This window comes from Corynebacterium kroppenstedtii DSM 44385 (assembly GCF_000023145.1).
Classification (GTDB): domain Bacteria; phylum Actinomycetota; class Actinomycetes; order Mycobacteriales; family Mycobacteriaceae; genus Corynebacterium; species Corynebacterium kroppenstedtii.
On the sequence record NC_012704.1, the window covers coordinates 1,672,472 to 1,787,814 of the forward strand.

The 115,343-nt window shown below is 56.6% G+C and carries 96 protein-coding genes, 2 tRNA genes, 1 other RNA gene and 5 pseudogenes (2 of these 104 running past the window's edge); 42 read left to right on the forward strand and 62 right to left on the reverse strand.

What is annotated here, in order from left to right; all coding sequences use genetic code 11:
* From murI to clpS, 3 genes are all read right to left on the reverse strand, one after another.
* Window positions 1–24, reverse strand: partial view of a glutamate racemase gene (murI, locus tag CKROP_RS06965; RefSeq protein ID WP_012732029.1) — the start only. It extends 843 nt beyond the left edge of the window; the window shows 24 of its 867 coding nt (coding positions 1–24); it begins with the start codon at window positions 22–24; its stop codon lies off the left edge, out of view.
* A complete protein-coding gene (locus CKROP_RS06970) occupies window positions 21–578 on the reverse strand; it encodes a DUF2017 domain-containing protein (protein ID WP_012732030.1) in 558 nt (185 codons plus the stop codon). The genes murI and CKROP_RS06970 overlap by 4 nt, the downstream gene beginning before the upstream one ends.
* A gap of 74 nt (window positions 579–652) precedes the next feature.
* Entirely contained in the window at window positions 653–952 is a 300-nt protein-coding gene (gene clpS / locus CKROP_RS06975) for an ATP-dependent Clp protease adapter ClpS (RefSeq protein WP_041629461.1), read from the reverse strand.
* A gap of 134 nt (window positions 953–1,086) precedes the next feature.
* Between clpS and CKROP_RS06980 the strand changes: the two genes are divergently transcribed.
* Together CKROP_RS06980 and CKROP_RS06985 are read left to right on the forward strand one after the other, a co-directional pair.
* Window positions 1,087–2,415, forward strand: a complete 1,329-nt coding sequence (locus CKROP_RS06980; RefSeq protein WP_041629462.1) for a nicotinate phosphoribosyltransferase — start codon at window positions 1,087–1,089, stop codon at window positions 2,413–2,415.
* Window positions 2,416–2,433: 18 nt separating this feature from the next.
* A complete protein-coding gene (locus tag CKROP_RS06985; protein WP_012732032.1) occupies window positions 2,434–4,440 on the forward strand; it encodes an ATP-dependent DNA helicase in 2,007 nt (668 codons plus the stop codon).
* Here CKROP_RS06985 and CKROP_RS06990 read toward each other — a convergent pair.
* The 4 genes from CKROP_RS06990 to nrdF form a co-directional block, all read right to left on the reverse strand.
* Complete coding sequence (locus CKROP_RS06990) at window positions 4,430–5,233, reverse strand: aminoacyl-tRNA hydrolase (RefSeq protein WP_052292385.1); 804 nt, start codon at window positions 5,231–5,233, stop codon at window positions 4,430–4,432. The two genes, CKROP_RS06985 and CKROP_RS06990, sit on opposite strands and share 11 nt — an antisense overlap.
* On the reverse strand, window positions 5,226–6,497 hold the full coding sequence (gene serB / locus CKROP_RS06995; protein ID WP_012732034.1) for a phosphoserine phosphatase SerB: 1,272 nt from the start codon (window positions 6,495–6,497) through the stop codon (window positions 5,226–5,228). The genes CKROP_RS06990 and serB overlap by 8 nt, the downstream gene beginning before the upstream one ends.
* A gap of 209 nt (window positions 6,498–6,706) precedes the next feature.
* Entirely contained in the window at window positions 6,707–8,404 is a 1,698-nt protein-coding gene (ctaD, locus tag CKROP_RS07000) for an aa3-type cytochrome oxidase subunit I (RefSeq protein WP_012732035.1), read from the reverse strand.
* 364 nt (window positions 8,405–8,768) lie between these two features.
* On the reverse strand, window positions 8,769–9,779 hold the full coding sequence (gene nrdF, locus CKROP_RS07005; protein WP_012732036.1) for a class 1b ribonucleoside-diphosphate reductase subunit beta: 1,011 nt from the start codon (window positions 9,777–9,779) through the stop codon (window positions 8,769–8,771).
* 407 nt (window positions 9,780–10,186) lie between these two features.
* On the opposite strand from nrdF, the gene CKROP_RS07010 reads away from it, so the two are divergent.
* Window positions 10,187–10,675 carry a ferritin gene (locus tag CKROP_RS07010; RefSeq protein WP_041628867.1) on the forward strand — a complete coding sequence of 163 codons (489 nt, stop codon included), beginning with the start codon at window positions 10,187–10,189 and terminating at the stop codon, window positions 10,673–10,675.
* Window positions 10,676–10,848: 173 nt separating this feature from the next.
* Here the strand turns inward: CKROP_RS07010 and nrdE are convergent, their stop codons facing one another.
* The 4 genes from nrdE to ykgO all read right to left on the reverse strand — a co-directional run bounded on the left by nrdE (window position 10,849) and on the right by ykgO (window position 14,571).
* On the reverse strand, window positions 10,849–13,005 hold the full coding sequence (nrdE, locus tag CKROP_RS07015) for a class 1b ribonucleoside-diphosphate reductase subunit alpha (RefSeq protein WP_012732038.1): 2,157 nt from the start codon (window positions 13,003–13,005) through the stop codon (window positions 10,849–10,851).
* A gap of 97 nt (window positions 13,006–13,102) precedes the next feature.
* On the reverse strand, window positions 13,103–13,534 hold the full coding sequence (gene nrdI / locus CKROP_RS07020) for a class Ib ribonucleoside-diphosphate reductase assembly flavoprotein NrdI (protein WP_012732039.1): 432 nt from the start codon (window positions 13,532–13,534) through the stop codon (window positions 13,103–13,105).
* Between the two features lie 174 nt (window positions 13,535–13,708).
* Window positions 13,709–13,942: a glutaredoxin-like protein NrdH gene (nrdH, locus tag CKROP_RS07025; RefSeq protein WP_012732040.1), complete on the reverse strand. Its 234-nt coding sequence runs from the start codon at window positions 13,940–13,942 to the stop codon at window positions 13,709–13,711.
* A 506-nt stretch (window positions 13,943–14,448) separates the two neighbouring features.
* Complete coding sequence (gene ykgO / locus CKROP_RS07030; RefSeq protein ID WP_012732041.1) at window positions 14,449–14,571, reverse strand: type B 50S ribosomal protein L36; 123 nt, start codon at window positions 14,569–14,571, stop codon at window positions 14,449–14,451.
* Between the two features lie 261 nt (window positions 14,572–14,832).
* Here ykgO and nadE point away from each other — a divergent pair, with 261 nt between their 5' ends.
* A complete protein-coding gene (nadE, locus tag CKROP_RS07035; RefSeq protein ID WP_041628868.1) occupies window positions 14,833–15,669 on the forward strand; it encodes an NAD(+) synthase in 837 nt (278 codons plus the stop codon).
* Between the two features lie 6 nt (window positions 15,670–15,675).
* On the opposite strand, the gene CKROP_RS07040 is transcribed toward nadE, so the two are convergent.
* The 4 genes from CKROP_RS07040 to CKROP_RS11580 all read right to left on the reverse strand — a co-directional run bounded on the left by CKROP_RS07040 (window position 15,676) and on the right by CKROP_RS11580 (window position 19,032).
* Complete coding sequence (locus tag CKROP_RS07040; protein WP_041628869.1) at window positions 15,676–16,128, reverse strand: pyridoxamine 5'-phosphate oxidase family protein; 453 nt, start codon at window positions 16,126–16,128, stop codon at window positions 15,676–15,678.
* Between the two features lie 104 nt (window positions 16,129–16,232).
* Window positions 16,233–17,084 (reverse strand): hypothetical protein, encoded by an 852-nt coding sequence (locus CKROP_RS07045; RefSeq protein WP_012732044.1) that lies wholly within the window; start codon window positions 17,082–17,084, stop codon window positions 16,233–16,235.
* The gene (locus CKROP_RS07050; RefSeq protein WP_012732045.1) at window positions 17,068–17,964 is read right to left on the reverse strand and encodes an ABC transporter ATP-binding protein; all 897 of its coding nucleotides are present in this window, start codon (window positions 17,962–17,964) and stop codon (window positions 17,068–17,070) included. Before CKROP_RS07050 ends, CKROP_RS07045 begins: the two co-directional genes overlap by 17 nt.
* Window positions 17,965–18,015: 51 nt before the next feature.
* Entirely contained in the window at window positions 18,016–19,032 is a 1,017-nt protein-coding gene (locus CKROP_RS11580; protein WP_012732046.1) for an MTB12 C-terminal domain-containing protein, read from the reverse strand.
* Window positions 19,033–19,171: 139 nt separating this feature from the next.
* Between CKROP_RS11580 and CKROP_RS07060 the strand changes: the two genes are divergently transcribed.
* Window positions 19,172–20,335, forward strand: a complete 1,164-nt coding sequence (locus tag CKROP_RS07060; protein WP_012732047.1) for a Gfo/Idh/MocA family protein — start codon at window positions 19,172–19,174, stop codon at window positions 20,333–20,335.
* Window positions 20,336–20,410: 75 nt separating this feature from the next.
* Here the strand turns inward: CKROP_RS07060 and CKROP_RS07065 are convergent, their stop codons facing one another.
* The 3 genes from CKROP_RS07065 to CKROP_RS07075 form a co-directional block, all read right to left on the reverse strand.
* Window positions 20,411–21,061 (reverse strand): CE1759 family FMN reductase, encoded by a 651-nt coding sequence (locus CKROP_RS07065; RefSeq protein ID WP_012732048.1) that lies wholly within the window; start codon window positions 21,059–21,061, stop codon window positions 20,411–20,413.
* Window positions 21,062–21,122: 61 nt separating this feature from the next.
* Window positions 21,123–22,250, reverse strand: a complete 1,128-nt coding sequence (locus CKROP_RS07070) for an LLM class flavin-dependent oxidoreductase (RefSeq protein WP_012732049.1) — start codon at window positions 22,248–22,250, stop codon at window positions 21,123–21,125.
* 111 nt (window positions 22,251–22,361) lie between these two features.
* Window positions 22,362–23,129, reverse strand: a complete 768-nt coding sequence (locus tag CKROP_RS07075) for a (S)-acetoin forming diacetyl reductase (RefSeq protein WP_012732050.1) — start codon at window positions 23,127–23,129, stop codon at window positions 22,362–22,364.
* A 280-nt stretch (window positions 23,130–23,409) separates the two neighbouring features.
* Here CKROP_RS07075 and CKROP_RS07080 point away from each other — a divergent pair.
* A tRNA-Ala gene (locus tag CKROP_RS07080) sits at window positions 23,410–23,482 on the forward strand.
* Window positions 23,483–23,536: 54 nt separating this feature from the next.
* On the opposite strand, the gene pgm is transcribed toward CKROP_RS07080, so the two are convergent.
* From pgm to CKROP_RS07095, 3 genes are all read right to left on the reverse strand, one after another.
* Window positions 23,537–25,168 (reverse strand): phosphoglucomutase (alpha-D-glucose-1,6-bisphosphate-dependent), encoded by a 1,632-nt coding sequence (gene pgm, locus CKROP_RS07085; RefSeq protein WP_012732051.1) that lies wholly within the window; start codon window positions 25,166–25,168, stop codon window positions 23,537–23,539.
* Window positions 25,169–25,467: 299 nt separating this feature from the next.
* Complete coding sequence (locus tag CKROP_RS07090) at window positions 25,468–26,241, reverse strand: DsbA family protein (RefSeq protein ID WP_012732052.1); 774 nt, start codon at window positions 26,239–26,241, stop codon at window positions 25,468–25,470.
* 129 nt (window positions 26,242–26,370) lie between these two features.
* Entirely contained in the window at window positions 26,371–26,868 is a 498-nt protein-coding gene (locus CKROP_RS07095) for a MauE/DoxX family redox-associated membrane protein (protein WP_052292386.1), read from the reverse strand.
* A 261-nt stretch (window positions 26,869–27,129) separates the two neighbouring features.
* On the opposite strand from CKROP_RS07095, the gene CKROP_RS07100 reads away from it, so the two are divergent.
* The 3 genes from CKROP_RS07100 to CKROP_RS07110 all read left to right on the forward strand — a co-directional run bounded on the left by CKROP_RS07100 (window position 27,130) and on the right by CKROP_RS07110 (window position 30,134).
* A complete protein-coding gene (locus CKROP_RS07100) occupies window positions 27,130–28,548 on the forward strand; it encodes an alanine/glycine:cation symporter family protein (protein ID WP_012732054.1) in 1,419 nt (472 codons plus the stop codon).
* Between the two features lie 68 nt (window positions 28,549–28,616).
* Complete coding sequence (locus CKROP_RS07105) at window positions 28,617–29,246, forward strand: DNA-3-methyladenine glycosylase I (RefSeq protein ID WP_052292491.1); 630 nt, start codon at window positions 28,617–28,619, stop codon at window positions 29,244–29,246.
* A gap of 87 nt (window positions 29,247–29,333) precedes the next feature.
* Window positions 29,334–30,134: an HdeD family acid-resistance protein gene (locus CKROP_RS07110; RefSeq protein ID WP_012732056.1), complete on the forward strand. Its 801-nt coding sequence runs from the start codon at window positions 29,334–29,336 to the stop codon at window positions 30,132–30,134.
* Window positions 30,135–30,150: 16 nt separating this feature from the next.
* On the opposite strand, the gene CKROP_RS07115 is transcribed toward CKROP_RS07110, so the two are convergent.
* Complete coding sequence (locus tag CKROP_RS07115) at window positions 30,151–31,602, reverse strand: glycosyltransferase 87 family protein (protein ID WP_148209661.1); 1,452 nt, start codon at window positions 31,600–31,602, stop codon at window positions 30,151–30,153.
* Between the two features lie 1,291 nt (window positions 31,603–32,893).
* On the opposite strand from CKROP_RS07115, the gene cmtR reads away from it, so the two are divergent.
* Window positions 32,894–33,253 carry a Cd(II)/Pb(II)-sensing metalloregulatory transcriptional regulator CmtR gene (cmtR, locus tag CKROP_RS07120; protein WP_012732058.1) on the forward strand — a complete coding sequence of 120 codons (360 nt, stop codon included), beginning with the start codon at window positions 32,894–32,896 and terminating at the stop codon, window positions 33,251–33,253.
* Window positions 33,254–33,838: a cadmium resistance transporter gene (locus CKROP_RS07125; protein ID WP_012732059.1), complete on the forward strand. Its 585-nt coding sequence runs from the start codon at window positions 33,254–33,256 to the stop codon at window positions 33,836–33,838.
* Between the two features lie 2,274 nt (window positions 33,839–36,112).
* Here CKROP_RS07125 and CKROP_RS07130 read toward each other — a convergent pair.
* The 10 genes from CKROP_RS07130 to prfB all read right to left on the reverse strand — a co-directional run bounded on the left by CKROP_RS07130 (window position 36,113) and on the right by prfB (window position 45,253).
* Window positions 36,113–37,477, reverse strand: coding sequence for a hypothetical protein (locus tag CKROP_RS07130; protein WP_012732060.1), 1,365 nt, complete (start codon window positions 37,475–37,477; stop codon window positions 36,113–36,115).
* A gap of 76 nt (window positions 37,478–37,553) precedes the next feature.
* Window positions 37,554–38,057 (reverse strand): hypothetical protein, encoded by a 504-nt coding sequence (locus tag CKROP_RS07135; RefSeq protein WP_012732061.1) that lies wholly within the window; start codon window positions 38,055–38,057, stop codon window positions 37,554–37,556.
* A gap of 15 nt (window positions 38,058–38,072) precedes the next feature.
* Window positions 38,073–38,288: a helix-turn-helix transcriptional regulator gene (locus CKROP_RS07140; RefSeq protein WP_041628870.1), complete on the reverse strand. Its 216-nt coding sequence runs from the start codon at window positions 38,286–38,288 to the stop codon at window positions 38,073–38,075.
* A gap of 507 nt (window positions 38,289–38,795) precedes the next feature.
* On the reverse strand, window positions 38,796–40,019 hold the full coding sequence (locus CKROP_RS07145; protein ID WP_012732062.1) for a tyrosine-type recombinase/integrase: 1,224 nt from the start codon (window positions 40,017–40,019) through the stop codon (window positions 38,796–38,798).
* A 146-nt stretch (window positions 40,020–40,165) separates the two neighbouring features.
* Window positions 40,166–40,543, reverse strand: a transfer-messenger RNA (tmRNA) gene (ssrA, locus tag CKROP_RS11135).
* Between the two features lie 50 nt (window positions 40,544–40,593).
* On the reverse strand, window positions 40,594–41,760 hold the full coding sequence (locus CKROP_RS10740; protein ID WP_012732063.1) for a hypothetical protein: 1,167 nt from the start codon (window positions 41,758–41,760) through the stop codon (window positions 40,594–40,596).
* An 86-nt stretch (window positions 41,761–41,846) separates the two neighbouring features.
* The gene (gene smpB / locus CKROP_RS07155; RefSeq protein WP_012732064.1) at window positions 41,847–42,398 is read right to left on the reverse strand and encodes an SsrA-binding protein SmpB; all 552 of its coding nucleotides are present in this window, start codon (window positions 42,396–42,398) and stop codon (window positions 41,847–41,849) included.
* A gap of 43 nt (window positions 42,399–42,441) precedes the next feature.
* The gene (gene ftsX / locus CKROP_RS07160) at window positions 42,442–43,344 is read right to left on the reverse strand and encodes a permease-like cell division protein FtsX (RefSeq protein WP_012732065.1); all 903 of its coding nucleotides are present in this window, start codon (window positions 43,342–43,344) and stop codon (window positions 42,442–42,444) included.
* Window positions 43,345–43,355: 11 nt separating this feature from the next.
* Window positions 43,356–44,045 carry a cell division ATP-binding protein FtsE gene (gene ftsE, locus CKROP_RS07165; protein ID WP_012732066.1) on the reverse strand — a complete coding sequence of 230 codons (690 nt, stop codon included), beginning with the start codon at window positions 44,043–44,045 and terminating at the stop codon, window positions 43,356–43,358.
* A 68-nt stretch (window positions 44,046–44,113) separates the two neighbouring features.
* The gene (prfB, locus tag CKROP_RS07170) at window positions 44,114–45,253 is read right to left on the reverse strand and encodes a peptide chain release factor 2 (protein ID WP_012732067.1); all 1,140 of its coding nucleotides are present in this window, start codon (window positions 45,251–45,253) and stop codon (window positions 44,114–44,116) included.
* 89 nt (window positions 45,254–45,342) lie between these two features.
* Here prfB and CKROP_RS07175 point away from each other — a divergent pair.
* Both CKROP_RS07175 and hisN read left to right on the forward strand, forming a co-directional pair.
* Window positions 45,343–46,134, forward strand: a pseudogene (locus CKROP_RS07175) (inositol monophosphatase family protein); the annotation flags it as partial.
* A 159-nt stretch (window positions 46,135–46,293) separates the two neighbouring features.
* Entirely contained in the window at window positions 46,294–47,109 is an 816-nt protein-coding gene (hisN, locus tag CKROP_RS07180; protein WP_041629472.1) for a histidinol-phosphatase, read from the forward strand.
* A gap of 82 nt (window positions 47,110–47,191) precedes the next feature.
* Here hisN and CKROP_RS07185 read toward each other — a convergent pair whose 3' ends face one another.
* Entirely contained in the window at window positions 47,192–48,109 is a 918-nt protein-coding gene (locus CKROP_RS07185) for a chymotrypsin family serine protease (protein WP_012732069.1), read from the reverse strand.
* A 522-nt stretch (window positions 48,110–48,631) separates the two neighbouring features.
* Window positions 48,632–48,808 carry a hypothetical protein gene (locus tag CKROP_RS11470; protein ID WP_169302958.1) on the reverse strand — a complete coding sequence of 59 codons (177 nt, stop codon included), beginning with the start codon at window positions 48,806–48,808 and terminating at the stop codon, window positions 48,632–48,634.
* Here CKROP_RS11470 and CKROP_RS07195 point away from each other — a divergent pair.
* The 7 genes and pseudogenes from CKROP_RS07195 (at window position 48,801) to CKROP_RS07215 (ending at window position 56,565) form a co-directional block, all read left to right on the forward strand.
* A complete protein-coding gene (locus CKROP_RS07195; RefSeq protein ID WP_169302959.1) occupies window positions 48,801–51,752 on the forward strand; it encodes an acyltransferase family protein in 2,952 nt (983 codons plus the stop codon). The genes CKROP_RS11470 and CKROP_RS07195 overlap by 8 nt on opposite strands.
* 90 nt (window positions 51,753–51,842) lie before the next feature.
* Window positions 51,843–52,613: a trans-4-hydroxycyclohexanecarboxylate dehydrogenase gene (chcB1, locus tag CKROP_RS07200; protein WP_012732071.1), complete on the forward strand. Its 771-nt coding sequence runs from the start codon at window positions 51,843–51,845 to the stop codon at window positions 52,611–52,613.
* Between the two features lie 519 nt (window positions 52,614–53,132).
* Window positions 53,133–53,981: pseudogene (locus tag CKROP_RS11710) on the forward strand (ABC transporter substrate-binding protein).
* A 126-nt stretch (window positions 53,982–54,107) separates the two neighbouring features.
* Complete coding sequence (locus CKROP_RS10755) at window positions 54,108–54,623, forward strand: periplasmic substrate-binding domain-containing protein (RefSeq protein ID WP_052292391.1); 516 nt, start codon at window positions 54,108–54,110, stop codon at window positions 54,621–54,623.
* Window positions 54,624–54,626: 3 nt separating this feature from the next.
* Window positions 54,627–55,559: an ABC transporter permease gene (locus CKROP_RS07210; RefSeq protein WP_148209663.1), complete on the forward strand. Its 933-nt coding sequence runs from the start codon at window positions 54,627–54,629 to the stop codon at window positions 55,557–55,559.
* Window positions 55,560–55,562: 3 nt separating this feature from the next.
* Complete coding sequence (locus CKROP_RS11475; RefSeq protein WP_012732073.1) at window positions 55,563–55,703, forward strand: hypothetical protein; 141 nt, start codon at window positions 55,563–55,565, stop codon at window positions 55,701–55,703.
* Window positions 55,696–56,565: an ABC transporter permease gene (locus CKROP_RS07215; RefSeq protein WP_012732074.1), complete on the forward strand. Its 870-nt coding sequence runs from the start codon at window positions 55,696–55,698 to the stop codon at window positions 56,563–56,565. Before CKROP_RS11475 ends, CKROP_RS07215 begins: the two co-directional genes overlap by 8 nt.
* On the opposite strand, the gene CKROP_RS11820 is transcribed toward CKROP_RS07215, so the two are convergent.
* On the reverse strand, window positions 56,553–56,846 hold the full coding sequence (locus CKROP_RS11820; protein ID WP_041628873.1) for a hypothetical protein: 294 nt from the start codon (window positions 56,844–56,846) through the stop codon (window positions 56,553–56,555). The genes CKROP_RS07215 and CKROP_RS11820 overlap by 13 nt on opposite strands.
* Here CKROP_RS11820 and CKROP_RS11825 point away from each other — a divergent pair.
* From CKROP_RS11825 to CKROP_RS07230, 3 genes are read left to right on the forward strand one after another with little or no spacing between them, the layout of a single operon-like run.
* Window positions 56,760–57,014 (forward strand): hypothetical protein, encoded by a 255-nt coding sequence (locus CKROP_RS11825; protein WP_272867027.1) that lies wholly within the window; start codon window positions 56,760–56,762, stop codon window positions 57,012–57,014. The genes CKROP_RS11820 and CKROP_RS11825 overlap by 87 nt on opposite strands.
* A complete protein-coding gene (locus tag CKROP_RS11830) occupies window positions 56,965–57,378 on the forward strand; it encodes an ATP-binding cassette domain-containing protein (RefSeq protein WP_420838953.1) in 414 nt (137 codons plus the stop codon). The genes CKROP_RS11825 and CKROP_RS11830 overlap by 50 nt, the downstream gene beginning before the upstream one ends.
* Window positions 57,359–58,270, forward strand: coding sequence for an ABC transporter ATP-binding protein (locus CKROP_RS07230; protein WP_052292393.1), 912 nt, complete (start codon window positions 57,359–57,361; stop codon window positions 58,268–58,270). The genes CKROP_RS11830 and CKROP_RS07230 overlap by 20 nt, the downstream gene beginning before the upstream one ends.
* A gap of 199 nt (window positions 58,271–58,469) precedes the next feature.
* On the opposite strand, the gene CKROP_RS11720 is transcribed toward CKROP_RS07230, so the two are convergent.
* On the reverse strand, window positions 58,470–58,661 hold the full coding sequence (locus CKROP_RS11720; protein ID WP_012732077.1) for a hypothetical protein: 192 nt from the start codon (window positions 58,659–58,661) through the stop codon (window positions 58,470–58,472).
* Between the two features lie 467 nt (window positions 58,662–59,128).
* Between CKROP_RS11720 and CKROP_RS07240 the strand changes: the two genes are divergently transcribed.
* From CKROP_RS07240 to CKROP_RS07250, 3 genes are read left to right on the forward strand one after another with little or no spacing between them, the layout of a single operon-like run.
* Window positions 59,129–59,890 carry an ABC transporter ATP-binding protein gene (locus CKROP_RS07240; protein ID WP_338078386.1) on the forward strand — a complete coding sequence of 254 codons (762 nt, stop codon included), beginning with the start codon at window positions 59,129–59,131 and terminating at the stop codon, window positions 59,888–59,890.
* A gap of 2 nt (window positions 59,891–59,892) precedes the next feature.
* Window positions 59,893–60,657, forward strand: a complete 765-nt coding sequence (locus CKROP_RS07245; protein ID WP_012732079.1) for an ABC transporter permease — start codon at window positions 59,893–59,895, stop codon at window positions 60,655–60,657.
* Between the two features lie 13 nt (window positions 60,658–60,670).
* Window positions 60,671–61,300, forward strand: a complete 630-nt coding sequence (locus CKROP_RS07250; RefSeq protein WP_012732080.1) for a TetR/AcrR family transcriptional regulator — start codon at window positions 60,671–60,673, stop codon at window positions 61,298–61,300.
* A gap of 32 nt (window positions 61,301–61,332) precedes the next feature.
* Here the strand turns inward: CKROP_RS07250 and CKROP_RS11150 are convergent.
* The 4 genes and pseudogenes from CKROP_RS11150 to CKROP_RS07270 all read right to left on the reverse strand — a co-directional run.
* A pseudogene (locus CKROP_RS11150) lies at window positions 61,333–61,597 on the reverse strand (UbiA family prenyltransferase); the annotation flags it as partial.
* A 130-nt stretch (window positions 61,598–61,727) separates the two neighbouring features.
* Window positions 61,728–62,156, reverse strand: a pseudogene (locus CKROP_RS07260) (hypothetical protein); the annotation flags it as partial.
* A gap of 196 nt (window positions 62,157–62,352) precedes the next feature.
* Window positions 62,353–62,429: transfer RNA gene (locus CKROP_RS07265), tRNA-Met, on the reverse strand.
* An 86-nt stretch (window positions 62,430–62,515) separates the two neighbouring features.
* Window positions 62,516–65,575, reverse strand: a complete 3,060-nt coding sequence (locus CKROP_RS07270) for a UPF0182 family protein (protein WP_012732082.1) — start codon at window positions 65,573–65,575, stop codon at window positions 62,516–62,518.
* 275 nt (window positions 65,576–65,850) lie between these two features.
* Here CKROP_RS07270 and CKROP_RS07275 point away from each other — a divergent pair, with 275 nt between their 5' ends.
* The gene (locus CKROP_RS07275) at window positions 65,851–66,378 is read left to right on the forward strand and encodes a PPA1309 family protein (RefSeq protein WP_052292394.1); all 528 of its coding nucleotides are present in this window, start codon (window positions 65,851–65,853) and stop codon (window positions 66,376–66,378) included.
* 129 nt (window positions 66,379–66,507) lie between these two features.
* Here CKROP_RS07275 and CKROP_RS07280 read toward each other — a convergent pair whose 3' ends face one another.
* From CKROP_RS07280 to CKROP_RS07290, 3 genes are all read right to left on the reverse strand, one after another.
* The gene (locus tag CKROP_RS07280) at window positions 66,508–68,949 is read right to left on the reverse strand and encodes a YhgE/Pip domain-containing protein (protein ID WP_012732084.1); all 2,442 of its coding nucleotides are present in this window, start codon (window positions 68,947–68,949) and stop codon (window positions 66,508–66,510) included.
* On the reverse strand, window positions 68,949–69,899 hold the full coding sequence (locus CKROP_RS07285) for an ATP-binding cassette domain-containing protein (protein ID WP_012732085.1): 951 nt from the start codon (window positions 69,897–69,899) through the stop codon (window positions 68,949–68,951). The genes CKROP_RS07280 and CKROP_RS07285 overlap by 1 nt, the downstream gene beginning before the upstream one ends.
* A gap of 475 nt (window positions 69,900–70,374) precedes the next feature.
* A complete protein-coding gene (locus CKROP_RS07290; protein ID WP_012732086.1) occupies window positions 70,375–71,418 on the reverse strand; it encodes a YlbL family protein in 1,044 nt (347 codons plus the stop codon).
* A 97-nt stretch (window positions 71,419–71,515) separates the two neighbouring features.
* On the opposite strand from CKROP_RS07290, the gene CKROP_RS07295 reads away from it, so the two are divergent.
* Both CKROP_RS07295 and bluB read left to right on the forward strand, forming a co-directional pair.
* The gene (locus tag CKROP_RS07295; RefSeq protein ID WP_041629479.1) at window positions 71,516–73,174 is read left to right on the forward strand and encodes a zinc-dependent metalloprotease; all 1,659 of its coding nucleotides are present in this window, start codon (window positions 71,516–71,518) and stop codon (window positions 73,172–73,174) included.
* Window positions 73,175–73,227: 53 nt separating this feature from the next.
* A pseudogene (gene bluB / locus CKROP_RS11945) lies at window positions 73,228–75,015 on the forward strand (5,6-dimethylbenzimidazole synthase).
* 52 nt (window positions 75,016–75,067) lie between these two features.
* Here the strand turns inward: bluB and CKROP_RS07305 are convergent.
* Entirely contained in the window at window positions 75,068–75,625 is a 558-nt protein-coding gene (locus tag CKROP_RS07305) for a M48 metallopeptidase family protein (RefSeq protein ID WP_012732090.1), read from the reverse strand.
* Window positions 75,626–75,745: 120 nt separating this feature from the next.
* Here CKROP_RS07305 and CKROP_RS07310 point away from each other — a divergent pair, with 120 nt between their 5' ends.
* Complete coding sequence (locus CKROP_RS07310; RefSeq protein ID WP_012732091.1) at window positions 75,746–76,300, forward strand: hypothetical protein; 555 nt, start codon at window positions 75,746–75,748, stop codon at window positions 76,298–76,300.
* Window positions 76,297–76,674, forward strand: a complete 378-nt coding sequence (locus CKROP_RS07315) for a hypothetical protein (RefSeq protein WP_012732092.1) — start codon at window positions 76,297–76,299, stop codon at window positions 76,672–76,674. The genes CKROP_RS07310 and CKROP_RS07315 overlap by 4 nt, the downstream gene beginning before the upstream one ends.
* A 62-nt stretch (window positions 76,675–76,736) precedes the next feature.
* Here CKROP_RS07315 and CKROP_RS07320 read toward each other — a convergent pair whose 3' ends face one another.
* The 7 genes from CKROP_RS07320 to CKROP_RS07350 all read right to left on the reverse strand — a co-directional run bounded on the left by CKROP_RS07320 (window position 76,737) and on the right by CKROP_RS07350 (window position 89,888).
* Window positions 76,737–78,854: an ATP-dependent DNA helicase UvrD2 gene (locus CKROP_RS07320; protein WP_012732093.1), complete on the reverse strand. Its 2,118-nt coding sequence runs from the start codon at window positions 78,852–78,854 to the stop codon at window positions 76,737–76,739.
* Between the two features lie 40 nt (window positions 78,855–78,894).
* On the reverse strand, window positions 78,895–80,037 hold the full coding sequence (locus CKROP_RS07325) for a potassium channel family protein (RefSeq protein ID WP_012732094.1): 1,143 nt from the start codon (window positions 80,035–80,037) through the stop codon (window positions 78,895–78,897).
* Between the two features lie 130 nt (window positions 80,038–80,167).
* A complete protein-coding gene (locus CKROP_RS07330; protein WP_012732095.1) occupies window positions 80,168–83,848 on the reverse strand; it encodes an ATP-dependent helicase in 3,681 nt (1,226 codons plus the stop codon).
* A 94-nt stretch (window positions 83,849–83,942) separates the two neighbouring features.
* Window positions 83,943–87,470, reverse strand: coding sequence for an ATP-dependent DNA helicase (locus CKROP_RS07335; RefSeq protein WP_012732096.1), 3,528 nt, complete (start codon window positions 87,468–87,470; stop codon window positions 83,943–83,945).
* Between the two features lie 83 nt (window positions 87,471–87,553).
* Window positions 87,554–88,489, reverse strand: a complete 936-nt coding sequence (locus tag CKROP_RS07340; RefSeq protein WP_012732097.1) for a TIGR02569 family protein — start codon at window positions 88,487–88,489, stop codon at window positions 87,554–87,556.
* A 36-nt stretch (window positions 88,490–88,525) separates the two neighbouring features.
* A complete protein-coding gene (locus CKROP_RS07345; protein ID WP_012732098.1) occupies window positions 88,526–89,572 on the reverse strand; it encodes a DUF3152 domain-containing protein in 1,047 nt (348 codons plus the stop codon).
* A gap of 82 nt (window positions 89,573–89,654) precedes the next feature.
* Window positions 89,655–89,888 (reverse strand): DUF3107 domain-containing protein, encoded by a 234-nt coding sequence (locus CKROP_RS07350; protein WP_237698407.1) that lies wholly within the window; start codon window positions 89,886–89,888, stop codon window positions 89,655–89,657.
* A gap of 145 nt (window positions 89,889–90,033) precedes the next feature.
* Here CKROP_RS07350 and CKROP_RS07355 point away from each other — a divergent pair, with 145 nt between their 5' ends.
* Both CKROP_RS07355 and CKROP_RS07360 read left to right on the forward strand, forming a co-directional pair.
* A complete protein-coding gene (locus tag CKROP_RS07355; protein ID WP_012732100.1) occupies window positions 90,034–91,710 on the forward strand; it encodes a DEAD/DEAH box helicase in 1,677 nt (558 codons plus the stop codon).
* Window positions 91,711–91,818: 108 nt separating this feature from the next.
* The gene (locus CKROP_RS07360) at window positions 91,819–93,165 is read left to right on the forward strand and encodes an Rv3212 family protein (protein WP_012732101.1); all 1,347 of its coding nucleotides are present in this window, start codon (window positions 91,819–91,821) and stop codon (window positions 93,163–93,165) included.
* Between the two features lie 17 nt (window positions 93,166–93,182).
* Here CKROP_RS07360 and CKROP_RS07365 read toward each other — a convergent pair whose 3' ends face one another.
* Entirely contained in the window at window positions 93,183–93,731 is a 549-nt protein-coding gene (locus CKROP_RS07365; RefSeq protein ID WP_012732102.1) for a hypothetical protein, read from the reverse strand.
* Between the two features lie 571 nt (window positions 93,732–94,302).
* Between CKROP_RS07365 and CKROP_RS07370 the strand changes: the two genes are divergently transcribed.
* Complete coding sequence (locus CKROP_RS07370; RefSeq protein ID WP_012732103.1) at window positions 94,303–94,563, forward strand: WhiB family transcriptional regulator; 261 nt, start codon at window positions 94,303–94,305, stop codon at window positions 94,561–94,563.
* Window positions 94,564–94,784: 221 nt separating this feature from the next.
* The gene (locus tag CKROP_RS11920; protein WP_012732104.1) at window positions 94,785–94,859 is read left to right on the forward strand and encodes a 50S ribosomal protein bL37; all 75 of its coding nucleotides are present in this window, start codon (window positions 94,785–94,787) and stop codon (window positions 94,857–94,859) included.
* 129 nt (window positions 94,860–94,988) lie between these two features.
* On the opposite strand, the gene CKROP_RS07375 is transcribed toward CKROP_RS11920, so the two are convergent.
* Window positions 94,989–95,309, reverse strand: coding sequence for a mycothiol system anti-sigma-R factor (locus tag CKROP_RS07375; RefSeq protein WP_052292395.1), 321 nt, complete (start codon window positions 95,307–95,309; stop codon window positions 94,989–94,991).
* 125 nt (window positions 95,310–95,434) lie between these two features.
* The gene (locus CKROP_RS07380; protein ID WP_272867014.1) at window positions 95,435–96,022 is read right to left on the reverse strand and encodes a sigma-70 family RNA polymerase sigma factor; all 588 of its coding nucleotides are present in this window, start codon (window positions 96,020–96,022) and stop codon (window positions 95,435–95,437) included.
* 259 nt (window positions 96,023–96,281) lie between these two features.
* On the opposite strand from CKROP_RS07380, the gene CKROP_RS07385 reads away from it, so the two are divergent.
* From CKROP_RS07385 to CKROP_RS07405, 5 genes are all read left to right on the forward strand, one after another.
* On the forward strand, window positions 96,282–96,845 hold the full coding sequence (locus CKROP_RS07385) for an aminoacyl-tRNA deacylase (protein ID WP_012732107.1): 564 nt from the start codon (window positions 96,282–96,284) through the stop codon (window positions 96,843–96,845).
* Window positions 96,846–96,904: 59 nt separating this feature from the next.
* On the forward strand, window positions 96,905–98,371 hold the full coding sequence (locus CKROP_RS07390) for a 3-phosphoshikimate 1-carboxyvinyltransferase (RefSeq protein WP_041629488.1): 1,467 nt from the start codon (window positions 96,905–96,907) through the stop codon (window positions 98,369–98,371).
* Window positions 98,368–99,522: a ribosome small subunit-dependent GTPase A gene (gene rsgA / locus CKROP_RS07395; RefSeq protein WP_012732109.1), complete on the forward strand. Its 1,155-nt coding sequence runs from the start codon at window positions 98,368–98,370 to the stop codon at window positions 99,520–99,522. The genes CKROP_RS07390 and rsgA overlap by 4 nt, the downstream gene beginning before the upstream one ends.
* Window positions 99,512–100,777: a chloride channel protein gene (locus CKROP_RS07400; RefSeq protein ID WP_012732110.1), complete on the forward strand. Its 1,266-nt coding sequence runs from the start codon at window positions 99,512–99,514 to the stop codon at window positions 100,775–100,777. Before rsgA ends, CKROP_RS07400 begins: the two co-directional genes overlap by 11 nt.
* A 65-nt stretch (window positions 100,778–100,842) precedes the next feature.
* Entirely contained in the window at window positions 100,843–102,495 is a 1,653-nt protein-coding gene (locus tag CKROP_RS07405) for a chloride channel protein (protein ID WP_081429434.1), read from the forward strand.
* On the opposite strand, the gene CKROP_RS07410 is transcribed toward CKROP_RS07405, so the two are convergent.
* Window positions 102,425–102,931, reverse strand: a complete 507-nt coding sequence (locus CKROP_RS07410) for a DUF6912 family protein (RefSeq protein WP_012732112.1) — start codon at window positions 102,929–102,931, stop codon at window positions 102,425–102,427. The genes CKROP_RS07405 and CKROP_RS07410 overlap by 71 nt on opposite strands.
* 10 nt (window positions 102,932–102,941) lie before the next feature.
* Window positions 102,942–103,352, reverse strand: coding sequence for an HAD family hydrolase (locus CKROP_RS07415; RefSeq protein WP_041628875.1), 411 nt, complete (start codon window positions 103,350–103,352; stop codon window positions 102,942–102,944).
* Window positions 103,353–103,529: 177 nt separating this feature from the next.
* Here CKROP_RS07415 and CKROP_RS07420 point away from each other — a divergent pair, with 177 nt between their 5' ends.
* Window positions 103,530–104,150: a hypothetical protein gene (locus tag CKROP_RS07420; protein WP_148209665.1), complete on the forward strand. Its 621-nt coding sequence runs from the start codon at window positions 103,530–103,532 to the stop codon at window positions 104,148–104,150.
* Here CKROP_RS07420 and secA read toward each other — a convergent pair whose 3' ends face one another.
* From secA to mtrA, 6 genes are all read right to left on the reverse strand, one after another.
* Entirely contained in the window at window positions 104,151–106,886 is a 2,736-nt protein-coding gene (gene secA, locus CKROP_RS07425; protein WP_012732116.1) for a preprotein translocase subunit SecA, read from the reverse strand.
* Between the two features lie 308 nt (window positions 106,887–107,194).
* Entirely contained in the window at window positions 107,195–107,890 is a 696-nt protein-coding gene (hpf, locus tag CKROP_RS07430; protein ID WP_012732117.1) for a ribosome hibernation-promoting factor, HPF/YfiA family, read from the reverse strand.
* A gap of 243 nt (window positions 107,891–108,133) precedes the next feature.
* Window positions 108,134–108,874: a ComF family protein gene (locus tag CKROP_RS07435; protein ID WP_052292397.1), complete on the reverse strand. Its 741-nt coding sequence runs from the start codon at window positions 108,872–108,874 to the stop codon at window positions 108,134–108,136.
* A gap of 58 nt (window positions 108,875–108,932) precedes the next feature.
* Window positions 108,933–110,819: an MtrAB system accessory lipoprotein LpqB gene (gene lpqB, locus CKROP_RS07440; RefSeq protein ID WP_041628877.1), complete on the reverse strand. Its 1,887-nt coding sequence runs from the start codon at window positions 110,817–110,819 to the stop codon at window positions 108,933–108,935.
* Complete coding sequence (mtrB, locus tag CKROP_RS07445; RefSeq protein ID WP_012732120.1) at window positions 110,816–113,263, reverse strand: MtrAB system histidine kinase MtrB; 2,448 nt, start codon at window positions 113,261–113,263, stop codon at window positions 110,816–110,818. The genes lpqB and mtrB overlap by 4 nt, the downstream gene beginning before the upstream one ends.
* Window positions 113,256–113,930, reverse strand: a complete 675-nt coding sequence (gene mtrA / locus CKROP_RS07450) for an MtrAB system response regulator MtrA (protein WP_041629492.1) — start codon at window positions 113,928–113,930, stop codon at window positions 113,256–113,258. The genes mtrB and mtrA overlap by 8 nt, the downstream gene beginning before the upstream one ends.
* Before the next feature lie 97 nt (window positions 113,931–114,027).
* On the opposite strand from mtrA, the gene CKROP_RS07455 reads away from it, so the two are divergent.
* On the forward strand, window positions 114,028–115,343 hold the 5' portion of the coding sequence (locus CKROP_RS07455) for a 6-carboxyhexanoate--CoA ligase (RefSeq protein WP_012732122.1). 847 nt of this gene lie beyond the right edge of the window; only the first 1,316 of its 2,163 coding nucleotides appear in the window; the start codon lies at window positions 114,028–114,030; its stop codon lies beyond the right edge, outside the window.

The window sequence follows — 115,343 nt, forward strand, 5'->3', positions numbered from 1 at the left end:
AACTCCAATGGGGCTATTTTTCATGAGCGCCACGCTTCAAGTAAGGACTCCTGGCACACCGCCAGCCATTCGACGAAATTCCGATCAAACCCTGCGTCGGGGCCAGCTTCAGGCAAATGCCCCTCGTCGTCAATAAAGGCTGCAGCCTTATAGATGCGGATGTCGTTCAGCCCAGCTAACCAGCGTGGAACGTCGTCAAAGGTCAACGACACATTGACCGACCCATCGGGGCCTAAAGCGTCGACAATATAACGAAGATTCGTAAGCTTCTGGGAAATAATTTCCGGTTCGTGAAGCTGACGGAGCATCCCATTGTCGCCCTCAAACTCTTCGGCCTCCGACGTTTCAAAGTCGGGAAGCAAGCGCGCCAAGCCCGGGTCCTCCGGTTTTTCGGAGTGGCCCGAACTGATCCCCGTCACCTCCTCGAGCACATCCTTGGGAGCGCTCCGCTGGCGTTCAATTAATGCATTGCACAAGTCTGCCGCCGCGTCACCCAGAAGTTCCCGCTCCATGGGCTCAAAGGTCGTGTTTATTGTCCTCTTCTTCAGCAACCCTTTACGGGGTTTCCACGGCTCCACAGCTTATCCCTCACGTGATTCGTCGGTACGTCATACGAAGCGAGTACAACTACAAGCAGCTTACCGCCCTAGCTTTAGCCCTCAGAACGCTGCATGGTGGCCCATAAACCCGCAGTCTGCAGCTTCTTGACATCGACTTCTACCTTATCGCGCTCCCCCGACGACACGACCGCCTTGCCCTCCGTATGCACTTTCATCATCAGCTCCGTCGCTCTAGCACGCCCATAGCCCAGCACAGTTTCAAACACATAGGTGACATAACTCATCAGATTGACGGGGTCATCCCACACGATGCACAGCCATGGGAGATCAGGTTCTGTCATCGTCTGTGTGTCTGTTTCGGGGGTAGCTAAGGGAGCTGCGGCAGGACTCATGGTGTCCACTTTAGCCAGAAACCATGCCGACTCACAGGAACCCAGCGAACCGTGCCGACGCCTCGCACGGCGACCGAGGAGGCGGGTTATCCATTCATATACGTTTGTCCCCGGCACCCACTATCATGATCGCCATGAACGCTTCCCACCCCCAGGACACCACTCGACGCTCCAGCGCACTACTCACCGACAAATACGAACTCACGATGCTCGACGCAGCCATTAAAGATGGCACAGCGGACCGACAAGTGAGTTTCGAAGTTTTCGCCCGACGGTTCCCCGGACAACGTCGGTACGGAGTTGTTGCAGGTACCGACCGAGTTTTACGCACTGTCCGCGATTTCGTCTTTACCGACGAACAACTCGAATACCTCGACTTCCTTAGCGACGAAACAATTGAGTACCTACGCAATTACCGTTTCTCAGGCCATATCGACGGATACTCCGAAGGCGAACTCTACTTCCCATACTCCCCCATTTTGACGGTCCGCGGAACATTCGCTGAGTGCGTAGTGCTGGAAACAGTGATTCTCTCCATCATGAACGCCGATTCGGCCGTCGCAACGGCAGCAGCGCGAATGGTTACCGCCGCTGAGGGTCGGCCCATCATGGAGATGGGATCCCGACGCACCCACGAATATGCCGCGGTCACCGCCACCCGCGCCGCCTACCTCGCAGGCTTCTCCTCCACCAGTAACTTGGAGGCCGCGTACCGCTACAACATCCCCTCAGCGGGAACGGCAGCGCACGCATGGACTTTGGCGCACACCACCGACAACGGAGCCCATGAGGACGAAGCATTCCGTACGCAGATCGACACCCTCGGCATAGGAACGACGCTTCTCGTCGACACGTACGACATTGCCGCTGGCGTGCGCACCGCCATCGATGTCGCCGGCACTGACCTAGGCGGCATCAGGATCGACTCTGGCGAACTAGGCGTTTTAGCACGTCAGGTCCGCGACCAGTTGGATTCCTTAGGAGCAACGAACACGAAGATTGTCGTGTCCTCCGACCTCGACGAATTCGCAATTGCTGCGCTGCGTTCCGAGCCCGTCGACGCGTACGGCGTCGGCACGTCTGTGGTGACCGGTTCTGGGCACCCCACCGCCGAAATGGTGTACAAGCTCGTTGAGGTCGACGGACTGCCCGTGGCGAAACGCTCAAGCCACAAGATCTCGCACGGCGGCACCAAGCGTGCCTACCGCGCCGTCCGAGAATCTGGAACCGCGGTTGAGGAAGTTATCACGCACTTCGACGACGACGCCCCGAAACTGTACAACGGCCTGCATGCGCGCCCGTTGACTGTGGCCCTGATGCGCGATGGAGAAATAACAGGCAATCTCCCCTCGCTCGAGGCGTGCCGCGAGTACCTCTCTCAAGCGCTCATCACGTTGCCATGGGAAGGCCTCGCCCTGTCCGCCGATGAACCTGCTATTTCCACCCGGTTCGTCGGGTTCTAGGCGGCTCACCGGAAACATATGGGTTCGAAGACTCGTCAAACCGATGCTCAACCGAGCAATGATAATGAAAAGTACGACGCAGAGCGCTTGCTCGACACCGTCGTTACCGCGATGGGAGGTGCCCGGCGTGATGGCCAATCGCGGATGACCTCCTCCATCCAAAAAGCGATCAGGATGGAGAAGCATCTGGCGGTGCAGGCTGGTACCGGAACTGGGAAGTCGATGGCTTATCTTATTCCGGCGATCGCGCATGCTGTCGAAACGGATACCACGATCGTCGTGTCGACAGCGACGATTGCGCTACAGCGTCAGCTGATTTCCCGGGATCTTCCCCGTATCGCAGAGGCATTGAAACCCACGTTGGGCAAGATCGATTTCGCGATCCTCAAGGGACGGTCTAATTACCTGTGCCTGAATAAGCTCGGCGTCGAGGATGACAGTGAGAGTCCGCTGATTGATCCCGGCCAGATTTCGCGCGTCGGACGGCAGGTAAAGGAATTACACGAGTGGGCATCCGACACTGACGACGGCGACCGCGACAGCTTGGAGAGCAGCGTTTCCGACCTGGCGTGGAAGCAGGTCAGTGTGACCGCGAATGAGTGTATCGGTGCGTCGCGATGCCCGCACGGCGAGGAGTGTTTCGCGGAGCGTGCGCGCGATAAAACGCGTGATGCGCACGTTATCGTCACGAACCACGCTTTGCTGGCCATCGATGCATTGTCCGAGGGGCACATCCTGCCTGAGCATGACATTGTTATTGTCGACGAGGCGCATGAGCTGGACGGGCGTATCACGTCGGTGGCAACGCAGGAGCTGGCAGCACCGGGTATGAGGGCGACGGCGCGTCGCGTCGCCAAGTTTGATGACGAGGCGTCATCGTCGCTGATGAATAGCATCGATGATTGGCAGTCGTACATCGACGCTGTGGTGGATGATGGGCGTTGGAAACCGTTTCCGGATGGTGCTGCCGGCAATGTGGAGGATTTGCGGAAACACATCAATACTGCGTTTACAGCGGTGCATAGTGTGTCCGCCGATTCGTTGTCGAATGATCCGGAGAAGGCGGCGGAGCGGCAGGCGGTGCTTTCGGCCCTGGATGAGCTGCAGCATACCTGCACGCGGGTCCTTTCGTATGGTAATCAGCTCGAGCAGCAAGGTCGGAGTACGTCCCTGGAACCGGACGATGTGGTGTGGAAAGAGAATGGTGAGAACGGCAGAGTGATGGTGGCGCCACTCTCGGTTGCACCGCTACTGAGCAAGAATCTTTTCGACGCCAATACCGTGATTCTGACATCGGCGACGCTGGCCCTGGGTGGGAAGTTCGATGCCTTGGCGGCGCAGTGGGGTTTGCGTAAAAACACGTACACCACGCTGGACGTGGGGACGCCTTTTGATGCGCGACGCTCGGGGATCCTTTATGTAGCGGACCACTTACCTCCTCCCGGCCGGGACGGCATGTCGGAGCAGGCTATTGAGGAAATGCACACTCTCATTACCGCTGCTGGTGGGAGGACATTGGGCTTGTTTTCGTCCCGACGCGCCGCCGACGCCGCCGCACATGCGATGCGGGAAGTCCTGCCTTTCGACATTTATTGCCAAGGCGAGGATTCGATAGGCGCGCTGGTCACGTCTTTTTCCAACAACGAGAACTCGGTGCTGTTCGGCACGTTGTCGTTATGGCAGGGCGTCGATGTCCCCGGGCCATCGTTATCTTTGGTTATTATCGACCGGCTTCCGTTTCCCCGTCCCGACGATCCGCTCTTAAAAGCTCGTTCCGACGCGGCCAACGCGGCGGGACGCAATGGTTTCATGGAAGTCTCAGCAGCGCACGCAGCGCTTCTTATGGCGCAGGGATCAGGGCGACTGCTGAGGTCCGTGAATGATCGTGGTGTCGTCGCTGTTCTCGATCCCAGGCTCGCAACCAAACGCTATGGTTCGTTTATCGCAGCGTCTATGCCGGACCTGTGGCGCACGACCTCGCTCGAACAAACGCGGGATGCCCTCAAACGGCTTGTCAAGAAATAGGCGCGTCAGGATCAAATGCGACCGCGGTTCTGCTACCTGGGGCTACTTCGGTGAAACCAGCGTCGACCACCTCGACGTAGTGGCCAGCCCCATAGCGACGGGCAGCCGCCTCTAACTCGCTACCCGATACCTCGACGATGGTGAACCGCGGTTCATGGAGCCACCGTTCAACGGTCGGGAATGAAGCATGAGCAGCCCATAACATCGCTGCATGGCCCACTTGAGCTGCAGCTTTTCCGACTGACATCTCCAAGTCCTCATTTAATGCGATGGTTGGGTGCACGGGATCGCTACCACCTATGCGCCCAGTCTGCTCGGCGTCCTCGCGCGGAAGATCAGTACCGGAAATCTGCAGTTTTCCAATTCTCGGATCAACATCGCGGACCGGGCCGGGAAGAAATGCACGCGCAGATGACTCCCCAATCGTGACCGTGACTCCCGGAATGCTCTGCACTTTCGACCACTGCCCCGACGTCCGCGCACGTCGCGCAATTTTCCGGATTCGTGCTCCGTACCACCGAGATAGCGATTCTCGCCATGCCCCGTCGCTTCCAACACGGGAGTCGAGGCACACGAGTGCCGACGCTAACGCCGCGGCTTCCAACAGGTCTCGGCGACGGGGCGACGATGATTTCGGCATGTTCAGCACGATTGGCATCGCTTGAACAGTGTTGGGATCACGGGGGTCCTCCCCATCGGGCTGGTTGACGCCATCACCGAGAACCGACGCTAAGAGCGAATGTGCGTTTCTGACGCCGGCTGCGGATTCCATGTGGCCATCGTCATCAGTCATGATTTAACTCCTGAGACGTTGTTCCTTCGGCGTCAGTTTCTTTGGCATCAGAAGCGGCATCAACATCGTCGCGGTCAATACCCAAAATGCTCAACACTTCGTCAAGGAACGGGAAGTTCACGGACGCGTCGGCTACCTCTTGCAACGCTTTCTTAGCGTTAAAGGCGATGCCGAGCCCCGCCGCGGACAACATGTCGATGTCATTTGCGCCGTCCCCCACAGCCACGGTCTGATACATCGCTAGTCCCGAGGTCGCGGCGAATTCCTTGAGGTATCGCGCCTTAGCTTCCCGGCCCACAATGTCGCCGACGACTTTTCCGGTCAGCTTGCCGTCGACGATCTCCAAGGTGTTGGCCCGGACGAAATCGATATCGAGGTCATCAATCAACGGTTGGATAACCTGGATAAACCCTCCTGAGACGACCGCGGTGTGGTATCCCATTCGTTTGAGGGTCCGGATCGTCGTTCGCGCCCCAGGTGTAAGGACAATATTTTTCGCGACGTCCTCAATAACCGCGCTGTCTAAACCGCGCAGAGTAGCGACGCGCTCCCGTAATGATTCTTCAAAGTCGATTTCTCCCCGCATCGCCCGGGCCGTTACTTCTGCTACTTCTTGCTCTCTGCCGGCAAGGGCTGCCAGCATTTCGATCACCTCACCCCGAATCAATGTCGAATCGCAATCGAAGCAGATGAGACGCTTGGACCGCCGAGCCAAGCCGGCGCGCTCAATAGCAATGTCGACACCGATGCGGGTGCTGAGCTCAGCTAAAGCTTTGCGTAGCGCAATACTGCCGCCGGGCCGGGGATCCCGCACCGAAACCTTAAGCTCCACACCGGTGACCGGATAATCAGAAATGCCCCGGTAGGTATCAATGTTTGTCCCGTAATCAGCGAGAACTTGCCCGATCTGTGAGATGTGTTCCGCAGTAACTGGATTACCTAAAACGACGACGGCATGGCTGGAATATGGGCGTGACGGTACAGCCTGGTCGTCAAATTCGATCTCGACGGTGCAGTCGTAGGTGGCTAGCGTTTCGACAAGATCGTCACGTAGACGACCGATTTTGTGAGGTGGGCATCCGACGAGCGCGGCCAGGGACAAGTGGCCACGGAAGATGGACTGTTCGATGTCGAGCAGTTGACTGCCATGTGCGGCGAGGACACGGAACAGCGCCGCACTGACACCCGGGCGATCGGGGCCAGAGGCGATAACGACGGCGGGGCGGAAGCCGTCAATGAGATTAATGGAGAGCTTGGGGGCCATGGTGTATTTCAGTTGCTCCTAGGCGTGGTTGGCGAGGTGGGCAGGTGGGCGGTTCACAAGGCCTTGTAATCGTGCCTGAGTGGCGCTCGGATTCTAGTGGTGATAGCAGAAACGGCCCTCACCCATGTGGATGGGGGCCGTCTCATTTATTCAGGAGGTCTGAATACTATGTTTCTCACATTCAGTGAGCAAACACACAACCACTCTCATTAAATCTGCCGACCGATGTGAGCTTCAGCTCGCATCTTTTCAACCATCTGAGGATGGTGAAGCTCGAAGGCTGGACGCTCGGAACGGATACGGGGCAGCGAAGTGAAGTTGTGGGTCGGGGGCGGGCAGGACGTTGCCCACTCGAGGGAGTTTCCGTAACCCCACGGATCGTCAACGGTCACGATCTCTCCGTAGCGGAACGACTTGAACACGTTCCAGATGAACGGCAGGAATCCGATACCAAGGATGAAGGAGAAGATCGTGGAGAACTGGTTCAAACCGGTGAATCCGTCGGTCGGGAGGTAGTCAGCGTAACGACGTGGCATACCTTCGTCACCGAGCCAGTGCTGAACCAAGAACGTTCCGTTGAATCCGATGACTGTCATCCAGAAGTGGATCTTGCCCAGCCGCTCGTCCAACATACGTCCCGTCATCTTCGGGAACCAGTAGTAGACGCCTGCACAGGAGGCGAACACGATGGTACCGAACAGGGTGTAGTGGAAGTGAGCAACCACGAAGTAGGTATCCGACACATGGAAATCCAACGGCGGTGAAGCCAGCATAATACCGGTCAGACCACCGAAGAGGAATGTCACCAGGAAGCCCATGGTCCAGAGCATCGGGGTCTCAAAGGTGATGTGACCGCGCCACATCGTTCCCACCCAGTTGAAGAACTTCACACCGGTTGGCACCGAGATCAGGTACGTCATGAATGAGAAGAACGGGAGCAGGATAGCGCCGGTAACGAACATGTGGTGAGCCCACACAGCAACCGACAGAGCAGCGATCGACAGCGTCGCGAACACCAGCCCGGCGTACCCGAACATCGGTTTGCGGGAGAAGACCGGAATAATCTCAGACACGATACCGAAGAACGGTAGGGCCAAGACGTACACCTCAGGGTGACCGAAGAACCAGAACAGGTGCTGCCACAAGATTGCGCCACCATTAGCGGGGTCATAAATGTGGCCACCGAGTTTGCGGTCGTACAGCACACCGAGGGCAGCTGCGGTCAGCATCGGGAAGATCAGCAGAACGATGATCGAGGTAACCAGGATGTTCCAGGTGAAGATCGGCAGGCGGAACATTGTCATGCCCGGGGCACGGAGGCACACGATCGTCGTAATCATGTTGATAGCCGACGCGATGGTTCCTACACCACCAGCACCAACGCCGACGATCCACATGTCAGAACCGATACCCGGCGAGTGAAGAGCGTCGGACAGCGGCGAGTAAATGGTCCAGCCGAAGTCAGCGGCTCCACCAGGGGTAAAGAAGCCCGACAGCATCAGAATGCCGCCACCGAGTGTGAGCCAGAAGCCCAGTGCATTCAACCGAGGGAACGCCACATCGGGTGCGCCGATTTGCAACGGCATGATGTAGTTTGCGAAGCCCCACACCACAGGCGTGCCGTATAGCAGCAGCATGATGGTGCCGTGCATGGTGAACAGCTGGTTGAACTGTTCATTGGACAAGAACTGAAGACCCGGGCTGAAGAGCTCAGCACGAATCAATAGGGCCATGAGACCACCGAGGAAGAAGAAACAGAACGACGTGATGATGTACATCATCCCGAGCTGCTTATGGTCCGTCGTGGTCAGCATGCGCCAGGCAAATCCCCCCTTCGGGGTGGTTCCTGACGGCTTTGGCCTAGCAGGGGCGACCGGTTGGTCAACCTTAGGCGCTACAGCAGTCATACTTTCCTCCTGAATTCGGAAGCTGCTCCTTGCCTTCACGTGAAGCAGATTCCTCGTCATTGTCATTGCCGGCGTGCGTCGACCACGCCCCGCCCTAACCACTCAGAACGCTGTCACCAGCGCAAACAACGTCGAAAAGGTTGTTGCGATGTCCAACAACTCAACGAGGGCGCCTTAGAGTTTTCTGAAGATCGGCGGACAATAGCCTGAAGTACACCAACGATGTTCAATATAGTAACGCTGTGTACCACATAAAGGCCAGCCCTTTCGGCCATCTTCCACACAGTAGGGGGAAGAGACGTGTCGGCCTCGGGAAGTAAAAACCGGTTGTGGGCGTTATCTCCGACGCTGGCTTCGAGCCGCCTTAGAAATCCCAGTCTTCGTCGGTCGTGGATTCCGCCTTACCTATTACATAGGAGGATCCCGATCCCGAGAAGAAGTCGTGGTTTTCATCGGCTCCGGGGTTCAGGGACGAGATGATCGCCGGGCTCACGCGGGTTTCGTCGGCGGGGAACAACGCTTCGTATCCCAGATTGTTTAGGGCCTTATTAGCGTTGTAGCGCAAGAAACGCTTGACGTCCTCAGTCCACCCCAGCTCGTCGTAGAGGTCTTCGGTGTACTGCGTTTCGTTGTCATACAGCTCGTAGAGAAGGTCGAAGGTGTACTCCTTCAGACCATCGCGCTCGGACTGCGTCAGAGCCTCCTGGCCGCGCTGGTACTTATAACCGATGTAGTAGCCGTGGACTGCTTCGTCGCGAATAATCAAGCGAATGACGTCGGCAGTGTTGGTGAGCTTGCCGTGGCTGGACCAGTACATCGGCAAGTAGAAGCCCGAGTAGAAGAGGAAGGACTCAAGTAGTGTCGACGCCACCTTCCGCTTGAACGGATTGTCACCCTCGTAATAGTCGAGAACGATCCGAGCTTTGTCTTGAAGGTTCTCATTCTCCTCGGACCACCGGAAGGCGTCGTTAATTTCCGGTGTCGACGATAACGTCATGAAGATCGACGAGTAGGAGCGGGCGTGGACCGACTCCATGAACGCAATATTGGTGTAAACAGCTTCCTCGTGGGGGGTGAGCGCGTCGGGAATGAGAGAAACTGCGCCGACGGTGCCCTGGATGGTGTCCAGCATGGTGAGGCCGGTGAATACGCGCATCGTGGTGCGCTGTTCGAGTTCGTTGAGGGTGCCCCAGCTCTTGATGTCGTTAGAGAGCGGAACTTTCTCTGGTAGCCAGAAGTTCCCTGTGAGCCTATCCCACACCTCTTGGTCTTTGTCATCGGGAATGGTGTTCCAGTCGATGGCGGCGATGGGGCGATCGTGGTTGTTCCCGTTTGTCCCCCATCGGACCGGTGTAATTGCGTTGGTCTTCTTCATAAAAGTGCCCCTTTCAACACTGTAAATATCAACTGCCAGTATCCGTCAGTCCCGTACCGGCCAAGTCTAGCCCTTACCCGACGACATAGGCTCCCCTCTCATTACTCGAATCAAATCTTTAGCGTCGGTGGCAGTTTTGCGCGGGAAAACTGTTCGACTTTCTTTGGTCAAAGCCGCGAATTTTAGACTCATAGGACAACGCCCACTTCCTTAAAAACTAGACGTAGGTTTAATTCTAAAATTGTAAATCTTGAGAGAGGGTAGTGAAATATCGTGGAGAATAAACCAGACGGTAGCGAACCCTAAAACTCACATTCGGGTTATTTTTTGCTTAAACTAAAAAATTCAGTCCTGAAAATGTTTCAAAAATAATTGGCCAAAACAAAAAAGTTTTATATAATCGGGGCATGGCTATCAGTGACACAATGCAGAAAGCATTCAATGACCAATTCAACGCCGAACTCCAGGCGGCGCTCGTTTACAAGCAACTAGGGCTGGAGCTTGATCGCCTTAGCTTGGTAGGCATGCGGGACTGGATGCGTGAACAAGTCGATGAGGAATTCGGACACGCTCACGCTTTCAGCGACCACATCTTGGCTCGCGGTGGTCAGGTGACCATCTCGACCCTTTCCGTTCCTGAGCTCAACATTCAGTCAGCAAAGGACGCATTCCAAGCTGCCCTCGAGCACGAGAAGAAGGTATCGGGCCTGATTCGCGATCTTGCTAAGACTGCGGATGCTGAAGGCGACCTCGATTCCCGCCAGTTAATCGACCGCTTCTTGACCGAACAGATCGAAGAAGAAGACACAGTTAACGAGATTCTCGATCGCCTTGAGCTTGTTGGCGACGACGGTGCGGGCATTCTCCGCCTCGATGCCGAGCTTGGTCAGCGCTAAAACTAAGTCGGAAAAACTAGTTGGCATGTGCCGGCTAGTTAGGTAACCAACGGCCTCATATCATCGCGATATGGGGCCGATTTTTATGCCTGTTTCGGCCTTACTTGTTGCGGCACGGCTGTAACGGCGGGCGCGTAGCACGCTGTCACTGGCCAACCATTACAGCCCAACCGTTACAGCATGCAGGAGACGCAACCTTCGACCTCTGTACCTTCCAAGGCCGCCTGCCGCAGACGAATGTAATACAAGGTCTTAATCCCGTTCTTCCACGCGTAAATCTGTGCGCGGTTAATATCGCGCGTCGTTGCGGTGTCTTTAAAGAACAAGGTAAGCGACAGCCCTTGGTCTACGTATTTCGTTGCTACCGCATACGTATCGATAACCTTTTCATATCCTATTTCATAAGCATCTTTGAAATAGTCAAGGTTGTCATTGTTCATATGCGGGGCGGGATAGTAAACGCGCCCAATCTTGCCCTCTTTACGGATTTCAATTCTCGACGCGATCGGGTGGATCGACGATGTCGAGTTGTTGATATACGAAATAGAACCCGTCGGAGGAATAGCCTGAAGGTTTCGGTTGTAGAGGCCGTACTGCTGGATATCCTCCCGTAACTGGGCCCACTCCTCAGGCGTCGTTACCGAAATCGACGATTCCTCAAAGATGCGCTTGACCTTCTCTGTTTTCGGTGCGAAGTCCTTCGGATCATACCGATCAAAGAAAGCACCCGACGCGTAATCGGAGTCCTCGAAGCCGGTGAACGTCACGCCCCGTTCCTTGGCGAGGCGATTGGATGCCTTGAGGCAGGCCACCATGACGGCGGCGAAATAGGCGTTGGTGAAATCGAGCGCTTCTTCGCTGCCATAGTAGATGTGCTCGCGACCCAGGTAGCCGTGCAGGTTCATCTGGCCCAAGCCGATCGCGTGGGAATGTTCATTGCCCTGCCGGACGGATGGCACTGAATCGATGGACGTTTGATCTGAGACCGCGGTCAACCCACGGATAGCGGTATCAATAGTTCCGTCGAAGTCATCACTATCCATGACCATCGCAATGTTCAGCGAACCGAGGTTGCACGAGATATCGTCGCCAATATGTTGATACGTCAGGTCCGCGTTAAATTCCGACGGGCTATTGACCTGAAGGATCTCTGAGCAGAGGTTAGACATATTAATGCGCCCAGCGATGGGATTCGCGCGATTAACTGTATCCTCAAACATAATGTACGGATACCCGGACTCGAATTGAATCTCGGCCAGAGTCTGGAAGAACTGCCGCGCATTAATTTTCGATTTCTTAATGCGAGGATCTTCCACCATCTCGTCGTAATGCTCAGAGATGCCGATGTCTGAGAATGGCTTCCCGTAGACTCGTTCAACGTCATACGGCGAGAACAAGTACATATCATCATTACGCTTGGCCAATTCAAACGTAATATCGGGGATAACTACACCCAGTGACAACGTTTTAATACGGATCTTTTCGTCCGCATTTTCACGCTTGGTGTCCAAAAAGCGCAAAATATCCGGATGGTGTGCGTGTAAGTAAACTGCCCCAGCTCCCTGACGCGCACCCAACTGGTTGGCGTAAGAGAAGGAATCTTCCAGGAGCTTCATTACTGGAATGACGCCGGACGATTGGTTCTCGATCTTCTTGATCGGGGCGCCCTGTTCACGCAGGTTAGACAGCAGGAGCGCTACTCCCCCGCCACGCTTAGATAGCTGCAAAGCAGAGTTGATAGAGCGACCAATCGACTCCATATTGTCTTCAATGCGGAGAAGGAAGCATGAAACTGGTTCACCACGCTGAGCTTTGCCGATGTTGAGGAACGTCGGGGTTGCCGGCTGAAAACGGCCCTGAATAATTTCATCGACGAGACGACGTGCTAGAGAAATGTCACCATCGGCAAGCCCCAAGGCAACCATGCATACTCGGTCCTCATAGCGCTCTAAGTAACGGTTCCCGTCAAAAGTACGCAACGTGTATGAAGTGTAATACTTGTATGCGCCTAGGAACGTCTTGAAGCGAAACTTATAGCTATAGGCTTGCTTGAACAGATCTTTGATGTCGGAAAATTCATATTTCTCGACAACGTCACCGTTGTAGTAGTTGTTCTTGATCAAGTAATCAAATTTTTCTTCCAAATCATGGAAAAACACCGTGTTCTGATTAACGTGCTGAAGGAAAAATTGATTAGCCGCTTCGCGGTCTTTGTCGAACTGAATCTTGCCATTCTCATCATAGAGGTTAAGCATGGCATTGAGAGCATGGAAATCTAACTGCTCTGTAGACCGAACAGGTTCTGCTACTGTTTTGCCGAGATCTGACACCTAGAATCTCCTAATTGTTGAGGGGGAACTTCTGTACTGACGTTTCGTGATTGATGTTCGGTCTGTGATGAGAGTTCATACAGGCGGTTCGCATTACTTATGCTGCGTGCCGCCTCATCCCATTGGCCTCAAACGCGGTGAGGCCCTGTTTCACGATGGCCACGTCCTCCTGGGTTCCCATCAATTCGAACCGATAAAGATAAGGAACATGACACTTTTCTGCGATAATATCGCCCGCGACGCCATAATCTGGACCAAAATTGGTGTTACCCGATGCGATAACACCCCGAATCAAGCTGCGGTTTTGCTCGTTGTTCAGGAAATGAATCACCTGGGTTGGCACAGGCCTCGTTTCCTGCCGGCTTATCGACGCCCCACCACCATATGTTGGGCATATCAGCACATACGGCTCGTCGACGATCAGGTCAGGTTCGGTACGTCGAAGCGGTATCCGGTCTGCACGCATACCCAACTTATCGACGAACCGCTGCGTGTTATTCGTCGCCGAAGAGAAATAGACGAGGTACATGATTATTTTTCATCTTTTCTGGTGACTGAAACTGTTAAAATGGAAAGAAAAATGAAAATAAGGCGGGGCCACGCATTGCAGGGAACCGCCTATTAACTCTGCAGAACAACCAAAAGATAAGATTTCGCGCCACGCAAGTCCTCGTCGAACGGCGACGACGTGTGCAGCGGCGCTCTATGCAGCGGAGGTAACCAGGCTCTTAATACGATCCGGGCGGAACCCCGACCAGTGCTCATCCTGAGCGACAACGACAGGGGCCTGCAAGTAGCCCAGAGCCATCACGTAGTCGCGAGCGTCGCTGTCCATGGTGATATCGACAGTTTCGTAGTCGACGCCTGCACGATCGAGAGCCTTCTTTGTAGCAGTGCACTGAACACAGGCGGGCTTGGTATAGACGGTGACGGCCATAGAAAATTCTCCCTCTGTTGATGCACTACTTTTGCTGCGGCAATTGTTTATCGACGGGCACTTTTACCGCGAGAACGAGGTGATTATCCTGCGGATCCTCACCCTTTGTTCGGCCCGTGCAACGGGAATTAACTCTATCCCACCGACGACAAAAACACAATAGATAGAATTTAAATCGGCGCACCACCACTATATGTAGTAATTACAAAGACGAAATTCCAAGGTCGTCACTATTACGAATCACTACATGTATGCCGCACCGACTTAAGCATCAGTTTTGCTACATAGATGTTCATTATCGACGGAGTGCACAACGTCATCCGTGAAGCACGATGCCTCCCCCAGGAAGCAGAGCGCTTCCGGACCACCCTGCCAGCGAAACGCAAAAACCGGCAACCTTCCTAACGGAAAGCTGCCGGTTCGGCGCTTCTTCAGCGCTCAGCTCAATGTCGACCGTCGCTTTCTATACAGCTTTTGCTGCCTGCTGGCGACGGCTACTGAGTCAATTAACCCTGGCGGGCCTTGAAACGAGGATCCTTCTTGTTGATCACAAAAACTTTGCCGTGACGGCGCACAACCTGAGCGCCCGGCTTGTTCTTCAGCGACCGAAGGGACTTACGGACCTTCATCGGGCGCTCCTTTCTTCGTCGGCTGGGCTAGTAAAAGCCAACCACCTGTGGTGATCGGCCACTACACAACACAGTCTGGTGTGGATAATTCCTGCGAAATCATCGCAGTTCACCCACATGACTATGACACGAACCGCTATGGTACCGCGACCAGGCCGAAATCCAAAACTTTATGCCCAATTCCTCACCTACCCCACACCGGTGTACGTCAATTACCGACACCGGTGTACATCAGCTGCCCAACCGTTTTACCATGGGGGAATGACAAGCGATCTTCGCGACGACATACGACGCTCCCTCGGCGTCCAGTCCCCCATTGATCCACAGGAAGAAATCGGACGACGAGTTTCATTCCTGGCTGAGTACCTTATCTCCACGGAGGCTAGGGGCTTTATCCTGGGCATTTCGGGAGGCCAGGATTCGACGCTAGCCGGCCGCCTGGCCCAGCTCGCCGTCGAGCGTGTCCGCGAGCAAGAAGGAACCAAGGTACGCTTCCACGCGGTACGGCTCCCCTACGGAGAGCAGGCAGATGAGGACGACGCCCAGCGCGCTCTGAACTTCATCGAGCCCGATCGGACCGTCGCCATCAATATCAAAGATGCTACCCAAGCGTTAACAAAGACGGTATCGGCGTCGCTAGGAATTCACTGTCTTACCGATTTCAACCGGGGAAATGTCAAAGCGCGCATCCGCATGGTCGCCCAATATGCGGCGGCCGGGCAGCTTGGCCTCCTCGTCGTCGGCACTGGCCATGCCGCAGAAGCCGTGACCGGTTTTTACACCAAGTACGGTGATGGCGGCGCGGATATTCTCCCGCTCTCAGGCCTGACAAAACGGCAGGGTGCAGCGCTACTTCAGGAACTCGGCGCGCCCCCCAGCACGTGGAGCAAGGTTCCCACAGCGGACCTGGAAGACAACCGCCCCGCGCTGCCCGATGAAGACGCACTCGGCGTGACCTACTCACAGATCGACGATTACCTCGAAGGCGTCGACGGGCTGCCGCAGGAAGCCATCGACCGCATCGAGCATCTCTACACGGTGAGCCGCCATAAGCGCAGCATGCCGGTGGCCCCTACCGACACATGGTGGAAGCAATAATCTGTGCTAGTACTTCGTGCTCATGTACCGGTCAGGTTCGTCGCCGAGTTTGAAGTGACGGCCTGACACGGAGTCTGGGACGACCCGCACATAGTTGTATTTCAACGTGGGAAGCCACGGTTTGAGCTCAAGTTTGTCTGCTTCGTTGATCTCTGCCGTGCTGGTCAAACGATGTGCGCGACCGCGAATGACGACCGATGTGGCATCGGACTCGTCGAAAGAGTCAACCTCGAAAAGAACCTTATCGTTGACGGTCAGCGAGACCAGCTTTGACCCCTCTGACGTGCGGAAAAGGACGGACTTTGGACGCTCGCCGTCGCCGGGATCAACAACATAATTGACCGGGTAAATGTCAATGTCCTCACCGGACCTGACAACCAGGCGCCCTAGCTTTACAGAAGAGAGAAAGTCGAAGACTTCCTCGTCGGACAGTTCAGTGATGATGTTCTCGTCGCTCATGTGTCTATTCTGCTCTAAAAACACGTTCGTCACAGCGAAATCCCCCTTTCGGGTGCCGTCCCGACACGAGGAACGCCCTAGTCATGGTGTACGTTACGCGTCGGTTAGCGGGGTCGACGGGACCGTCTAACCGCTGAGCAGATACCCAAAAGCATAATCACTGCAGCCCACCCCATGACGTAGAGCAACGAGCCGTTACTGCTCCACGGTGGCTCGAGAGCTATCTCTTGGCCTGTGCCATAAATTCCGTTCAGAAACGGCATCCACCCCACAAGTTCACCCCCGTGAGGGACGAACACGACAGCGTTCTCGATCAAGAGCGACCACACCGTGATAACGGTAATCGCGGCCGCCGGGACCGCAACGAGCGCACCGATTCCCACACCAATCCCACACGCTGCGACCGCATAGAGCGGCGCCGCCCACAAGAACCGCACGCCCTCGACGCTTGAGGCGGACACAGACCCGTACACCTGCGGATATAACGCCGGCAAGGCAACCATCACCATGAGGACGGAGAAAAACGACCCGATGGCCGCAGCAACAGACACGACCAGCCAGCGAGCGATGATCGACGGGACTGGTCGTGGGTGCAGCACGGAGTCCAGCTCGCCAACAGGCCCTCGCATCGAGGAGGCCTGCGCGTAGGTCGCGACGACGGCATACATGGTGATTCCCAAGTAGATCACCCAATAGTTCGCGTTCGTCGTCGATACTTCGCGAACCTGAATCAAGCCACCGTTACCGTGCAGCGATTCCGCGACACCGCCGATAACCAGCGTCACCACCAAGGGCAGAACGATGCCCAATGGCACGAGGACACGTATGAAAGGTCCTCGCCAGCCGCTTAGCCGCACCCACTCTGAAGCCCATGCGGAATAGAACGCGCGCCAGGGGAACAGCCCCGACTTTCGCGCGGCACTGTTGATCTGAGCGCTATCAGATCTGCCGGGCATGACCACTCCCCCTACCAGCATTATTGCGGCCGACGGGCTCCGCGCCGTTGTGGCCAACAGCGACCGCGTGATTGAGCGCGCGGGGAATCGCGTCGATAAAAGCTTCTTCCAACGACGCATGAGTCCCGACAACATCGCGAACCGAACCTTGCGACACAATCGTCCCGCCTTCAAGCAGAACCACCCTGTCCGCAGTCCGCTCCACATCCGCGAAATGATGCGACGCCACCACAACGCAGTGACCGCGCTCGGCCAGATCCCGCATCAAGGACCGCAACCACAACATGCCCGCGAGATCCAAGCCATTCATCGGCTCATCCATAATGATGTTCCGCGGCCACCCGAGCAGCGCAGTCGCAACGCCCAACCGCTGACGCATCCCGAGCGAATAACTACGCACTGGCCTATCCGCCACGGCCCCAAGCCCGACCCGCATAATCATGTCGTCGGCTTCATCCCAGGACAGTCTTTTTGCCGACGCTACCCAATGCAAATGATGACGCCCCGACTGCTTCATTTCGCTCGCCGTTGTATCCAGGAACACCCCCAATGAGCGGCCGGGCCCGTCCCATTTCCGCGGATCGACGCCATCCACGCTGACCGTTCCCGACGCGACAGGCACAATTCCGGCCATGATCTTTAACAGCGTCGATTTGCCCACACCATTAAGGCCAACGAGATACGTGATCGTGGAATTATCAAAACGCAGTGACACATCGGACAACGCGAAGTCGAGCCACCTGCCCCGTGTGGCTACGCTCCGGCCCTGAGCCGATCCGCGATGTGCGCCTGATCCGCGGCGTTTACTACTCGCCGTTCTGGACAAGAACCGACGGCTACCTGAGCCGACTTCATAACGAATGTTATCCAGCAGAATCACGACGCTGACCTTTTCTGAACACTCATGACGCCGATAACCTCAGCGTTTTCCCTAAGCGTTGCAATAAATCGGGAGACCAACGGTTTTCACACCTTGACACATTGATGAACTAGCCAACCGCCAATTTCCATCCTTGTAAACAAAGTTGATAGGCATTGAAATGTCGGGAATTCCCGCAGAGAAAGAGTGAAGCTGAACAGTAATGGTGTCGCCGTTTCGCTCCATGGGCCCCGTCAGCCGGCTACCACCGCGTGGCGCGCGGAATAGACCGATCCTCGAGACAGTCTTTGGAACGACCACGGCATCGGGTGCCTCAATATTCGCTTTCTTGGCTTCGTCCGAGGCATCGGTAGCAGTCAGGAAGTAAACAATCCCATTGAGTTCGTCGAGCGAAGGATTGGGGTCCGTCACCGTGTAGTTAGCCGGCAGTGGTGACGAGGGCGTCCACCTGCGGTTTCCGGAATCCGAGTCCGATACGCCGCTATCGTCGGAGTCGTCATCCCCGGCATTGGACTCATCCTGCCCATTCTGAGATGAATCGGAGTCCGAACCATTATCACTGTCATTCGATCCAGACCCCGACCGTGATTCCAAATTCCCGCCCGACGACGACGCTTTCTTCCCCTCAGTGGGAGCGCCCAGGGCACCACCAGTGGATCCCTTGTTATTCCCGTTCTTATCGTGCCCGTTTTTACTGGAGGCATCTTTCGATTTCTTCGCACTTGACGGGACTGGCGACTTCTTGATGACCTTGTGCCCCTGCGCATCGGTGGTCTCTTCCGCGACGTAGGCGGCTGAATCATCGTCTCCGTGGCGGGACAAACCGACAACGCCGATCGCCAGGATGACCGCCGCGACGATAGCCGCAACTCCGCCTGCCATCATGACGGTCGGCCAGTTCACGCGACGGTTCACGCCGCTCTGCTGCGCACTCTCTTCCATGCTGAAGTTTTCCGTCGGATCATTATTGAGCTGGTCGCTGTAACTTGGCTCGCCATCGGAGCCTGGCTGGGATGGATCGAATTCTGACGGGCTGGACTGATCTGGACCCAGGCGATTGGAGGACATGAGGGGCGCCACCTATGTGCAGTTTAACCTTGAACAAAAAGGGAGATGTGTGTAGATTAGCCTAACTTTTTAAATACGCATAATAATTTCTCATTTAATATCTCGACGCGATCGAGGATTCAGACCTACCCTGGCGTCTATGTCGGATAAGACGTTGGAAAACACATCATCAAACAAACCAGGATCACCCGACCACCCCTACTACTTCGCCGTCGTCGGGCTCGGGCAGATCGCGCAACAAGCCTTCCTTCCTGGACTCGCGCAATTACCAGAGGCGCAGCTAGCCGCCGTCGTTACATCGAATCCCGCAAAGGCCGAGCGTTATGACGTCCCTGGCTATTCCTATGACCGATACCAGGACCTCCTCAACTCCGGCGATATCGACGCTGTCTACGTTGCGACGCCGGTTGATCGCCATCGCGAATTCACAATTCCCGCACTTCACGCGGGCATTCCCGTGTTGTGTGAAAAGCCAATGGCTCCGTCGGTCGAGGATTGTCAGGCTATGATCGATGCGGCCAAGGAAACGGGCACGACGCTCATGCTTGCCTATCGGATGCATACCGACCCGTTCATGATTGACCTGGTCGAGCTCGTCCGCTCTGGCAAACTCGGCGATGCGCGTTACTTCACGTCGCAGTTCGGCCACACGATTAACCCGGAGAATCACCGAGCCAACCACGGATTCTGGGGTGGCCCGGTCCCCGATCTCGGGGTCTATGCGCTCAATATGGTTCGCAATCTGTATGAAGAAGAACCGACGACCGTCTACGCAATCGGCGGCCACCACGAGGGCACCGGCCTGGACACCACCCCCACGGTCAGCGTTTCCCTTGGATTCGACAGCGGACGAACCGCCCAATTCACGGCGAGCTACTCGACATCCTCAGCCGAGGGCTTCACGCTGGCAGCCTCCAAGGGGACGGTGGTGTCCCCGTCGTCGTACATGTGGGGTGAAGGCTCTGACCTTCACGCGACTGTGTCGATTGCCGACGAAGAAGGCAGCGGTACCGACACCACCGAGGAATGGCACTACGACGCTAAGGATCAATTCGCTGGTGAGACGCGGTATTTCCTGACGTGCGTCAGCGAGAATAAGCAGCCTGAGCCCGACGGCGAGGAGGGTCTGCTCGATATCCGCGTCTGTGAAGCAGTGAAGGAATCGCTGGAAACCGGGCGTCCGGTCTCGCTGGAGCCTCGAACGCGGGAACGCCGAATTAGCGCTGATGAAGCACAAGAAATCCCCGCCCCGTCAAAGCCGGGCGAGGATGACATTGCTGTGAAAGCGACTGAGGAACTCTAGCTCGCCGGGGTCTACCTCACCGGGGCCAGTTCAAACTCACCGGGGATTTATTCTCGCGGCGCCCCTCACCGGCGGTTACCCCTCGTGACCGCGTAAGAGATCCTCAAAATCGCGGGAGTGGTAAACGTTGACGCCGTCCTTGCGCTCGGGGGCCGACTCCGTCAGGTCAGGGCCAAATCCTTCCACGGCTCCCGTCGTCGCCAAGAGATAACCAGCAAGCTCAGACGCTGCGCGATTGGCCCGGCGCGTGAGGTCAGTCTCTTGGCCGAAATCCTCGGTAGCTGCGAAGACACCCGTGGGCATGACGGTGGCGCGCAAGTATGTAAACAGCGGGCGCATCGCGTAGTCGAGCATAAGCGCATGCCGAGGAGTACCCGCTGTCGCCGCGATCAGCACCGGCATGCCGTTGAGAGCATTGGTATCCAGGGAATCCATGAACATCTTGAATAACCCGGTGTAGCTCGAGGTAAAGACCGGAGAGGCCGCGATGACACCGTCGGCAGCGGAGAGCGTTTTCTTCGCTTGTGTGAGTTTCTCACCGGCCATACCGGTCGTCATCACTGTGGCTAGTTCGTTAGCAAGGGGCCGCAGGTTAATGATCTCAATCTCGACCGCATCGCCACGCTTGGACACCTGAGACTCTAATGCGCCAGTAATGGAATCAATGAGCATCTTGGTGTTCGAGGGCGTTCCCACCCCTGCGTTAATAACCGCGACTTTCTTCATTATCCGTTACGCCTTTCTGGTTCGCCGATGTATTAATAGCTAGCTAAGAATGCACGGTAGCTTAACTATTTTCTTCACGTGCCTTAACCGGCTGAACTAGATGGAACGGGGAATCCGGGCCTTCAGCAACCAGCGATGCGTGCGTCGGCGGATCTGACGGGACGTGCGCCGGACGTCGTGCCTCAAACTCGCGACGCAACACCGGAACAACTTCCTTACCCAGGATTTCGATCTGCTCCAGCACGTTCTCCAGCGGAACACCAGCGTGGTCCACCAGGAATAGCTGACGCTGATAGTCCCCGACCGCATCGGCGTACCCGAGGTATTTCTCGATCACCTGCTCCGGTGTGCCCACCATCAACGGTGTCATGGCTTCGAACTCTTCGAGCGACGGACCATGTCCGTAGACCGGGGCGTTATCAAAGTAGGGGCGGAAGAACTTCTTTGCTTCTGCTTCGGTATCCGCCATAAAGACGTGACCACCAAGGCCGACGATTGCCTGGTCTGCAGATCCGTGCCCGTAGTGCTCATAGCGCTCGCGGTAGAGCTTCACCATCTGCTGGGTGTGCTCGATATTCCAGAAAATGTTGTTGTGGAAGAAACCATCGCCATAATACGCAGCCTGCTCGGCGATTTCCGGCGACCGGATGGAACCGTGCCACACAAATGGTGGCGTATCGTCCAACGGCCGCGGGGTGCTCGTGAAGCTTTGGAGCGAGGTGCGGAACTCGCCCTTCCAGTTCACCACCTCTTCACGCCATAGCCGACGCAGCAGGTGATAGTTTTCGATGGCCAGCGGAATACCCTTGCGGATATCTTTTCCGAACCACGGGTACACCGCACCGGTGTTACCACGACCCATCATGAGATCGATGTTGCCGTCAGTGAGGTGCTGCAGCATGGCGTAGTCTTCAGCGATCTTCACCGGATCATTTGTGGTGATCAGCGTCGTCGACGTTGAATACAGGAGTTTCGGATACTTGGCCGCGAGGTGCGCCAGTGCCGTCGTAGGGCTCGAGGAGAAGAACGGAGGATTGTGATGCTCGCCGATAGCGAAAACATCTAAGCCAACTTCTTCCGCTTTCTTGGCCATCGCGTCCCACGCCAGGATGCGCTCATGCTCGGTGGGCGCCTTTCCGGTGGTGGGATCCGTAGTGATGTCGCTAACAGTGAATAGTCCGAACTGCATCGTTCAATCCTTCCCTCGATAATGGGTAAAACCGTTTACATGACATATCAACAAAACATCATGAAAAGTATTCCCACACCCCACTGACTGGTAAAACTGCAGCTAGCAAGCCTAGTTGAAGACCATGCCACCATCAATCAGGAGCGCTTGCCCGGTCATGTAATCCGAATCCGGGCCGGCAAGATAGGACACACACGCGGCCACATCCTCAGGCTTCGACAAACGACCCAGGGTGATGTTCTGCGCGAACTGTTCCATGCCCCATTCGAATGGCTTGGCCGCATTATCAGCAACTTCCTGAGCAATGCCACGCATCATCGGCGTATCCACAATGCCCGGGCAGTACGCGTTCACCGTGATCCCATACTTCGCGAGATCACGAGCAGCGGTCTGCGTAATACCCCGAATAGCGAACTTCGTCGCACCATAAACAGCCAATTCCGGGTTGCCCACCTGGCCTGCCTGCGACGACGCGTTGATGATCTTCCCGCCGGTCTCTTTCATGTACTTCATCGCGGCCTGGATTCCCCACAGGGTTCCGCCGACGTTGACGTCGAAAACCTTGTGGTACAGCTCGGGGGTGATGTCTTCCAGCGGCGTCGTCGGACCAAGACCAGCATTATTAACGACGACGTCCAGACGCCCCAGTTTCTCGACGGTCTCGTCGACAGCGGAAAAGACGGAATCGCGATCCGACGCATCAACGTGCACGGCGACGGCCTTGCCGCCATCCTGCGCCGAAATGTCGTTGGCGACTTTTTCCGCCGTGTCATTGTTAAAGTCCGCGACTGCGGTGGCGAAACCATCGTTGGCCAAGCGCTTTGCGATAGCCTCACCAATGCCCTGACCAGCGCCGGTGATGAATGCGACCTTCTGCATCATGAATCCTTCCGTAACGCTGCTTCCCCACTCATTCGAAGCAACATGACATCGATATCGGGGGTAAGCGCCCAGAACGACACACCAAGTGAGTAGACACTTACTTACACACTCAGTGTACGCGGAAAACGAGGACCCAGACCGATAAAAATTGCGCACTCGCGCCGACGTTCTATCAACTCGTTGGTGACTCATTGGCAACGGGCTGCCGGCGAAATCAACGTACCCACCTGGTGATTTGTCTAATATCGTTCCGATGAGTAAATTAATCGTGGTCTAAGGGGCTATGGCGCAGCTGGTAGCGCACCACACTGGCAGTGTGGGGGTCACGGGTTCGAGTCCCGTTAGCTCCACAAAGATTCCCTGGTCAGCGATGACCAGGGATTTTGTCGTATATGCCCAGGCCTTTACTTGCCTAGCACGTCCTCAACGAGCTGCTGCGCCTCGCGCTGAACTTCGGCCAAGTGATCGTCGCCCTTGAAGGACTCCGCATAGATCTTGTATTTATCCTCGGTGCCCGACGGCCGAGCAGCGAACCACGCGTTCTCGGTCACGACTTTCAGACCACCAATCGCCGCATTGTTACCAGGCGCTTCGGTCAACTTGTTCGTGATCTCCTCCCCCGCCAGGGTCGTTGCGGTGACATCCGACGGAGACAGCTTCTTCAGCCGATCCTTCTGCTCACGGTTGGCCTCGGCGTCGGTACGCGCATAGGCCGGAGCGCCGAACTCCTCCGCCAATTCCGCATACCGTTCGGACGGCGTCTTCCCCGTGACCGCTTTGATCTCGCTGGCCAGCAGGTTAAGAATCAGCCCGTCCTTATCTGTCGACCACACGGTTCCATCGAAACGAAGGAAGGAAGCCCCCGCCGACTCTTCCCCGCCAAAGCCGATCTCACCTGAAATCAGCCCCGGGACAAACCACTTAAACCCAACAGGAACTTCAACAAGCTTACGGCCGAGTTTCTCGACGACACGGTCAATCATCGATGACGACACCACCGTCTTCCCGACGGCCGTCGAGTCCGCCCACTGCGGGCGATGCGCGAAGAGGTAATCAATGGCGACGGCCAGATAGTGGTTCGGATTCATCAGGCCGGCGTCGGGAGTGACGATGCCGTGGCGGTCAGAATCGGCATCGTTACCCGTCGCGATATCGTACTTGTCGCGATTATGCACCAAGGACGCCATGGAGTTCGGGCTGGAGCAATCCATGCGGATTTTACCGTCGGTATCCAAGGTCATGAACCGCCATGTCGCGTCGACCAGCGGATTGACCACGGTGAGATCCAGCCGATGCTTATCCGCGATCGCACCCCAGTAATCAACCGATGCGCCACCCATCGGGTCAGCACCAATGCGGACCCCCGCGTCGCGAATGGCATCAAGGTTCACGATCGACGGAAGGTCATCAATGTAATCCGACATAAAATCGAAGGGCTTGAGGTAATCGCCCCAATCCGTCACACCGCTGACAGGGGTGCGCGTGACTCCCTTGAGCCCCTGCGCGATGTACTCATTGGCACGATCCGCGATCCACCCCGTCGCATCCGTCCCGGCAGGACCACCCGTCGGCGGATTGTATTTAAAGCCCCCATCCCGCGGCGGATTGTGGGACGGCGTGATCACAATGCCATCAGCCTTCGGGTGCTCATGCGTCAAAATCGCGTGGGACACAGCAGGCGTCGGCGTGTACTTCCCCGCCGAATCCGCAAGCGTCGTCACTTTATTGCCGACGAGGACCTCCAGAGCAGAAATCATCGCCGGCTCTGACAAACCATGCGTATCCCGCCCGACGAAGAGCGGGCCGTCGATGCCTTCCTTTTTGCGGTAATCGACGATGGCCTGCGTCGTCGCAAGAATGTGATCCTCATTGAAGGCGGTGTCCAGCGATGACCCCCGGTGCCCCGACGTGCCAAAAACGACCTGCTGATCGATGTTTTCCGGATCCGGATGCTTCGTGTAATACGCAGTGACAAGTTCGGCGAGGTCAATAAGATCCTCGTGCTGAGCTAGCTGGCCAGCGCGGGGGTGTGCCATGATGGGCCTCCTCAGAGATAAGACAACGCTGATAATTGGCGACAATACAAACTTTCATCCCCCAGTTTCCCCCTTTTCGACGAAAGCTGCACCCTCGTATCCCCACGTGGGGGCTTTTCACAACCGGTCAACGTATTACGCCAAAGCGGTGAGCGTATCCGCCACCGAAGACGCCAACGAGAACAAGTCGGACATAGAAAAAGGGAACCAGTCTCCTTTTTGACTGGCTCCCTTATGGTGCGCCTTAAACGAGGTTCCGGACGTTAACCGAAAGTCCCTATAGGATCAGCGAATATCGTTTATTCGACCTTGCCTGTTTCAGCCTGAGGGACCCAATCCTCGAATGCGTGCTGGTCAGAGGACTGCAACTTGAGCTCTTTACCATTGACGAAGACGCGCGGGCTAGAAACCTGCCCATCGCCTTCCTCGGTCAACTTCTTTTCATTGTCCTCGGCCATTTTCAGGGCGTCCTTGTGGTATTTCGCGTCCTTGATGTCTTTCACAACGCCCTTGGATGCACCCATATCCTTGGCAAGGTCTGCAAAGTTGTCATAGCCCCATGAGCCATAAACTTTCTCCTGGTTTTCAAATAGGCTGGCTCGGTAGTTCCAATACAGTTTTCCGTCACCGGACTTGGCCACCGCATACAGCGCCGTCAAAGCCTTGGTTGCTGGCCCCTGCTCATCAAGTTTTCCGTTCTGGCCTTTATCCAGGAAGTTCATCGTGCGGATGTTCAGGTTCAGTTTCCCCTGGTTAACAGCGTCGAGGAGAGACTGTCCAGTACTCGATTCCAAGTCAGCACAGTGAGGGCACGTCAAGTCGTCATAGAGATCGACGGTGGGAACGTCTGATTTCGCATCGCTGCTCTTGAAGTTCGCTGTCGAGCCGTCAAGATTGAACTCTGCGGTGACATCGGCTTGATCTTTCGCGGCGTCGCTTGAGGACGAGCTGTTGTTCTTGTCATTAATAATGACAAAGCCAATCACCACGGCGATAATAATAACGATGACGGCGATCGCCCAGATAAAACCGTTATTTTTCTCATTTGGTGCTTTAATCTTGTTACTACTCAATGAAGTCCTCGCAGTTTACTTTTCACATGGTGACGCGAACCAGCATCGCGCCCATAGCTTTACCTAGTTTACGGATTCCTTTCATGGATGGAACCCACCGGTGCCATCTTTGGAACCCCGCAGTGAAAACTACGGATGCAATGCGAACCTCTTATACGGCCGCCACACGGTCCATACCGAAAGTACTATAAACCCGAGGTCGCGTCCTATCTCGGTCAGATAGGTGGAGGGTCCCGCGTTGGGATTCGCTCCGCCACCGCCGAAACATCCGCAATCAATGCTGAGTCCCCGGGCCCAAGCGGAAATGATCGCGATAATAAATACGGTCAACAGACCAATGGAGATCACCGCAGCTGGGCGCAGGAAAATCCCGAGAAGCAACAGCACGCCCAGCGCGATTTCGAACACCGGCAGCCCTGCCGCGAGTGGTGAAATGACATCTCTCGGAAGAATTTCATAAGCATTGATTGCTTGCTGAGTTTGCAGTGAATCACGCAGTTTCGAAATTCCGCTGATAATCCAGACCGCAGCCATAGCCAGCCGAGTAATCAAGCTGATGATATCGAGAATGAGAGACTTATGGCCGCCTTGTGAGCCCACGTTTCCGCTCTGCACCACCGTATCCATGTACTTCCATCTTTCCTGTGACCGGCACATCCTTTTCCGGGCGCCTCGCAATGGAGCTCTAGCATAGCCTCACGCGCAGCACCACGGTAACCCGCTCCTGGATGTTTTTCCCGACGTTTTTCTCGTCGGCACTCTCCTTTTTCGATTGAGCCTGGTAACAACCATGTCGCTAACGTGTCGTGATGCTACAACTATGTTAATTCTTCACGTTTTCCGAGGATTTAATAAGTTTTCTCACAGCCAATCTGTATCTTCTTATCCATGGATTCCTTCTCCTCCTGGCTTTCCGACGTCGACTCCGTCGTATGGGGCCCATTCGTCCTCATCCCCCTGCTGCTGGGGACCGGCCTATGGCTCACCTACCGCCTACGAGCCGTGCAGTTCCGCAAACTTTTCTCAGCCCTGCGGCTGGGGCTCCTCGACCGCGAAGACGATGGCGGAGAAGGCGACATCACGCAGTACCAAGCCTTGACGACGGCCCTCGCCGCGACCGTCGGCGTCGGTAATATCGTTGGTGTCGCGACGGCTATTTCCGTGGGTGGCCCCGGCGCGTTGGTGTGGATGTGGATCACCGGCCTCGTGGGGATGGCCTCGAAGTATTCCGAAGCCTTCCTTGGGGTGCGGTTCCGCGAAACCGACCGGCAGGGCAATATGTCCGGTGGCCCGATGCGATACCTCACCAAAGGAATCCCCAACGGTTTCGGCGCATTTTTAGGATGGTTCTTCACCATCGCCGCGATCATCGCCAGCTTCGGTATCGGCAACTTGACCCAGGCCAACGCTATTGCGACGGGGCTTGAGAACTCGTTCCAGATTGACCCATGGGTATCCGGAATCTTCATGTTTATCCTGATCGGCGCGGTATTGCTCGGTGGAATCCAAGCGATCGGGAAGATCACATCCGGCTTCGTCCCGCTCATGATCCTGGTGTACATCGTCGGCGGCACGGTGGTTCTCGCTATGAAAGCTGACCAGATTCCTCACGCACTCAGCCTCATTTTTACCGACGCCTTCACGGGTACCGCCGCGGTTGGCGGATTCGCTGGATCGTCGATCATCATTGCCATCCAAATGGGTGTTGCGCGCGGTATCTTCTCTAACGAATCCGGTATGGGTTCTGCAGCTATCGCCGCTGGAGCTGCGAAAACCACTCACCCGGTGCGACAGGGCCTCGTGTCTATGACTCAGACCTTTATCGACACGATCATCGTGGTGACGTTCACCGGGCTCGTCGTCATTACCACGGGGGTGTGGGACCACGGTGAAGATGCTGCCGGCACTATGACAGCCGACGCGTTTTCCACCGCTCTGCCCGGCCAATGGGGTGGAACAATCGTGTCGTTGTCCATCGTGTTCTTCGCCTTTTCCACGATCTTGGGGTGGTCCTACTACGGCGAACGATGCGCGCAGCGTGCATTCGGACGCTGGGGATCCCTCCCCTACCGGATGGTGTTCACCGCCGTTGTGTTCGTCGGTGCGACGACAGAACTGAGCACGGTATGGACCTTCGCCGACCTCGCGAACGGTCTGATGGCCATTCCTAACTTGATCGGTCTTCTCGTGCTATCCGGACTCATTGCCCGCGAGACCAAGGCTTACCTCGACTGGGACCCGCGCTTGAAAGCAAATGCGGAGCAATGTGCGGCATTCCTCAAGGAGCAGGGAACCGACTGGCGGTGATCGCCCCCTCTGGGAAGACAGAGCCGTTGCTGAAACATATCGCGCTCACGATATGCCACACTCGAAGTATGTCTGGTCTACACAATGGGGATACCGCGCAGAATCGCCGTTCTCCTGACCTCGTAATTGGGGAAGACGGGCGAGCACGTCCTCCGTGGGCAGCGTCGGACCCGCTGCTGATGGAGTATTACGACACGGAATGGGGCGTACCAGTAAAGACAGAATCGGGTGTGTTCGAGCGCCTCACTCTAGAGGCATTTCAATCTGGATTATCGTGGTCCACCATCTTGCGTAAACGACCAGCTTTTCGAGAATCATTCGCCAACTTTGATCCAGACATTGTCGGTACTTTCGACGACGACAAGGTGGCGTTGCTCATGACAAACCCAAAGATCATTCGTAATGAGCGAAAAATTCGAGCAACCATTAGGAACGCACAGGCAATTCTTAGACTCCACGAAGAAAATTCTTATCTTTCCGACGTGGTCTGGTCTTATGCTTCCACGTCACTGCCCAGGCCTTTCCGATTGTCCGACATCCCTTCGCGTACGCCAGAATCAACGGCACTAGCGAACGACTTGAAAAAGAAGGGTTTTTCTTTTATCGGTCCGACCACAATGTTTGCACTTATGGAAGCATTGGGAATCGTCGATACCCACCTCGTCGGTGCTTTTGACCCCCCTGGATTCCGTAGATAAGTTCCGCAATGTACAAAAACCTATAAAATGATAACCAAGCAAGCCGATGAGTTACCCGTCTCACAGAAAATATGGAAAAGGAGAGCCATGACCGACAATTCATCAACACCCCACGGTCACAACGAGAAAGGAAAAGGTACTCCTGACGATCCCTTCGAGCCCGATGCCGTCTACGACCCAGATGGCCGGCGTGCTGACGGCGGTTCGCCGCACAATAACGACAACAATCCATCCTCATCTGGTGACAACCGCACCCAAGGGCGGTCCTCAGCGTACGGCTCCGCATTCAAGAATAATTCCGGCTTTAGCGGGTTGGGGTCATTAATGAGCGAGAGCCCCATGGCCACCGTCGCTTCCAAAGGATCTGGGTGGCTGGCCCTGCTAGGCGTATTAGCAACCATCATCGGTCTCGTTGTGGCCGTCTGGCCTCATGCTGGAATTAATGTCTTCGCGTGGGCCGCCGGGATCTTCTCCATTCTTGCGGGAGGCGCACTTGTTTGGTTCGGACTTACAACCAAATCCGTGCCTGTACTCCCCGGAATCGGTGCCTTTTTCGGCATTCTCTTGGTACTCGCCGGCATTGGCGCACTTATCTCACCACAAAGTTTTGGCGCGGTCATCGTCATTGCAATCGGTTTCATCGCTTTAGCTCAGGGGCTAACAACTTTTAGCACTGGCCGAGCGATTTCCCGAGTGTCCGAGACGTCCAGGTACCTGACGTGGAGCGGTGTCCTTTCCATCATTTTGGGAATCATATTTATCATCGCTCCTCTGACGAGCCTGTATAGCCTGACCATCTTAATGGGCATCATGCTCGCCGCCTTTGGGATCATGATGATCATTGCGGGTGTACGTGGCCGCAGGTTCTTTTCATCCTCGCGGGGCTAACTCTTTGAGGTGGGCATCACCTGGTATTTGGGCCGTAATAGGCCCAAGCTTCATGCTCTCTGAAATCACTTTGCCCCTGCGACACTAAAACCACAGGCTCCCGATTACTCATGCCCGATCCGTCGCCGAACCACGTGTTTTCTGGCGACGCCGCCTGCTCATTGCGACCGCGGATGGCGTCGATAACCAAAACCGCCGAATACCACAAGGCAACAACAACGAGAATAGCGATACCGGTGTAGACGAAACTTCCACGGATAATCGCTGGATCTGAGGGCTTATTCTCCTGGAAGTGCTTGAAGGCCGGCACGCTGTACTGACTGACAAATGGGATGTACATCACGCTGACAAGAGCCACAGCACATAACCCCGCCAGCTGGTCTAATGACCATCGCACACGCTCGTTCTGAATCAACCCGATTGGCGCCGTGAGACCACGCGTAATGGCGTCGATAAGCAAGACTGCAAAGGGAACGAGAAAAACCCAATGGTGGAACCATGAAAATGGGGCAATAATTGGTGCAGTTATCCCCGACAGGCACATGGCCATCGCTAAGTTACCGCGTTTAATAGCACCATAGGCTGCAATGCAGAACACCAGGACGATCGCGATCGACAGCTCGATCCACACCGTCATTTGGTTGTCAATATTTAGCCGATACAGCACTCCTCGAAGCGACTGAGCCCCTGGATTACTTTGGGGCCCGATTCGGTCGGTATTGAACATGTAATGTGTCCAATACTTCGCTCCGTCCGGAATGATGAGGCACCCAGCAACGACCGTTGCAGCAAAAACGACGACAGCGGTGACTAAAGCTTTCCAACGTCGCTCAAGAATAAAAACGAGCACCGAGAACGCGGGGGTGAGTTTTATACCTGCGGCAAGGCCCGTTCCTATTCCGCGTCCGAAATTCGTTTTGCGACGAAGAAAGTCCAGGGCCACCAGGCCCATCAAGTAAATATTGACCTGGCCGAAAAAGAAGGTGCCGTGAACTGGCGAGAGATTAAATGAAGCAAATACCGTGGCCAGAGAAATGATAATCAGCGAAAATGACCATTTGTAGCCGCGTTGTCTCAAAATCCCTATGATCACCGCACAAAGGACAACCAGGGAGCCTATCTGCCAATACACAGCAAGTGTTTTGCGGTCAACCAGTGTCATTGGGGTAAACGCAACAGCCGCGAAGGGCGGGTAGGTAAAGGGCAAGTTGAAAATATAGTTCTTGCCATACAAATTGTGCCCCTCGGAAACGTGCTGGACAGCCTTGTAATAAATGGAAAAGTCCAAAGGCCAGACAAACAAATTGCCGAGATCTTTATTCCGCACACTCGACGAGGTGTAACGAATAATCGCCCATGCCGCTAAAAAGATCATTCCGAGAGATATGCCAAGTCCACCTCGGATGGGCTTTCTCTCTGGAGCCGGTTCTTGAGTCGGCTCATATTTTTGCGGACGACGAATTTGCACAGCGTCGATAATATATTGTGACCTCGCCACGTCCTAGCCCAACCCGACCTCACTCATAAACACTGTTGAAGCAGGTTCGATACAACGTCGATGACTGGGGATTATGGCTTGTACGACGAAACCCCGGTCTGTTATGACCGGGGTGTGTCTGGTGGAGCCGCCGAGGATCGAACAAGTGCTAATAAAATACCTGTTCAGACGGCTTTTCTATTCGAACAGTAAAAAATGTTGCCTTATAGTTACCAATTACCCCTATAAGCGGGCTGTGGACCACCCTCAAGGAACAGGGAAACCAGCCCTGCTCTAGACCTCAGGGTAGTCGTGTACACGCAGTGGCAGTGTAGGTGAGCGCCTAAATCTCTGATTTAGGCGCTAGCTGTTTGGGAGGGTGTGCGGTTGCCGCATCCCCTTGAGAGGAACAGTTAGCGTGCCCCCCTATGACGGTTGTTCCTGTAGGTCGTGTTTGAAACGCGGGTTAATCATTGACGCGCATTGAACATTTAGCGGTTTGAGACCGCGAAACCCGATTAATCCAAGGGTCGGATTTAAAATCCGAAAGGGTAAACCCCTTAGTTCTGACAATTGCCCGAATTCGAGCGCTGCAGTTAAAGCCACAGCCCGGCGCGGAAACTAGTCTTGTGTCCAATAATCAGCATGAACGTTCACGTGGAATAAATGTTCCACCTGAGAGAGCTTTCTACTGATCCAAATGGAACACTTGAACAACTAGCCAGCGTGAGCCTTCACATGGGGCAAATGCCCCACCTGTGAGGTCATGATAACCCTCCAGCGTGAGCTTTCTACTGTGTCAAATGGCACACCTGAACAACTGCTATGACCGTTCATTCTGAGCCTTCACCTGATCCAAATGGAACAACCGTATGGTCATGACAACCATCCAGCGTGAGCTTTCTACTGCGAGAAATCTGGTACTTGAGCGGTCAGTGGTGAAAGGCATTGACAGTAAGACGGCCACCAGACTTTTACCGGTGTCAGTAAAAAAGGGAGCCCACGTCTGCACACTGGACAACACACTGAGCTGGCAGGTGTGCCCCACTTAGACGGGCACGAACTGGGGTCATTAAAAGCTCCGTCGCGAACTAAAGTTCACGACGGTTTGTAAAAAGTAGGGGGCAAGCAGGTTGCGCCACAGGCACAGATTCAACAACCACACAAACACAAAAAGGGAAGACACTAAAGCCGCGCGAAAACGGGCTCAGAAACACAACACCGTCGGGCCGACGTTCGCCCCTCGTGGCAACAGTTCAGCAGCCGCTGTATAGTCCAGTGCATGCTGACTATTTCTTCGCGCTTGGACGTGATGAACCGATTGGGCCGGGCGATGGCTGATCCCACCCGATCCCGTATTCTCCTGACCCTGCTGGGCGGCCCGGCCTACCCGGCCGCTCTCGCCCGGGAGCTGGAACTGACGCGGTCAAATGTGTCGAACCACCTCACTTGCCTACGGGACTGCGGAATTGTGGTCGCCGAACCGCAGGGGCGGAAGACCCGCTACGAGATCGTCGACGCCCATCTTGTCCAGGCGTTGAACTCACTGCTGGATACCACTCTGGCTGCCGACGAGAATGCCCCGTGTATTGACTCGGCATGTGACGTGCCCGGGTGCGCCACCGGAGAGGGGAGCAGGTAAGTGGTAACTGGTCTCCTGGGGGCGGTTGGTCTGTTTACCGCAACCAATATCGACGACATCATCGTGCTCTCGCTGTTCTTCGCCCGTGGGGCCAGCCAAGCAGGGACCACACTGCGGATCCTGGCCGGGCAGTACCTTGGTTTCGCGGGCATCCTCGCAGCCACGATCCTGGTCACCCTAGGGGCGGATGCCTTCCTGCCCACCGAGGCGATCCCCTACTTCGGGCTGATCCCCCTGGCCCTGGGACTGTGGGCGGCCTGGCAAGCCTGGCAGGGAGACGATGACGCGAAAGTCAGCGGAAAGAACGTAAGCGCCTTGATCGTCGCCGGGGTGACCTTTGCCAACGGTGGCGACAATATCGGCGTCTATGTCCCGGTTTTTCTCAACGTGGATACCGCCACCGTTATCATTTACTGCGTCGTCTTTCTAATCCTGGTGGCGGGCCTGGTCCTGTTGGCGAAGTTCGTGGCCACCCGTCCACCCATCGCGGAGGTTCTCGAACGCTGGGAGCATGTGCTGTTCCCGATCGTTTTAATCGGCCTGGGTATCTTCATCCTCATCAGCGGCGGCGCCTTCGGCCTTTAATAAGCTCATCCCCGTGCTGCTAGGGCTTCTCTAGGTTTCCTCACCGGCATCAACTGAACCGCCTATGAAGTTGTGAAAAATCGCTGCCGCAGGGACTCGACCACGCTAGGGCGACAGAAATTCTAAACTGCCCTATTGGGGTGTACCAAATGGGACAGCTCAAACGGCTAGCAGTAAACCCCTCTAGTGCGACAAATGGTGCATTAACCACCTCTAGTTCGGCAAATGGTGCAGTAGCCACTCTTCACGTACGAGAAATCTCGCACCTGAACGGCCATGACGACAGTCCAGACTAAACCCCTACTGCGACAAATGACGCAGTAGAACAACCCACCAATAGCCCCACCGAAATAGCACCAGGGGGGATATTAACCGCAAAAGTGGTGCATGGGGGGGCTGTGACCTGGGGGTTTGCCCCCCTGGGTGTGGTGGTGGCTGCATGTCGGGTGTGCGGGTGGTGGTGTGTCCTGTTGGTGTTGTGTGGTGGGGTGTTTTAGGCGTTTTCCCCGTATTCGGGCCTGTGAGGCCTGTAGGCGGGTTTAGCCCCTGTTTGTAGCTTGTCGCCCCGGCTGTGTTGTGTTAGGCCGTGAGAGGGCGAATGGTGGGGCCGATTTTTTAGTGTTAGTGGGAAATGTTGGTCTTAGTGACCTGTCCGCTGCCCTTTGGTGCTGTTGTTGAGCTGGCTGCGTGTTGTGTGGCTGTGTGGCAGTGACGTGGTAGTTGCCGGGGTTTTGCTCTTGACTGTCGCTGTGTGATTCGTTCACTGCTGTTTGTTTGTTGTTGTGTTGACTGAGAGTTTTTGAGGATTCTAAAGATTCAACATTCGAGTCGGTGAACGGTCTTGCTGCTGGTGTGTTCCACGGTTGTGTGTGACGTGAGCGCTCAATCTGTGCGCGTCACTGAAAAGACAACTCAGTGAGTTATGACCATTGTCCGCGTTGAGCAGATTGAGTTAAAGCATTCAGGGGCAGGGAAACAGCAGAGCATCTGTCAATGAAAGGGCGTGAGCGTGTGTCCACTAGTCGTGTCTGATAGGCGGTTGAGCGTTGCTGTGTGTCTAGCTCGGTGGCGGCTGTGAGACTAGTGAGCACTGGTCGTCATGGCTTTGCTTTCGTGAGTCTGCAGACCTGTACACACCTCTAGCGCCTGTGTCGCCCGGGGTGTGTGGTGGTTGGGGTAGGGGGTGGCCCCCGTGGGGTGGTGTGTAGGGGGTTGCCTTTTGGATTCGCCCCTTTGCAGTTGGAGTTGGGGTCATTATGACCTCAGTAGGTGGGGCCTGTGTGTGGGCCGGGGCAACCGTGGTCATGGTGCCCACGGTAGGTGGGGTTGTGGTTCCGTGATCCCCTTGGTGGGTCTTTCTCTCTACCCCCGTCCTAACCGTCCTAACCGTCCTAACCTGCAGGTCAGAGCACGTTTTAGGGGTGTCCTATGACCGTCCTAATAGGACGGTTTTGTCCTGTCCCACATCGAGAAATAGTAGGTAATAGTATGCGATAGTAGGGCCGGTGAAGTGGTAAAAACACCGTCTGACCAGGGGCTTAGTCGGATAGTAGCGATAGTAGCTACCCCGTCGAATAGTAGATCCCTACCATGAGTGTTCCTGTGGGACGATAGGACGGAAAAGGCCCGTCCAACGTCCCTACTTCACAGGCTGTGAGACATAGGGCAAAGGCGGGGCAAATAGGCGTTTATTCTCTAGGTACTTTCTCTCAGGGGGCGTACCTAACCGTCCTAACCGTCCTAACCTGCAGGTCAGAGCACGTTTTAGGGGTGTCCTATGACCGTCCTAATAGGACGGTTTTGTCCTGTCCCACATCGAGAAATAGTAGGTAATAGTATGCGATAGTAGGGCCGGTGAAGTGGTAAAAACACCGTCTGACCAGGGGCTTAGTCGGATAGTAGCGATAGTAGCTACCCCGTCGAATAGTAGATCCCTACCATGAGTGTTCCTGTGGGACGATAGGACGGAAAAGGCCCGTCCAACGTCCCTACTTCACAGGCTGTGAGACATAGGGCAAAGGCGGGGCAAATAGGCGTTTATTCTCTAGGTACTTTCTCTCAGGGGGCGTACTAACGGTACTATCGTACTAAATGCCTGCTCAGAGTTGGTTTTTGGCCGTACTATCGGGGTACTATCAGGGTACTAAAAGTACTATTTCACTGGATAGTACGAAACCAAAAAGTACTAATAGTACCCTCTTAGTACCCACCAAAACATGCCCTGACCTGCTGTTTAGTACGATAGTACGATAGTACCCAGTCGGATAGAAAGTACTACACAGCATAAAGGGAATTCCCGCTCAAAAGCCACAGGGAACCCCGCCGCCCTGAACCATCGCTACCTATTCTGATACGCCCCTCATCCCTCAATGCTTCTACAGCGGAATCGAACGCATCCCGGCACCTAATATTCACCCCATTGCGCATAGTCGTCCACCGCTGCCCATTACTCTTTTCCAGAGCAGTGATAATAGCTTTCTTCCGACGCTCCACCTGTTTCGTAAACCTGTCCTGCTCAGCCTCATCAGACATAGCCTCAACATGAGCACGAATAAACCGCTTCACCCGATTCGAATAAGCCAGAATCACCCCCGCCCGCTCCCAATCATCATGGTCAACACAGGTCGTGGAACGCAGAGCAGCGAAACCAGAGGCAACACGGGCCTGAATCTCCGTATCATGCGCACCACCGGTGCCAGTGAAACGCCCCATTTTCCTTGACATGTCATGCGCACGACGCACCGACTCCCGGATACCATCAGGGAACGTGAAATGAAGCGGACAATCCGAGTGCGTGAACGTAACAGTCTTTAACAGGTGGGGTCCATCACCACGCCTACTCCCCACAGGTGAGAACGGGTCAATCGTTTCCACCCACAAGAAACGCTCCGACAATCCATCATCCACACCACTGACCAACGGCCCTGCAGTGTCGTACTGGCACGAGATACGCAAAGAGGCCGAATAGCTGCCCCCTTGCACACGCAGACGCTCAGACTTATTCGTCACCCCCATATCCTCACCACTGAACATAGACAGCACACACGGCCTCAACGTGGAACCATCCCTGTTCATAACTTTCGTGAGCTTAGTGACCTCATTTTCCACAAACAGTGTGGGTGCTGGTGGTTCATCCTTATTAGCGTTCAGCTGCGTCAACAGGCCCTCACCAGAACCGCACGACGCCGTTTCCACATAGGTTGCTCTGCCGGCAACCTGGATAGGTGGCTGGTCGGTCGTCACCTTTGAGGCCCGCCCTTTCCCTGTCCCCGGCCGCCCTAGAACAGCGACATACAAGTTCAACGGTGACCGGCCTAACCCAATGTCGAAAGTCGTACCCGCTGGTAGGGCCGTACACACGTTCTGGATCAACAGCACAAGGGCCGTCAGCGGGGCAACTTGGTGGAAGCGGGCAAAACGGTAAACCATCTGCAGGGTGGCATTGTTCACGTCGAAGAGGTCACGTTCGAGACGGTCGTATTCGTCTACCGTCAGCGTCATATCAGGTGTTCCGTCTGGCTGTTCACGGAGGGCATAGAAATCGGGGAACCCCGCGCCGGGCTTGCCGGTCGGTGTCGCACCATCTGCTACGCTTTCATTGCGCACCAGGTGGGGCGTGTTATTCTTTTCTTGAGACATAGAGGGTGTTTCCCCCTTTCTGTTCATTGAGGGGCCTAGCCGGGGTCAAGTCAGCTAGCCCCTCATTTTCTTTGCATTAGGCGGCGTGCAGCGTGGGTCGGGTAAACATGCTGTTACGCCGTCGGTCTAGTTCCTTGATCCTCTGTCCGTGTGCGTCATACCACTGGACGTATTCCCCATCGGGCTTGAGTAGGTCAGCCTCACGCAGTTCACCAATAGCGTTGTTTATTTCCCGGTGTAGTGCGTCACTAATCAGGTCGTAGACCGCCGAATCGAACTGGCAACTGTGTGCGTAGCGGACGGTGACTAGTTCCCGTACCCACTCAGCCAGTGGGGTTCCCATCTTGCTGTAGAGGCCGGATTCTTTGAGATACCTATCCAGCACCTGGAACCGGATTGGTTCATCATCGGGCTGGTTTTCCTCATGGGATAGGTGAATGAGTGCGCCGATAACAATCGCCGCGCGGTCGTCGGTGAAGAGGTCCTGTGTGGCTTTCTTAGCCTGTTCCGGGATCAACCATGCCGGCGTGTTGACTAGGCACGCGACGGTGAACATTTCGGAGTCGGTGGGGTAGTTCATTGTGTCCCACCTGCCCTAGACGCCGTACTGTGTGATGTTGGGCTGTTTCTTGAGCAGGTTATTTACCTCATCGGGACGGACGCGGATTGTCCGGCGGCCGTAGTGGTAGGGGGTGAGGTCACCTCGTGCGATTGCGCGGCGTAGCGTTTTGACACTGAGCGCTACGCGTTGTGACGCGTCTTTGAGTGATTCAAACTCTGCTGTCACGGTAGTCGTGTTATTGTCGTGCATATCAAGACCTCCTAATGGGGTTTTGTGTGTGGACCTCCCACTGTTGATGAGTTTGCCGACTGACAACAGTGGGGGGCTTTTTCTATCTCTAGTACCCCCGGTTTGGCATTCAGGCACCTTTTGTGCCTTACCGGTTGAACCTATGTAAATGTATAGCACATTCGAAAATTAGCGGGACCGCACCTGTCTATATATGGGCCACATTTTGTCCACAATCTCGAGTTCAAGAGATTTTCCGGCCACTATATATGGTTATCCACTTTCCTTGTCTCCGTTGAACACGTTTTCGAAAATCACCATTACACCTTTACGCTACCCCCCCCCACAGTTACCCCCAAAACCTGCAGAAATATAAACGGTTATAAAAGACTGCGGGGACGGGGAACCTCAGCCGCCGTAATAAACAGTGACGACTCAGAGTCTCATCGGACAGAATCAATACACAGCGGCACCCCAATATCTAGTGGTAAACACTTATTTTTAACCGCTAGTTACGTGTGAGATATATCACTTTCCCTCACCTCTCAAAGACACTCCAATCCGACCATTAACCAACCCCAACCCCTCTTCCATATGATCCGGCCGCACCTGCATATAAATCTCCATAATCGTCGTCAAATCCTTATCTCCCATAAACCGACCAATCTCAGGCGGCAACAACCCCGCCTCAGCTAACGCCGTCACCGCCCACCGGCGACCATCATGCGGCGACACATAACCATCATTCGTTTTCACACCGACTACCTCACTAGCCCTACGCAGCACATCACGGAAGCGACGATCACTAATCGGCGTGCCCTTAGGAGTCGCATTCACATTCCTATCCCCGCCACGGGGAGCGAACACCCGCATATGCTCAGCCACCAACGAAGAAAACTCAGGCCACACAGGAACATCCCGGCGCGCACTCTCCGTCTTTAACTCACTGGTCCAATACGTCTTATTCTCCATCTCAAACAACCTGCACTGGCCCCGCACCTGCACCACATACCCCGATGACTCATCCCCCACCACATCACGACGACGCACACCAAGAGCTTCACTAATCCGCAACCCCATGAACAGCGTGAGCACACCAAGAAACCTGTAGCGTTCCGGCAACGCATAGAGCACAGCCGCCATCTCAGAATCAGGAATATTCTCCCGCTTTCTCGCTGGCCGCCTTTTAATCAAATTCTTAGGGGCCGGGTTGTCCTCAATAAGACCACGCTCTACAGCGTTATCCAGCGCGCGACGCAACAGTTTCGCGGCCGCCACATTCGTCTTATTGGTGTCATATTGGGAGGAAACAGCGTCTGCCCATTCGTAAATATCGGCCTTGGTCAGCTTTGAAAGAGGCCTATCTTTAAGCCGGCCGGCCTCACCTGTTACCTCAGTAATCCTGGCTATCCGTGTGCACTCTGCCCTGTAGGTGGATTCACGAATATCACCGGCATGCAAGCGTGTCGTGAGCCACTTTTCGCACCATTGCCCCACAGTGGTGCTGGAGCGTTCCCGCTCTAGGGCTGCCTGTTCCCGGCGTAGTTTCGGCGGCATCCAGGTGCCATTGTCAATGAGTTGTCGCTCATGGAATAGCCAGCCCTCAGCGTCAAGCTTGGTGTTGAATGTTCTGCCCGCGCTGTAGCGCACACTGTTGGGACCAACGTAGCGGGCTGAGAAACGTCCGTTTTTTAATCGGCGGACTGAGCCGAAACTGCGTCTTTCGCGCCGGGGTTGTCTCTTCCGTGGCATGGCTAGTTACCTTTGTTGCCATACTGTTGCCAATGGAAGGGGTCTAGCGGGGTCTTGAGTCCACATAGGTGTAGTGAACAACAACCCACATGAACTGTGCAAATACCAAAAAACCCCTGGCCAATAGTGACCAGGGGAAACAGTATTGGTGGAGCCGCCGAGAATCGAACTCGGGTCCTCCGTCATCGCGCCAGGGCTTCTCCGTGCGCAGTTCGCGCGGAGTCTCTGCTCGACCTTCCAGATCAGGCGAACTTGTCTGGATGACAGGCCCAGTTGTCAGTAAGAAGTCCCACAACGCCCCGACAACACAACGGTGTGGCAAGTTCCCTCAACGATGCCAGGATCCAGGCCGGGAACGAACCTGGGCTGACAGACACGCTTCGCTAGATTAGGCAGCGAGAGCGTAGTCGCGCTGAGTATTCTCGGCGCTTATCAATGTACTACGACGCTTAACGGTGGTCTCTAGCCTGCACCGGCACGCTTCCCCTGGCTTGAAGAACGGAGTCGAAACCAAAATCGGCCCCTCATCACACGTTTGCGGGTACGCATGCGAAACAAACGTGGAGACTCGAAGTTACTCCGGGTTCTCAAATGAGTCAAGGGGCTGGGAACTCGGCTCATCATTTTCGACGGCGACGTCACTCCCCTTGGGCTTCTTGACTGGGGTCGTGTTGTCAGAAGACGTGTTGTCAGGCTGAGCCGCTGCGAAGTTGTGTTTCGTGTTCTTCGCGCGCTCTGATTTCCTATGATTCCGCCATGCGGTCACACCCACGACGAGCCCGATGACGATGGGAACCCACATCCTCGGATGGTCAATAAGGAAAACAACCCAGTCCGGCAGTGTGATGTGCGGAAGCGGGATTGACGGTAGATTCCAATCTGGCCACGGAATGCGAGGCCATGAAATATGCGGCCACGGGATACGTGGCAATGATATCGACGGCCACGGAATATTGAAGTCAGGCAATAAACCGAGAAGCCAATCCATTATTCGGCCGAGGAGCGGAAGAACAATGAAGACAAAGATCGCCCATCCAGCCTTCGATGTGCCCGCGATCATGGGATAGAGAAATCCCTTCCAGGGCGATTCTTGCATCGCCGCAAATCGACGTGCCGACCGGGAGTCTGCAGGCGGTTCAAGGGCTAAAACAGTGTCCTTGTCTTCCTTGTAGAAAGCCGACATGAGCTCCCCCAAAGGGGTCACGTCAACCTGAACACGTGGTTTCTCTCTGGACGAATAACGTTGGGTGTATTCACCGGGCTTGAGGGGTTTCTCAGCGGGCAACACATATTTCGAAACTTTCTCTAAACGGTCATACGGCTTATCTTCAATCTCGAGGAGTAATCCCTTAGATCCCGCCGCTTCCCATCGTTCAAGAATGCTTTTTGCTCTACCGCCGACTCTCCCCCACTTCGTGATCCACTCGACTCGCCGAATCACCGAAGTCCTCATGTTGCGCGAAGATTCCGCGGATGATTGGACAACTTGTACTTGATCCCGCCGCTTGTTTTCTTCCTTATCCTTAGGGGCGTCCTTCTCTTTTTCGGCACCCTTCGAGTCCCCTTTACCCTTTGTGTCCTTCTCTTTCCCGTCCTCGTCTTTGTCGTCGGTGATGATCTCCGGCCAACCTGCGTCGATAGTGCGCAAATGTTCGGGAGTAGCGATGGTTAACTTGATAGCACCACGGGTCGGATGCTGGGCAGTCCAGACTTCGGGAGCGAACAGATCTGAGTCCCCCATCAGTACTCCTCCCTCGAGTGGGCCAGCACAGCTAAGTTTTTTCATACTCAATCACATCTGGCCAGCAATTACCCCAAAACCGGCCCCTAGCCTGTAAGGCCCTTCACGCGCCTACCAAGCGCACGAGTTGCTTCCCGCTCTTCGGTCCGGCGCTTGATATCTTGGCGACGGTCATAATCCTGCTTACCGCGGCCCAGAGCTAATTCCACTTTCAACTTCCCATCGGAAAAATAAAGGCTCAACGGAATCAGCGTGTTATTGCCGTCGCGCACCTTGCCCATGATGGAATCAATCTCATTGCGGTGGAGCAGCAACTTTCGCGTTCGCCGGGGCGAGTGGTTTGTCCAGTGCCCCTTCGAGTACTCCGGAATGTGGAGGTGCCGCAACCACACTTCGCCATCGTCAATCGTCGCGAATGAATCAATTAACGACGCTTTCCCCTCGCGCAACGACTTCACCTCGGTCCCGACGAGCTGAATCCCGGCTTCCCACGTATCGAGGATGGTGTAATCGTGACGCGCCCGTCGGTTAGTAGCAACAACCAACCGCTTATTCGCGTTCTTTTTCGACACCTTCGACTGGGCTTTCTTCTTACCCTTAGCGGCCCCGTGGTCAACTAAAGTCGCTTTTTTCGCCACGTCGAACTCCTCACAACTACGTTCCCATTATCGACACAGTGCGCTAATCTCTCACATACCAGCGCAACGTTGCTTGCGCGGTAATGGCCGCAAACACCACGCCCACAATAATGATGATCGGCGACACCATTCCAATATCGGCTAAAGTCAGCCGCGCAATCAAACGAGAATCATACAAGCTCTTCAGCGTCTTATCGAGAACAAATTCCTTGCCCAAGATAAGCCCACCGATTGCCACCAGCGATCCCATGAACGATGCCAACACCGCTTCCAGGACAAACGGGACTTGGGTAAACCAGCGAGTGGCACCTACCATCCGCATGATCGTTGTTTCTTGTCGTCGGGAATAAGCCGCAATTTGCACCATGTTCACGATCAAGAAGACCGCAGCAATGGCCTGCACAAATGCCACCACGAAGGTCGCAGTTCTAATGGCATTGAGATTATTCGTGGCACCACGGAGGTCATCGACCTGATCAACGACTTCAGAGACCTGCGGCATATCCTTCACGCCATCAAGAGGCTTCGTATTCAGCGGGTCTTTCAGCCGCACGTGCAAGGCAGCGGGCAAAGCATCGGGGCTCGTATCTGCTACGAGACGGGGGTCGGAGTCCTGGAACAGCTCCTTGAAATGCTCATAAGACTGCTCGCGGCTACGGAATGTCACCGATTCCACACCGTCGTCGGACTTCAGCTTGTCCTGAACTTCCTTACATTCCGTGCTGGAACAGTTCTTGTCATTGGCCGAAATGTTGTCATCAAGCTGGACCATGACCTCAACGCGATCCAGGTAAATGTCCTTGGTTTTTGCCGTCACAGAAGTCACCAAGAACCCAGTGGCCAGCAAAGCCAACGAGATCGCCGTCGTAATAATCATAGCGATAGTCATCGTCATGTTACGGGTCAGGCCCGAAAATGCCTCGCGAAAAACGAATCTAGTCTTCATTGAGCCCTCCCCTACTTTCCGACGCCATACAGACCACGGGCATCGTCACGAACGAGCTTTCCAGAATGGAGCTCCAGCACACGCTGCCGCATGGCATTCACAGCGCCGGCATCATGTGTCGACATAATCACCGTCGTCCCCATCTGGTTGATGCGGTTGAGCAGCGTCAAGATGTCGGCACTGGTGTCCGGGTCAAGGTTGCCGGTGGGCTCGTCGGCAAGAAGAACTAAAGGACGGTTGACTGAGGCTCGAGCGATAGCGACGCGCTGTTGCTCACCACCGGAGAGCTCATTGGGCATACGATTGCGCTTGCTCCCCAACCCCACAAGGTCAAGCACTTCCTTCACTCGCTTATCAATTGCCGAGCGTCGTGTCCCAATCACTTCCAGGGCGAACGCGACATTGTCGTAGACATTCTTCTTCGGCAGCAGCCGAAAGTCCTGGAACACGTAGCCCACCTTTTGGCGTAGCTGGGGCACCTTTTTCCTAGGCAATTTATTGACGTGGAAATCCTCAACCCACAACTCCCCGCTACTGACATTCTGTTCCTTCAACATCAGCTGAAGGAAGGTGGATTTGCCGGATCCCGACGGTCCAATCAGGAAGACAAATTCGCCTTTGTCAATGGTCACAGAGACGGCATCCAGGGCCGGGCGGGTGGACGTCCGGTACATCTTGGTAACCGCGTCATACTTAATCACGCAGCCAGACTAACGCACTACTGGGACAATTGGTAACCCCTGTTGTGAATGTGAATCATGTGAGAAAGCTAGTTATCGTCGTCGCCGCGCTGCTGAGCCATCCGCCACCGGATCCCGGCCTCCAGAAAGCCATCAAGGTCCCCATCCAGCACCTTCGACGGATCATTGACCTCATAATTCGTGCGCAAATCCTTCACCATCTGGTACGGATGCAGCACATAAGAACGCATCTGGTTCCCCCAAGAATTAGACCCATCCCCCTTCAGCGCGTTCATCTCCGCCTGCTCTTCTTCACGTTTCCGATCCAAGAGCTTCGCGGCTAACACCCGCATCGCCGACGCCTTGTTCTGGATCTGAGATTTTTCGTTCTGGCACGTCACAACAATCCCGGTTGGAATATGTGTCAACCGCACGGCCGAATCCGTCGTATTCACCGACTGCCCACCCGGACCCGAAGACCGGTACACATCAACCCGTACGTCATTCTCATCAATATCAATATGGTCAGTTTTCTCCACGACGGGCAACACCTCGACCTCAGCGAACGATGTTTGCCGACGCCCCTGGTTATCAAAAGGACTGATCCGAACGAGACGGTGAGTCCCCTGCTCAACAGACAGCTGACCATACATGTAATCGCCATGCACAATGAACGTAGCGGACTTGATACCAGCCTCTTCGGCGTACGAAATGTCAAACACGTCAATCTTGTGCCCATGCTGTTCCGTCCACCGCGTGTACATGCGCATCAACATCTCCGCCCAGTCCGCAGCATCCACACCACCTGCAGCTGACCGAATATTAACGACGGCCTCACGCTCGTCGTACTCCCCCGACAGCATCGTCTGAACCTCAAGAGATTCGATCTCGTGGCGCAAGGTTTCACGCTCGCTATCAGCCATCTCTCGCGCTTCGTCGGCAGCGTCGGTATCGCCTGCCTCGGTGGCATCGTCGGCAAGCTCATACATCACGGGCATATCGTCGACACGCTGGCGCAACGTCGTAACTTTCTTGATCTGCGCTTGCACATGGCTCAGTTTCGACGTCACCTGTTGGGCGTGATCGGGGTCATCCCATAAGGAGGGATCGGACGCCTGTGCTTCAAGTTCGCGCACCTGATCCTTGAGGTCATCGACGTCCACCACTTTTTCGATGGTCGTCAGGGTGGAGTTGAGGTCTTCGAGATCTTGAGAAACGTCCGGATTCACGTGGGTAATCCTAACAGTGTGTCGCAAGGGTAGTGCACAATAAGAGTATGGAATCTTCGGAGGAGCAGGTACCGCACACCATGACGGAGATGGTCAGCGCGCTGGCTAAAACCTTCGCCATTGCCCGCGAGGGGGTGGATGACCAACGGCTGGCACGCGACATTGTGTACAACGCTGGGCGCTTAGCGTGGCGTTTGCGTGAGGGAAAGCAGGCTCGCGGCGGGTTGGCCACGGAGTACAAAACGTCGGTGTCTGACGTTGTGACCGAGGCTGATCGGGCGGCGGAGCAATTTGTTGCTGAGGCGCTGGAACTATTGCGTCCCGACGATGGCGTCGTCGGTGAAGAAGGAGCGTCACGGCCCTCGAAGTCTGGACGCGTGTGGGTGATCGATCCGGTCGATGGGACCTACAACTTCACTCGCGGATCTGATTACTGGTGTTCGGCGATTGCGCTGGTAGAAGGCAGCGACGGTAGCCCGGAGGCCGTTGCGGAGAATCCCGACCGGCTGATTTTGGGGGCCGTCCACCGCCCGGCGATGGGATATACGTGGATAGGCGGGCCCTCGATCCCCACCACTCTGGACGACAAACCGCTGCCACGGCTTGATGCCACGAATCACTCGGCAGATCACGAGTGTTTGGGCACGTATTTGCACCCCACTTTTATGAAGCAGCCAGGAATCAGATCGGCGTGGATGGCCGTCGTCGAAGAGTTCGCTAGTGTGCGGATGCTGGGGTCTGGATCGGTCGATCTAGCGTCGGTGGCACATGGTGAACTGGGCGCATGGGTTCAGCACTCGGTGAAATCGTGGGATTGGCTTCCGGGTAAAGCACTAGTCGAAGGTGTCGGGGGAACGGCCCACCGTGTTGATGCCCAGGGAGTGACCTGGTCTATCGCTGGGCCCACGGCTGTCGTTGACACGATTGACCAGGCGCTTCGTACCGGTGGGACTAGTTCACCTGCTTCGTCTACCGCTGCCCCCGCCAGTTCATTTATTGCCGACGAGGGCGAGAGTGCGGATTCTGCTCGTGAGGACCCTTTGCCGTGGGCGAGCAGTGCATATGGCGAGGACGTTGATCGCGCTCTTCGGCTGGCAGATGCGGCCGACGCGATCACGATGAAGCGATTCCTCTCCTCCGAGTTGCAAGTCAGCGCAAAACCCGATATGACCCCTGTGTCCGACGCGGACTTGGACACTGAGCGCGCCCTCCGTGGGCTATTGAGTACGGAGTGTCCTGATGACGAGGTTCTTGGGGAGGAGTTCGGTGGCGAGCCGGTATTGCCGGGCCGCCAATGGGTGATTGACCCCATCGATGGGACGAAGAACTATGTTCGCGGGGTTCCCGTGTGGGCAACGCTCATTTCGTTGATGGTGGACGGCTACCCGAAGGTTGGCGTTGTGTCCGCCCCTGCTCTCGGCCGCAGATGGATTGGGATCACAGGTGAAGCTGCCTGGGCTCTTGGTAACGGCACCGCGTCGAGTAGCGCACTGCGGAAACTATCGGTGTCCACGGTGAGCAATGTGGGCGATAGCTCGATCTCCATGTCATCGCTTGAAGGGTGGAAAGATCGGGGTTTGCGCGAAGCGTTCGTATCACTTACCGACGACGCCTGGCGCTTGCGTGGGTTCGGCGATTTTTACTCCTACTGCCTGGTGGCCGAAGGTGCCGTCGACATCGCCGCTGAACCGGAAGTATCGCTGTGGGATTTAGCGGCGCTGGTGCCCGTCGTTGAAGGGGCTGGTGGAACATTTACATCCCTTGCTGGTGAGTCCGGCCCGCAAGGCGGCGATGCTCTGGCCACGAACGGTCTTCTCCATGAGGCCGCCCGGCGTCGGTTAACTGATCAGCGTTAACCCGTCGCTACCGATCGCGACGCAATGTGCCCCGGCGCGCCAGGCCACGCGCGACATACCACGAGGCGTCAAGCGGACGATGCTACCCCAGCCGGAATCCGTTTCCAGGGCCGGCCGTTGCGTTGAGCGAATTCAATATGGCCTGCATGTCGATAACATCGGTCGGAGTGAAGAACGGACCCTGCGCGGGGAAGCGGCAGGAAATAGGCCCCGGGCTTCCTTCAACAAGTCCAACAATTCTGTTACCCAGTAGAACGGGCGCTCCAGAGTCACCGTGTGTTGCACACACTTGCGTGAGATAGTGCGAATCTGCGGGCGCCTCCCACGATTGCCCGCATGTCCAGCCGGTAGAGATACCGTTCTTGCACAATTGAACGCCCGGCGCAACACCGCTACCACCGATGCCGTCGGCTGTGACTTGTCCATATGATGACGACACTCGAGCATTGTCTTTGAGCTCGATGACGGAATACTTGGGGTTCTCACTAGTGCGGACGACGGTACCTGATACTCCAACATCCTGCGAGTCCATCGAGGTCACCGGGCTTCCGACCGGTCCGCAGTGCCCAGCGGTAATAGCCATAGCCCGCCCATTAGAGTCGTGGCCAGCTGCAGTGACCGTACAAATCGCGTTACCCACAAATACCGGGGTTCCCGGGCCGTAGAGGGAAATTCCCTGTTTCGCGAGCTCTACTGCCTCAGTGGGTGCCGGTGGAGAGGGGAAATAAACGCCTTGAATTCGGTGCTCGCCAGCCATTCCGGTCTGCGCGAGGATGTCGTCGAAAAGGCCATACTCCGTCGCGGGCACAACGTCGGATGTTGTAGCTGCAACGTCGGAGTCACCGTCGTTAGCTATTGATGACTCGGAAGAGGCCAGAGTATCTGCCAGAGTATCGGCTGGCGCGTCCGATGCATGCGCTACCCCGCCAACACCGACACACAATGCCGCCGAGGCGAGTACCGCCAATCCAGCACGACTTACTGAGTTAACGAAAGACATTACGACATCCTTGCTGTACATGTCCGTTTATACCGGATCGAAAACCACTGGAATAGATCCAGAAAACATGGCTACACAGGTAATACCCCATGCTGTGCCAAGCTCAGTATATCCCCCTATTCACAGCATTCCCCTATCTTCTATGCAACAAATTAATAACATTGTGGCAACGTCACGTTGAAGATGCACGAGGCTGCTTCTACAGGGGCTACGATCAAATCCGTCTCCCGCTCCGACTGGGTCACATGCGGCAACATTGGTCCTATCGGCGCGTATGTGGTCGGCGACCAAAGTGCGTTAGACTTTGCACTCTGCCATCTCACTCACGAGCTAAACGAAACCTAGAATGCGTCTTCCAAAACTCTCACCTGCAGGTTTGGGCAAAGCTACCCGCCGAGCGGCACAAGCGGTGCAATCCGCTGCTCAACAGGGAGGATCCTTGTTGAGGTCTGCCTCCACCATCGGTAACTCACCGAGACCTAGCCAGTCCGCAACGGCTCAGCAGTCCGATTCTGAGCTAGGTCAGTCCGGTTCTTCTGCTTCATCCGCGACTTCCGCGAGCGCGTCATCCGGAGCCACTGCGACGGGATCGTCCGAGGGTGAATCGTCCAAGGCTGGATCGTCTGCGAACGGCTCCTCTACTGCCAGCTCCCCGACGACACGCTCATCCGGTTCGGCAAAAAGTGGTTCATTGGCCACATCACAACAATCGACGACGCCTGACGACGAAACTGCTAACAAACCCGGACGCGCAGGTAACAGCGGCGAGCGGCAAGGCCGTGGTGAGATTCGACGCCACGAGAGCCGGAACGACGGTCACGCCGGTGTAGAGACGCATTTTTCTGTTTCTTGCACGTCAACGCCCGTGAGTGCGCGACGTCGTACCTCGGCGTCACAGAGCTCAACTCGTGAGAGCGGCACACCATCTTTTCGGCACGTCGGCCGTGCTCCGGCCGGTGCTCGTCGTTTAGCTGACACACGGACTACTCCTTCAGGAACATCCGGGATCACGGGTGCAGGGTCCGTCGGGAAGAAAAATGCTGGGCGCAGCCGTGGTGTGGGATCATCTCTGTCACGCTCACACAGATCGTCTGAGGTTAATGGTGGTCTACGGCCGTCATTACGACGTCCGAAACCGCAGGTCTCGGGGTCCAGACCAGACGCATCAGTCTCCGCTGAGCCACGTGATACTCGGCCTAAGGGTTCGTCAGATAAAAAATCCGCACAGGCGACCCGTGCCAAGAAGGACCGTGCGAAGAAAACCGGCAGCGCGCCGGTAAAGAGAAAAACGGACGCCACACAAGACAAAGCGGACGCAACACAAGCGTACCCTGCCGATGAAGACGCGAGGGCTTCACAAGAAAATGCTGCAGCCCCACAAGAAAGTGCGAAGGCTTCAGGATCAGAAAAAGCATTTGAGGGAACTACTCCCGAGGTAAGCCGAAAGGCGCCTGCTCCCCCGAAACCATCTACAGCGGATTATGTCCCCGTCGAAGTCCCACGGTCCACCGGAATATCGCGCTTTACACAGGGCACCGCACTTCCACAGCGGATCGAACCGCGGTCGAAGCGCAAATCAAGCAAGGGACGCCGAAAGAAATCATCGCGGGCAGAGTCATCGCGGGCCGGCGTGTCCGCATCCCCGTCGAAAGCTGGATCGCAAGGCGTTAGTTCTTCCGCGGGAGCACCGTCGGCAAGAACTCAAACCGCGGTCGCACCACAGCCCAGCCCGGCCAGAGGCAAGGCCTCCACCGCGAAAAAGACGTCGGCGAAGGACAGTCCGACAGGGATTAGACATGTCCCCGGGATTGATGGGCTCCGTGGGCTCGCCGTTATTTCAGTGGTGATTTACCACCTTTTCGGCAATGTACTGCCCGGCGGTTATCTGGGCGTCGACGTGTTCTTCGTGCTCAGTGGATTCCTCATCACTTCCCTGCTGCTTAGGGAATTCGTTTATTCCCGCACGATTAGCCTGAAGAACTTCTGGATACGCCGTGTGAGACGTATTGCCCCCGCAGCCATCAGCACTCTCGTCATTTGTGCAGCTATTGCGGGAGTAATCGGTGGCGACGTCAATGTGAACCTGGGCAGACAGTTCTGGTCGTCAGCACTCTTTGTGAACAACTGGGTTCAGATTGCCCACTCGCAGAGCTATTTCGCTCAGTCTGAGCTGCCGATTTTTGCTCACTACTGGTCCCTCTCGGTTGAGGAACAGTTCTACATTATTTGGCCGCTTATCGTTTCGCTGCTCCTTGTGATCCTGCGCAAAACACCGCGACTGGTCGGGAAGCTAGCCCTCGCTGGCGCCGTCATCTCTGCAGGAGCGATGGCCATCATTGTCAACCCCGGGCACGACGCAACCCGCGTCTACTACGGCACCGACACCCACGCATTCGGGCTGCTCATCGGCGCGGCTTTGGCGTCGATCACCATTTCGTCGTCAATGGAAAAACGTGGCGACACCTGGGGATACCGCGAGGGACTCCTGCAGCATGGCCGGATCTTAAGTCTTTTGGCGATCCCCGCGCTCGCGGTACAGATCTTCTATTTCTTCTGGCTGGGTGACCAAGACACCTTCACGTATCGCGGTGGCCTCATCAGCAGTTCGTTGATCGTTGCCATCATCATTGCGTCCGTCGTGCGGAACACTGGCCCGGTCGCGGCCATTTTCCGGAACAAGGTTTTGCGGCACCTCGGGTTCATTTCGTTCTCACTGTATTTGTGGCACGTCCCGGCCAATCTGTTCGTCGTGTCGCTGTTCCAGGATTACGAGTGGGGACGGAAGAAATGGATCACGGGGCTCATCGCGATCGTCATTTCGTTAGTTGCGGCTGAGCTGAGCTTCCGCTTCATTGAGACACCGATCCGCCGATACGGGTTCATCGAAAGTACACGCAAACTCAGCTACGCGATCTTCGGAGAGCGTTCCACCAGTCGGCAACGGTTCGGCGGCGCGATGGTGCCGGCAGCCATGATCCTGTGCTGCGTCTTCGCGGGCCTAGCTATTCACAACACCAGCCACGGAACCGCGCTGGAATCCGAGTTGGAGCGTTTACAAGCGGAAAACCGCTCCGAGCGGGGTGCCGTCAAACCGGCTCCCAAAGTCGTGACACATGACATGCCTAAAGACGGGTCGAATATCAACGCGATTGGCGATTCGGTGATGCTCGCCTCCCAGGCCGAGCTGCAAAAGCGCTTCCCCGGCATCGACATCAACGCCGAGGTTTCCCGCCACTACCAGGCGGCCCCCGCGATCATTGCCGACCTCAAAGCACAAGACGCGCTGCGTCAATTCGTCTTCCTGGGGTTCGGTACGAATGGGCAAGCATTCCCCGGCCAGCTGGACGAAATTATCAAGTCGATCGGCCCGAAACACACCATCGTTATCGCGATGCCCTACGGCGACCGCTGGTACATGCAAGACGCTCAACAACAGGTTGTCGACGCTGCCAAGAAGTACCCGAACGTCTACGCAGCTGCCTGGTGTGCGTATGCCGAGGACCACGTGAGTGAACTCGCGAGCGATGAGATTCACCCACGCGGGAACGCCACCGTCGGCTATACCAATGCTTTCGTCGCGGCACTCAAGCAGTGGGCAAGTGGAAAGAAAGATGTACCACCGGTCTGCCCGCCAGCAGCGTAAAGAAATCGACCCCCAATGTCCACTACTTTCGGGGGCGACAACCGGATAGTTGCTATGTCCATCATGTGGGATTGAGCCTACGGTAAGGGTATGGATACCCAACAAGGACGCGTTCACGACAAAGTCACACTGATCACTGGAGCTGCCTCGGGCATGGGTGAATCCCACGCCCGGGTACTGGCTTCGCAGGGAGCCAAGGTTGCCCTGGCAGATATCGCAGATGACAAGGGCACCGAGCTCGCCAAGGATCTCAACGAGAAGTACGGCGAAGGCACCGCCGTTTTTGTCCACCTCGATGTCACCGATTTCGATAACTGGACCGAGGCAGTAAAAGAAACCGTAGAGGCCTTCGGGCACCTGGATGTTCTGGTCAATAACGCCGGAGTTTTCACCGCAGGTGATGTGGAAGAGGCTTCGCTGAAGGACTGGGATCTGACCCTGGCCATTGACCTCACCGGAACGTTCTACGGCATGAAGGCTGCTGTTCCGGAGCTCAAGAAGAGGGAGACGTCCTCGATCATCAACATTTCTTCCATCGCGGGGCTCGTCGGTTTTAAACACCGTGCGGCCTATGCCGCCGCCAAGTGGGGTGTTCAGGGGCTGACCAAGACCTCGGCTCTGGATCTGGGCAAATACGGCATCCGCGTCAATTCCGTCCACCCCGGCAGCGTGAACACCCCATTGACGGCGAACCTCAAGCGCGGATTCGGCCAGATTCCGCTCGACCGAGCTGCCGAGCCAACCGAAATCTCCCAGCTCATCGTGTACTTAGCCTCCGACGAATCCACGTTCGCCTCCGGCGGATCCTTCGTCTTAGACGGTGGAGAAACCGCGGGAAACAACTTACGCGACGATCAATAGATCGCGAATAAATAGCGCAGGATTCTCCATTCAGGGCGACCACGACCTACGCGGAATGCGGGTTAAACAACGCACTCTGCCCCGCAGGTCATGAGTCGCCCTTTTCCATGCATAAAGTGCGAGTCAATAACGTTTCCATGCTGAGCGATTGGCCGTCCACAATAACCTGCAAGAATCCCCATTCGGGCTTTTCTTCCTAAACCAATCTTTTAACGAACTCGGTTTTCACCCCCGTATGCGGCGGGCGTCGTTTGACCAGGCGAGACTTCCTTAGCATGCTCTAACCCACATCACTTTTCATTTCCATTTTCTCCCTTGCAAAAGACGTACCGTGTCCCGAACTCACTCCTCGCCCAGCCTTCGGCTCCCCTGAAGAAGTCGCGAAGCCGTTACATCACCACCGCGTTCACCGCTGTGGCATCCATGTCCCTAGCCCTTTCAGCATGCTCAACACCATCCACCGGCGGAGACGGCGGAAGGTGAGACAACGCCACCAAGCAATTCGTCGTTCTTGAAAACATGGAGCTGGGCAACTACAACCCGCTCCTTGGCCACGGGCGAAACGGAGAGTCCCACATCTACGAGTCACTCTACCGTGTTTCACCAGGTAAAAACTCCAAGCCGAAGGCAGTGCTCGCCGATGGTGAAGCCACATCCAACGATGACTCCACAGAATGGACCGTCCCATTAAAGAAAGACATTTCTTTCTCCGACGGATCGTCCTTCGGGCCGGAGGATGTCGTCGCCACTTATAAAGCGATCATTGATCCGCGCTTCGCCTCCACAGAGACCACGGCAGTTGAATCAATCGACGACGTCACACCGAACGGCGACCACGCAGTCAAGTTCCACCTCAAGCACCCTGATTCCGAGTTCGACCGTCGCATCTACCGAGCGATCGCACCTTCTGAAGTCTTCTGCCTTCACCAACCCGGTGAAGGCAGAAGACATGAAGATTAACTCAGATCCATTGGCACGGGGCCATATAAGGTCACATCGCTACGTCCAGATGAAGCGATTCTCGAGGCTCGCGACGGCTACTGGAGCGACGCCCCCGAGACCAAGAAGATCGTCATCCGGCACAACACTGACGACAACACTCGGGCACAGCAGATGCGCGTCGGCGAAGGCGACGGCACCATGCTCGAAGCCAAGCTGGCCAACACCGTCGCCAAGGCAAAAAACATCTCCGCGGAACACATCGAATCCCTGGATTGGCGAGGCATCTCCCTGCCCGCCGCTCACCCCGTCGCGGGTGATGACGCGATCCGCATGGCCGTGAACCTCGGCGTCGATCGGCAAAAGATGATTGACGACATTTATGCAGGTCACGGAACCCCAACCAGTACCTTCATCACGGATTCCTAAGGCGATGCCTACCACAAGGACGCGGAGATCCCCCACGACACAAAGAAAGCGGAGAAAATTCTCGACGACGCGGGCTGGGTTAAAGGATCCGACGGCATCAGAGTCAAGGACGGCCAGCGAGCAGAAATGGATGTTATCTACTTCCCTAACCGCGATGCCGCCCGAAAGGATTTAACCCCCGCCGCAGCCTCGGACCTGAAGGCTATTGTCATTCACATCAACCCGGTGGCCAAAGACTCCAGCGCGGTGACCGAAGAGGTGTACAACTCCACGCCGGTCATGCTGGGTGGCGGCGGTGAGCCTTACACCATCGACGGGCAGATCTATCACATTCTGCACTCGAAGTATGCGGCCGACGGCGTCGGCGCGAAATGGGATAATGCGTCGGACTACGTCAATCCAGAAATCGACAAGCTGCTGGACCAGGCGCGAGCCGAATCCGACAAGGACAAGCGCAACAAGCTATACAAGAAAGTCCAGCAGGGGTATCGGAAGAAGCCTGCCATGCTGGCGCTCACGTACGGTGCTCACTCCTACGTGCTCAATAACCACGGTATGAAAACTGGCGACCAGATTGTCGAACCACATTCCCACGGCTCCTTGTTCGGGCCTTGGTACAACATTGAGGAATGGCACAACTAAACCGTGTCTACACTGAGACTGCGCCGAATTTTCCCAGGCCACAGGCCTACAGATAACCCGATCGATCGCCATCGTCGACGATCGATCTCGGCGTCTAGCCACAGCCGCCGGCGTGACATCGGGATCCTTATGCTCCGCCGGCTCTGCTCCCTGCCGCTTCTCGCGTTGGCAGTCACGGCCGCGATGTTCTTCTTGGCGTCGCTCAGCCCCTTCGACCCGCGCGAAGCCTATACCCACGGCAACGCCGGAGCTTTAACCGACGAACAACGTGAGGATCTGGTCCGAACCCTCCATATTGGAGGCCCCTGGTACGCCTCCTGGTGGTCATGGGTGACCAGTGTCTGCACAGGTGAGCTGGGAACATCACGGTTCTATCGCATGCCGGTAGCCGACGTCCTCGCGCAGCGGCTAGGGTGGTCGATCCTTCTAAGGTCGCTGGCCCTGGTCCTAACCTTGGTCGTCTCATTCGTGCTCGGCATCATGGCGGGCCTTCGTGAAGATGGCATCGTCGACCGTTTCGTCGGTTTTATTGCGACTCTGCTGCAGTCTCTCCCGTCCTTTGTGCTTACACTTATTGCTCTGTTGTTCTTCTGCCTGTGGATCCCCATAGCCCCCGCCGGCGGGCTCACAGATCCCGGGCAACCGGTGACGGTGGCGAGCACGCTCCGCCATGTCACTCTCCCCGCCCTCATCCTGGGGATTAGCCAGCTTCCCTGGTTCCTGTTGAGCCTCCGGGCCTCAGTCCGCGAGGCAATTCAGTCGGAAGCAATCACCGGTACCCGTATCCGCTGGCTGAGCCACCGCACGGTGATGTTGCACCACATCGTTCCGCTGTCGTTACCCTCCTATTTTGCGCTCATCGGATCACGTCTCCCCGAAGTCATCGTGGGCTCAACCATCATCGAATCGATCTTCGGCTGGCCGGGCCTCGGGTAAGCGATGGTCGATTCCGCAGAATCCCTCGATTTCATGTTGTTATCGACGCTCACCCTCCTCATCACCATCGCCGTGCTGATCGGAAACATGCTTGCCGACGCCTGCGTCGTCCTCACAGATCCGAGGGTCGATGCCAATGTTTAAGCACCTATTTACGCCTCGGTCGTCGGGGTTATCACTTGCCTGGATTTCAGTGATCACCATTGTGGTGATCGTTGTCTATGCGATCATCGTGCCCATTGTCCTGCCAGAGGATCAAACGACGGTTAACTTCGCGAATGCGTACAGTCCCCCGAGCTCGGACTACTGGTTTGGTACGGATTCGGGCGGGCATGATCTATTTGTCCGCACCGCACAGGCACTGAGGATTTCGCTGATCATCGCGGTGATCACGGCCATATTCTCAGCGATTATTGGAACCCTGATCGAAGTGACCGCTGCCCTCGCCGATGGATTCCTTGACCGCCTGACCATGCGTTTTGTTGATGGAATGAACGCGCTCCCGCACCTCATCCTCGTCCTCGTCGTGGTCTCCCTTTTCAAAGGATCAGCCACCGCGATCGTGCTGGCCCTCGTTGCCACCCACTGGATTCCCATCGCCCGTATCACCCGAGCGCAGGTGCTCACCATGAGGCACTCGGATTACATCCAGGCCGCCTACCTCGGCGGACGCGGCCATCGGTGGGTAATCGGGCACCATCTTGTGCCCGGCGTGCTCAGCCAGTCCGTCGTCGGCCTTGTTTTGCTGGTTCCGCACGCGATTTGGCATGAATCAACCTTGTCGTTCCTGGATGTCGGGCTTCCCGCGCACAGGGCAGCGCTCGGTACCCTCCTTCGCGGTGCTCAGGGCGGGGTGCTCCTGGGCAGCTGGTGGATCCTGGTGTTCCCAGCATTGTTCCTTGTCGTGTTTTGCTTAGCAGTGTCGCATGTGGGGCACTCGCTAGTTTCCGTTGTTAATGACTATGGGCGAAGGGAGGATCTAGCTGATGCCTCTCACTCCGAATGAAAGCCTCGCCCCTGGTGAACGTCTTGCCCCCTGATGAAGGGCGTATTCCCTCCATCGACATCCAGAATCTGAGCCTTAGGATCCCCGCACCCGGCCACCGTGGGCGGTTCCGCAGTCGCGGCCATGCGGACCGTGGCTGGGTTCATGCAAACACTGACATTTCCCTTACCGTATGCCCAGGTGAAGTCCATGCGGTGATCGGGGAATCCGGATGCGGTAAGTCCATCATCGCGAACACCGTCGTCGGCACGGCGCTCTGCCCACGTGGAAGGCACGGTCATCGTTCAAGAATCGTCGCCTTCTCCGGGCTGGTCCCAAGACATGGTTGCCTACCACCGCGCCAAGCACGGCGATTGGCGCGACAAACCGAGCCCCCTCGCCGGCCAGCACGTCGGCCGGATCCCGCAGTCCGCGGCCACTTTTCTCACCCCGGTCCGAACCGTCGGTAGCCATCTTATCGAGACGATCACCGAGCTCACCCCGTCTGCGGACGCGCCCCAGAAAATCGAGACGCTGCTGGATCAGGTCCACCTGCCGAACCACGTGGCGAACCTTTACCCCCACGAATTGCCTGGCGGAATGGCCCAACGAGTAGCCGTCGCCTTCGCCCTTGCCGGCGATCCCGAAGTCGTGATTGCCGACGAGCCCACGGCCTCCTTGGACCCCGAATTGAAATCCTCCCTGTTCTCGCTTTTGCGAGATATTGCCCACGCTGACCGCGCGGTCCTCTTGATCACGCACGATGTGACGGAACTGCGGGACGCTGGGATCGCCGATCGGTTAAGCGTGATGTATGCCTCCCATTTTTGTTGAACAAGGTGCAGCGTCGGCGGTCCTGGAACACCCCCATGACCCGTACACTCGGGCTCTGCTTGCTGCACTTCCCTCCGGTGGCATGGTACCGATCCCCGGCTTCCCTCCCTCGTTGGTCGACCTGGACGATTCTGTCACCTTTGAATCACGCGTGGAAGAAGCGGAGCAGATTTCCGATGCTTCGCACGAAAGCTCGCCGGCAGAGTTAGCGTCGGAAAGAAAAACTCATCCCCAGGTCTGGGAAGGCTCGAAGATTACGAAGAGCTTTAGCGACAAGAAGACGTCGAGCCCCGTTCTGGACCACCTGGATATTTCTATCCACTCGGGAGAAATTGTGGGTCTCGCCGGACCGTCAGGATCTGGTAAGACGACGCTGGCCAGGATTATGTGTGGGCTGCTTAATGCTGACGAGGAAACCGTGACATGTGGCGGGGAGGAAATTCGGAATATTACGTCCGTTATCGGGGGCCGCAGGCAGGCGCGTGGAAAGATCAACATGTTCTTTCAGTCGCCGCGGAAGGCATGCAACCCCCGGTTCAACTTCCGCCACATTATTGAAGAAACCAGCCACGGAATGACGGCCGAAGAAGCAGCGACGGAGGTCCAACTAACACCGGATCTGCTTGATCGTCGCCCCTCGCAAGTTTCGGACGGGCAACTCCAGCGGGCGATATTGGCACGTGTGTTGGCAAGCGAACCGGACTTTGTCGTCTGCGATGAGGTCACTGCCATGCTGGACCCGGGAACAGCTGCGCACACCATGACCATGCTGACGTCCTGGGCGCGCGAAGGCGGAACTGGAATTCTGATCATCAGCCATAGCCCCGAGCTTCTTCGCACCTGCTGTGACCGGCAGATTCATATCGAAAGCCTTGCGCTAAGCCGTGGGTAACGGCGGTGCGGCTCAAACGCCAAAACCCTCTACCGGCATCAACTGCCGATAGAGGGTTTGATTTGTAGCGGGGGACGGATTCGAACCATCGACCTCTGGGTTATCGGATTACATTCGAGCCTAACAGGCGTTATTCGATTCTGACCATGCCGTTTAGGGGCATTTTCGATCATTCCGGATCATTTAGAACCATCCAGAATCATGCCCCTAGTGCACCATCTAGTGCACCACCCTCAAGCGCCGACTGCATGGCCGAAACGTCGGTCAGATCAGTGTAATTTCGGGCGTTCATAGCCTCGGTGCGGCCGAAGAACGCACTGCGGATCTCGGCAGGGACACCACGAGCGATTGCCCTGTTATTCAGCACCGTGCGCCAAGCGTGTGATCTCATGGAATAAACAGCCTCATCTTCAAGTTGAACGCCGATATCCTTATAGAGCGCCGCGCACGCCTTAACGGCGTTGTCCGTCCGCCAATGCGAGTGAGTGTCCCCTGGCGCTGGAAGGAGCGGATCGCCAGCACCGATCGTCTCAATTCGCTCTCACCAGAACCACTTACACCGTTCATCAAGCATAGGCACCGTGCACCCTCGGTGAGTCTTGGACGTTTCCGCCTACACCGTCACCGCCAATGAGTCCTGCGCAACTGCCACATCCCCACGGGTGAGCACAAGCGCCTCACTAATACACAAACCCATACCTGTCTGCAGCACCGCTGGAGCCGCTGTCAGTTCGTGCTTACTGATCGAAGTGTGCCGCCTATCCACTCCCGGCGGTATCGATGTGGAAAAGCCCAGGTTCTAAAACCTGCAACACTGAGACTTGACGATTCATCACCTGCTGAATTATGGTTCATCATATGATGAATAATGTTGAATCCGGCAACGCACTCGTGCATTGCGCAAACCTATCAGTCGCCCGCGGTAAATGGCCGCGAGCGCACACCGTCATCCACAACGTGAGCTTTGACCTGCCAGAAGGCTCTATCACGGGCTTGCTGGGGCCGAGCGGCTGCGGCAAGACCACACTGATGCGAGCACTCATCGGGGTCCAGAAAACCAGCGGCGGCACCATCACGATTGCCGGCCTGCCAGCCGGCAGCCGGAAGCTGCGCTCCGCAATCGGCTACACCTCGCAGGCACTGTCGCTCTACCCGGATATTTCGGTGTACGAAAACCTGCGCTACTTCGCAGGGCTCTACGGGCTACGCGGAGCGAAGCGAGATACCCGCATTGCCGAAGTACTGCAGCGTGTCGGGCTGGCATCGCACCGCGACCGCCCAGTCCAGCAACTGTCCGGCGGGCAGGCGGGCCGGGTGTCGCTAGCTTGTGCGCTGGTGGTGCAGCCGCAGCTCTTGGTCCTCGACGAGCCAACGGTGGGGCTGGATCCTTTAACCCGCCAGGAGTTGTGGCAGCTTTTTCGCGAGCTTGCCGACGCCGGAACCCCCCTGCTGATTTCCTCACATGTGCTCGACGAAGCAGCGCGCTGCGACAGTGTGCTGTTCATGCGCGAAGGCCGACTCCTAGCGCACGACACGATCGCGGAACTGCAAGCAACTACCCACACGAATACCCCGGAGGAAGCCTTCATCGCGCTCGCCGGGAAGGAAGGCGAGGTCTAGAGATGGCTACGAAGACTACTGCAAACCAGTTAGCGAGCTTCCGACGAATCATGATGCAGTTGCGCTCGGACAAGCCAACCATTGCGCTGCTCGTCGTGGTCCCGCCCGCCCTGTTGACCCTGCTGTATTTCGTGTATGACGACCAAACAGCCAACCCCGGCAGTAGGAAAATTTTCGCAAGTATTGGGCCCGTGATGCTCGCCATCTTGCCAATGGTGTTGATGTTCATCGTCACCTCAGTGGCGATGCTACGCGAGCGCAAAAACGGCACACTTGAGCGCGTGCTGTGCACGCCGTTGCAAAAATGGAACCTCATCGGCTCCTACGCTTTGGTATTCAGCTTCTTTTCTCTCATCCAGGCGTCAGTACTCACCTGGCTGCTCCTCGAAGTTTTCGACGTCCCCATCCAAGGGCAGTGGCACAACCTGTTACTGCTTGCGGCGCTCAACGCAATAGTGGGTGTGGCGTTTGGGCTCCTGGCGAGCGCGTTTGCCCGTAGCGAGTTCCAGGCAGTGCAGTTTGTCCCGCTGTTTATCGCTCCGCAGATTTTCCTGTGCGGATTGCTGGTCCCTGTTGCCCACATGCCTGGGGTGCTTGAGGGCGTCGCAAAACTCTTGCCCATGACTTGGGCGGTGGATGTTGTCAAAGACATTGTTGCCAACCCCGAACTTTCCGACGCTTCCTGGAGTAACCTTTGGGGACTGCTCGCGCTAAGCGTTATAGTGCTGGTCATCGCGGCGCTGACCATGCCACGGCGCACAAGGTAAGGAGGGCACACACTTGGACACACCAACCACGTTGGGGGCAAAAGCGCTGGAAACAAAGGAACGGATCGCGCACACCGCCGTAGAAATGTTTAGCCAGCGCGGATTTGCCAACACATCAGTGCGGGCAATTGCGCGAGAGGCCGGGGTTGACCAAGCGCTCTTACACAAGTACTTCGGCAGCAAAAAAGAACTCTTCGCGGCCTGCGTTTCCGCGCGGGCGCGCACCTTGTACCACGTCGAAGAGTTCGCGCACTGGCCAGTCGAGCAGCTGGGAAAGAAAATTGCGCTGAACGTGGATCGGGCGCTGTCCAGCCCAGAAGGCAACGTGATGTTAGCGATTATGCGCAGCATCCTCGACGAATCAGAAGCCGGGCCCCACGATCCCAACTCGGGGATCTCGACGAAGTTGGTGCCGCAGCTCGAAGCGTTGGTGCGACGCGCCCATGCGGCGCCGCTTCCAGAAGGCGAAGTGACGCTGCGCGCGACGCTGGTACTCAGTCAGCTCGCCGGGGCGCTCATAACCCGTCACATCCTGCGCCTGCCTGCCTTTACAGCGCTGAGCAGCGACGAAGTTGCCGCCACTATCGGCCCGACGCTGCAGCGCTACCTCGCCGAGCCACTGGAAGGTTCGCCCTTGCCATAAGCGCTACGCTTACGGCTCGACCGCCCCGCCGAGCTGACTACGAAAGGCACGCACGTCAGTGCTGTGAACACGCCGCGAACGCGCGCGTCGCCTAGGCGGGCGGCGATGGTGCGTTTGCCAGCCTCGGCGTCGGTGGGGATGTCGCGAATTTTGTTCACCGAGTTTATCGACGCCGAAATCGCGCCCACCGCCACCGCGACCAGCAGGCCCTCCCAGGACAGGGGCCCCAGTCTGGACGAACTCGGTGCCCATCACAGCGACGAGCCCGAAGAACACGAACACGCTGACCTCCCCAACGCTTTATGTCAAGTGCCTGCAAAAGCGCTGCGTAATGACATTGTCATACTAGTGCGCAACAAACGTGTTAATAAATGACGGTGTCATGTTATTGCGCAGTAAAGGATCGTTGTAGCGATGTGTCATAACCCCAGTGCCAGGCGATGACGTGGTCCAAAATGGCGGCGACAATTACGCATCCGCTTTGGTGTAGGTGCCGTCGATGAAGACTTGGTCATAGATTAGTCCGGTATGACCGGCCGTGGGGTCGGGAATGTCAACAAGCCAGCACCAGCTAAAGCGTCGTTTCATTGTTGAAGCACTGACACCACTTTGTTTGGCTAAAGCTTCCGGCGAGACTGTGGTGGTGCAGTGCTTGATGAACTGAGTGAATGTGACAGCTTTGGTGACATCTGGACGGCTTTTCTTGACTGAAGCTCCACAGGCCATGCACCGCCATCGGGTGGTACCTTTACTGGTTTTCCATTGTGTTTGTATCGCCGCCGCAGTGGCAGCGTGGTCGATTTTTTGGCTTAGAGCCACCACACCACCGCCTACTACCACAGGTTTGCTGCCACACCGTGTATTCCACGTCTGAAGCCGTCCCTCTACATGCCCCACATCATCGCCGCCGAATGTCGTTCACGGAAGATAGAGGCCGAAATTAGCACTGAATCCGGGGCTTAGTTACCGTGACGGTTCTTTGGGGTAAAGAAACGCGAACACGACTGAACCCCTAGCGGTGGAATTCCACTACTAGGGGTTCAAAAGGAAGTTGGTAGCGGGGGCTGGATTCGAACCAACGACCTCTGGGTTATGAGCCCAGCGAGCTACCGAGCTGCTCCACCCCGCGACAGTCGCATGGAGACGGTGTCTCCGTAAGCGACAAGAGATAACTTAACGCATCGAGGAACAAATGTGAAATCGCCTGCGCACTGGCTATGAACCACTGCCCGACAGCTTCGGCCCCTCGGTATCTGTCAGCTGTGTCGACCCACTGGAGCCAGTGTCACTCTGGTATTTCTCCAAGGCCTTTTGCAGCTCGTCCAAGGCTTTACCGTAGTCCTCAAACGATCCACTGTTCTTCGCGTCGCGGACCCTCTGAACAGCGTCATCAAGTTCTTTCACATCATCGCTGGATGGGCTGACGGCGGTGGAACTTGAGTCGTTCTTATCAGAGTCGTCCTTGTTATCACCAGAGTTGTCGTCGGAGTTGGATCCGGAATCGGAATCCGAATCATTCTGGTCGGACTTATCCTTATCGGATCCGTCCACTTCCTTCGTCGTCGTTGTTTCCTTCGGGTCGATGCCGACCTGGCTCAACGCCTCACCGATCGTCGGTGCGTACCCAACTTGCCCGTTGTAGAACACGAGCACACGCAGCAACTTCGGGAACGCGGATTCCTGCTCCTTGCGCTTCGAATACACCGGCTCAACGTAAAGGATTCCGCCGTCGCCCACAGGCAAGGTCAGCAAGTTGCCGTTGATCAACGTACTGGAGCCCTCTAACAAGGTACGCTCACGAGAAATCTGATCCGAGGACATCATCGTGTCCTGAGCCTGCTTCGGCCCCTGCGTCTGAGTATCCGTCGGCAAGACACGAACCGTGATTTTCCCGTATGTCTTCGGGTCCGACGATACCGCCATGTGAGCAGAGAGGAACTCGCGCTTCAAACCGCGCAATGGCGTAATCAGCTGGAAACTGGGATCCCCGGTCTTCGGATCCGACGCGACGACGTAGTAGGGCGGCTGGTTCTTATCCCTCAGCCCCTGCTCAGAAGCAGTCGGGTCCAGGGGAACCGACCAGAACGAGTCGTTCGTGAAGAACACGCCCGGGTCCGACACGTGATACCGCGTTAATAATTCACGCTGAATCTTAAACAGATCCTCCGGGTAGCGGAGGTGCTTCATCAACTCGTCAGAAATATCGGACTTCGGCTTCACCGTCTCCGGGAAACTGCGCCGCCACGACTTCAAAATCGGATCAGATTCATCAAAGGCATAGAGGTCAACTGTCCCGTCATAAGCATCCACCGTCGCCTTCACAGAGTTACGGATGTAACTCACACTATTGCCGACGGTGTTCTGCTCCGTCCCATCAGGGTTGAGAGAATCCTCCGTCGCGCCCGAAATCTGAGTGTGTTCCGAGTACGGCAAGTTGTTCACGGACGTGTAGCCGTCGACAATCCACTTGATACGGCCATCAATAACCGCCGGGTACGTCTGTGAATCCGTCGTCAACCACGGGGCAACCTTATGCACGCGGTCGCGAGGGTCACGGTCGTACACGATCTTGGAATTTTTGCCCACCGCGTCCGAGAGCAACAGGTTCATCGACTGATACTTCAGGGAATACATGGCGCGGGAAACGATATTTCCGATGCCGACGCCACCTTTACCTTCATAGGTGTAATTCGACCCGTCAGTGTCGTACTCACGCGGTTTTCCAGACCCGTCGTCGCCGACAATGGCGTAATCCTGATCAGTATCAGCCACACGGGGGCCATAATAAATACGCGGCTGATCAACCTTGATCTTCAACGTATCCGGGTCATCCGACTTAGTACGGTCCTTCGACTGCAAGTCAGCCACGGTATAAATTGGGTACCCGCCGCGGGACGATCCGACATCGCGGGCAACCTCATCGACTTTGTTCGCCGGCGCAGCGATAAAACCGTTACCGTGCGTGTACACCGTGTGCTTGTTTATCCAGTCTTGCTGGTTACCGGAAAGCGATTTGGGATCAAGCTCACGGGCAGCGACCACATAATCTTGCATCTCACCGTTGTGTTCATAACGATCAATGCTCAGATCACTGGGGAACCCGTAGAAATTCTTCAGCTGCTGCTGCTGAGTAAACGTCGCCGAAATCGCTTCGGGGTCCAGCAGCCGAATGTTCGAAATGGTTGCGGAATCATTCGCTACCGACTCGTTTTGATCCGACTTCGATTTCTCATCAGCACCCCAATTGCGGTCGTAGGTGACGTGCTCGTCAGTCAGGCCATAGTTGTACCGCGTCGACTTAATATTCCGCTCAATGTAGTCGCGTTCTTTAGCAGCACGGTTCGGGGACACATTGAACTGCTCCACCACCAAGGGCCATGCGACTCCAATAATTCCTGCCGACGCCACCATCAGCACCGCTGCCATCGCGGGAATCCTGAGATCCCGGAGGAAAATTGCCGCGAAGAACGCTGCGGCCACTACAACAGAAACGACGAGCAAGACAATCTTTGCGGGCAACACAGCATTGATGTCGGTGAAGGAGCCGCCCGTGAATGTCGAATGGTCCTTAGACAGCAAGCGATAGCGATCGAACCAATAGTCGACGGCCTTCACGACCATGAAAATTCCGGCGATCGACGCCATCTGCACGCGAGCTTGGCTCATCACCGTCGCCCGCTTACCGGCGCGGGGATCCCCCGTCCGGATAGCCCCCAACAGCCAGTTCATGACGAGGTTAACGACGAACGCCACAACCGTCAGCGTCAACAGGACCGAGAGCAGCCATGACCAGAACGGCACGCTAAATGCATAGAACCCGTAGTCGTGGTGGAACTGCGGATCCGATTCGCCGAAGCTCTCACGATGCATAAACATCAAGATCATGCGCCACTCGGACTGTGCAGCTAATCCGGCGAATAGCCCGACGACCAGCGGCAAACCCACCAGAACAGCCCGTGAGGATCGAACAATAACCTGCCGATAGGCCTCGAGCGGACTGTGGGGGTCTGCGTCTTCGGGAACAAGAGGGCGATACTTAATGGCTACCCACGCGGCTGCCCATATCGACGCGGCGGCAAGCAGCCCAACCACGACGAACAGCACGATCCGAGTGACGAGTTCAGTGACATACACTCGGCCGAAGTTCATGGAATTAAACCATGCAACATCAGTAAAAACAGCTACTGCGACAGGCAACAGCATGACGATAATGGCCAGTATCACCGCAACAACGGGCCACCGGCGGGGAGCCTTTCGCTTAACCGACTTGGGCACCTTTTCGCTTCTCCTAATCAGAGGGTCATTGCTGTTCACTGTACTTGAACCTGGGCCGGCGTCGATAACCTAGGAGTTCCGCGTGCAACCGAGCCCCGCGAGCGTGTTTCTTGCGAGCCCACCAGCGCGGCATGAATACTTTCTGTATGTCCGAATTTAGTCCTTTTTCCTCGTCATCAACGCCTGCTACATCACCCAATAGGACGCGATCTTCAACTCATACTTCGCATTTCACCCGGCACCAACCCACCACACAGCAGCTCCTAGAACGAGCAATGCGTGAAGCTGTTGACTTTATTCACGCCGAAGGGTGGGATCAGCCCCCAACATTGTTTGGCTTAGTTCCGGGGACAATTATTGCCCGAGAAACGGGAAACCTCATTAATGAGGAGGAGGAACAAAATTTAACGCTCGTTGTCCAAGACCTACCGGAGATCGGCTCCGGAGACGAGCTTCACGATTACGTCGCCCGGACCGCCTGGCCGCCAACCGTGGCTGGCGCGATCCTGGCCCACGAAATTATGTTCACGATTGCCGCGGAGCCAGGTTCACGTCCTCGCAAAGCTCGGCTATTTAGCGGGATGATTAACGGCGGGCCCGACCTTACCTTGCTTCAGCTACGGCCTACCGAAGAAGAATTGGATGCAGCCGGCGCGTTCAGTCAAGACAACATCGAACTCCTTGGAGGTCCCGATATCGCTCCCGAGATTGTTGAGCTCCTGCGTTCGACGTTTGAGCCTGTCGAAGACAGTGACGAGACGCCCGTCGATAACGCCTCCTTCACGACTGACTCGGACTACTAGAGCCTTACTCCCCTGTTGGTTGCCCGTATTACATCCCAACTGATGACACCGAGTAGTAACTAAGCAGTAGCTACCAAACCTAAAAAGAGCGCCCCGGCTATACAGCTGGGGCGCTCTGACATCAGCACACTAAATATCGATCGCGGGGTGTAACCGCTCCACCGTCCACTTCCGGTCACGGTAGGCACACAGCGCGGTGATGCCAATACAAATGGCACCAATGATGATAAGCGCCAGTATTGATTGAGGCAGACGCTGATCAATGTTGCCGTACATCAATTGGCGGAACCCGTTCACTGAGTAAGTCCAGGGGTTAACTGGGTGTAGCCACTGGAATAGTTTAGGCTCCGTCTCAACAGGGTAGAGCCCGTTTGACGAAAGAATCTGCAACATCAGCAACGCCATCGCTGCAACCTTACCGGGCCCAGGCCCCAATGCGACGTTCAACATTTGGTTAATAGCAGCGAACACAATGGAAACGCCGATTGAGAAGATCCATAGTGCCCACGGGTGTGCCACATCCATTCCCACTAGAGTTAGCGTGACCACAATAATCATCGTCGCTTGAAGGATAGCGATGATGCTGGCCGGCCATAGGCCATCAAGCGCCGCGCGCAAGGGGGCAACACCCGATGCTACGGCCCGGTTCTGAAGTGGCCGGAGCAATAAGAATGTAATGAGGCCACCGATGAACATTGCTAATGAGAAGAAGAACGGAGCTAGGCCGGAACCGAAGACTTGATCCCCTGAAAAATCCTTTGCCGACAACTTTGCAGGATCAGACATGACGCGCGCTGACGCCTCACGCTGAGGTGTCGTCCATGAGGGAACCTTCTTAGCCCCATCGCCCAACTTGTCCTTCAATTCACCCAAGCCGGTGGAAATCTTACCTGAGCCATCCTGTAACTTGCCGGCACCATCGGAAAGCTTATGCGCTCCCTGTTGAAGCCGGGTAGTGCCGCTTGACAATTGAGTAGCACCATCTTTAAGCCGATTCGTGCCAGCGGCCAGTTGCTTACCCCCATCGGCTAGTTTCGCAGATCCTTGAACAGCCTGGGGCATTCCTGCCTTAAGAGTCTGGGCACCAGAATCCAACTGTCCCAAACCGGAACTTAACTGACCCGAAGCGTTAACAAGGGGTGTTGTGCCCTCCTTACGCAGCTGACTTGACCCTGATGCCACAGTGTTAGCGCCTTCACTTAACTGGTCAAGCCCCGTGTTGAGCTCATTAATTTTACTCTGAATTGGTCCTGCACCATTAGCAAGCTGGTTAATCCCACCACGGAACTCAGCAGAAGGATCGTTAAGCTGATAAGCCAGCGCAGACGTCCCCTGTGAAAGCTGGTTAACTTTGGCGAGGTTTTCTGAATTCTTACCTAACCCCTGCGAGTCAATTTGCACCGCGAGCCCGTCAAGCTGGTTCGCAACGTTCTGTGCTGTAGGATCTGACGATTTATGCAGCTGACTAGCGATAGCCCTAACTTTGTCTGACTGACCAGTTTGGGCCTTCGACGCTTGCTGGGCGATACCGTTGATTTGCTGAACGCCACCGTTGACTTGCGTTGCGACGGTACCGAGCTGATCGAGGCCACCAGTGAGCTGCCCCATTTTTGCATCGATCCCTGCCAACGGCGCAGTACTTTGCTGGACCTGGGCCTTTATCTGGTCTGCGCCCGCCGCAACTTTAGCTGATCCCTCAGAAACCTCACCGAGTTTTTGATCAACCTGACCAATGCCGTCGTGAATCTTATCTGAGCCTGCTTTGGCCTCACCCATCTTTTCCGAAAGAGTGTTCACGCCTGTGCTAGCCTCGGCCAACTTGTCGTGCAGCGTCGATGCCCCTTGGGAAAGATCATTTGCCCCGCTATTCACTTTTGTTGCACCTGACGCTAATTGGTTCGCGCCATCATGCGCGTTGCCGAGACCAGAATCTAGTTGATCAGCTCCATCCTTAAGATCTCCCAGTTTGTCCCCAACTTGATTAGATCCATCCTGCAACTTGTCAGCAGCGTCAGCGGCCTGGCCAATCCCTGCACCAGCTTCTTGCATACTGACCAAAACTTTTCCTACAACCTGTTCTCCAAGGGTTGATGAAATCACGGGCACCATTTCACGCATGGTGTTCTGTCCGATCAGCGTTGCCAGGTAGCCGTTAGTCGTGTTGTAGTTAGTTTGAATAACGGCCTGCTCAGCTTTCGTACCACTGGGGGATGCGACTGCTTTAGAAAAGTCCGGCGTAAGACGGACCATAAAGTAATAGTCTCCGTCTTCAACCCCCTTCGTGGCCTTATCATTACTGACAAAGTCAAAGTCAATGCGCTTATCGTCTTTTAACTTATCGGAAATCTGGTCACCTGCACGTAACTCCTTTCCCTGAACATTCGCACCTTTATCGTCGTTAACGAATGCAACAGGAAGCTTCTCCACGTGCCCAAAAGGGTTCCAAAAAGCCCACAAATAAAGGCAGGAATAAAGAAGAGGAATAAAGATAATGGCACCAACTGCCAGACGCCCCAATTTGGAACGACGAAAACGGCGGAGCTCTGAGCCCAAATTCAAACCAGAAATCATTAAAGTGTCTCCTCATCGGATCCAGCGGCTACCGCATCAAACCTGGCAGTCTCGTTATTATTTATATCGTCCTGGGTATCAGGGGATGGATTAACGGATACAGAATCAGTGGAACGGGCAGTGTTTCTGTCTTGCAGAACCCCCGGGGGTAACTCCTCAACTATTGGAACAACGCTGTCGTTATCCGTATTAAAGAGTTCAATCAACGTGTGATCTGGCATGAGTGAATCTGGAATCGGATTGACCGTATTCACGATCACTGGCATTCGTTGAGCTAATCTCGAGAGAACATGAATGAGAACAAGGCGCAAGTCATACTCTCGAACTTGCTCGAGATCATCCATGACCAATAGTCCGATTTCTTCGGAATTTGCCGGAGCCAGCGCAAGAGAAATTCTGATCAAAATGTTGTCCAAGCTGGTCAATTCAGCGACATAAGAGTCTAATGACGGTAAGGCTCGGTCGCCGAAGACATCCCCGCACAAAGATTCATAGTATTCCTGATCAGCGGGCTTCGTCCACACTATCCATGGGTGTGACCAACTCTTATGCTCAGTCAACACCGTTCGGAGACGAACATCGCCATCCAGGCCATCGATCTCATCGACCCCGGCAATTGCCACCATTTTATTAATTTTGTTAGGCTTTCGCTCCCCAAGCACGGTCAACGTACCAGCATCCAACTTCATCCGCCCAGAAATACTCAACGCTAGTGATGTTCGGCCTGATCCTCCGCGGCCGGAAAGAATAGTCAACCCGCTACCGGGCACGGTGAGATTAAGATGCCCAAATACTCGGCCTTCGGCAGCTGACAGCGCGATATCTTCGGCGACCACTGCTGGAGCACTTTCGTCGTCAGCATGAGATTTTCTGTGTGTTCGAGCTGACGTCGCGGCAAATTTACCCACGCCTTTGATGGGCTGACTTCCGTCAGATTGACGCTCTCGCACGTTAACTCCTTCGTATAAAACGAAACTGTGAATCACGGGGCAACCCTGACTCCACAGCCCTTCAGATCTGACTAGACCAATTTAGCTATAAAGATATAAGCGTACTCATTGGGGGTTTGGCAAACGATACATGCCACTCTATTCCCACCATGTCCTTCCAGCACCATCCAAAATTGTGCCACTCGACATGTCTCCCGCATCGCGACTCGCCACCGGGGTTGAATACTGCTGCTCGACCACAAATGTACTCGGCCACGCCATGACGTTTCATGGATGTACCGTACGCATTCGTAGAAACTTAGCATCCAGTACGAAAGCCTTCTTTCCGCATGATAACCCCCATCTCTCCACGATCACACAGCATTATGGCGGCACACGGCATCCTGAGAGAGCGGGCGTTGTACATTTTCCTCTGATCGCTAACGATCGCCAACTGCTTGCCACAGGACACGCCGATTGCCAATACCGCGGTCCGTTACTCCGAACAGCTCTTCGGCTTCTTGCCCGCCTTGACCTCTTTCAACGCGGCAACAGCGTCGGAAAGGTTATTGACCTTCGCCAACACAACGCCATCATGATCACCCGACAGCGCCTCCGTACAGTTATCGGACGGAGTCATAAACATCGTCGCCCCCGCCTTCTTCGCAGCGTCAATCTTGTGGGAGACTCCACCGATCGGCCCAACGTCACCGTTCGCGTCGATCGTGCCCGTCCCTGCGATGAATTTCCCATCGGTAAGGTTGTCGGGGGTCAGCTTGTCGACGACCGCCAAAGTAAACATCAGCCCCGCTGATGGGCCACCAATGTCATCCAGGTGGTAGTCGATCGTCGTCCCGTCGGCAGGCTCTTGTTTGATGGTGATGCCCAAAATCGGAGTGTCATCAGACTCCCCTTGTCGCACGGGAACGGAGACGTCCTCGGATTTGCCATCACGCTGAACCTGAAGGGTGACCTGATCTCCCACTTTATGGTCACGTACAACCTTGACCAGATCCTGCGGCTGGTCGATTTCCTTGCCATCGATCCCCTCAATGATGTCCCCCTTATGGATCTGGTCGGACCCCTCGGGCTGGGACATCACCGTGACCGCCATCGGTCGATGAAGGTACTTCATCGCTGCGGACGTCGCATTATTTTCCGACGACGCAAACGCGGCCTGATTTTCCTTATTCACTTCCTCCGGCGACTGATTGGAGGGGAAAATCTGCTCAATCGGAACCAGTGTGTCGTTCGTTGTTGCCCACCGAGTAATCGCCTGTGGCAGCGACATGCCATGACGAACAGACACCGTGGTCATATTCAAATGGCCGGACGTCGGATAGGTTTTTGTTCCCGAAATGTCGACGACACTCTTACCGCCCGTTGTGCCCAGCGTATTAAATGTCGGACCAGGACCTTCTGCAGCATAGGGCACAGAAAGATCAATCGAGGTGCCGGGGATTTCCGTCAAACTCAGTGCAACAGCAGACGCAACCACGGGAATTGCACCGAGAATAATTGTCTTGTTGCGCAGACTCACAGCGATCAAGCGTACCGGATGCCACACCAGCAACGACGACGGCCGTTCGCTATTAGCATGTGGAGAGATGCTTTCCAAAGCCGGTACCGTAGAGGGTATGAGTAACCACGGCTTCGGTTTTTCTTCGAACAATAACGACAACAACGACGGTAACGACGGTAACGACCACAGCAACAAGAACAACAATAACCAGAACGGCGATAGCGGCCAGGGCAATCCTTCTAGCGGAAACAGTGGTCGCGGGGATAGCGGCAATGAACGCCACGAAGACAATGATGGCGGCAACTCCCCTGGTGGCAGCGGTAACCCTTTTGAGGCATTCTTCAATATGGGTGGTGGCTCGGCTGGCGATATACCCGGTTTTAGCGCATTTCCCGGCGGTTTCGCTGTAAGTGGATCCTCTGGTCAGGGCGGTTTAGGCGACATTCTTAGCCAGTTCGGGACGATGCTGTCTGGGATGGGGTCTTCGATGAACTCCCCTGATGCCAAAGGCCCCATCAATTTTGCGATGGCCGATAAGATTGCCGGCCAGACCATTAAGCAATCCAACCCGGCACCTGTCCGACAGTCTGATCAGAAGGCCGTCGAAGATTCCACGAGCCTGGTCGAACTGTGGCTCAGCAATGCGACGATCCTGCCGAGCAACGGAAAAGTCCCTGAAGTATGGGATCCGTCGGAGTGGCTGTCCCGCACGCTCCCCACCTGGAAGCGCTTTATAAATCCTGTGGCAGAAAGCCTTAATGAAGCACAAAAGGATGCCCTCCCCGAAGAAGCGAAGCAGATGGCTGGTTCGCTGCTCGGCATGTTAGCCCAGGTCGGTGGCATGAACATGGGGATGCAACTGGGACGCATCTTGGGGGATATTGCCACCTCTGTCACGAGCGTCTCCGAGTGGGGGTTCTCCTTAGATGAGAAGCATGGCAGCGCACTGCTCACTGGCCAGCTGAGCACTCTTGCCGAGGAATTTAACAAACCCAAGCGTGAGGTGCTTATTTACCTGTGCGCACGGGAACTAGCCCACCAGCGACTATTCGCCTACGTTCCGTGGCTCGAAGAGCGTCTGCTTCTCGCCGTCGAAACGTATTCACGTGGACTGTCGCTGGATACGTCCGCGATGGAAGAAGCCTCCCGGTCCATTGACCCCGAGGCACTCTCGGACCCATCGCGGATGCAAGACATGTTCCAGCAGATTCAAAACATGGATCTCTCGCCCCAAATTGTCGCCTCGAATGAACACGCGGGCATCCAGTTAGACACCATGCTGTCCCTCGTTGAAGGCTGGGTGGACAACGTTCTTGCCGACGCTCTCTTCGACCGCATCCCGGTCATGGAGTCGATCCAAAAATCCTGGTCAGCCCGGCGCGCGATGAAACCCGGATTGGAAAACATGGCGGGGAACACCGGACTGGACTTCTCTGCTAGCCACGCCGACGAAGCGGCAGAACTGTGGCGGCGGCTCACTGTTGCGGTGGGTATTGATCGACGTGACCATGTGTGGGACCACCCCGATTTCCTTCCCACGGCTGACGATATCGCCCATCCGGCCGAATTCATCGACGGCATTCTGGGAGAATCGGACGACGACGAGTTCAACCCTATTAGCGAAATTGAAAAATTAGAGCGTGAACTCAATGAACAGTCCGGTAACACACCTAGTGATGGCGATGATGCAGACGAGGATGGTTCTACCCGCGGGAAGGGCTCGAGTGGCGGTGATGAAGACAACACCGATGGGTCCGGCGACGACGACAAATAGACACTCGCACGACATACTCACACTAGATATTCACAGCGGAAGACAAGCAGCACATGAATAACGACCGTCGATGGGAGCGCCCGACCCCCGTCATAGGCGATACAACCTCAGCCACCGAGCGCGCTGAAAAACCAGACGGATGGGCGTTGCCAGAGGACGTGCGTGCTGCGTTGGACCGCGTTATTGGAGCACGACGCGATATACGCCGCTACCGCTCAGAACCGGTGCCTAACCACCTTGTCCGAACTGTCATCGACGCTGGCCATGCTGCACCTAGCGTCGGACATAGCCAGCCATGGCGGTTCATCATCGTCGACGATCCCGCTCTTCGCGATAAAGCCGCCATGCTGGCCGACGTCGAAAAGCTAAAACAAGCCGAGCTGCTGACACCCGATAGGAAACAGCGGCTGCTTGACCTGCAACTCGACGGGATTAAGGAGGCACCGCTGGGAATTGTGGTCGCCTGTGATCGGCGAACCCCAGCGTCCGGGGTCTTGGGGCGCAACACTTTTGTTGATACCGACCTGTGGAGTTGAGCGGCAGCCATCGAGAACATGTGGTTGACCGCGAGGGCCTATGGGCTCGGTATGGGGTGGGTAACACTATTCCGCCCCGATGACCTGGCCGAGCTGCTGCATCTGCCCGAGGGGGTTGAAACGCTGGGGTGGATGTGCATGGGGTGGCCGGACGAGCGCCCGCCGTCGCCTGGGCTCGAGCGGCGTGCGTGGTCCAAGAAACTTCCCGTTGAGAACCTCATTATGCGGAATGGGTGGCGCGACGGAGCCGAGTCACCAGCAAATGCGATCGCGACGCCCGATGACGGCCATATGCCAGATCAGGCGCATGTTGTCGCAGCTCACGATTCTTCCGACCGGCTTCTCACCCCTCCCGGTTCGCTGGGCATCCTGGATACGACCATGGACAAAGTTGCCGCGGTCGGTGATATACATAACGCCCAGCACATTCTTATCGGGGCTGACCATCCCGTGACAGCGCATGGTGTCTCATCATTTTCGCCGTCCGTCACGCGGGAAATTATGGACGCGTCAGCCGTTGGAGAAAGCCTGGGTGTGACGACGGCAGCTGGAGCAGGAATCCCGTCGCTTCTTATTGACGCGGGTATTGAGGGCGATTCAAGCCACGGTGACCAGCGGAACCGTAAATGTCGCGAAGGACGCAACGATTGTGCCCATCCTATTCGTTATGTCCACGCTCACGATGCGCGTGGGGATATCGCTACAGCCCCGGCCCTATCTGCTGCGGATACCCGCGCGTTTGTTGACTACGGGCGGAAACTTGCCGGTGAATTCACTGAACCCATGCTGTTTGCCGTCGGTGAGGTTGGAATCGGGAACACCACTCCTGCCTCCATTGTGGCAGCGCATTTCACCGGGCTTGATGTCGACGATGCTGTAGGCATTGGCGCCCACTCCGATACCGCCATGATGGAGCGGAAACGCGAGGTTGCCCGGCAGGCTCTGTCGCGCGTTCACCCCTCCTCCCCTATTGATGCTCTTGCCGAGTTCGGCGGGCCCGAGTTCGCGGTCACGACCGGACTGTGCTTGGGCGCGTTGGATAATCACCATGTCGTTGTCTTGGATGGGCTCGCTATTTCTGTGGCCGCGTTGGCTGCGGTGCAGATTAATCCCGCGGTTCAATCACACCTGGTCGCGGGGCACGTAAGCCGGGAAGCCGCTCATCACACCGTCATTACGCACTTGGGGTTGGAGCCTCTGCTCGCTCTTCGGTTCCGATGCGGCGAAGGGGTCGGCGCCGTTCTGGCCACACAGATGATCATGACGGGGCTTAGTGCTCGACGCCACACCGGACGCACCGCTTAGGCCGCCTTTCAACTAGTCCATCCTTTGGACTCGGCGCGGATCGTCGTCGTTACTACGAGGACTGTCTACCTCCGCGGCCCCACCGCTGGTAAGCCTCCAAGTACCCATCAGCGCGCTCCCAATAATCAATGCGGTGCGCCCACGCGTAAAATTCTGCCGAGTGGTTCGGAATGAAGGTATGCACTAGCTCATGAACAATAACCTGGTCAAGGACGTAATCGGGAACGTCCTTCAGGTAATGACTAATCCGAATTCTCCCCGTATCCGTGGAACATGAAGCCCACCGACGCTCCATATTGGTCACCCACCGAATATCCGTCCATTCCGCACGGTTTTCCAAATATTTCGCATTCAGACGACGGGCCCGCCGGTGGAGATCGTCATCTGACTTATCCGCGACGGACGATTTCTTTTCCACCCTACGAACAAGGGACTCAACAGAATCACGCAACGCTGCGGCCGACATTCTCGCCGGTGCCATGACGACGATCCGACCAGACTCTCGGCGGGCGGACAATGTTTTCTTCCTCCGCGACGACAGACGTATTTCTACCTCTGGCGCAAAGTCCTCCACGACCGTAGCGACGTCTCGCTTGACTCTGGGGGGCATAGTTTCACTCTACAGTGTGGCCAAGGGGGTGCCGGTACACTACACATAGCACTGTGCCGCAGAGCACAGCCGGGGGAAATCCAGATCAATGAATCGTTCACAAAACCAAGGGGGAGCACCGTGCGGTGGCCACACACTATCTGCTTATCATCCGGGACCCGCGTTTTTGTTCAACCCGACGGGTGGCTTCGCGTCGGTGCAGACACCTCTACGGCGGTAGTCATTCCCATGGCCGACCGACCCACCGCCCAGCGCGTCGCCCGGGCACTCCTCGCTTGTTCATCGCCGCAACCGACGTCGGCAATTATCGGCAGAATCGAGCGGGCGGTGTCTTCATCGTTCGCACTCACCCTTATCGACGAACTCCTGCGCACTCCCCTGCTAGTTGCTGGAAATGTCCGCCCCGGGCAAAGCAGAACGAGCGTCACGCCCCCACACAGGATCATTGCTGTAGAGCCGTTGTCGCACGTACTTGCCGATATATTCCCCGGTCAGCGCACCCTTTCGCCCAACGTTGTTGAGACTACCGGCGGGGCGCTGGCGTCCGACACGGACCTGCCTGAGCCGAATGAACCACGGGATTCGGAACGCACCACCCTCGGGCGAGTAACGTTGCGGTGGCTGTACCTTCCCCCGGTCTGCTGGCCAGCGTCGATGAGCCGTATTTATTCGTGACCATTCGTGATGGTGCGCTCAGGATTGGCCCTGCCATGACCGGGTCATCCGCACATCTAGTCGGCAATGCCAGCGGGTGCCCGCTGTGTATGCATATGGCGACGGTGTCTCCTGATCTGGTCGACGAGGCGATTTCTGGCCGCAGTGCTGGCACGCTAACGCTCACGTACGAGATGGTCACTGTCGCCCGCGGGATCATCTCGGCGCAGTGGTCGGTCTTTAGTGACTGGCTCGCTCTTCCGTCGCTCCCGACCCCGCCGACGGTGGGCGCGTCGATAAGTATGAATCCTCGGACGTTGGAGGTTGTGCGGACACCGATTCCCAGGGACTCGCATTGCCCTGTGTGCGGCATTATCGGTCCGCGCTGGCTGTAACAGCGCGGTGATCTAACATCGCCGTTTGCTGGTTACGTCAACCCCCTTCTTAATCCTCCGCCTTATGTTGAATCAGCGATGATGCGGAGAATATCGTCCCCGTAGAGTTCTAGTTTCGCGGGGCCAATGCCGCTGATGTCCAGGAGTTCTTGTGCGGTGGATGGTTGTTGCTCGGCAATGGCCATCATGGTGGCATTACTGAACACGGTGTAGCTAGGCGTTCTCTGCTGGTGCGCGCGCCTTAGCCTCCAGCGCTGCAGAGCGTCAACAAGGTTGGCGTCGACGTCGTTGCCACACCTGCTGCAATGCCCCATCACCTTCTCGGCTGGGGTTTGTAGCGTGGCCCCGCACTCCGAGCACAAGCGTGAACTACGCTTCCTTTTCCGCCGGTGGTCAGCCGAACTCTTCGACGTCGGGGCGATGCTGTCAAGGAACCGCGTGCGTTTCCGGGATGCCCTGCCCCCTGACTCGCGTGCCAGCGACCAGCTCAGTTGCAGATGCTCACGCGCACGGGTCACCGCCACATACAGTAATCGGCGTTCTTCTTCGATTGCCGACGATCCCAGGGCGATAGCCTGCCGGATGGGTAGTGTTCCTTCCACAAGGCCAACGACAAATACGGCGTCCCACTCCAGGCCTTTTGCAGCGTGGATCGTCGCCAGGGTGACGCCTTCTACCCCAGCTGGGGGCCGGTTCGATTGGGCGCGCTCGCGGAGGATGCTCATCACGGCGGGCATGTCCGCGCCGGGCGAGGCGTGAACAATATCCGCGATCAGGTGGTAGAGGGAGGATAACGATTCCCACCGCTCGCGTGCCCGCTCTCCGGCCGGGGCTTGGGCGGACAGTCCTTGGCGAGCCAACACGGCCTTGATGTCCGAAACCAGCGCATCGCCGGTGTGAATAGTCCCCGACTCCATGTGAGCACTGGCCAGACGCTCTAAGGCTGCCAGTGAACCGGTGATCTCAGAGCGGTCGAAGAAGCTCTTTCCACCGCGGACGTGGTGCGGGATGTTGGCTTCATCCAGGGCGTGCTCAAATTTTTCCGATTGCGCATTGAGCCGGAACAGTATTGCTATTTCCGACGGCGGGACGCCGGATTCAATGAGCCGGCGAATTCTGCGCGCGACGACGGCGGCTTCCAGGGATTCGTCGTCGAATTCTTCAAAGACGGGCTCCGGGCCGGCGGGGCGTTGCCCTTCGAGTGTGAAATCCGCCGTTGATACTCCGTCGCGTGACTGAGAAATAACTTTGTTGGCCAGGCCGACGACTTGGGGCGTGGAGCGGTAATCGCGCTGCAACCGGACGACGGTGGCATTCTCGAAGCGTTGGGGGAACCGAAGTAGAAATGATGGATCGGCGCCAGTGAACGAGTAGATCGTTTGGTTTGCGTCTCCAACGACGGTGATATCGTCGCGGTCTCCTAACCACCCGTCTAACACGCGTTGTTGCAGGGGCGTGACGTCCTGGAATTCGTCGACCACGAAGCTTCGGTATCGTGCGCGGAATTCCTCTGCGACTTCCGGCAGGTTTTCCATTGCACCGGCGACGTAGAGAAGAAGGTCGTCGAAATCGAGGAAGACGCCTTCCGGTGTCGCCTTAATGTCTTCGTAGACGCGGTACGCGTCGGCAACTTTGTCTGCCGCAATGGGGGGCTCACGGTGGAGTTGTTCGACACGTTTTTCGTAGTCGGCGGCGGAAATCAGCCTAGCTTTGGACCATTCGATTTCACCGATGACGTCGCGGATGGTCTCTTTCCCGGCTTTGATTCCGGTGTGGCGAAGTGCCCTGGACACCATGCGGAATTTGTCATCGAGGATTCTCCACGGCAGGTCGCCTGCTATTCGTGGCCAGAAGTAGGAGAGCTGTTTGCGGGCTGCAGCGTGGAATGTTCGTGCTTGGACTGCGCCTGCGCCCATGATGCGGAGGCGTTCTCTCATTTCCTCGGCAGCTTTGGTGGTGAAGGTGACGGCATGGACTTGTTGTGGAGTAACAAATCCTTGATTTATCAGATATGCGATGCGATGGGTGATCGTGCGTGTTTTGCCGGTTCCTGCTCCGGCGACGATGGCGAGGGGGCCTCGTGGGGCAGTTGCAGCTTCGTATTGATCGGAATCGAGTTCCTCGAGTGAGAGGTTAAGGCGATTCCCTGCCCCATTGCGGGGGCTACGATAAGGGGCCATCCTTCTCCTTCCCATGGTTGGCCATCGTCGTAGAAGCTTGCTATTTCTTTTCCGCCCCGGACTTGCGGGGTTTCACATTTTTCGCGCTGGGGTTGCGTGGGGTATTTGCCTGTCCGTCGCTGACTTCGGCGGGATACACGCGCCGCACGTAGAGCAACCGGTCGCCCTGTTCGACGACGTTGGCTTCGGGGGAATCGATGCGGTACAGCTCGCCGGACCGCACCACGCCGAGCACGATGTCGGAGAGGTTTCTGGGGTGGCCGCCGACTTCGTCGTCTCGTACGACGCGCTCAGCGATGGAGAATCCTTCATCGGGGCTGAGGAGGTCTTCCATCATCTCAACAACGGAGGGGGTCATCGTGGCCAAGCCCAACATTCGGCCCGCGGTTTCGGAGGAAATAACAACTGAGTCTGCGCCCGATTGCCGCACCAAGTGGACGTTTTCTGATTCGCGGACACTGGCCACGATAGTGGCGGAGGGGGCAATTTCACGGACCGATAGCGTGACGAGGACGGCGGTGTCGTCCATATTTGGCGCGACAACCACTGATCGGGCCCGCGACACACCTGCTAGGCGGAGGACATCGGCTTTGGTGGCGGACCCGTTGACTGTTACGAGACCTCTGTTTTCGGCGGCGGCCAAAGAATCTTTGTCGGTGTCGACGACGACGATCTGGCTCGGGGGAAGCCCGTCTTCAACGAGGGCAGAGACGGCGGATCGGCCTTTGGTGCCGTAGCCGACGACGACAGTATGGTTACGCAAGTGTCTCCTCCACCTTTGGATTTGTAATGCTCGACGGGATGCTTCGGTTAAGACGGACAGTGTCGTACCGACCAATAAGACCAGGAATACGATACGCATTGGTGTGATGACCAGGATGTTGACAATGCGCGCGTTTTCTGTGACGGGTGTGATGTCGCCATACCCTGTTGTTGTCAAGGAAACAGTGGAATAGTACAGCGCATCGATGAACGTCAGGTGCTCTGAGTACCCGTCTTTGTCCAACCAACAAATAACCGATGCTACAAGGAGCAGGACCAGCGCATAGAAGAATCGACGAACGATCAGCCACCAAGGACTCAAAGGTGCTTGCGAAGGAATCCGGACGATGTTGACCAGCGCATGCACGGGCAAATTGTTAAGGGGTGCCTGATCCCCGCGCACTTTGAAGCGCTCACGCATTATGTATCACCCGCATGGCGTTTCATTCTCCTTACTCGCTGGTGGTCGGTGTGCTGGTTTGGAACGTGGCTAATTTCAGGGACAGGTGCAAACTGTCCTCCCCCATTACGTCGCACGTTCACACGGTTACTCACTGCATACTATCGCCAGATTGTTCATTATCTGAGTCGTCCAGTGTAGAAAGGACACTCTGAGCGAGTTCGTCCGGGGATGGTAAGTCAGTGGGTTCGTAGGTCTCGTTAAGCCTGACGTAGTGAAAAGCTGCCCTGATAGTGGCGTTCGGTGTACCTGTGTCAGCTAACTGTCGGCGCAGAGCTTCTTTATACATCGCAAGTTGGATCTCTGCTCTTTTCATATCTTGACCAGTAGGTTTCTTACCAGTCTTCCAGTCGACGATGAACCATTCTGGTGTGCCATTCTTCTCGCTCTTGAAGATGGCATCCATGCGGCCACGGATGAAGTAGCCTCCCAGATTCAGAGTAAATGGGCGTTCAACGTCCCACGCTGTTTTCCCAGCCCATGGTGACTTCATAAATGCTTTTTTGAGGTGATCGAGTTCGGGCTGAGAGATAGGAATATCGTCGTCGCTATCCTCCATTGCGCCTAGCAATTCATCATCGTCGATGAGCGCAGAGGCACCGCCCAGCTCTGCCTCCAACCAGTTATGAAATGCCGTGCCTCTCTTGGCGTATGGGTTGGGTTTGAAGGGCACTGGCCGAGCACGACGACGCGCAAATGCTTCGGGGTCAGCTGAAGCTAGCATCATTTCCGAGGTCGTCAACTCCAAACCGAGGGGAACATCGGTGTGGCTCACGTAGGCGGCTCGTGCTTCTTCGATCAGTGCGGTGGTCTCATTTTCCCACGTGGCGGCCAAAGTACCGGGGTCCGCCTGTGGCGTGTAGCCCTTTCCGGGGTCAGCAGACTCAGCCTTGAGATCTTCCATAGCTGCCCGTACTAACTCAGCTGCTTTGTCGACGGCTTCACGACGCTCTCCTAGCGGATCGGATGGCCATATAGGAGCTTCACTCTGAGGTTCATCACTCACGGTCTCTAAAGGCGGTTCCGTGAGGTCGAGGTTCCACGTTGGGTGATCTCCACCGGAATGTGCTGTGATCCGAAGTGGCTCCTCTGCATGAGTTGCTTGGAGTTCTTCGAAACGCGCATTGACATCAATGCCCAATTTGCCTGCGACGATGTTCTGGACCTGAAAGAAGCGGTGTGACTTCTGAAGGTAGTTTTTACTAGCTGGGTTAACACTGTGCCCGGAAACAAGCAGTCGGCGCGCACTCCTAGTGATGGCTACGTAAAAGAGGAAATCAGAATCCCTTATGTCAACGCTCTGAATCTCTTTTTTATATTCTTTTTCTGCTGACTGAATGTCCTTCCATGTCGCCAGCTCGGTGTCCTTGAATACAGGGAAGCCTAGTGGGTTAGCGGGTGAACGGGGGTCGCCTCGGAGCGCGGAGGGCAGAATTTTCGAGCTTCGCAACCACGTCCCGGTCCAGTTTCCTTTTTTCTTTCCCTTCTTCTGCTTCGAACCTGAACTTAGATCTGGACTGTTATACGTTGAGTCATCACAAAACGGAACAGCAACGACATCCCATTCCAATCCCTTCGCACTGTGAACAGTGAGAATTTGAACCTGATCCGAATGAACAGAGACTTCTCCGGCTTCTATAGTCGTTCCCGGTGCCTCATCCGCCGCTCTTAGATACTCGAGAAATTCCTGTGTACTTCCCCCATGTGCTGTGAAGTCTTCGGCAACATCACGTAGTCGATCAAGGTGAATGGTTCCTGCGGCACCATCCTCGGACGGATCTTGGCGAGCAAGCACCTCAGTTCTGATGCTTAAGGTGCTCTCAATCTGGGCAAGAAGGTCCGGAAGCGGCACCGTCATACTCTGCCGACGCAGCCACCGCAGTTCAGCTGATAATGCCTGTAACCGCATGCGCCCTTCATTGCTGAACGCCGATTTATTTCCCTGGTCTGATGATATTCCAAGATCCGCAATTGCATCAGCCAGACTAACTTCCGTTCCATCTCCCGGAAGTTCAAGCTCGTTAGCTTTTTCTTCAAATACTTCGATGGAATCAATTTCTTTGTGTTTCGATTTCCTCGTCCCGGATTGATTGTCGGATCCTCGAGCAAGGTCCTTAGCCCTGTTACTGAGGGTTTTGATATCCCGGGTTCCCATCCGCCATCGCGGGCTACTGAGCACTTCGAGCGTAGCTTCATCATCACTTGGATCAACCACTACTCGCAGTACAGACAAGACCTCCCTGACTTCGGGGATGTCATCGAGTGAGTCTGGCGACATACCAACGGGAATGCCTCGCTTCATAAGAGCTTCAGCAAATGGGGTTATGTGGTCGTTTTTTCGCACAAGGATCGCGCCTGTAAATGGCTTAGTTGGCTCACCCTGTGACTTATTCTGCATCGCAGATCGGTATTCCTGTTCAAAAACGTCGGCAACCCACTCGACTTCATCGCGCTCATCTAGAGCCCATTTCACGGAGACGACCCCAGCGCTCCCTTTTTTACCGCTACTCAACGTCGGTGCAAGTGCCGAAGAGTCAGCGTCAACAGCATCAAAGCCACAGCCTTCCCCACCAGACAAGGCATCGTGCGATATAGCATTGGCTAGTTCGAGTACTTCATCCGGGTTGCGAAATGATTGAGAGAGAGCTCTCTTTTCACAGGGGACAAGAACACCACCCTGGTACCGGGGAAAATCATCCAGGAATTGATACAAATTGCCGGGGCTTGCACCACGGAAACCGTAGATACTTTGCATTGGGTCCCCCACCGCTGTCACCCCAACAGGTTTATCGACTGAACCCTTTTCCTCTAAGTCAGACTGAGAACCAAAAAGACTACTTAAAAAAGCATGCTGTGCGTAGTTGGTGTCCTGATATTCGTCGAGGAAAATAGCGTGGTACCGCATACGCAATTCCTGCCCTATCTCAGGATACTTTCGAACTAGCTGCGTAGCTTTTGCAGTAATCTGTCCATACGTCATCAGCAGTTTGTCAGAGAGTCTCTTGTAGAACTCTTGCTGATATTTAAGAAGCATCAAGCGATCATGATGCGGTGTACAGAGTTTACTTACATCGCTTTTCAACCGGCCACGGTTTGCACCGCGTGTGGAAATAACGCCTTCTGCGTTCACGACGTTGTCAATAAAGGCCTGGGATTCGTCAATCACTTGTTGAGGAGTCGCCAGGTGGTTGTCCATCGCTTCAGACAGCGCGAGCATGTATTGTCTGGCGGTCGATTTTGCCTGTGAAAAGCTACAGTCATCGGACTCATCCTCGTATCCGAGATCGCTGATGACTCGGTTAGCGGTTAACCATTGTTCCGGGCCATCAGCTACTTGAGCAGCTGGTTCAATAGGCAAGAGGAGACCGAATTCGTGAACGACCTTCTGCATAAAAGAGTCATAGGTGACCACCGTTTGTTGGATGTCCTGCATGTTTTTCCGGCGTGGGTCATTCGGAGGAAGGGATTGGATGAGGTCGGTCGCAGCCAGTTGAGTGAGACGATGGCGAATACGAGTATTAAGTTCACCCGCTGCTTTTCGGGTGAATGTTAAGCCCAGTATTTGATCCGTGGATACCCATCCATTAGCGACGAGAAAGACCGCACGTGCTGCCATCGTCTCGGTCTTTCCAGCACCCGCGCCTGCGACAACGAGCTGTGGCTCTAAATCTGCCTCAATGACAGCGGTTTGTTCGCGTGTAGGTGCAGGGCGGTGTAACGCCTCGGCAATGTCTTTCGCGTGAAAAGCAATCCCATCGGGAATGTGGGGCATGGTGATATCATCCAATCTCTTTAACAACGGTGTTCATAAATATGGTTGATGGAAGATGGTGCTAGGCATCGAAAACGTAGACTCCGGAATCGAGCTAATCGGCGTCTTCGATATTCGACGGGGTGAAACTCGGGGCCGATGCGGACTTTCTGACCAGCACACGGCTAAGGGAACGAGCGCGAGAGTTCTGATCTGGTTGAGAATCAGAACTGCCAGCGAAGTGTGGACCCGCCATAACAAGTGCAAGATCAACGAGCTGGCTAGCCCATGCGTCAACATCGTCGTTTGTCAACGGATCCTGGACAGTAGGCTTCCGCGGATTTTTATGAGGGTAAATAAGTTCCGCACCTGCCAAACAATTGTCCGCTGAGCATTCCTCCGACATACGAGAAGAAGACAGGGAGGACACAGAGCTGGAGGGAGTATTCTGCGGATCTATCGATTTGGCCACCGCGGTCTGATAAGTCTTGAGTTGTGGATTATCAGGTATATTCTTTGCTACCTGATTGCCTGTTTTGAAATCGATAATGTAGTACTTTCCAACGTCACTGATCTCGAGACGATCAATTTTCCCTCTGACATAGACATCGTCGCCTGAGCTTGTCTGGCCGATGCGGGACTCAATTACTTGTTCAACCTCTGCGTGGCCGGTTACAGCCGCATATCGAAGATGTAGCTTTTCCACCAGACGGTCGAACATGTCCGTCCACTTATCGATTTGATCGTGCTTTTTCCACGTGAGAGTCCCTAAAAGACGAGGTACTGTCGCTAAAAAGACATCGCGAACGTCCCCCTCATCGACCCCGCGCTCCATAGCCTCAGCCGCCATGTGGGTTAATGTACCTAGCAGAGTTGCAGTAGTATCGCGCCCTGCGGTTTCGACACTCTGTAGAAAAGCCTCAAGCGGGCATTCGAGGTATCTTTCCACCTGAGATGGACTAATAAAGTACGCAGTCTCGGGGTCATGCAGACTCTTAGTCGTCGATAACTCCTGAACACCCCACCAATGATCAGGGTTGGCTGCTGTGATCACCGATTCCCTAGAAGGTGCGTCACCCGCCGCTAAAGCCAGACGGGCTAGCTGCCGAGCAGCATGGTGTCGCTCATGACCAGACGAGTCCTCAGACTCAACTACACGCCTAAGTTCGGCGATGAGGGAATCCGGTGATAGAACTCGTGGAAATTCGCACTCTGGAAGTACTGACAGCGGGGACTGAGTCTGCGACCCACCGCTGCTTGTAAGAGCTCGTAAGTCAGCACTATCAGAGGACTCAGCATCGGGCTCACCGTGCGAACTCGCTAAAGCTTGATCGCCTGCAAGCTCTTCCAAGAACCGGGAGCGTATATCTGCGTCGCTATCAACTGTTCCGTCGTCTGAGACATGAGGTCCTACAGCTGTCACCAGCAAGGATCGGCGTGCGCGTGTCACTGCTACCAAGAACAGGCGGCGCTCTTCAGCCAAGCGATCGTCATACCGGCCACGCCTATTCTCGGGACGGCCCGGTTCGACACCACGATCCAAAAAATCAACAAATTCTTCTTGCCGAAAGATAGTTCCCGTCTCGGACAGCGACGGCCATACATCTTCCTGTAAACCAGCAACGACGACGGTATCCCACTCTTTTCCTACGGTGGCGTGGGCCGGAGACACGTCGACCGCTTCTCGAACCGGACCACGTCTATCACGAGCCCCCGTCGGTAATTCTTGTTCCACGATAAATCGAACGAACGAGGTTATCGTGCTGTGTGGATGACGTTCAACATAATCCCCAGCGGCATCAAATAAAGACATGACAGCGTCCAAATGCTGGTCGGCCATCGATCCCACAGCACCGCCCCGTAGCGATTGATTAGCCAACGCTTCCGACAAACCAGCTGCATCCCATACCGCCCACAAGATTGCCTCAACACTCTCACCGCCATAGAAGGCTTCCTGACCAGCTTGAATGACGCTGCGCACCCGCATGATCAGATCTTTTTCCCGGGCAGTGAGGTTCTCTGTGAGATCAATAAGCTCACCGCCTAAGAGAATGAACCGCAGGGCATCAATCGCGCGAAAAACCGAGCGGCCGTAATCTTCATCGTCGGTCGTAGTTATGGCCGTCAGCTCAGCCGCTCTTACGGGATTATCAAACTCAACTTTCATGAACCCACGACGAAGACCGCGCAAAATACAGCGGAAGGTAATTGGGTCCCCGCCACCGATCGGGCTGAGGACCAGTCGCTCTAGCTCGTCGTTTGTAAGGTCTTCACCAACCGCGCACCTGACCGCTTGCAGAATTGCCCGAACCATCGGTTGTTCCAACAAGACAATCTCCGTGGGATCATCAGCTACTGGCACCCCCGCCGCCAATAGCCCCCGCCTCATCGGTGCAGCTTGACTCTTTGAACGAACAATAACGGCAATGTCTTTCCACTGAACATTATCGACGATATGGGCGCGCCGAACGCGATCCACCACCGCAGCGACCTCCGCAGATGGTGAAACAAGAACCCGCACATCGGCCTCACCGAATTCGGCACTATGGTCGGATAACCGCTCGGCGTCCTGATGCCGGATTTCTTTCGCCCACCTTAAGCTTTCGGGGTGGCGCGTCGCGTCGGCTACGCGGGCAGCCAGTTCGGCTACCGGAGGAGCCAGTCGTTTGGTCCCCGACAAATGGATAGTATTTTCTGTTTTCGCCAGCTTGTCCGCGTACGTCGTGCTGCCACCACGAAATCGAAACACTGATTCCGATTGCTCGCTAGCAACTAGCGTTAGTCGCGCACGAGATCGGAAACGTTCCACCAGCTCTGACGACAGAGGATCGAAGAACTGGGAATCGTCGATAAGAATGACATCGAAGTTTAACGACTCTGCTAATTCTTCATCACTGTCCAGGGCATCAACTGCAGCACGGACGAGCTCTGAAGCGTTAAGAGCATTCGACCCCATGAGACGAGCCGTGGCTCGATACTCATCGTAAAAGTCAGCGGCAGCACTCCATTCATCACGAGAACAGCCCTGGCCATACTGCCGAAGTTCCTCCGACGTACACCCCCGCTCAGCCACACGTAGCAAAAAGTCACGGAGCTGACGGGCAAAACCAAGAGTTGTCAGAGCAGACCGCAACCGCTCTGGCCATATATCCGCCCCTCTTTCGCTGTGCTCACGGAGCATGTCACGAACCAGAGAGTCATGTTCTGCACCTGTTAATAAGCGCGGAGCAAGCGCTCCCGGTGTATGCGCCGCTTGATGGCGTAATACAGCAAAAGCAAACGAGTGCACTGACCGGGCGATCGAGCCGGAAAACACTCTCTCTATCGCAATATCATTATCGAACCCTTGTTCGATTGCACTTAAAAGCCACCGATTAGTCTGTACAGCAGCCTCTTTCGACGCAGTGAGAAATAAGATCGAATCCGGATTTGTGCCGGACATGATCTCCGCCCGGGCAACATCCCGTAAAAACGACGAACGCCCGGCACCGGGTCCACCTTTTACCACAAACGTCCCTGATGAAGAGCCTGCTAAGTTGATAACGTCCGACGCTATCCCCTGCCACTGGAATTCAGTGTGAGCGGCAGTTTCTTTAGTCGGGTGGATGTGGAGCGGTCTCCGTGTAGGCGTCGATGTCAACATGGTGCTGATTATTGCACTTGGTTAGGACACGCTAGATCATTTTTCGTTCACGTCACCTAGAAACGCTCGACGCAACCGCTGCCCTACGACGTGCGCGCCCCAGAACCGCGACGCGCACGGACGACCTCAACCATGCGTCCCAACCCCACCAGTGAGCTCTCCTTAGCATCGGGATGCAGCGCGTGGACGAACAACCGATAGAGCACCGCGCGAACCATCATTTCGTCGAAGTCCGGCAGGTGTGACCACCGCGCTGCTAAACCGTCGTCGGCATTTCCCCAGGCCATCCCGTCGACGACGGTCAACGCAACGGGCCACGCATGCGGATGAAACACCGGCGGAATCTCGGTCACAACGGCCGGGGAGGAACCATCAAACACCGTCGTCCCGACCATGTCGGAGGACACCACGCGGTTCGGAGCCTGCACTTCGTCACGCAATGCCGCCACCGAGGACGCCAACTCCAATGCCTGAGCAACGGTAGAACTCGCCACTGCGGAGACGTCGAGCCCCGGCGCGATCACCTGCGATGGGTCCTCGGAAAACGCCGCCTGATCGGCTGCGGCGAAGAGGTGTTGCGTTGTCCACGGGCGTTCGTCGAGGTCAATCTGCGGAAGTGGGTTCTCGCTGAAACGGTCGTTTCCGCCCACCCCCATCGCCTGGTCGATCGATTCCGACAGCAGAAGCGATGCGGCGGCGATTTCATCAAACCGCGGAGCGGGGTGCCCCTGTACCCATGTATCCGCGTGCCACCCTCCGAGGATGTAGCGTCCATCAGAGGAGCTCAGTGGGCGGACGACGCCAATCCCCGATGGCTTCAATTTGTGGCGCATTTTCGCCGACCAAATTGCCGTATCCGCATGGTGTGCGCGTCGAAGAACGGCGGATTGAACTTTCCACCCGTACCCCCATTCGCGCCCCAAGAGTTCGGGGGTTCCGCGATCTGCCCGGAAGCCCATCAGGATGGGGTCCGGCGGTGGGGCCATGTCATGAAGTGGTGTCGGCTCCGCTGAAGTCATGGGTTCCATCCTTAAGTACGTTCTGTCCCTTACGCACTACGATTTCGACGCTTGCGGGTACGGCCATGCATTGTATTTACAGACTTTATTGTCCTCGGGGTACACCTGGGCGGATTCTTTATCAAGCTTATGCAATGGGTTATTAGCCAACCCCAGTGTCTGCTGCATCATGATAGGCGCTAAACCGCCATCGTCTTCACATGCTTTGTGGTGAGCGTAGCCGATTCCGTGCCCGACCTCGTGGTTGATCATGTATTCGCGATATGAACCAAGATCCCCATTAAAAGCCCCAGAGCCACGAACCCACCGGGCCTCATTGAGAACAACACGATTACCTGCCGCGGTAAAACAACTTGTTTCTATTTTGATGCTATCCCCACATGCCTGGCGGGCTGTTTCCGGACTGGAAATCTGGATGCGCAGATCGGGCGACTGTGTCGGATCATCGATATCGATGTGTTCAAACGCGATATTCTTATCGTGTGTCCAGCTCCGAGGATCGGAAAGTGTGCTATCTATCATCGTCGAGATCGCGTCGTCCCCACCGTAACTATTGGTATCGAGCCCATTTTCAGCCTCGATAACAAATTTCACACGTTTGGTTTTACCCTCGCCGACCTTCATCCCAGGTTTACCGATCGCACGGTACGTCCCCTCACCAGCCTCGGTGTACGGGCCACCTTTAGGCAACTCCTTCTGCAGGCCTTTTTCTACCTCTGGCGAGGACGGAACCGGATTATCACCCAGCCCATGGGGGCCATCGCCTTGTGCCCCATCACCATCACCCTGGCTAAAGGGAGAATCTTGCAATGTCGACGCGCGAAATGGGTTCCCTACCCCTGTCATGGCAGCAACAATCAACCACAAGACAAGTACCGCGACAACAGGAATAACTAGCGCGCCCCAGCCCCATCGACGGGCGAGCAAGATTGGTGTGGATTCCGCAGGGGTGGCTCTCCCCGGCCGGCGTTTCTTCCTCAAAGGTGTACGGATCATCGGCGCAGGGCCGTCGGGGTCGATAGCAGAGTTGTTAGCGCGACCGGCACTAGCGCGATCACGGTGCACGTCGTTGTTGTGGCTCATTCGATAATGACTCTTTAGGGGATACCTCGTGGGGCGGAAACGCGAAGCCAGCGGGCGAATAGTAAAACAGCGGGTACGTTGTTTACGCGAAGCCGACGGGGCGGGCGGACTCTGTGCCGATTTCTACGTAGGCAATGGCGGCACGGCGAATCAAATGGGTATGTCCTTTGGCATCATCGATGCTCAACACAGCGCTGGTATCCGTCGGCTTGGACAAGGCGTCGTTAATTTTGTTGGTGATTTCTTCTTTTTTCCCCTTGGCATTAATGACCAGTTCACGGGGGTTATCTGTAAAACCAATCTTGATTTCCATCATCAATCCTTATCATCAACGTCAGGGTTTTCTCTATGGCACCTATGACCTGATCAGGACAGCACCATAACGGCTATTTTTGGCAGATGCGAACACGCCTCACCAGCCCAGCACCGGCCATTGTAGGCACCACGATAGGATAACCACCATGACGGACAAGCGGCGTTCGCAGCAAACACGTACATCATCGCGACGGCGGAGAGCTGTCCGGCGTTCATCACGCTCGGCAGCGCCTCGGACGACATCACCTAATCAAGGGACGAACAATACCACTCCCGCGGCCACCTTCGCTCCCAAGGACGCGCCCGACCCCAATAACGTGACCGCGAATGTTAATGCAGCCGCTTCCAACACCACACCACAGCCCATTGACATCGCACGCTGGGGAACAGCGCAATCGGGAACAGAGCAATCCGGAACACCGACGTTTGAGGAACTCGGCGTGGCGGCAGAAATCGTCGACGCGCTGGCCGAACACGGTATCACGCACACATTTGCTATCCAGGAGCTCACTCTACCTCTGGCCCTCGACGGTAAAGACCTCATCGGACAAGCGCGAACCGGGATGGGGAAAACGCTGGCATACGGGGTGCCACTGCTTGATCGCATTTTTGACGACGCGGCCATCCCCGAGCTGGACGGAACGCCTAGAGCATTAGTCGTCGCCCCCACCCGCGAGCTGGCCTACCAGGTTGCCGATGACCTCACTCTGGCCGCGAGGCATCTGGCCAATTTCAATGAGGAGCATCGTTCACTGCGCGTGACCACGATCTGTGGCGGCCATCCCTTTGAGAAGCAGATCGCCCAGCTCCGCGAGGGAACAGACTGCATCGTCGGCACACCGGGTCGACTGCTGGATTTGTGCAAGAACCGTGAGCTCAACCTCTCCCACGTCGCTGTTCTGGTACTCGACGAAGCCGACGAAATGCTTGACCTCGGTTTCCTTCCCGATATCGAGAAAATCCTTCAACAGGTTCCTGAGAAGCGCCAAACGATCTTGTTCTCGGCGACAATGCCAGCGCCAATCATGGCCTTGGCCAGGACTTTTATGAATAAGCCTGTGCATATCCGCGCTGAGGGTACGGATGATTCGACGACGCACACGACCACGAAGCAAGTGGCGTTTAAGAATCATAAGCTCAACAAGCTGGCCACCTTGTCCGCAATTTTGCAGGCGCATAATCGAGGCCGAACCATCATTTTCACGCGCACCAAGCGCTCCGCCGCTGATGTTGCCGATGACCTCGCCCAGCGTGGTTTCCTCGTCGGCGCGGTCCATGGCGATATGGCTCAGCCTGCGCGGGAAAAATCCCTTAACGCCTTCCGCAGCAAGAAGATTGAAATTCTCGTCGCGACGGATGTTGCAGCTCGTGGCATCGACGTGGACGACGTTACCCACGTCATCAACTATCAAGTGCCGGACGACGCGATGACCTATGTGCACCGTATCGGCAGAACTGGCCGCGCGGGGCACACCGGAACAGCGGTGACCCTGGTCGGTTGGGATGAGGTCACCAAGTGGAAAGTCATCGATGACGAACTCGACCTCAACATCGGCGAACTGGATGAGTGGTTTTCGACGTCACCTGAGTTGCGTGAGGCTTTAGACATTCCCGATGACGTTAACGAACGTGTCGGAGAATCCCGGCCGGTCTATGGCGGCGCAAAGGCGCTGAGCCCGCAGAGGAAGAGCGCGAAGCGAGCCTCTCGCCCGCGTCGTGATAACCGGCGTCAAGGCGATCCCCACCGACGGTCTGAGTCGCGATCGCGTCGTTCACGGTCCGGATCCCGTTCGCATTCCCACTCCCGGTCGCAACGTCGTTAATAACGATTCACCCCGCCGTGCTCGACAATGAAACGTTGTAAGCACTGTCGTAAGCAACAGTGAAGCCCAATGAGAGTGGCGCTGACATCACACGTAAGGTCACAGTTTATGAAGAGTTTCAGGCCCCGGGTTCCGGCGGAACGTTCTACGCGCACTGACCGGATCGCAGTAGCTGTAATCACGCTCATTGTGGTCGTGTGGCTCCTCGGAGTGTGGGTGACATCTGAGGCCCGTCATTCTCACCTCTCCACCGCGGACAGCGCACCCCAAGCTGAAGACCAGCTCACTAGTGTCCCCGCCCAACTACACCGAACGTGGACCCACGAGATTTCCGGCCCCGCCCCTGAAGGCCCTGTTGTCAGCGGCCCGACAGTTGTGGCAACAGAAGAGAAAAAAGTGGAAGGCCTGGACCCAGCCACAGGATCGGTCCGGTGGTCATACACCCGCAACCAAAACCTTTGCGGGATAACGGCATCATTCTCTCAAATTATCCCCGTCTTCAAAGGTCCTGGGGGCTGTGGTGAAGTCAGCTCTCTCGACGACGCGACTGGTGAATACTCGCATAGCCGGGAGTCGGCGAACTCGGGCCCCATCTCAATGGTGCGTTCCAACGATAACGTCGGTGTCGTCACACCTACCCGGATGGAACTGTGGCGTAATGATCTCGTGCGCACAGTTGAATTCGGCGATGTCGATGACCAAGCCGAACCTGATATGCAGCCTTTCCCCCGCTGCACTATCCGTTCCGCACTAACCCGATCTGACTTACTCGCCGTCGTCGAAAATTGTCCCGACGACAAAGACACCGAGGGCCACGCTATGCTCCGGCTGATGAAAGCTGTGCCGGATGATTCCCGCAAGCCTGAAATGATTAAGTCGTACAACCTAGGTGCCGACACCGCGCAGATTGTTGCCATTAGTGAAAGCAAAGCGGCCGTGTACGTGGACGCACCTACGCCCCGAATTGACGTCGTTGATAAGAAAGGCCATGTGACCTCATCCCAGGTTGTCGAACCATCCCCCCTAATCAAAGCCCACAAGCGTGCTAACGCGGATGCCGCTGGCAAGGGAGAACCCCAGAACACCTTCGAACCCGCTATTAACGATGGCCCTCACAACATGTTCTGGTGGGATGGAGAGCGTCTTTACGCCTTCGACCCCGAGGACCTTTCCGTTCAGTTTGTTGTTGCCGATGCGTTAGGAACTGGCGATGTCGTCGGCGATAATCACCTTCTAGTACCTGTTAAGGGAGGCGTTAGCGTCGTCGATACTAAGAAGGGCGAGGCGGGTAAAACTATCCCAGTCAATAGGGCTTCCAGGGGTGATGCCGTGTCTACCGGTGGGGATGACTCCACAGCCATTGCCGACGCCGTGAGTTTGCGCGTGGCAGGCAAAACTATTGTGGAACGGCAGGGTAACGCCCTGGTGGGATATCGTTCCGAGAACGCGGATTAATGCAGGCTGGTGGCCGGCTATTGACCGTAACGTGATGCCGCCCAGGACACGGCGGCGGGGTTAAAGATAAGCCCGAGGCCGACCAAGGACACAAGAAGGGTGGGAATACCCAGGTCCGGGCGGGATGAGGAGAGCATATACCAGGCCACCGGCAGAAGAAGCATATTCAGCATTGCCACCGGAGCGCGCCCCCACCGCTTACCACGCGTCAACGCCCATCCGGCCGCAGCAACAGCGCCGAAAATGATGACGAACCATAACGCCGTTCCATAACCATTGCCCCAGCTGGCCAACACTCCCTCAACTTTCGCATCGCCATCGCCTTTTCCCCGGGCGGTTTGAATGACCATCACAATGGCGGCGACCAGCCCCACAGCACCTTCTATTAGACCGACGTAACCTGCCCACTTCACGGTCGACGGGAGCGTAAATTCTGCCTCCCGGGCATCCTTATGTTGGTCGTGTGCCGCCTGTGCATCTTTGCGGGATTGTTCTGGCGACGGCCGCTGGTCAGATTTCCGTCGCACACCACGATTGACGGAACGCTTCTTACGGGAACTAGACACACGCTCACTGTAGCAACCTCGGCCCAGACGACGCCCCAGACGCGGGTTGACCGTCGTCAATCAGGCCGGCTGACATACCGCGGCTAACTCAGGCGGAACGCGAGTGTGAAACATGGGCATATAAAGTCGTTCCACCCCTCAGCTACCCTATGTTTACCTTTTATTTCCGTGATATTCACCTGAATATCCAGCGCTTTTAAGGTGACACTCTGTCGCTTTTTATCCTTAAGGAAGCTATTACAAATAATCCAAATAATGCTAGAGGCTGACGACTCACTGTCAAAACTAGTTCCTGTGACTTTTAACACAATTTACCCCCGAACCCTAGAAATGCTGGCCAAGCCGTGCCATAGTTTCCAAGTACGCACATCAGCGAGACACACGTTTCTGCTGACGAAGGTGCTGCTTCGAGGACTAGATCCCGGATTTTCCCGGTACCCCTCACCTAATCCGCATTCGACGCCATGGCCATGGCTGCTTTTGGCGTGCCTGCCGGCCGAAGCATCGGCCGAGTTAGCGATAACCGGACATAGTACCTTCCGCCCCCACCACACGTAACAAGGAGAATTTCATGGATTGGCGCCACAAAGCCGTTTGTCGTGACGAAGACCCCGAGCTTTTCTTCCCCGTCGGAAACTCCGGCCCCGCACTGGCACAAATCGCTCGTGCGAAAGTTGTTTGCAACCGTTGCCCAGTATCCTCGCAGTGCCTCGCCTGGGCCATCGAAACCGGCCAGGACGCCGGTGTCTGGGGTGGTATGAGCGAAGACGAGCGACGCACTCTGAAGCGCCGCCGCAACCGCAACAACTCGCGTCGTCGCGCTACGGTCTAAAGCTCATTCACTTCGCGACGCGGCCCAAAAACCCGTCAACTCACCAGGCGATCCGCGACACATAACTGAAACCCGGGACTAGACCGCGTTAGCTATCACAATGGCCATTCGATAAAATCACCTTCCTATGGCGTCGTGACCGCCCGCGCGTGGCCCGGCCCCTAAAAAGACGACGTGCACTGCACGTGCACTGCCCCCCAATCAAGTAAAGGAGAGCCGCGATGAGCAAACGTGGACGCAAACGCAAGGACCGTCGCAAGAAGAAGGCTAACCACGGCAAGCGCCCCAGCGCATAAAGTCCCTGGTGGAGCTGCCGAATAGCTTACGCAATTCATAATAAAAAGGGTGAACCCATCATCGGGTTCACCCTTTTTCGTCTCATGAACATCGTCTACGCAGCCGGTGGCGGAGACAGGATACCCCACTCACTCGAAACGAATTTGCTCCGTGATCGCCACGTGAATCCGGGCGCGCAACTCGCGTGACGCAGGCTCTGAGCAGCTGCGGCGAAGAAGGCTACGGACGGTTTGTTCAATCCCGTAGGCCTCAAAATACTCCGGGCAACTATTCACCCTTTCCATTAATGCCTCACGCCGCTCCGGATTACATGGCTCGTCCAGAAGATCATTCAGCTCGTCGATAATGTCGTGACAACAGCTATCGAGCGCATACCCACCGGCAGATGCTGAGGAGTCTGACGCGCCAGGCTCCTCATCCTTGGGTTCATTCCCGCAGTGATGAGTCATGGGGGTCGTTCCTTTCATACATGTGACGGTACTTATTTCGGGTTTAATTATGTATACGTACTCGTGGCGTACTCGCGGCCATCACCCGTAGTGTTAGGCACCTCAGGTACACAGTCCATCCTGAATCAAGAACTACCTTCAGAAGATCCAGCAGGTTGGACGCCGCCTATGCCACGTTCCGAGGCCACTTCTTTTAACGCTTCCCGCAGCTTTTTTCTTCCGCGGTGAAGGCGGCTCATCACCGTTCCCACCGGAGTACCCATCACATGAGCGATCTCCTTATACGGCATCCCCTCAACATCGGCATAGTAAACAACCATCCGATTATCCTCGGGAAGATCCATGAGAGCATCGCGGATACGCTCGTCGGGAATGTTCTTTAATGCTTCAACCTCGGTCGACTCCAGCCCCGTCGAGTCATGCTCGGCGTTGGCAGCCAATTGCCAATCGGTGATCTCATCAGTCGGCGATTCCGTCGGCCGGCGCTGGGCCTTGCGGTAATCATTGATGTACGCATTCGTCATAATGCGGTACATCCAGGCCTTCAAATTCGTGCCTTCTTTAAAGGACCCGAAATTGCGATACGCCTTCATATACGTTTCTTGAACAAGGTCTTCAGCGTCCGGTGGATTTCGTGTCATCCGCAGCGCACCCGCATAGAGCTGGTCCAACAGAGGCATTGCTTGCTCTTCAAAATCGGCTTGATTAGCCACAGAGAACCTCCTCACGACGTGCACCTTGAAGACTCTCTTCTGTGCTTAGACTCGCGAACGAGCCGCGTCGGAACGCAACGTAGTTGCCAGCGGGACGGCGCGATTGGTTATTCCCAATCACCAGCCGAGTTCCCGACATCGATCGGCACAAAACAGTCGCAACATTCGCAGTCATCGTTCTTAATCGTAACCGACATGATCGTAATCGACATGCCCCCACCGTGTATTTACTTTCGGTGACGGTGTACAAATAGCAGCCATGAGTGGCAAGAAGGGTCATGGGAAAGCAGCGTCAGGGAAGAAAACAGGCCGAGCCGCAACTCCCGCGCTACAAGTGTGTGCAGATGTCGGCGTCGATCATGAGGTTCGGGAATTCGACCATCACACCACCAATTACGGCGAAGAAGCTGCTGAGATGCTGGCGAGCGAAGGAATCGAAGCAGACCAGATTTTCAAAACCCTGCTCATCGACCTTGCTGCCAGGAAAGAGCCCAAGCCCGACCTGGCGGTAGCGGTTGTCCCCGTCACGGGGAGGCTGTCTCTCAAACACGCCGCCGTCGCTTTGAAGGAACGCGGATTCGGGCACGGGAAAGCCAGCATGGCGAAGCCCAAGGACGCAGAGCACAGCAGCGGATATATCACGGGCGGGATCTCTCCGCTCGGCCAGAAGCATCGCCTTCCTACCATTATCGACGAAACCGCCCTCCTTTGCGACACCATGTACGTCTCTGGGGGCAAACGAGGCCTCGATATCGGCCTCTCCCCGCAAGACCTCATTTCACTCACCGACGCCACGACCGCCGACATACTCGAAGGCCACTAGATTTGTGCCAACCCCCGCCATGACGCCCTTCTATGCAGTCCCCCGCCGATAATGCAACAATGACAACCGTGAAAGCGCAGTCACCCGACATCCCACTGTGGGAAGCCCCCACTCCCCCACGCCCTGTCACCGCCACCGTGACCATCCCCGGCTCCAAATCCATGACGAACCGGGCGCTCATTCTCGCGGCGTTGGCGTCGGACCCATCCACCATTACAGGTGCGCTGCGCAGCCGGGACACGGACCTCATGATCGCCGCACTGCGAGCCATGGGTGTCAGTATTGAAGAGAGCGATTCGTCGTCAGGCTCGTCGTCGGACTCGTCGGCAACAGACAATAATTGCCGACGAACACCACCGGCATCTCTTTCCCTCCTCGTCACGCCGACGCCTCAACTGCACGGAGCAACCGTCGACTGCGGACTAGCTGGAACGGTCATGCGCTTCCTACCTCCCGTCGCGGCTCTTGCCGACGGGCCAGTTCTTATCGACGGCGACCCGCACGCGCGCAAACGCCCGCTAAAAACCATGGCCGACGCGCTGCGTCAATTAGGCGTCACCGTCGAAGGCGATTCGCTTCCGCTGCGGATTGAGGGGGCGTCGGCGTCGTCGGATGCGCACTCGTCGACCGAGAATCCAAATGCGGCACACGTCGGCACTACTGAGGGACCACGCGGGAGAGCTATACGCATTGATGCGTCGTCAAGCTCGCAATTTATATCGGGCCTACTGCTCTCGGCGGCACGCTTCACTCACGGGATTACGGTGACGCACACAGGGGCCACGCTCCCCTCGCAACCGCACATCGAGATGACCATCGACATGCTGCGGGACGCGGGTATTGACGTCACGATGCCGGAACCTCACACGTGGCAGGTTGCGCCTGGGGAGATTCAGCCGAACCGGTGGGTTATCGAGCCCGACCTGTCCAACGCCACCCCATTTATGGCCGCCGCGGCAGTCACGGGAGGGCGCGTCGTCATCCCGAACTGGCCCACCAAAACAACTCAACCGGGAGACCAATTCCGCACCATCTTGGAGAACATGGGGGCTCATTGCGACCTCGTCAGCCACGACCTCGTCGTCACTGGTCCTGATGCGCCCACAGACCACCGCTCATCCGGCACCGGACTGACCGGAATCACGATGGACCTCCACGACATCGGCGAGCTCACCCCCACCATCGCGGCCCTCGCTGCCCTCACGGACACCCCCTCCCACCTGTACGGGATCGCTCACCTCCGCGGACACGAAACCGACCGCCTTCACGCCCTGGCCACCAACATCAACGCACTCGGGGGCCAAGTCGAGGAAACCGACGACGGCCTCATCATCACCCCAGCCCCACTTCACGGCGACACCTGGCCCACCTACGACGATCACCGCATGGCCACAGCCGGCGCCGTCATCGGTTTGGCCGTGGCCGGGGTGCGCGTCGAAAATATTGAGACTACTTCGAAAACCTTCCCCGATTTTGCACGAATATGGCTGACAGCCACGAATTCTGCAGAAGGCGGCCATGAATGAGCGCACGACGACGCCCCTCACGCGACTGGGATGAAAGCGATGTCCACATTCGCCCAGGTAAAGGCTCCCGGCCCCGCACGAAAGACCGCCCCTCCCACAAGAATGCGCAGTGGGGCATGGTCATCACCAAAGATCGCGGGCGGTGGGGAGTTGTCCTGGACGACAAGCCCGACGACGCTCGCACCGTCGTGTGCATGCGTGCCCGCGAACTCGGCCGAACCGCCATCGTTGTCGGTGACCGTGTGGGCGTGGTCGGCGACACGTCGGGGAACCCAGGGACGCTCGCGCGGATCGTGAAACTGGCGGATCGGCGCTCCATCCTCCGGCGCACTGCGGACGATAACGACCCCTACGAACGCATCGTCGTCGCCAATGCCGATCAGCTGCTCATTGTCTCGTCCGTCGCGGATCCGCCGCCCCGGGCGGGGTTCGTGGAGCGTGCCCTCGTGGCCGCTTTCGCCGGTGGTATCTCCCCCATCCTGTGCCTCACCAAGAGCGACCTCACCGATCCCGCGCCCTTCGCGCACGAATTCGAGGATCTCGACATCCGCATCGTCATCGCTGGACAAGAGGACGACATTACCGACGTCCGACGCCTGACGCGCGGGCATGTCACGGCACTCATCGGGCACTCGGGTGTCGGCAAATCGACCCTGGTCAACCGCCTCGTGCCGGATGCTGACCGAGCGACCGGGGAAGTTTCCGGCATCGGCAAGGGAAAACACACGTCGACGCAATCGGTGGCCCTCCGCTTGCCGACGGGCGCTTCGCTCGAGGACAACACTTCGCCAGATACCTCGGACGGCGAACCACCGAACGACGAACCACCGCACGACGAACCACCGCGTGACACCGCGCACGCCACGGCGGACGAACCAAGCGATGCCGGATGGATCATCGACACCCCAGGGATTCGCTCCTTCGGCCTGGCCCACGTCGATCCCGATACGGTCATCGCCGCGTTCGAGGACCTCGCCGAGCTCATCACCGACTGCCCGCGAGGATGCACCCACATGGGGCCGCCCGCAGACCCCGAGTGCGCGCTCGATACCGCCACCGGCGCCACCGCCCGGCGCGTCCACGCGATTCGCTCCGTCTTAGAAGCCCTGCGATCCAACGACGAGTGGGACCTCAATCGGGATGACTCGTAGTCACCGCCTCGCCGTCCTCAGTCTGTGCGTTGCCGGGGTCGCTGCGCTCACCGGAGTATCCGCAGCACTTTTGACCATCCTTTTCCTGGCCGTCGAGAAGCTCTCTTTCGGTGCCGACGAATCCACTGCTCCCATTCCTACCGACGCCACCTCCCCCGGCCGAATTCTGACCGTGTACATCGCGTCGGGTGTCGTCGGAAGTATTGCGTGGTGGGCGCTACAACGCTGGGGGCGCCCGCAACCATCAGTGCCACAATCGCTCGATGGACAGCCATCACCGATCCCCGAGACCAGCGCAAACGTTGCCCTCCAGGTAGCGCAGGTGGGCACCGGCGCGTCCGTGGGCCGGGAGAACGCACCGCGCGTCGCTGGTGCATTATGGGCCGACCGCGTTGCCGCGTGGGCACATATGTCTCCCGAACTCCGGCGACTGCTTATTGCGTCGGCCGCGGGTGCGGGGCTTGCCGCCGCCTATCACGTTCCCTTAGCGGGTATCGCGTTCGCCATCGAGTTGTGCGGGGTGGGAATCCGCCTTCACAAACTCGTCATCGTGAGCGCGACCTGCGTCATCGCGACTGTTATATCTGCTTTTATCGAGCCCACCGGCTTGCAATACAGCGCACCTCACGTGACCTGTTCATGGACAACCCTGCTGTTCGCCATCGTCGTGGGCGTAATCATCGGCCCTTTGGGCAGCGCGTTCCGTCGCCTTGCTCGGTGGTGTCAACACTGGGCCACCCACGACGCCCACGTGCTGTATCGCATGCCCGTCGGGTTCGCGCTTGTCGGTATCGCTGCAATGAGCCTTCCCGCTCTTGCCGGCAACGGAAAATACGCGGCGGTATCCGCGTTCGACGCCTCGATAGGGTGGAAAGCTCTTGCGTTGTTGTGTGCGCTCAACATCCTCGTCACGCTCATCAGCCTCGCTAGCGGAGCATTCGGCGGAATCCTGACCCCAAGCTTCTCTATCGGCGTGATGGCGGGGGCATTAGCGGGCGTTGCTCTCGCAGGGGTCATGGGCGCCGTCGGAAATACAGGAAGCACGACCACCGTCCTCACTGAAAATGTCCACGGAACACCAATCCTCGCGTGCGCGGTCCTCGGAGGGGCAGCCTTCCTAGCCACCGCGCAACGCGCTCCCCTCTTCGCCCTCCTCATCACCGTGGAATTCACGGGGCAAGGGCTCTCCAGCATCCCTGCCGTCGCCGTCGCGGTGATCGTCGCAAGTCTGCCCCTGAGATCTACCCCACATTGAGTAAAAATGCGCGGGGCAGGCACCTATTCTTTCTTGACACGCCAGTAAACCCTTAACCTATTTTCATGTGGTGGCGCAGGGTGGTGAACAACTGGCAACAGAGAAACACGCGCGCCACCGATTCATCGTGCGAACACCCCCTCCGTACCCGCTTGCGGTCGTACTCCATCGCGTCGGCCGGCGATGATGACATCTCGCAATTCCCGCCTGTGCCCACCTCCAGCGTGTCACGGTCCCCCATCGGGCTCGTCGCCGTCTACGCCACGATCATTGGGATTATCGTGGGAGCGTTCATCGCCGGGGTGGCCCAACTGATCTTGTTCACCGAGCGGTTGGTGTACGGCTCCGACCATCAACACGAGATATCTCCCCTCGATTCGCTCGGCCCCACTATCAATCTGCTCATTCACCTCGTGGCCGTCGGATTCATCTCCGGGGTGGGGTGGGCCGTGTTGCATTGGCGATCCACCCGGCGCGTCTCTATCCCCCAGGCCATGCAGGGCACCACGATGCCCGTCGGCTCCACGCTCTCTAGCTCATTACTACAGATCATCAGCGTGTCTGCAGGCGTTCCCATCGGCCGCGAGCAGGCTCCTCGTCAGATCGGGGCACTCATCGCCTCCGCGTTCTCTCGGCTGTGGGAGGTAGACCGACGGACCCTCCGGCTCCTCGTTGCGTCCGCAGCCGGGGCAGGCATGGCGGCGTCATTCCACTTACCCCTGGCCGGTGCGTTGTTCACCATCGAGCTGCTCCTGGTGTCCGCCTCCGTGCGAGCAGTCGTGACGACGATGACCTGCTCGGTGGTCGCAACGACGGTCTCGGGGCTCCTGGGCGCACCGCGAGTCACCTATAACGCAGCACAGTTAAACGAGAGCGCACTGACCTTGCTCTGCGCTGTTGTCGTCGGCGCGATAGCCGGCCTTGCCGGCGACTACTTTGCGCGCCTGGCTCATCGGGCATCCGCGCGGCCCGTGTCGGCGCGCTGGCAGTGGCTGGCCCTGACCGGCGTGATGGCGATCGTCGGGGTTCTGTCCCTCTTTTTCCTGGGATCCAGCGGGAATGGTGCGTACTCCGCCAACCTTGCGCTCACTGCACGGGTGACACTCGGCGGGGCCATCGCGGTGTTCGTCATCCGCCTGGCGGTGACCTGCGCAAGCTTCTGGGCGGGCGCGGTCGGCGGAATCTTGACGCCGTCCTTCGCCTTGGGCGCGTTACTCGGGTGCGTGTTGGGTTACGCGGGACAATGGATGTTCCCCAGCGTCGACCCGCGCGCGTGCGCATTGTTAGGCGCGGCCGCATTCCTCTCGACGACGATGGCCGCGCCGCTATTTGGGCTGGTCGCAGCCGTCGAGTTCACCAATCAGGGTGCTGACGGTTACCTCGCAATGTTCGTCGCTGTCATTGCTGCAGCACTCGCTGTCCGCGCGACACAGAAGGGCCAGAATTGGCTCTTCCGGCGCACTGTCACACCGAACAAGGCCGGCGTCGCTACTGCTCAGCATGGTCCGTTTGCCGACGATATGCGGTCGCAAAAGGCTGCACGGCCTTCACGAAGCACTCACACCACAGAGCCGGGGTGGCATCGGGTTGAAAAGGTGACGGAGGACAGCACCCAAGATCAGGGCGAGCACTCTCCGTCGGCAAGTTCTACAAAAGCTGGACCACCATCGGCAACTCCTGAGGGTCGTACCACGCGAGATCGTGATCCTCGCAGTTAGCCAGGAGATGCTCCGCATCGTCGTCGCCCAGGTCGGCTTCATCAATGACGCGCAACGCCTGCGCGGTGTCTTCTTCAGCCTGTTTGACGTCGATATGAATGGACGCCAGATCGTCGGCAGATAAAGTCGGTGGATCCAGCCGGACTGTTGATTCGCCCGCCGTCGGGTCCGGAGTCACTGTGGACTCCTCCACCTCAAAAGTGAGGATGACCCGGCGGTGAGGAAAGCGGTCCTCATCCCCAACCGATAACAAGCGCAACGAGGCCCGGCCTGCGTCTAAAAACGCCTGGTAGCCCAGCTCTTCGTCGTCACCCGAAGTGAAGTACTCGCGCAATGCCGGGGTGACGGCAAAGGCTACACCGCTACGCACCGGCATAGATTTGTTCTCCGCCAGCTCCTGCAACGTACTGAACGTGGCCGGCACGTAAATCCGCATTGTTGCCAACCTAGAAGTCACCATCCAGACCGAACAAGCCGGTTACCTGCACAACCGTGCGATCAAACTGCTGGTAGAGCACTCCGACCATGCCGGATTCCACAGCCCCCTTGACATTTTCGATCGAATCATCCACCAGAACACAATCGTTCAGTGGGAGTTCGATGGCGTCGGCGGCTGCCTGGAATACTTCCTCCGACGGCTTATCCGCCCCAACTTCGCCGGACAGAACGACGGCGTCGACGGTGCCAGAGCGCTCCCACTCGCGGATGGGATCTGCTTGGGGTCCGCCGGGATCATTCGACAAAATAGCGGTGGCCACGCCATTTGCTTTTGCTGCTTGGAGCAGGGCGCGCCACCGGTCCGCGTCCTCCTCGGACACGTCTAAAACGCCACAATAATCCACAATCAAACCTCTCATGTCGCACTATCGTAACCGAACTTCGGGTTCGATGCCCTGTCTCAGTGTGGGCGTGGCATATATAGCTGTGGCAGCGGTGATCTGGCCTGGCGATGTGGCCGGGCACGGCTTATACGGCGCCGGAGGGAACCATGTGCGCATTTTTACGTCAAACCAACTATGAGCACCGCAACCACCATGAACTCAGCAACGGAAGAAGCGATAGCAACCCGATCAAATGTCATAGTCCCTTCTCCCGCCCGACGTTTCACTGAACCGGACTGGCTAAAACCCATCCCCGGATTCACCTTGTTGCATCACGTCACTAGTCACACGACCCTGGACAACGGCAACCACACCAGCGGGTACGCGGACACCACCGAATTCAGTAAAAATCCCCCGACACAACCTGCTCTACTCAGCCCGACGCCATCCGAAAACGATTACTCATCGATTCCGATGGCAACCCCCACGGCCGTCATCCGAAGACTCGTCACCATCGCGCTAGAGACCGCGAGCGGCCACCGGCCACCATCCAAATTATCCCCCGACGATTTCGCCCCCGTTGTTCGGCAATCGCTCACGACGCTGTTCCGACTGAGCAGTAGCCCCCACGCACCCATCGTGGCTGGGCGGCTCATCATGGTTCACTGCTCGATGAATGAGGCCGAAGGAGAACGCCCCCGCTTCGTTGAATTCTGCGGAACGTGGCACGCACGACTCCCCCGGTCACACCAGCCAGGACGGGTGCGAATACTGGCTGGCAAAGCGGCGAAAACCCGGACGTCCTACCGAATAACGACGCTCCGGTTCATGTGACTACCGAGCGTGGCGTCCGCTCTTGCGCTGGGCCCGAGCAGCCGCGCGACGCTCACGGCGGTTCTTCGGCTGAGCCTCCGCATCGCCCTCGTTCACTGCCGACGCTGAACCGGTCTCATCCGGCCCAGAGTAGCTCATCTGCACTTCCTGGCGCTCACCCGCGAAGTCCGTCGCATCGACTTCACCGTCCCCATTAACGTCGGCATTTTGCTGCATCTTGTTGGCTTCGATCTGCTGGCGAACCATGAACAGCTGCCGGACGGCCTCTTCCTTAATGCCGTCCTCCATCTTGCGGAACATGTCGCCACCCTCGCGCTGGTACTCCACGAGGGGATCGCGCTGAGCCATCGCGCGCAAGCCAATACCTTCTTTGAGGTAATCCATCTCGTAGAGGTGTTCGCGCCACTTCTGGTCCACGACGTTCAACAGGGTGTAGCGCTCCAGGTTACGCATCTGCTCGTCGCCACCGATGGCCTCAACGACCTTCTCAAGGTCCTCGTACTGGGCCAACGCGTCATCAATTAATGCCCGACGCAGATCCTCGACAGGAAGCTCCCCGGCCGGACCGTATTCCGACGAATCGATGAGGGACTGCCAGCTCATCGTCGGCCCATAGAGGCTCTCCAGGGCGTTCCACAATGCACCCAGGTCCCAATCCTCGACGTACCCGTCGGCGGTCTCCGCATAGACGTACGCGGAAATGGTGTCGTCGATCATGGCGCGAACTTGGTCGCGCAAGTCTAGGCCCTCGAGAATCTGACGACGCTCTGCGTAGATGACTTTACGCTGGGAGTTCATGACTTCGTCGTACTTCAAGACGTTCTTGCGCATCTCGAAGTTCTGACTTTCGACCTGCGTCTGCGCACTCTTGATGGCGTTGGTCACCATCTTCGCCTCAATCGGGACATCGTCCGGCACGTTGAGGCGGTTCATCATGGCTTCCATCGACGGCCCGACGAAGCGCGTCATCAGTTCGTCGCGCATCGACAGGTAGAACCGCGTTTCACCAGGGTCACCCTGCCGTGCACAACGACCACGCAACTGGTTATCAATACGCCGGGACTCGTGACGCTCCGTGCCTAGCACGTAGAGGCCACCGGCTTCGCAGACCTCTTTCGCTTCCTTCTTCGAAGCATCGCGAACGCGGGCGATCTCCTCATCCCACGCCTGCTCGTACTCTTCGGGGGTCTCCACCGGATCGAGCCGACGCTGACGCAGGTTAATATCCGCGATAATGTCCGGGTTACCACCGAGCACGATGTCCGTACCACGGCCAGCCATGTTCGTAGCGACGGTGACCGCGCCCAAGCGACCGGCCTGCGCCACAACTTGCGCTTCTTCCTCGTGGTGCTTCGCGTTCAGCACGCTGTGCCGCACACCCTTCGACTGCAGCAGATGCGACAAGTACTCGGAGCGCTCAACCGACGTCGTACCGACCAGCACCGGCTGCCCCTTCTGCACGCGCTCTTCGATGTCGTCGGCCACAGCGCGGAACTTCGCTTCCTGCGTCTTGTACACCAGGTCGCTCTTGTCGATACGCTGGTTCGGCCGGTTGGTCGGAATCTGGTTCACGTCGAGCTTGTAGATCTGGTGCAGCTCAGACGCCTCCGTCTCCGCGGTACCGGTCATGCCGGCCAGTTTGTCGTACAAGCGGAAGTAATTCTGCAGCGTAATCGTCGCCAAGGTCTGGTTTTCTGCCTGGATCTCTACACCTTCTTTGGCCTCAATGGCCTGGTGCATACCTTCGTTATAGCGGCGACCTGACAACACACGGCCGGTGAACTCGTCGACAATAAGGACCTCGCCATTGCGGACAATGTAGTCCTTATCGCGAACAAAAAGCTCCTTCGCCTTAATTGCGTTGTTCAAATACCCAACTAATTGCGAATTCTGTGGTGCGTACAAGTTATCGATGCCCAGCTGATCCTCGACCAACTCGACACCTTCCTCACGAATGCCGACGGTCCGCTTACGCTCGTCCACTTCGTAGTGAATATCGCGACTCATCCGGGGCACAATCCGTGCGAAAGCCGTGTACCACTCCGACGTTCCCTCCGCGGGACCGGAAATAATCAGCGGGGTACGTGCTTCGTCGATAAGAATGGAGTCAACCTCATCGACAATGGCGTAATGGTGACCACGCTGCACCAACTCATCCAAGGAGTGGGCCATATTGTCACGCAGGTAGTCGAAGCCGAACTCGTTGTTCGTGCCATAGGTAATGTCCGCATTGTAGGCCTGGCGGCGTTCCTCCGGGGTCATGCCGGAAAGAATGACATCAACTTTAAGACCTAAGAAACGGTGAACACGGCCCATCCACTCCGAGTCACGTTTGGCCAAATAGTCATTCACCGTCACGACGTGCGCGCCTTTACCCTCCAGGGCATTGAGGTATGCGGGAAGCACGCAGGTCAAGGTCTTACCTTCACCGGTTTTCATCTCGGCAACGGAACCGAAGTGTAAGGAGGCAGCGCCCATCACTTGCACGGGGAAGTGCTTTTGTCCCAAAACTCGCCATGACGCTTCACGAGCGGTGGCGAAGGCCTCCAAGAGCAGGTCGTTGACCGTTTCGCCATCCTTCAGGCGCTGTTTGAATTCATCGGTCTTCGCGGCCAATTCCGCGTCACTCAACGCTGCATAATCATCTTCAAGGGCGATGACGCGGTCTGAGATGTTTTTCAGCCTTTTGACGGCGCGTCCTTCGCCAACACGGAGGATCGAGGAGAGTCCAAGCACAGGGAATGGTCCTTTAACAACTGTCGATTATGGATGGATAATGCTACCAGCGAGTGTATGCCCCACCAGGTGAGCATAGATAACACGGGCAGTCTACTCGGTTGGCAGTATACGGTGTTGACCACTAACGGGTGAACCACGCCAATTTTTCTGGCGACTTATCCCGACGTATCGGCCACCTTAACTGTGGCCAGACATGAGAAAACCGGCCCCACGTGGGAGCCGGAATAAGCGCTTTGCCAACGCTGCACAGCAGTCTGTACAGCAATAATGCTACCGCCGTGCAGCGTTTCCGCTACGCAGAGGCGTTACTTGTCTGCGCCGGCAGATTCTGCCGCAGCCTCTTCCTCAGAGCCGAGGGTAATCAGACCGTAGTCAAAAGCGTGACGACGGTACACAACCGACGGCTTGTTGTTTTCCTTATTCACGAACAGGAAGAAGTCGTGCCCAACCAATTCCATCTCGCTGAGTGCTTCGTCGACACTAATCGGTGTCGACGGGTGAGTCTTGCGACGAACAATCTTGCCCGGCTCGAAGTCCGCTGCGTAGGGATCAACGTCGTACTTGCCAGGCTGCTCTGTCTTCTGCTCATCCTTGGCGTCTTGCACCAGTTGGGCCGTCGCCTCGCCCACGGAGATCGGTGTGCGGTGGCCGGAACGGCTAATCTGCCGGCGCACTTTCACCTTCCGGAGGCTACGTTCCATGCGGCCAATTGCGCTTTCCAATGCCGCATAGAAGCTATCTTCCTTTGCTTCCGCCCGAGCGATATGACCTTTGCCAGACGCCGTGATCTGAATGCGATCAGCACGGTCAGCGCGGCGCGGGTTAGGTTCATGCAGCAGCTCGACGTGGAAGGAGGTCAACGTAGGATCCAGGCGTTCAATTTTGGCCAATTTCGCGTTAACCCTATCGGCGAAGTGATCGGGAATGTCAACGTTACGGCCAGTGAGGTGTACCTGGGCTTGTGGTGTGACAGCCTCATCTTTCTCAGCAGGTGTGGTCACGAGCTCTACCTCCAACACTAGGGGCGCCAGTGTCGCACGGACTGAATCGCAATAGCCTTATAGGGCTTCTATCCAGCTCTTTTCCTGCGGCACTGTGTATGGCGCCGGTTCCACGGCAACCCAATGGTTGCCTTCAAGGACACTTTCAAGACTACCTGGACGAACTCAGGTTCGGGGGTGGGGGTACCCACAATCACGGCCTTGAGGAGCACTAAACGGACATTATCAAGGGGGTTTAGTGGGCTACGCGCTACACAACGCTACCCCCGTCACCGGATGCCACCCGTGCGCGCGAAGGACGAGGACCGATTCCGCGCATGTCGATCCGGTTGTGACCACATCATCGACGAGGATCACCTGGGGCGAATGAGTACCCATCTGCCCCATGTTTGCCCGCGTATTCCTGGTGTGCCGCTCCCACTCACGCTTGTCGACGGCGACTGCACCGGACAGATTCTCCCTCCGCGCGGCGGCGGAGAGCCCTACTTGGTCTCGCTTAGTTCCTCTGCTCCGCAACACGGGGGCGACGGTGATATCGCCGCATATTCCCTGGGCGGTGTCCTGGCACCATCGCGTCACGAGGTCGCCTCCGCGTTGGCGCGACGCACGACGGGTCGTCGGTGCAGGAATAAGTACCCACGGCACCACGTGAGGATCGGGCAGGTACCCGTTAGCCCACAGCCACCGGAATGTGCCCACCATCAGCGCACCACACACGTCACGAGCATCGCGTCGGCCGCGTTCCTTCGCGCCCAAGAGCACCTGGCGGTGCACGCCTCCGTACGACCCGCTCACCACGATGGGGATACCGGGGTCCAGGCGTGGCGTCGTGAAGAAGGGAGGATCCTGCTGGCACAGGCGCTCGCACCGAATGCACAGCCCCGACGGTTCTCCCGGCACCGTGGGGTGCCCGCATCCCGGACAATCCGCGGGCAGGAGGAGGTCCATTGTTGCGCGAGCGACCGAGCCAATCGTCCACTGCACTGGCATCATCCCCCCCGTCGCATAGTGCCTGCGTTGTGCCGCGTTGTACCCGATCGCCTTACCTAGAGACGATCGGCTGCGCGCGAATGCCTTGCAGTCCCGGCACTTCACGCCAGTTCTGCGTCGCCGTATCCGACGAATTGTTCCGTTCCAGTTGCAGCACCGACCGCGAATCGGTGATGTAGAGCTCGTTGCGCGTGGACGCCACGGCCGACACCGGGGCCTGCACGTTATTCGAGGTCAACCTGGTTGCATCGGAGCCGTCGGGTTGAACACTCCATATCGGCGCGTCCTGCGACTGCGTGCCAATTAAGAGCGAACCATCTGGTTGCCAATCTAAGCTCGTCGCGGTGTCGCCCACAAAAACCTCACCCAGCTCGCGAGGAGACATGATGCGGCTCTTACCGCCCTCACCCGGCGCGATGATCGCCGTGAACACGCGGCCGCCGATGATCATGGCCGCCCGAACGCCGTCGTTGGCCACGCGGAATTCACTGATTTTGTGGTCGTTATTCTCGTCGTCGTTGCGGAGTTGGGCTCGGAGAGCGTCGTTATCCACGATGTATTCATTCTTGACGCTCCCGGACCCGGATTTGCTGTCCGTCCCGGTTTGGTATTCGACGCGGTGGATTTCTTTGCCATCGGCGACGGTCCAGGCCACTGTGCCGTCTTCTGACCACGACGGTCGGGTGAGCGTTCGACCGCGCACAATAGGTTGCGCCGCCCCATCGGCTTCCTCCAGGCTATTCCGGGTGTCGGCGTCGGTATCCATCACGTGCCCGATGCGCAAAACACTACTGTCGCTGCCTGACTGGCCACGTCCTTCGTCATCATCCGCGGTGTTGTCGCGTTCCACGACTGCAGCTAGACCACCATTCGGCGTAATCCCGGCAGAGAGGATCTTGCCGTCACGCCCGAATGGGCCACGATCACCAGTGGCACCCGAAGCCGAGATCGTCTCGAGACTTCCGTCCGCAACGGCGTGAAGGGTGTTCATCTCCGGCGGTTCGGGGTTGAGGTCTGAAACGTCGGACGCACTCAGCGACTTGTGCGCCTGGTCGAGCAGGGGCGCTCCATCTGCCATGAGGGTAAACGGTCCGCGCACATCGGCGTGAATGAGCGTCCACACTACTTGCCCGGCGATCTTTTGGCGATCGTCGCTACTGACTTGCGACAGCCCCTTGATATCGACGGTAGACCCGCCGACTTTGTCGCTCTTCGCGGTGATCGACGTTCCCGCAGGTAGAGCGGTGCCAATGCCGGGCGCGAGTTCCTGGCGCGGCCCACTGGCAAGGAGTGACATGAGGCTCGACTCAATCGTGTCCTGCTGGGAATAGATCCACCGTCGGTCGGATACCAAGTATCGCCCGGTGTGGTCCAAGAAGTACACCGAGTAGGCCCGATAGGTCTGTTCGAAGTCGACGCTCTGCAGGATGATGCCCTCAGGTACCGACGAGATCCTCCATTCCCCATTCACCTTCTTTAGTTTGAATTGTGAACGGTAGGAGCCGCTCCGTGGGGTGAACGTTCCCCCATCGCCCAGGACGCCAATTGTGGAGCCCGACACATCGAATGTCGCTTCATCATCCAGCGGTTGACCCGACGAATTAATGTTGAGCTGCTGGACGATGAACGCGTCATTGCCGTCTTTCCATGCATCTGACGACTTGCTGGTCAGGAACGCGCGAGCAGCCTTGTGACTGTGCGAAGGGTGAGCCGAGGCGGAGAAAAAGCCGCGGAGCACTTCGTCGGGGGCGTCGCCCTTTTGGGGCCCGGGAACAGTTGTCCCCGACTCCCCCGGCGCGTAGGAATGGATAGCTTTCGGATCACTATGGCTGGGCAAGGTGGCACACGCTGACAATGACGAGGCTACCCCGAGGCAGAGTGCAGTGCTGACGGCGACCACACGGCCGCGTCGAGACGAGGGCCACGGTTTGTTCATCATTGGTCCTCCTCAGCATCGGTGTGAGCGATTTCTGTATGGGGGTCAGCATTGCCGGGCGTATCAACGGGCAGCGATCCAGATGGTTCGGGATCGAAGTCGTCCATTTCGGCGGCCGCGCGGAGTTCTTCTTCGCTGATTTCCTCTAACTCCGTACCGTAATAATCATCCTCAGCAGGATAATCATTCCCACGGCCGTCGGCACCTGCACTATCGACGGCTTTCTCGCTGGTGGCAGCACTATTTTCGACGTCATGACCGGTGGCTGAGTCGGCAGCGGATCCGGAGTGTACCGTCGGCCACTCTTCATTCGGGGCGATTTCGCCTGAGATTACTTCATCGAGGGTTGCCGGCGGTTGCGCCGATTCGGCTGATGGTGCGCTCTCAGTTGCCGACGCGCTGACCTGACTCGGCTGATCTATTTCCGAGTTTTCTGCATGAGCGTTCTGTGTGGATCCGCTCAAAGAAGGTTCCGCCGACGGGCCAAATAACGCCTGTTGGCCATCCGATGACACTCCGCGTTCATCGGCCACACCAGAGTCGCCCGTACCAGAACCAAACGCGCTAGCATCACTCAACTTGCCACCAACGTAAGCATCGCCGCCAGCATGAACATCATCACCAGCTGGAACGTCACCGGCACTAACCTCGTCGCCGTCGGTTGGTTCAGTGACAGCGTGGTCCACAGCGCCATACGTCTTCACAACCAACTCCGGATAGGACGCTAATGCTGAGTCGGCCTTCTCCCCCACCGCGAGGTCCAAGGCAGCGTCATTCGCCGTCACGGGGACGTCGGGATCGATCGGAAGTGTCAGGCGGAAACAAGAGCCGACCTTAATCTCACCGATCGCGTCGAGCTTGCCGCCATGCAACGCAGCGTTCTCGCGGGCAATGGCCAGGCCCAGCCCGGTGCCCCCACGGTGGCGCACACGGGAGGGATCAGCGCGCCAAAAGCGGTTGAACACAAGGTCTTCTTCACGCGCTTTCAGCCCGACACCGTGGTCCAACACGATGATCGACACCGCCCGATCATTGCGTCGAACAGCGATATCGACGGGCTTCCCCTCGGCATGGTCCAGCGCGTTCTCAATGAGGTTGCGGAAAATACGTTGGACCCGTCGAGTATCAATGGGCATAAACAGCGGCTCGCTGGGCACATGGAAGCGAACAAGGACGTTGAGTTTCTTCGCCAATTGGACGTTCAACAGCCACGCATCATGCAACGCACCCAGCAAATCGACCTGCTCGAGCGACAACTCCTCAACGCCGGAATCGTGGCGGGAAATATCCAACAGGTCGCTGAGCAGCCCCTCGAAACGCCCCAATTCTTTATTCATCAACGACGACGCACGACGCATCACGGGGTCAAGGTTGTCGGCGTTGTCTTCGATGATGTCCGCCGCCATCCGAACCGTCGTCAAGGGTGATCTCAGCTCGTGAGACACATCCGACGTGAACTGTTTTTGCAGGTCACCATACTCTTCGAGCTGCTTAATCTGCTTCGATAACGAGTCTGCCATGGAGTTAAAACTCGTTGCCAGGCGCGCCATCTCGTCGCGACCATTCACCGCCATGCGCTCACTCAAGTGCCCTTGAGAAAACCTTTCAGCCGTGCGGCTGGCCGTGCGCACAGGGGTCGTGACCTGCTGCGCGAAGGTCCAGACGATGCCGACCAGCACAACAAGAAGAATGATCCCACCACTGGATATCAGCCCGCGCATCAGCGCCAAGGTGGATTCGTCGTTATCCATCGGCAAAATCAGATACAGCTCCAGGCCCTGCACATCAGAGGACACAGGCGAACCAATGATAAGGGCTTTATACCGACTGCCATCGGGGTGTCGCAGCGTATCGAACTGATACGCCACTTGATTGTCGTGAATAAAATTCCTGAGGCTTTTTGGGATCTGGGCGTTGTCAGGCGAAACGACGTCCTCACCATTGATATCGGGTGCGATCAGCACCGGCTCATAAGCCGAGTTGACCGGGCCTGATGACGAATCCGACGCGTCGGATCCACCACCGCGCTCGGTCAGGGCAGTCCTGGCCGCGTTGATACGAACCTGAATCGAGTTCGAGGTGTCCGACGCGTCGATCTGCTGCTCGACAGCACGCCGGGCCCTATCGATGCCATCTTGAGCGGCCTCCACTTTGGCTTGGGTAAGCCGGGTCGTCATAAAAGAAATGAGCGTGAAACCCAAGACGAATAGAACGATGGCTGACGCAATAAACATCCGCCCCACGGTTTTCACTTGGGCGGATGTCTGCCACTTGTCTGCTATTCGGCGCCAAAAACGCCGTATGCTTAGTGGCCAGCGGCTGTGGCCATCTGAGTCGTTATCACGCAGCGAGGGGCGGACAAGTGCACTAAGCCCCTCTTGATTGTTCGGATCAAAGAGGGGATGACGTAATCGTCCCGGCCGGGACTCTGGATTTCCGCTACTCACCGATCTTGTAACCCACTCCTCGGACGGCCTGGATCAGCTTCGGATTCTTGTGATCCTTCTCGACCTTGATCCGCAAGCGGTTGATATGAACATTCAACACACGGGTGTCCGTGGGCTGCTTGTATCCCCACACTTCCCGCAGCAGTTCCTCACGCGTGAGCACTTGCTTCGGCCGGCTAGCCAACTGGGTAAGCAGATCGAACTCGATAGGGGTAAGCGGAATTTCCTTCCCATCGCGCTTCACGATGTGCCCCGGAACGTCGATAACCAAATCGCCGACGTGGATGGTGTCCCCCGTGGCCTGCTCACGACGCCGCAACTGCGCACGAACGCGCGCCACCAGTTCTTTCGGCTTAAACGGCTTATTGATGTAATCATCCGCGCCGGACTCCAAGCCCAAGACAACGTCGACAGTGTCGGTGCGAGCACTCAACATCACGATGGGCACCCCTGACGTCTTCCGAATAGCCCGGCACACGTCGACCCCGTTCATGCTCGGCAGCATGACGTCGAGCAAAATGAGATCAGGATCCTCGTTGGATGCGGCGGTCACGGCCTCTGCACCATCACCCACCACGACCGTATCGAACCCTTCACCTTGAAGGACGATCATGAGCATTTCCGCAATGGCCGGGTCATCGTCGACAACGAGGATTTTTGTCTTCATATTTGTATATTCTGGCATATGGCTGAGACACAGTCGCAGCAACTTACGATAGCTCCGGGTATTACCCTTCATCAGATCCTGATAAAAGGAGTGTACGGTGCGGTTTAGCATCAAAATGCGGGCGAGCGCGCGGGTCTCGTCATCTCCCAGCACCAGCGACGGTTCATCCGGTGATCACACTGAATCACGTGATCGTGCTGATCGGCATATTTCTGGCGCGGAACGCATCGTGTCTGCGTCGGACATCATGCAGACAGTGACCGAATTAGAGCACCGAGCCTGGACGCACTCGAATGGGCAACCCGACGATGTTGTGGTCAGTGTCCACCGCGTCGATGAGGACGAAATCACACATATTCCCGCCCTCACCCGGGAGACGCGCCATACACACACTGTCGACGACGCCCACCGCACGATCACGGAGATCCTTCGCGACGCGGGAATTCGGACCGCGGAGCACGCGCTTAAGGCGCTGACGCGTATCCGGGGGATGCGTGGCGCAATGCTCCTTGACGCCGATACCGGCGAGCGTCGGGATACGAAAGATATCCGCGGAGTTCGAGTGACGGCATTGGATAATGACATGGCGACGGGGGCCGACGCTGCCGAAGAAATGTCGTCCTCAGCGGCGACGAAGCCATATTACTGTGAGGCACTGACGCTCGCGTCGAAAGTCCAGTACCACCCCGCCGTGTGCGCGGAGCTGTGCATTTCTGACGACCCCGATTACACGACCGGATATGTGAGTACATCGGGGCGCTACGTGCGGATTGAGAACATCAAACCAATGGGCAGTCCCCAAGGCGGGCGCGTGTTCCTTGTCCGGGGAACTGACGACGAGATTGCTGACTGCATCAACTACCTGGAAAACACTGCAGTCATTGTGCACGGAATTCCGTGGCCACCACAGGACAATCACTCGGCACACCGCGATGAACCCGACGCATTCGGTGCTATTCCTGCAACCGACATCGCAACTGACCTCACGACGTTCGCCGAACAATCCCTCACCGCCTGGGAAAACAAGGGTTTGCGACGCTACCCGCTGGAGTTCTCGTCGGCACCTATGCCCCGCACGACTGTGGCCGGGTCCGACACACTACTGTTCTCGTCCAGCAACTATTTGGGGCTCAGTGAACATCCCGATGTGATCGCGGCCGCGACTGAGGCACTCAAACACTACGGTGCCGGAACTGGCGGTAGCCGCCTGACCACCGGAAACTTCACCATCCACACCAGTACGGAACGAACCCTGGCCGAGTTCACCGGGTACGACGACGCGGTCCTGTTCGGCACCGGGTATCAAGCAAACGGGGCTGCTCTGGCCACCCTGGCTACTAATATTCCTGAGGCCCCCAGCACCGCCCCCGCCAACACACCCGGAATGACCATTTTCTCCGACGAGCTCAACCA

Bases quoted from the DNA above. Each gene is read 5' to 3' on its own strand.
- clpS (WP_041629461.1), bottom strand. From the start codon at position 952: ATGAGTCCTGCCGCAGCTCCCTTAGCTACCCCCGAAACAGACACACAG.
- CKROP_RS06980 (WP_041629462.1), top strand. From the start codon at position 1,087: ATGAACGCTTCCCACCCCCAGGACACCACTCGACGCTCCAGCGCACTA.
- CKROP_RS06985 (WP_012732032.1), top strand. From the start codon at position 2,434: ATGGGTTCGAAGACTCGTCAAACCGATGCTCAACCGAGCAATGATAAT.
- CKROP_RS06990 (WP_052292385.1), bottom strand. From the start codon at position 5,233: ATGACTGATGACGATGGCCACATGGAATCCGCAGCCGGCGTCAGAAAC.
- serB (WP_012732034.1), bottom strand. From the start codon at position 6,497: ATGGCCCCCAAGCTCTCCATTAATCTCATTGACGGCTTCCGCCCCGCC.
- ctaD (WP_012732035.1), bottom strand. From the start codon at position 8,404: ATGACTGCTGTAGCGCCTAAGGTTGACCAACCGGTCGCCCCTGCTAGG.
- nrdF (WP_012732036.1), bottom strand. From the start codon at position 9,779: ATGAAGAAGACCAACGCAATTACACCGGTCCGATGGGGGACAAACGGG.
- CKROP_RS07010 (WP_041628867.1), top strand. From the start codon at position 10,187: ATGGCTATCAGTGACACAATGCAGAAAGCATTCAATGACCAATTCAAC.
- nrdI (WP_012732039.1), bottom strand. From the start codon at position 13,534: ATGTACCTCGTCTATTTCTCTTCGGCGACGAATAACACGCAGCGGTTC.
- nrdH (WP_012732040.1), bottom strand. From the start codon at position 13,942: ATGGCCGTCACCGTCTATACCAAGCCCGCCTGTGTTCAGTGCACTGCT.
- ykgO (WP_012732041.1), bottom strand. From the start codon at position 14,571: ATGAAGGTCCGTAAGTCCCTTCGGTCGCTGAAGAACAAGCCGGGCGCT.
- nadE (WP_041628868.1), top strand. From the start codon at position 14,833: ATGACAAGCGATCTTCGCGACGACATACGACGCTCCCTCGGCGTCCAG.
- CKROP_RS07040 (WP_041628869.1), bottom strand. From the start codon at position 16,128: ATGAGCGACGAGAACATCATCACTGAACTGTCCGACGAGGAAGTCTTC.
- CKROP_RS07045 (WP_012732044.1), bottom strand. From the start codon at position 17,084: ATGCCCGGCAGATCTGATAGCGCTCAGATCAACAGTGCCGCGCGAAAG.
- CKROP_RS11580 (WP_012732046.1), bottom strand. From the start codon at position 19,032: ATGTCCTCCAATCGCCTGGGTCCAGATCAGTCCAGCCCGTCAGAATTC.
- CKROP_RS07060 (WP_012732047.1), top strand. From the start codon at position 19,172: ATGTCGGATAAGACGTTGGAAAACACATCATCAAACAAACCAGGATCA.
- CKROP_RS07065 (WP_012732048.1), bottom strand. From the start codon at position 21,061: ATGAAGAAAGTCGCGGTTATTAACGCAGGGGTGGGAACGCCCTCGAAC.
- CKROP_RS07070 (WP_012732049.1), bottom strand. From the start codon at position 22,250: ATGCAGTTCGGACTATTCACTGTTAGCGACATCACTACGGATCCCACC.
- CKROP_RS07075 (WP_012732050.1), bottom strand. From the start codon at position 23,129: ATGCAGAAGGTCGCATTCATCACCGGCGCTGGTCAGGGCATTGGTGAG.
- pgm (WP_012732051.1), bottom strand. From the start codon at position 25,168: ATGGCACACCCCCGCGCTGGCCAGCTAGCTCAGCACGAGGATCTTATT.
- CKROP_RS07095 (WP_052292386.1), bottom strand. From the start codon at position 26,868: ATGGATACGGTGGTGCAGAGCGGAAACGTGGGCTCACAAGGCGGCCAT.
- CKROP_RS07100 (WP_012732054.1), top strand. From the start codon at position 27,130: ATGGATTCCTTCTCCTCCTGGCTTTCCGACGTCGACTCCGTCGTATGG.
- CKROP_RS07105 (WP_052292491.1), top strand. From the start codon at position 28,617: ATGTCTGGTCTACACAATGGGGATACCGCGCAGAATCGCCGTTCTCCT.
- CKROP_RS07110 (WP_012732056.1), top strand. From the start codon at position 29,334: ATGACCGACAATTCATCAACACCCCACGGTCACAACGAGAAAGGAAAA.
- cmtR (WP_012732058.1), top strand. From the start codon at position 32,894: ATGCTGACTATTTCTTCGCGCTTGGACGTGATGAACCGATTGGGCCGG.
- CKROP_RS07130 (WP_012732060.1), bottom strand. From the start codon at position 37,477: ATGTCTCAAGAAAAGAATAACACGCCCCACCTGGTGCGCAATGAAAGC.
- CKROP_RS07135 (WP_012732061.1), bottom strand. From the start codon at position 38,057: ATGAACTACCCCACCGACTCCGAAATGTTCACCGTCGCGTGCCTAGTC.
- CKROP_RS07140 (WP_041628870.1), bottom strand. From the start codon at position 38,288: ATGCACGACAATAACACGACTACCGTGACAGCAGAGTTTGAATCACTC.
- CKROP_RS07145 (WP_012732062.1), bottom strand. From the start codon at position 40,019: ATGCCACGGAAGAGACAACCCCGGCGCGAAAGACGCAGTTTCGGCTCA.
- CKROP_RS10740 (WP_012732063.1), bottom strand. From the start codon at position 41,760: ATGGGGGACTCAGATCTGTTCGCTCCCGAAGTCTGGACTGCCCAGCAT.
- ftsX (WP_012732065.1), bottom strand. From the start codon at position 43,344: ATGAAGACTAGATTCGTTTTTCGCGAGGCATTTTCGGGCCTGACCCGT.
- CKROP_RS07185 (WP_012732069.1), bottom strand. From the start codon at position 48,109: ATGTCTTTCGTTAACTCAGTAAGTCGTGCTGGATTGGCGGTACTCGCC.
- chcB1 (WP_012732071.1), top strand. From the start codon at position 51,843: ATGGATACCCAACAAGGACGCGTTCACGACAAAGTCACACTGATCACT.
- CKROP_RS10755 (WP_052292391.1), top strand. From the start codon at position 54,108: ATGGATGTTATCTACTTCCCTAACCGCGATGCCGCCCGAAAGGATTTA.
- CKROP_RS11475 (WP_012732073.1), top strand. From the start codon at position 55,563: ATGGTCGATTCCGCAGAATCCCTCGATTTCATGTTGTTATCGACGCTC.
- CKROP_RS07215 (WP_012732074.1), top strand. From the start codon at position 55,696: ATGTTTAAGCACCTATTTACGCCTCGGTCGTCGGGGTTATCACTTGCC.
- CKROP_RS11820 (WP_041628873.1), bottom strand. From the start codon at position 56,846: ATGACCGTGCCTTCCACGTGGGCAGAGCGCCGTGCCGACGACGGTGTT.
- CKROP_RS07230 (WP_052292393.1), top strand. From the start codon at position 57,359: ATGCCTCCCATTTTTGTTGAACAAGGTGCAGCGTCGGCGGTCCTGGAA.
- CKROP_RS11720 (WP_012732077.1), bottom strand. From the start codon at position 58,661: ATGAGATCACACGCTTGGCGCACGGTGCTGAATAACAGGGCAATCGCT.
- CKROP_RS07240 (WP_338078386.1), top strand. From the start codon at position 59,129: ATGATGAATAATGTTGAATCCGGCAACGCACTCGTGCATTGCGCAAAC.
- CKROP_RS07245 (WP_012732079.1), top strand. From the start codon at position 59,893: ATGGCTACGAAGACTACTGCAAACCAGTTAGCGAGCTTCCGACGAATC.
- CKROP_RS07275 (WP_052292394.1), top strand. From the start codon at position 65,851: ATGCGTGAAGCTGTTGACTTTATTCACGCCGAAGGGTGGGATCAGCCC.
- CKROP_RS07280 (WP_012732084.1), bottom strand. From the start codon at position 68,949: ATGATTTCTGGTTTGAATTTGGGCTCAGAGCTCCGCCGTTTTCGTCGT.
- CKROP_RS07295 (WP_041629479.1), top strand. From the start codon at position 71,516: ATGAGTAACCACGGCTTCGGTTTTTCTTCGAACAATAACGACAACAAC.
- CKROP_RS07305 (WP_012732090.1), bottom strand. From the start codon at position 75,625: ATGCCCCCCAGAGTCAAGCGAGACGTCGCTACGGTCGTGGAGGACTTT.
- CKROP_RS07320 (WP_012732093.1), bottom strand. From the start codon at position 78,854: ATGGCCCCTTATCGTAGCCCCCGCAATGGGGCAGGGAATCGCCTTAAC.
- CKROP_RS07325 (WP_012732094.1), bottom strand. From the start codon at position 80,037: ATGCGTGAGCGCTTCAAAGTGCGCGGGGATCAGGCACCCCTTAACAAT.
- CKROP_RS07330 (WP_012732095.1), bottom strand. From the start codon at position 83,848: ATGCCCCACATTCCCGATGGGATTGCTTTTCACGCGAAAGACATTGCC.
- CKROP_RS07335 (WP_012732096.1), bottom strand. From the start codon at position 87,470: ATGTTGACATCGACGCCTACACGGAGACCGCTCCACATCCACCCGACT.
- CKROP_RS07340 (WP_012732097.1), bottom strand. From the start codon at position 88,489: ATGACTTCAGCGGAGCCGACACCACTTCATGACATGGCCCCACCGCCG.
- CKROP_RS07345 (WP_012732098.1), bottom strand. From the start codon at position 89,572: ATGAGCCACAACAACGACGTGCACCGTGATCGCGCTAGTGCCGGTCGC.
- CKROP_RS07350 (WP_237698407.1), bottom strand. From the start codon at position 89,888: ATGATGGAAATCAAGATTGGTTTTACAGATAACCCCCGTGAACTGGTC.
- CKROP_RS07355 (WP_012732100.1), top strand. From the start codon at position 90,034: ATGACGGACAAGCGGCGTTCGCAGCAAACACGTACATCATCGCGACGG.
- CKROP_RS07360 (WP_012732101.1), top strand. From the start codon at position 91,819: ATGAAGAGTTTCAGGCCCCGGGTTCCGGCGGAACGTTCTACGCGCACT.
- CKROP_RS07370 (WP_012732103.1), top strand. From the start codon at position 94,303: ATGGATTGGCGCCACAAAGCCGTTTGTCGTGACGAAGACCCCGAGCTT.
- CKROP_RS07375 (WP_052292395.1), bottom strand. From the start codon at position 95,309: ATGACTCATCACTGCGGGAATGAACCCAAGGATGAGGAGCCTGGCGCG.
- CKROP_RS07385 (WP_012732107.1), top strand. From the start codon at position 96,282: ATGAGTGGCAAGAAGGGTCATGGGAAAGCAGCGTCAGGGAAGAAAACA.
- CKROP_RS07390 (WP_041629488.1), top strand. From the start codon at position 96,905: ATGACAACCGTGAAAGCGCAGTCACCCGACATCCCACTGTGGGAAGCC.
- rsgA (WP_012732109.1), top strand. From the start codon at position 98,368: ATGAGCGCACGACGACGCCCCTCACGCGACTGGGATGAAAGCGATGTC.
- CKROP_RS07400 (WP_012732110.1), top strand. From the start codon at position 99,512: ATGACTCGTAGTCACCGCCTCGCCGTCCTCAGTCTGTGCGTTGCCGGG.
- CKROP_RS07405 (WP_081429434.1), top strand. From the start codon at position 100,843: ATGTGGTGGCGCAGGGTGGTGAACAACTGGCAACAGAGAAACACGCGC.
- CKROP_RS07410 (WP_012732112.1), bottom strand. From the start codon at position 102,931: ATGCGGATTTACGTGCCGGCCACGTTCAGTACGTTGCAGGAGCTGGCG.
- CKROP_RS07415 (WP_041628875.1), bottom strand. From the start codon at position 103,352: ATGAGAGGTTTGATTGTGGATTATTGTGGCGTTTTAGACGTGTCCGAG.
- CKROP_RS07420 (WP_148209665.1), top strand. From the start codon at position 103,530: ATGAACTCAGCAACGGAAGAAGCGATAGCAACCCGATCAAATGTCATA.
- lpqB (WP_041628877.1), bottom strand. From the start codon at position 110,819: ATGATGAACAAACCGTGGCCCTCGTCTCGACGCGGCCGTGTGGTCGCC.
- mtrA (WP_041629492.1), bottom strand. From the start codon at position 113,930: ATGAAGACAAAAATCCTCGTTGTCGACGATGACCCGGCCATTGCGGAA.